Genomic DNA, 103992 nt, shown 5'->3' with positions numbered 1-103992 from the left:
GTTTCTGATACCAGCATTCCGAGGTTCGAATCCTCGTACCCCAGCCATTTTCAAAAAGTCGTTCACTTTTGTGGACGCACCCGTTGGGGTATCGCCAAGCGGTAAGGCTCTGGTTTCTGATACCAGCATTCCGAGGTTCGAATCCTCGTACCCCAGCCATTTTCAAAAGCTCGCTTCGGCGAGCTTTTTTTGTTTTTGTCCCTTTAAATCCCCGGGGTCACTGCGTTCGCCCGGGCTACCACTTCAAGGTCGCCCGAGCCAGCAAACTATAACCCCAGCGCGTACTTCAGCGCCTGACGCTTCAACACGCCCGCGCGCTGCGCCGCCATCAGCCCCACATTACGTAACACACGCAGCGGGCCGAGATCGTTACTAAAACCGGCGTAAAACAGATCCATCCCACTTTGCATCAGCAGGTTATCTACTCGACGGCGCGCCTGGTAGCGCTCAAGCACCGGTAGGCTAGACCAGTTTTCGCCGATGCCGCGCGCGTTAGCCAACACATCCAGCAGCGCATCGACGTCGCGATAGCCAAGGTTTACCCCCTGCCCCGCTAACGGATGAATGGTGTGCGCGGCATCGCCAATCAGCGCCAATCCCGGCTGCACATACTGCTGCGCATGGCGGCGAGTCAGCGGAAATGCCCCGGCAGCAACCGGAGTGATGGTTCCTAAACGCTCCGGAAAATGACGCGTGATTTCCCGCTGAAGCTGCGGCATCGGCAGCGACTGTAGCTGACGGATCCGCGCCGGGGTGTCGTACCACACCAACGATGCCCAGTGATCAAACAGCGGTAAGAAAGCGCGCGGCCCGGTTGGCGTAAACTGTTGCCAGGTGCTGTCACCCGGTTCATTGTCGCACCGTACGGTAATCAGCATGCAGGACTGCGGATACTGCCAGCCGTTGGTGCCAATTCCCGCCTGCTGACGCACCTGCGAAAGCGCACCGTCAGCGCCCACCACCAGGCGAGCCGCAACCTGACGGTCATCATCAAGCTGTAAAACATGGCTATCGCCCTCGGCCCGCATCTCATCAAGCGACGTACCGTGCAGCAGCGCCACCTGCGGATGCGTCTCCAGCGCTTGCCACAACGCCAGTTGCAGCACATTGTTCTCCACCATATAGCCAAGATTGGGCAGCTTCAGCTCGCTGGCATCAAAAACAACGTGCGCGGTTTGCCACTCCCAGGTCTCCAGTCGACGCCAGGGATGCGCACGCATCGCCAGCACGGCGTCCCAGACACCGAGGCTACGTAACAGCTGCACCGAAGAGGCGCTGATGGCCGAAATTCGGACATCAGGCTGCGAGTTCGGGTCAAAGTCTGGCGGCAGACTCTTTTCCAGCACCGCCACGGAAAAACCCTGCTGCGCCAACCCTAACGCCAGCGCGCCACCGACCATCCCGCCGCCAACCACCGCAACGTCTTTATGTAGAATTGTCATTATTTATTATCCTTAAAGCCGAATACCTTCAGTTTACCGGACTTTTGCCCTTTGAGGCCAATAACCGTCAAGCTGGTCACAACCGCACCAAAGCATTACAATACGCGCCCTGCAATGTGGGCTATTCATAATTGAGCAAGAGCAAGTCGATGACAAAAAAACTCCATATTAAAACCTGGGGCTGTCAGATGAACGAATACGATTCATCAAAGATGGCCGATCTGCTGGATGCCACTCATGGGTATCAACTGACTGAAAACGCAGCAGAAGCCGACGTCCTGCTGCTGAATACCTGCTCAATCCGTGAGAAAGCCCAGGAGAAAGTCTTCCACCTTTTAGGCCGCTGGAAATTACTTAAAGCAAAAAATCCTAAGCTGATTATTGGTGTGGGCGGCTGCGTCGCCTCACAGGAAGGCAAACTTATCCGCCAACGTGCACACTACGTGGATATCGTTTTTGGCCCGCAGACCCTTCACCGCCTGCCAGAAATGATCGATGCCGTGCGTAATAACCGCCGCCCGGTGGTGGACGTCAGCTTCCCGGAAATCGAGAAGTTTGACCGCCTGCCAGAGCCGCGCGCCGACGGCCCGACCGCGTTTGTCTCGATCATGGAAGGCTGCAATAAGTACTGCACCTACTGCGTGGTGCCGTACACCCGTGGTGAAGAGGTCAGCCGTCCGTGCGACGATATTCTGTTTGAGATTGCCCAACTGGCCGCTCAGGGCGTGCGCGAAGTCAACCTGCTTGGGCAGAACGTTAACGCCTGGCGCGGTGAAAACTTCGACGGTACCACCGGCAGTTTTGCCGAACTGCTGCGTCTGGTGGCGGCAATTGACGGCATCGACCGTATCCGTTTCACCACCAGCCACCCGATCGAATTTACCGACGATATTATCGAAGTCTACCGCGATACGCCGGAGCTGGTGAGCTTCCTGCATCTGCCGATTCAGAGCGGCGCTGACCGCGTGCTGAACATGATGGGGCGTACCCATACGGCGCTGGAATACAAATCCACCATCCGTAAGCTGCGCGAAGCGCGCCCGGATATTCAGATAAGCTCTGACTTTATCGTCGGCTTCCCGGGCGAAACCGACCAGGACTTCGAGCAGACCATGAAGCTGATTGGCGACGTGAACTTTGACGTCAGCTTTAGCTTTATCTTCTCCGCGCGTCCGGGTACGCCAGCGGCCGATATGGTCGACGACGTGCCGGAAGAGGTGAAAAAACAGCGGCTCTATATTCTGCAGGAACGTATCAACCAGCAGGCGATGGCCTGGAGCCGTCGTATGCTCGGCACCGTGCAGCGCATTCTGGTAGAAGGCACTTCCCGTAAGAGCATTATGGAGCTGACCGGGCGCACCGAGAACAACCGTGTGGTCAACTTTGAAGGTACGCCGGACATGGTCGGTAAATTCGTCGATGTGGAGATCGTTGATGTCTACACCAACTCACTGCGCGGCAAACTGGTGCGCACCGAGGACGAAATGGGCCTGCGTATCGTTGAATCACCGGAGTCGGTGATTGCGCGTACTCGCAAAGAGAGCGAGGCGGGCGTCGGGATTTATCAGCCATAATCTCCCTGGCCCGTCTCCCCTGACGGGCCTTGTATTTCCTGCCGTCACCCCCATATTTATTGCAATGCTTGCGCCTTTTTACTGCGGCGTGAATAATTCCTTTATCAGCCGGTCACGTCTTACTACCGGCAACTCATGCATAAGAGGAACAGTTTGAACATAGACACTCGCGAAATTACCCTGGAGCCAGCCGACAATGCCCGTCTGCTGAGCCTGTGTGGCCCGTTTGATGACAATATCAAACAGCTGGAGCGACGACTGGGCATCGAGATCAACCGCCGCGATAACCATTTCAAACTGACGGGACGCGCTATCTGCGTGACCGCCGCTGCCGACATCCTGCGCAGCCTGTACGTTGATACCGCGCCGATGCGCGGCCAGCTTCAGGATATTGAGCCGGAACAGATTCACCTGGCGATTAAAGAAGCGCGCGTGCTGGAACAGAGCGCGGAGAGCGTGCCGGATTACGGCAAAGCCATCAATATCAAAACCAAACGCGGGGTGATTAAACCGCGTACGCCGAACCAGGCGCAGTATATCGCCCATATTCTCGACCACGACATCACCTTCGGCGTGGGCCCTGCCGGTACGGGTAAAACCTACCTTGCCGTCGCCGCCGCCGTTGATGCGCTGGAGCGTCAGGAGATTCGTCGTATTCTGCTCACCCGTCCTGCGGTGGAAGCAGGCGAGAAACTCGGCTTCCTGCCGGGGGATTTAAGCCAGAAGGTTGACCCGTATCTGCGCCCGCTGTACGACGCACTGTTCGAGATGCTGGGCTTCGAGAAAGTCGAGAAGCTGATGGAGCGTAACGTCATCGAAGTTGCGCCGCTGGCCTACATGCGCGGCCGTACGCTGAACGATGCCTTTATCATCCTTGATGAGAGCCAGAACACCACCATCGAACAGATGAAAATGTTCCTGACCCGTATCGGCTTCAACTCCAAGGCGGTGATTACCGGCGACGTCACCCAGATTGACCTGCCGCGCAGCACCAAATCCGGCCTGCGCCACGCTATTGAAGTGCTGGCTGAAGTCGATGAAATTAGCTTTAACTTCTTCCACAGCGAAGACGTGGTGCGCCACCCGGTGGTTGCCCGCATCGTTAACGCCTATGAGGCGTGGGAAGAAGCCGATCAAAAACGTAAAGCCGAGCAGGCCGCGGAACGTAAACGCGAAGCTCAGGCGCAGGAGCAGAAATGAGTCAGGTGATCCTCGATCTCCAGTTGGCCTGTGAAAATAACACCGGTCTGCCAGAAGAAAGTCAGTTTCAGACATGGCTGGATGCCGTCATCCCGCAGTTTCAGGAAGAATCAGAAGTCACGATTCGCCTGGTGGATGAGGCCGAAAGCCACGAACTGAACCTCACCTACCGCGGCAAGGATAAGCCAACCAACGTGCTGTCATTCCCGTTTGAAGCACCGCCGGGAATGGAAATGCCGCTGCTGGGCGATTTGATCATCTGCCGTCAGGTCGTTGAGCAGGAAGCCGTTGAGCAAGGCAAGCCGCTGGAAGCCCACTGGGCGCATATGGTGGTGCACGGTAGCCTGCATCTGCTGGGCTATGACCATATCGAAGATGAGGAAGCGGAAGAGATGGAAAGCCTTGAGACAGAGATAATGCTTGCTCTGGGCTATGAGGATCCGTACATTTCCGAGAAAGAATAAACGGTAGGGCTTCGGCCCTACCTTTATAGACTTGAAGTACGACGAGTATACATGCCGTCCGGCGCTGACTTTACGCGTGACGAGCGACAGTTAAATCAACATGAGAACCCAAACGACGCCATGAGCGACGACAATTCACACAGTAGTGACACAGTAAACAGCAAAAAGGGATTCTTCTCCCTCTTACTCAGCCAGCTTTTCCACGGTGAACCGAAAAACCGTGACGATCTCCTGGCGCTGATCCGTGATTCCGGGCAGAACGAGCTTATCGATGAAGATACGCGCGATATGCTTGAAGGGGTAATGGATATCGCAGACCAACGTGTCCGCGACATCATGATCCCGCGCTCCCAAATGATTACCCTGAAACGCAACCAGACCCTGGACGAATGTCTTGATGTGATCATCGAGTCCGCCCACTCGCGCTTCCCGGTGATCAGTGAGGATAAAGATCACATCGAAGGGATCCTGATGGCCAAAGATCTGCTGCCGTTTATGCGCAGCGACTCCGAAGCCTTCAGCATGGATAAAGTGTTACGCACCGCGGTTGTCGTGCCGGAAAGCAAACGGGTTGACCGTATGCTGAAGGAGTTCCGCTCCCAGCGCTACCATATGGCCATCGTTATCGATGAGTTTGGCGGCGTGTCGGGTCTGGTGACGATTGAAGACATTCTCGAACTGATTGTCGGCGAAATTGAAGATGAGTATGACGAAGAGGACGATATCGACTTCCGTCAGCTCAGCCGCCACACCTGGACGGTACGCGCGCTGGCCTCTATTGAGGACTTCAACGACGCGTTCAGCACCCACTTTAGCGATGACGAAGTCGACACCATTGGCGGTCTGGTGATGCAGGCCTTTGGCCACCTGCCTGCCCGTGGGGAAACTATCGACATCGATGGTTACCAGTTTAAGGTCGCTATGGCGGACAGCCGTCGTATTATTCAGGTTCACGTTAAAATCCCGGACGATTCCCCACAACCGAAACTGGATGAATAACCTTCATGGCATTTGCCTCACTGCTTGAACGCCAGCGCATTCGTCTGCTGCTGGCGCTACTTTTCGGAGCCAGCGGTACGCTGGCTTTTTCTCCCTATGACTTCTGGCCAGCGGCGATTGTTTCGCTGATTGGGCTGCAGGCGCTGACGCTTAACCGTCGTCCCGTGCAGGCCGCCGCCATTGGTTATTTCTGGGGCTTTGGCCTGTTTGGTACCGGCATTAATTGGGTCTACGTCAGCATCGCGCAGTTTGGCGGTATGCCGGGCCCGGTCAACGTCTTCCTCGTGGTACTGCTGGCCGCCTATCTCTCACTCTATACCGGCCTGTTTGCCGGCATTCTGTCGCGCCTGTGGCCGAAAACCAACTGGGTCCGCGTCGCTGTTGCCGCGCCGGTTGTCTGGCAAATCACCGAGTTCCTGCGCGGCTGGGTGCTGACCGGCTTCCCGTGGCTGCAGTTTGGCTACAGCCAGATTGACGGCCCGCTGAAAGGGCTGGCGCCGCTGATGGGCGTTGAGGCCATCAACTTCCTGCTGATGGCAGTAAGCGGCCTGTTAGTGCTGGCATTGGTGACCCGCAACTGGCGTCCGCTGGTGGTGGGCGTCGTGCTCTTCGCCCTGCCGTTCCCGCTGCGCTATATCCAGTGGTATACCCTGCAAACCGACAAAACCACCCAGGTTTCACTGGTACAAGGTAATATTCCGCAGGCCATGAAGTGGGATGAAGGCCAGCTGATTAATACGCTGAAAATCTACCTTGATGCCACCGAACAGGTCATGGGTAAATCGCAGCTGATTATCTGGCCAGAGTCGGCAATTCCGGATCTGGAAATCAACCAGCAGCGCTTCCTGAGCATGATGGATGATTTACTGCGCGCCAAAGACAGCACGCTTATTACCGGTATTGTCGACCAGCGACTCAACAAGCAGAACCGCTACGACACTTACAACACCATCATCACGCTGGGTAAAGACAGCCCGTACAGCTACGAGTCGACCAACCGTTACAACAAAAATCACCTGGTGCCATTTGGTGAGTTTGTGCCGCTGGAATCGATTCTGCGCCCGCTAGCGCCGTTCTTTGACCTGCCGATGTCGTCATTCAGCCGTGGGCCGTACGTCCAGCCGCAGCTGCAGGCGCATAATCTGAAGCTGACTGCCGCTATCTGCTACGAGATTATTCTCGGCCAGCAGGTGCGCGACAACTTCCGCCCGGACACCAACTTCCTGCTGACTATCTCTAACGACGCGTGGTTTGGTAAGTCTATCGGCCCGTGGCAGCACTTCCAGATGGCACGTATGCGCGCGCTGGAGCTGGCGCGTCCATTGCTGCGTAGCACCAACAACGGCATTACCGCCGTGATTGGCCCGCGTGGTGAAATTCAGGCGATGATCCCGCAGTTCACGCGTCAGGTACTGACCACCAAAGTGACGCCAACCACCGGGTTAACGCCGTATGCACGTACCGGCGACTGGACCGTGTGGCTGATTACCGCGCTGTTTGGTTTTGGTGCGCTGGTGATGAGCCTGCGTCAGCGTCGCAAGTAAAACACCGCACTAGTGAATGTAGGCCGGATAAGGCGGTACGCCGCCATCCGGCAACCGTCCGTATGACGCCTGATGGCGCGGGGCTTATCAGGCCTACACGATTTCCCCACCCACTACCTTCCCTCACCAAGCCATTCTGGCACGCCAATTGCTTAATATAATCAAGAGGCTGCACACCACCGACTGGCGCAACTGAGTTGCACCACAACAACACATCGGTAGCACCAAAATCGTGCAAACTGCGATTTTTGCCTCAAATCGGTGCGGCGCGCTTCGCAAAAATAAACAATAAGACAGCAAAATCTTTACATTAAGCCAAACTAAATGCTAACAAACACACATAACGCTGCACGCTAAAGACGCAGCGAGAACAACACAACAATCACAATGGGTATCAATGCATCTTTGCCGATGCAGAGGATAAAGGAGTTGGATATGCAATTACGTAAACTGGCCGCCGCCATGCTGGTCATGGGTGTGACCGCTGGCCTGGCGCATGCAGAAGACGCACAGCCTGCCGCCGATGCCGCGCAGCAATCGACGCTGGATAAAATTGCTAAAAACGGCGTTATCGTCGTTGGCCACCGCGAATCATCCGTGCCGTTCTCCTACTACGACAACCAGCAGAAAGTGGTCGGTTACTCTCAGGACTACTCCAACGCCATCGTTGACGCTATCAAGAAAAAGCTCAACAACCCGAAACTGGACGTGAAGCTGATTCCAATCACTTCCCAGAACCGTATTCCACTGCTGCAAAACGGCACCTTCGACTTTGAGTGTGGCTCTACCACCAACAACGTCGAACGCCAGAAACAGGCGGCGTTCTCCGACACCATTTTCGTGGTCGGTACGCGTCTGCTGGTGAAAAAAGGCGGCCCGATTAAAGACTTCCCGGATCTGAAAGACAAAGCGGTGGTCGTCACCTCCGGTACCACCTCTGAAATTCTGCTGCACAAGCTGAACGACGAGCAAAAAATGAATATGCGCATCATCAGCGCCAAAGACCACGGTGACTCCTTCCGTACGCTGGAAAGCGGTCGTGCGGTAGCGTTTATGATGGATGATGCCCTGCTGGCAGGTGAACGTGCGAAAGCCAAGAAACCAGATAACTGGGAGATCGTCGGCAAGCCGCAGTCTCAGGAAGCTTACGGCTGTATGCTGCGTAAAAACGACCCGGACTTCAAAAAGCTGATGGATGACACCATTGCTCAGGCGCAGACCTCAGGCGAAGCAGCGAAATGGTTTGATAAGTGGTTCAAAAATCCAATTCCACCGAAAAACCTGAACATGAACTTTGAGCTGTCAGAAGAGATGAAAACGCTGTTCAAAACGCCAAACGACAAAGCACTTAACTAATTAAAAAAATGGGGCGGATAAATCTGCCCTCTCGATTGTAGTTCAGCACGGACAGACTATACGTCAGGTGGTCGTTCCCCACCTGGCCTGAATACCGCAAAACGCTGTTCAACAATCTTCGAGGGTAGCAGGTCGTACTGCTACCCTTTTTTTTCTGGAGTTCATTATGTCAATAGACTGGAACTGGGGTATCTTTTTACAACAGGCCCCCTTCGGCAACACCACCTATCTCGGCTGGCTGTGGAGCGGCTTTCAGGTCACCGTCGCACTCTCGATTACCGCCTGGATTATCGCTTTCCTCGTCGGATCGCTGTTCGGTATCCTGCGTACCGTTCCAAACCGCTTTTTGTCCTCGCTCGGCACCTGCTACGTCGAGCTATTCCGTAACGTCCCGCTGATTGTTCAGTTCTTTACCTGGTATCTCGTGGTGCCGGAATTACTGCCGGAAAACCTCGGCATGTGGTTTAAGTCGGAGCTGGATCCAAACATTCAGTTCTTCCTCTCTTCAATGATCTGTCTGGGTCTGTTTACCGCCGCCCGCGTCTGCGAGCAGGTGCGCGCCGCCATTCAGTCGCTGCCGCGCGGGCAGAAGAACGCCGGTCTGGCGATGGGGCTGACGCTACAGCAAACCTACCGCTACGTGCTGCTGCCGAACGCTTATCGCGTTATCGTGCCGCCGATGACCTCCGAGATGATGAACCTGGTGAAGAACTCGGCCATCGCCTCCACGATTGGTCTGGTCGATATGGCCGCGCAGGCGGGCAAGCTGCTGGATTACTCCGCGCACGCCTGGGAATCCTTTACGGCGATCACCCTCGCCTACGTCTTCATTAACGCCGTGATTATGCTGGTGATGGCGCTGGTGGAACGCAAAATCCGCCTGCCAGGCAATCTGGGAGGTAAATAATGTACGATTTTGACTGGAGTTCGATTGTTCCGTCGATGCCTTACCTGCTGGCAGGTCTGGTTATCACCCTCAAAATTACCGTTACGGCGATTATCATCGGTATCGTCTGGGGTACGCTGCTGGCGGTGATGCGCCTGTCGGCGTTTAAACCCGTCGCCTGGTTTGCTAAAGCCTACGTCAATATCTTCCGCTCCGTGCCGCTGGTGATGGTGCTGCTGTGGTTCTACCTGATTGTGCCTGGCTTCCTGCAAAACGTGCTCGGGCTGTCGCCAAAAAGCGATATCCGCCTGATCTCAGCGATGGTGGCGTTCTCGATGTTTGAAGCCGCCTACTACTCCGAGATTATCCGTGCGGGTATTCAGAGCATCTCGCGCGGGCAGTCCAGCGCCGCACTGGCGCTGGGGATGACCCACTGGCAGTCAATGAAGCTCATCATTTTGCCGCAGGCCTTCCGCGCCATGGTGCCGCTGCTGTTAACCCAGGGGATTGTCCTGTTCCAGGATACCTCACTGGTGTACGTCCTGAGCCTGGCGGATTTCTTCCGCACCGCCTCCACGATTGGTGAGCGTGACGGGACTCAGGTAGAAATGATTCTGTTTGCTGGTTTTGTCTATTTTGTGATTAGCCTTAGCGCCTCGCTGCTGGTCAGCTACTTGAAGAAAAGGACCGTATAATGATTACCCTGAAAAACGTCTCTAAATGGTATGGTCACTTTCAGGTGCTGACCGATTGCTCCACGGAAGTGAAAAAAGGCGAAGTGGTGGTGGTGTGCGGGCCGTCCGGCTCCGGCAAATCCACGCTGATTAAAACCGTTAACGGCCTTGAGCCGGTACAGCAGGGCGAAATCCTGGTCAACGGCACTAAGGTCAACGACAAAAAAACCGATCTCGCGAAGCTGCGTTCTCACGTCGGCATGGTGTTCCAGCACTTCGAGCTGTTCCCGCACCTGTCGATCATCGAGAACCTGACGTTGGCGCAAGTTAAAGTGCTCAAGCGCGATAAAGCCGCGGCCCGCGACAAAGGCTTAAAGCTGCTTGAGCGCGTAGGGCTTTCCGCGCACGCCAACAAGTTCCCGGCGCAGCTCTCCGGCGGCCAGCAACAGCGTGTGGCAATCGCCCGTGCGCTCTGCATGGATCCGGTCGCAATGCTGTTTGATGAACCAACATCAGCGCTCGATCCTGAGATGATCAACGAAGTGCTGGACGTGATGGTCGAGCTGGCCCATGAAGGGATGACCATGATGGTGGTGACTCACGAAATGGGCTTTGCGCGCAAAGTGGCCAACAGAGTTATCTTTATGGATGAGGGCAAGATCGTTGAAGATGCCGACAAAGAGGCCTTCTTCGCGAACCCGAAATCTGACCGCGCAAAAGATTTCCTCGCCAAAATTCTGCACTAACCTCTCCCTCATGTCGCCCGGCCGAGCAAAGCGACGCCGGGTCGGGCACTGAGCTATCCCGGCGTCGCTTTGCTCGGCCGGGCTACCCTTTTGCGCGCTGCGTCACGCTTTGGTGTCTCTATTCTCGTCCCTTCTTCATTCAAGCTTTACTCTTGTCACAAAATAATGCTGACAAGGAACCGCTATGGCACTGCCAATTATTCTTGATTGCGACCCGGGTCATGATGACGCGATCGCTATTGTTCTCGCCCTCGCCTCCCCAGAGTTGGAGGTGAAAGCCATCACCTCTTCCGCCGGCAACCAAACGCCGGACAAAACCCTGCGTAACGTGCTGCGCATGTTGACGCTGCTCCAGCGCCCGGATATTCCGGTCGCCCGCGGCGCGGTGAAGCCGCTGATGCGCGAGCTGATTATTGCCGACAACGTACACGGCGAGAGCGGGCTTGATGGCCCGGCGCTACCGGAGCCGTCCTTTGCGCCGCAGCCGTGCACTGCCGTTGAGCTGATGGCCAAAACCCTGCGTGAAAGTCCGCAGCCGGTCACGGTTGTCTCTACTGGTCCGCAAACCAACGTCGCGCTGCTGCTCAACGGCCACCCGGAACTGCACGAGAAAATCGCTCGTATCGTTATCATGGGTGGCGCGATGACGCTCGGTAACTGGACGCCCGCCGCCGAGTTCAACATCTTCGTTGACCCGGAAGCAGCGGAAATCGTCTTCCAGTCGGGAATTCCGGTCGTCATGGCAGGGCTTGATGTGACGCATAAAGCCCAGATTCACGCCGCCGATACCGAGCGTTTCCGCGCGATTGGCAACCCGATTTCAACCATTGTTGCCGAGCTGCTCGACTTCTTTATGGAGTACCACAAGGACGAAAAATGGGGCTTTGTTGGCGCACCGTTGCATGACCCATGCACCATTGCCTGGTTGTTGAAGCCGGAGATCTTCACTACCGTTGAGCGCTGGGTTGGCGTGGAGACTCAGGGGAAATACACGCAGGGTATGACGGTGGTGGATTACTACTTCCTGACTGGGAATAAACCAAATGCGACGGTCATGGTCGATGTGGACCGTGAGGCATTTGTTGATCTGTTGGCTGAGCGGTTAGCGTTTTACCATTGAGCAGGTCCCGGCGGCGCTTCGCTTGGCCGGGCTACATGTCGCTTGTAGCTCTGCCAAGCGAAGGCCACCGGGAATACCCATTACGGCTCGAACGGCCGACGCTGGAACTGGTCATGCCCGCACTTCGGGCAGCGCGGCAGTACGTCTGGCGTATACACTGCCAGATGATAGTGGCACTTCTCGCAGACCAGGTTTCCTAGCCCCACGACTTCCCCACTGTGATAAACCCCGTGATGGTTCAGATCCTGGAACACCTCGCGCCACTCCAGCTGCGTTTTGTCGGTGATATCCACCAGCTCCTGCCAGATACTCTCCTTAATCACCCGCAGGAACACGCTGTCGGAATCATCTTCCTGACTTTCGCTGTAGCTCATCGCAAACTCTTCGAGGTCACGACGAACGGCGCGCAGCAGTTCATCCATTTCAGTACGCGTTAACTCGCTGGTTTGTGCGACCTTCGCCCGCGCCTGTGCGACCAGGGCGTCGATATCGCGTTCACCATTGCGCAGACGCTCCGTTAGCGAGCCCACCAATTCACGGTAAATTTGAGCAACCTTGTTCATTGTTTCCTCTCCCAGCCAGTTAACCTCTTATAATAATAGCCGTTATTTGATTTCTGCTTTGCCAGCTTCACCACAGAGTTGATAAATGACGCTCGGAGCTTTTCGCCGCCTTAACGTGCGAAAGGCTGTTTTGACGTGAACGTTTGGGCTATGCTATGCGGATCTGAAATACCACATCTATAGGCTACATCTGTAGCTGTATTGAAAACAGGATCACTGGCTGCCATGCAAGAGCAATACCGCCCGGAAGAGATAGAATCGAAAGTCCAGCTTCACTGGGATGAGAAGCGCACATTTGAAGTTACTGAAGACGAGAGCAAAGAGAAGTATTACTGCCTGTCGATGCTTCCCTATCCTTCTGGTCGACTACACATGGGCCACGTCCGTAACTACACCATCGGCGACGTTATTGCTCGCTATCAGCGCATGCTGGGCAAAAACGTTCTGCAGCCTATCGGCTGGGATGCGTTCGGCCTGCCGGCTGAAGGGGCGGCGGTAAAAAATAACACCGCGCCTGCGCCATGGACCTACGACAACATCGCGTACATGAAAAACCAGCTCAAAATGCTGGGCTTTGGCTATGACTGGAGCCGCGAGCTGGCTACCTGCACCCCAGAATACTATCGCTGGGAGCAGAAGTTCTTCACCGAACTGTATAAAAAAGGCCTAGTGTACAAGAAGACCTCTGCGGTGAACTGGTGCCCGAATGACCAGACCGTACTGGCGAACGAACAGGTTATCGACGGCTGCTGCTGGCGCTGCGATACCAAAGTTGAGCGTAAAGAGATCCCACAGTGGTTTATCAAAATCACCGCTTACGCTGACGAACTGCTGCGCGATCTGGACAACCTGGATCACTGGCCTGACACCGTGAAAACGATGCAGCGCAACTGGATCGGCCGTTCCGAAGGGGTTGAAATCTCCTTTGACGTTAACGACTACGCCAACAAGCTGACCGTTTACACCACCCGTCCAGATACCTTTATGGGCTGCACCTACCTGGCCGTTGCTGCGGGTCACCCGCTGGCGCAGCAGGCTGCGGCGAACAACCCAGCCCTGGCAGCTTTCGTCGACGAATGCCGCAACACCAAAGTGGCTGAAGCCGATATGGCGACCATGGAGAAAAAAGGCGTCGACACCGGCTTTAAAGCCATTCACCCACTAACCGGTGAAGCTATCCCGGTATGGGCGGCAAACTTCGTCCTGATGGAGTACGGTACTGGCGCAGTGATGGCCGTTCCGGGCCACGATCAGCGCGACTATGAATTTGCCACTAAATACGGCCTGAACATCAAGCCGGTAATCCTTGCTGCAGATGGCAGTAAACCGGATCTCTCCGAGCAGGCGCTGACCGAAAAAGGCACCCTGTTTAACTCCGGCGAGTTCGACGGCCTGAGCTTTGAAGACGGCTTCAACGCGATTGCTGACAAACTGACGGCGATGGGCGTGGGCGAGCGTAAAGTGAACTACCGTCTGCGTGACTGGGGCGTCTCCCGCCAGCGCTACTGGGGTGCACCAATCCCAATGGTGACGCTGGAAGACGGCACCGTGCTGCCAACCCCAGAAGATCAGCTGCCGGTTATCCTGCCGGAAGATGTGGTCATGGACGGTATTACCAGCCCAATCAAAGCCGATCCAGAGTGGGCAAAAACCACCGTTAACGGTATGCCTGCGCTGCGTGAAACCGACACCTTTGATACCTTCATGGAATCTTCATGGTACTACGCGCGCTATACCTGCCCGCAGTATCAGGAAGGCATGCTGGACGCTAAAGCGGCGAACTACTGGCTGCCGGTTGATATCTACATTGGCGGTATCGAACACGCCATCATGCACCTGCTCTACTTCCGCTTCTTCCACAAATTGATGCGTGATGCGGGCCTGGTCAACTCTGACGAACCGGCTAAACAGCTGCTCTGTCAGGGCATGGTGCTGGCAGATGCCTTCTACTACGTGGGCGTCAACGGCGAGCGTAACTGGGTTTCCCCGGTTGACGCTATCGTTGAGCGCGACGAGAAAGGCCGTATCGTGAAAGCGAAGGACGCGGCAGGCCATGAGCTGGTGTATACCGGCATGAGCAAAATGTCCAAGTCCAAAAACAACGGCATCGACCCGCAGGTGATGGTTGAGCGCTACGGTGCGGATACCGTACGTCTGTTCATGATGTTTGCTTCTCCAGCGGATATGACCCTGGAATGGCAAGAATCCGGCGTTGAAGGGGCGAATCGCTTCCTGAAACGCGTCTGGAAACTGGTCTATGAACACACCGCTCAGGGCCCGGTTGCGGCGCTGAACGTCGATGCGTTAACGGAAGATCAGCAGGCGCTGCGCCGCGACGTTCATAAAACTATTGCTAAAGTTACCGATGATATCGGTCGTCGTCAGACCTTCAACACCGCTATCGCGGCGATTATGGAGCTGATGAACAAGCTGGCGAAAGCCCCGCAGGAAGGCGAGCAGGACAGAGCGCTGATTCAGGAAGCACTGCTGGCCGTCGTACGTATGCTTAACCCGTTCACCCCACACGTTAGCTTCACTCTGTGGCAGGAACTGGGCGGCGAAGGCGATATCGACAACGCACCGTGGCCGGTGGCTGACGAGAAAGCAATGGTGGAAAACACCACGCTGGTCGTCGTTCAGGTCAACGGTAAAGTTCGCGGTAAAATCACCGTTGCGGTTGATGCAACTGAAGAACAAGTGCGTGAACGTGCAGGCCAGGAACACCTGGTTGCGAAATACCTTGAGGGCGTAACCGTGCGTAAAGTGATTTACGTACCGGGCAAGCTGCTTAACCTGGTCGTTGGCTAAGCGCGGGAGGAAGCGTGCGATACCTGACAACATTGTTGTTATCTTTGGCGGTGCTGGTCACCGCCGGATGTGGCTGGCATCTGCGTAGTACCACGCAGGTACCAGACGAAATGAAAACATTGATCTTCCAGTCTAGCGATCCAAACGGCCCTCTGAGCCGCGCGGTCCGTGAACAGCTGAGAACGAATGGCATTACCGTGCTTGATCAAAGCACAATGCGTCAGGACGTGCCGTCACTGCGTCTGGGTTCAACCAGCCTCCAGAAGGATACGGCTTCCGTCTTCCAGAATGGTCAGACGGCTGAGTACCAGATGGTGATGACGGTTCACGCTACGGTGCTGATCCCAGGTCAGGATATTTTCCCTATCTCGACCAAAGTGTATCGTTCATTCTTCGACAACCCGCAAAAAGCGCTGGCGAAAGACAACGAGCAAAGCATCATCGTACAAGAGATGTACCAGAAAGCGGCCGAACAGTTGATTCGTAAGCTGCCAAGCGTACACATTGCCGATGTTAAAGAGAGTGAGGCAAATCAGGCGACTCAGCCTGCAGCAAGCTCTCGTGTTTCAACCACTCTGGGTAACTGATGATTCGGTTGTACCCAGAACAACTCCGCGCGCAGCTCTCTGAAGGGCTGCGCGCGGCGTATCTCCTGCTCGGTAATGACCCCCTCTTCCTCCAGGAAAGTCAGGACGCCATCCGGCATGCTGCCGTCAGCGAAGGCTTTATCGAGCACCATACCTTCACGCTTGACGCCAGCACCGACTGGAACGAGCTTTTTTCCCTCTGCCAGGCGATGAGCCTGTTCGCCAGCCGTCAGACGCTGCTGCTGTTGCTGCCTGAAAATGGCCCTAACGCGGCGATCAACGAACAGCTCGCCACGCTGGTAAACCTGCTGCATGACGATCTCCTGCTGATTATCCGCGGCAACAAGCTGACCAAAGCGCAGGAAAACGCCGCCTGGATGACCGCGCTGGCGACCCGCGCCGTGCAGATTAGCTGCCAGACGCCGGAACCCACGAATTTACCGCGCTGGCTGGCTAACCGCGCAAAACAGAACAACCTGCAGCTTGATGAACCCGCGAGCCAGCTGCTCTGCTACTGCTATGAAGGCAATCTGCTGGCGCTGTCGCAGGCGCTGGAGCGACTGTCGCTGCTGTGGCCGGACGGCAAACTGACGCTGCCTCGCGTAGAGCAGGCCGTCAACGATGCCGCGCACTTTACCCCCTTCCACTGGGTCGATGCCCTGTTAGCCGGTAAGAGCAAACGCGCGCTGCATATCCTGCAACAGCTGCGTCTGGAAGGTAGCGAGCCGGTTATCCTGCTGCGCACCGTACAGCGCGAACTGCTGCTGCTGGTGACCTTAAAACGTCAAAGCGCGCACACGCCGCTGCGTTCGTTGTTTGATAAGCATCGGGTCTGGCAAAACCGTCGTGGTATGGTGGGCGATGCGCTCAACCGCCTTAGCGCGCCACAGCTTCGTCAGGCGGTAACGCTATTAAGCCACGCGGAGCTCACGTTGAAGCAGGATTACGGTCAGTCGGTCTGGGCTGAACTGGAAAGTTTGTCGCTGCTGCTTTGTCATAAAGCACTGGCCGACGTTTTTATCGATGGATGATATGGCAAAACTACAGGCGCTTTTCGGCGGGACCTTTGATCCCATTCACTACGGTCACCTAAAACCGGTAGAGATTCTGGCTAACCAGATAGGCCTGTCTCGGGTCATTATTATGCCCAACAACGTACCGCCGCACCGTCCTCAGCCGGAAGCCACCAGCGAACAGCGCAAGTTTATGGTCGAGCTGGCCATTGCCGATAAGCCACTGTTTGTGCTCGACGAACGCGAGTTGCGCCGTGATACGCCCTCCTGGACGGCAGATACGCTGCAGGAATGGCGACAAGAACAGGGACCAGAGCAACCGCTCGCCTTTATCATCGGCCAGGACTCGCTGCTGACCTTCCCAAGCTGGGAGCGCTACGAGACGATTCTCGACAACGCTCACCTGCTGGTTACCCGCCGGCCAGGCTATCCGCTGACCATGAAGCAGGAAGAGCACCAGCAGTGGCTGGATCGCCATCTCACCAGCAATATCGAAGACCTGCACAATCAGCCAGCGGGGAAAATATACCTCGCGGAAACCCCGTGGTTTGATGTTTCCGCCACGCTGATTCGCCAACGCTTAGAGCGCGGTGAGTCCTGTGAAGAGATGATGCCGGAGGCCGTGCTCTCTTACATCATCAACCAGGGGCTGTATCACCACGGCGCTTAGCGTCATACACAAGGGGAGACGCGATGAAAATCTGGCTGGTACGTCACGGTGAAACCGAAGCCAACGTGGCAGGACTGTACAGCGGCCACGCGCCGACCCCGCTCACCGTTAAAGGTCAGCAGCAGGCCGAACGTCTCGGTGAGATGCTGCATCAGGTTCACTTCGACCGCGTGCTATGCAGCGAACTGGAACGCACCCAGCACACGGCGCGCCTGCTGCTCGACGAGCGAAATATCCCTATCACCCCTCACCCGTTGCTGAACGAGATGTTTTTCGGCGACTGGGAGATGCGCCATCACCGCGATCTTCAGGTTGAAGATAAAGACAACTATGCCGCCTGGTGTGCCGATTGGCAGCACGCCGCCCCCACCAATGGCGAAAGTTTCCCCGATTTCTCCCGCCGCGTTGCAGCGTTTGCCGCCGAGCTTGCCCGCTATGATGACCACAACCTGCTGATCGTCAGCCATCAAGGCGTGCTCAGCCTGCTGACCGCGCTGCTGCTCGGCATGCCGATGGCCGGAATGTGGCATTTCCGCATCGACCACGGCGCGTGGAGCGTCATTGATTATTCAGCGGAATTTGTCACCCTTCGGGTGCTCAATAGTCGCGCAATCTGGCTGCCGGAAGCGGAATAAAACGGATTTCTGCACCAGACCTCCGTCCACCCATTGACACGCGTTGCAAGGCTGTTATCCTCCGCAGCCAGAATCATCCCCCTCCAACACTTGTGGACAGAAATTGTTTTACAAAAATGGCGATGCAATCGGCGCTAAGGGATGGGATGATAGCCCGCCAGAACGCCCGTTCGGTGATTTTTTGTCCCGATAATATTTTCAATTCGGGTATACTGTCTGGCTGTTTAATACCGTTTATCTTCACACCCCAGGGGGAACACTTGCAGGGTAAAGCACTCCAGGATTTTGTTGTCGACAAAATTGATGATTTGAAAGGTCAGGACATCATCGCTATTGATGTTAAAGGTAAATCCAGCATCACTGATTGCATGGTTATCTGTACTGGCACCTCTAGCCGCCACGTAATGTCCATTGCCGACCATGTGGTCCAGGAATCCCGCGCCTCAGGTTTGCTGCCGATGGGCGTTGAAGGCGAAAATGTCGGCGACTGGATTGTTGTTGATTTAGGCGATGTCATTGTCCATGTCATGCAGGAAGACAGCCGTCGCCTGTATGAACTGGAAAAGCTCTGGGGTTAAGTTGTGAAGCTGCAGTTGGTCGCCGTCGGCACCAAAATGCCGGATTGGGTACAAACCGGATTTACCGAATACCTTCGTCGTTTTCCGAAAGATATGCCGTTCGAACTGGTGGAAATTCCTGCCGGCAAGCGCGGTAAAAACGCGGACATCAAACGTATTCTGGAAAAAGAGGGCGAGTTAATGCTCGCCGCCGCAGGAAAAAACCGTATCGTCACGCTGGATATTCCAGGCAAACCCTGGGATACGCCTCAGCTTGCGCGTGAACTGGAACGCTGGAAAGGTGACGGTCGTGACGTTAGCTTGCTTATCGGCGGCCCAGAAGGTCTTTCCCCGGCATGCAAAGCCGCAGCAGAACAAAGTTGGTCGCTCTCCACGCTGACGCTCCCGCACCCGCTCGTGCGCGTGCTGGTAGCCGAAAGCCTTTATCGGGCGTGGAGCATCACCACCAACCACCCTTACCACCGCGAGTAATGAGACCTAGGTAGATTAAGCAGCGAATGAAACTACAGAATTCTTTTCGCGACTATACGGCAGAGTCCGCGCTATTTGTGCGCCGGGCGGTGGTCGCTTTTTTGGGAATTTTGCTGCTTACCGGCGTGCTGATTGCCAACCTCTACAATTTGCAGATCGTTCGTTTTACCGACTACCAGACGCGCTCTAACGAAAACCGTATCAAGCTGGTGCCTATCGCGCCAAGCCGCGGCATTATTTACGATCGTAACGGTACGCCGCTGGCGCTTAACCGCACTATCTACCAGCTGGAAATCATGCCGGAAAAAGTCGACAGCGTGCAGGAGACCATTGATGGCCTGCGCAGCGTGGTCGACCTTTCCGATGACGACATTGCCGCCTTTAAAAAAGAGCGTGCACGTTCGCACCGCTTTACCTCTATCCCACTGAAAACCAACCTCACCGAAGTGCAGGTGGCGCGCTTTGCCGTCAATCAGTACCGTTTTCCGGGCGTTGAGGTTAAGGGCTATAAGCGCCGCTTCTATCCGTATGGTTCTGCCCTGACCCACGTCATCGGCTACGTCTCCAAAATTAACGATAAAGACGTCGACCGCCTCGATAAAGACGGCAAACTCGCCAACTATGCGGCGACCCACGATATCGGCAAACTCGGTATCGAACGTTATTACGAAGATATGCTGCACGGGCAGACCGGCTACGAAGAGGTTGAAGTCAACAACCGCGGCCGCGTTATCCGTCAGTTGAAAGAGGTGCCGCCGCAGGCTGGGCACGATATCTACCTGACGCTCGACCTCAAACTGCAGCAGTACATCGAAACGCTGTTGGCCGGTAGCCGTGCCGCCGTGGTGGTCACCGACCCGCGCAACGGCAGCATTCTGGCGCTGGTCTCGATGCCAAGCTACGACCCTAACCTGTTCGTTGATGGCATCTCCAGTAAAGACTACAGCGGCCTGTTAAACGATCCGAACACGCCGCTGGTTAACCGCGCCACCCAGGGGGTTTACCCTCCTGCCTCTACGGTGAAACCGTATGTGGCGGTCTCCGCCATGAGTGCAGGCGTAATTAACCGTAACACCAGCCTGTTTGACCCAGGGTGGTGGCAGCTTCCAGGCTCAGAAAAACGCTATCGTGACTGGAAAAAATGGGGCCACGGCCACCTGAACGTCACCAAAGCGCTGGAAGAGTCCGCGGATACCTTCTTCTACCAGGTCGCCTATGATATGGGTATTGACCGTCTATCAGAGTGGATGAGCAAGTTCGGCTACGGCGACTATACCGGCATCGACCTTGCGGAAGAGCGCTCCGGCAACATGCCAACCCGCGAATGGAAGCTTAAACGCTTTAAAAAGCCGTGGTATCAGGGTGATACCATTCCGGTGGGGATCGGCCAGGGTTACTGGACGGCGACCCCTATCCAGATGAGCAAAGCGCTGATGATCCTGATTAACGATGGCATTATCAAAACGCCTCACCTGCTGGCTAGCACCGTCGAAGAAGGCAAGAAAGTGCCGTGGATACAGCCGCAGGAACCGCCTATTGGCGACATCCATTCCGGCTACTGGGAAATTGCCAAAGACGGGATGTTCGGCGTTGCCAACCGTGGCAACGGTACCGCGCATAAGTATTTTGCCAGCGCACCGTATAAGATTGCAGCTAAATCAGGTACTGCGCAGGTCTTTGGCCTGAAGGCCAACGAAACGTATAACGCCCACCGTATTGCGGAGCGTCTGCGTGACCACAAATTAATGACCGCGTTTGCGCCGTATAACGACCCTCAGGTTGCGGTCGCGATTATTTTAGAAAACGGTGGTGCAGGCCCGGCGGTCGGTACCATCATGCGTCAAATTCTTGATCACATCATGCTGGGCGATAACAACACCGATTTACCGGCTGAAAACCCAGCGGCCGCCGCGGCGGAGGACCAATAAACATGACGGATAATCCGAACAAAAAGTCGTTCTGGGATAAGATCCACCTGGACCCAACGATGCTGCTCATTCTGCTGGCGCTGCTGACCTACAGTGCGCTGGTTATCTGGAGCGCTAGCGGCCAGGACATGGGCATGATGGAACGTAAAATCGGCCAGATTGCGATGGGCATCGTCATCATGATTGTGATGGCGCAGATCCCACCGCGTGTGTACGAAGGCTGGGCGCCGTGGCTTTATATCTTCTGTATTATACTGCTGGTCGCGGTAGACGCCTTCGGGGCGATATCCAAAGGGGCACAGCGCTGGCTGGATCTCGGTATCGTCCGTTTCCAGCCGTCTGAAATTGCCAAAATCGCGGTACCGCTGATGGTCGCGCGTTTTATCAACCGCGATGTTTGCCCACCGACGCTGAAAAACACCGGCATTGCGCTGGTGCTGATCTTCCTGCCGACCCTGCTGGTTGCCGCGCAGCCTGACCTTGGTACCTCAATCCTGATCGCCCTGTCCGGCCTGTTCGTGCTGTTCCTGGCGGGCTTAAGCTGGCGCCTGATTCTGGTCGCCGTCCTGCTGGTCGCCGCCTTTATCCCGATTCTGTGGTTCTTCCTGATGCACGACTATCAGCGGCAGCGCGTCATGATGTTAATGGATCCGGAATCAGACCCACTCGGCGCGGGCTACCACATTATTCAGTCTAAAATCGCCATTGGTTCCGGCGGCCTGCGCGGCAAAGGCTGGCTGCACGGCACGCAGTCGCAGCTCGAATTCCTGCCAGAGCGCCACACCGACTTTATCTTCGCGGTGCTTTCTGAAGAGCTGGGGCTTATCGGTATCCTTATCCTGCTGGCACTCTACGTCCTGCTGATTATGCGCGGGCTGTGGATTGCCGCCCAGGCGCAAACTTCCTTCGGCCGCGTCATGGCCGGTGGTTTAATGCTGATTTTATTCGTTTATGTCTTCGTAAATATTGGTATGGTAAGTGGCATCTTGCCGGTGGTTGGCGTGCCGCTACCGCTAGTCAGCTACGGGGGCTCCGCCCTGATCGTACTGATGGCCGGGTTCGGTATCGTGATGTCGATACATACACACAGAAAAATGTTGTCAAAAAGCGTCTAAGGGGTGCTCAATGCGTAAGCAATGGCTTGGGATCTGCATAGCGGCAGGGCTGCTGGCGGCTTGTTCGAGCGATGATGGTCAGCAACAAACCGTATCTGCACCACAACCTGCGGTATGTAACGGCCCGTCGGTAGAAATCAGCGGGGCAGATCCGCACTTTGAACCCCTGAATGCGACCGCAAATCAGGACTACGAGCGTGACGGCAAGAAATATAAAGTCGTTCAGGATCCGTCAAACTTTAGCCAGGCGGGTCTCGCTGCCATTTACGACGCCGAGCCGGGCAGCAACCTGACCGCCAGCGGCGAAGCGTTCGACCCGACGCAGCTGACGGCAGCGCACCCAACGTTGCCAATCCCAAGCTACGCTCGCATCACCAACCTGGCTAACGGCAGGATGATCGTCGTGCGCATTAACGATCGCGGCCCTTATGGCAACGATCGTGTCATTTCGCTCTCCCGTGCAGCAGCGGATCGCCTGAACACCTCCAATAACACCAAGGTCCGCATTGACCCGATTATCGTGGCACAGGACGGTTCACTTTCCGGTCCGGGCATGGCCTGTACCACCGTCGCTAAACAGACCTATGCGCTGCCTAGCCGCCCAGACCTGAGCGGCAGTATGGGCAGCGTCTCTTCCGCCCCGCAGGCGGCAGCACCGCAGGGTGATATCCGCGCTATCAGTAACGATACGCTGACCCCAGCCAACAGCGGTGATGGTGCTCCCGTTAAAAGCGGCGGCTTCCTTGGCGCGCCTACGCCCTTGAATAACGGCGTGCTCGAACAACCAGAACCGACGCCAGCCCCAGTGACAACCCCATCGGCAACAGCGCCAGTAACGGCACCCGCAGCGGCAGTAGCAGCACCGGCTGCTGCTGCAACCGCCGCGCCTGCCGCCACCGGCGATTTCGTCGTACAGGTTGGCGCCGTAAGCGATCAGGCGCGCGCTCAGCAGTATCAGCAGCGTTTAAGCCAGCAATTTTCCGTACCGGGTCGCGTTACGCAAAACGGCGCGGTATGGCGTATTCAGCTAGGCCCGTTCAGCAGTAAAAACGAAGCCAGTACCATACAGCAACGTTTGCAGAGCGAAGCTCAGCTGCAATCGTTTATTACTCGCGCCAACTAGAACGCTCAGAGGTATCCGAATCTTCGTATATGTAAAAGTCATTAACAAAGTCATATGCGATGTCGGATGCCTGTCTGTAGGGCATTTGCTATAGTAAGGCACTTTTTTAACTCCATCACGGATGTCGTTGTTTTGACCATGAAGACCTCTTTTTTCGCTCGCTTACTCATTCCGGCGCTCTCCGTCGCAGCACTCTCTTCCGCTGCCCACGCCGATGACCTGAACATCAAAACCATGATTCCAGGCGTTCCGCAGATTGACGCGGAGTCCTACATTCTTATTGATTACAACTCCGGTAAAGTTCTGGCTGAGCAGAATGCTGACAGCCGTCGCGACCCGGCGAGTCTGACCAAAATGATGACCAGCTACGTCATCGGCCAGGCGATGAAAGCAGGTAAATTTAAAGAGTCCGATCTGGTCACCATCGGCAACGATGCCTGGGCCACCGGCAACCCGGTATTCAAAGGCTCTTCCCTGATGTTCCTGAAACCAGGCATGCAGGTTCCGGTATCCCAGCTTATCCGCGGGATTAACCTGCAGTCCGGTAACGATGCCTGTGTCGCAATGGCTGACTACGTCGCCGGTAGCCAGGACGCTTTCGTTGGGCTGATGAACAGCTACGTGACCGCTCTGGGCCTGCAGAACACTCACTTCCAGACCGTTCACGGCCTGGACGCAGAGGGTCAGTACAGCTCCGCACGTGATATGGCGATGATCGGCCAGGCGCTGATCCGCGACGTGCCGAACGAATACACCATCTACAAAGAAAAAGAGTTCACCTTTAACGGTATCCGCCAACTGAACCGTAACGGCCTGCTGTGGGACAACAGCCTGAATGTCGACGGCATCAAAACCGGTCACACCGATAAAGCAGGCTACAACCTGGTCGCTTCCGCAACCGAGGGTCAAATGCGCCTGGTGTCTGCCGTCATGGGCGGTCGTACCTACAAAGGTCGTGAAACCGAAAGTAAAAAACTGCTGACCTGGGGCTTCCGTTTCTTCGAAACCGTGAACCCAATTAAAGCCGGTAAAGAGTTTGCCTCTGAGCCAGCCTGGTTTGGTGACACTGACCGTGCCTCCCTGGGCGTGGATAAAGACGTATACCTGACCATCCCACGCGGCCGTATGAAAGATCTGAAGGCGAGCTACGTGCTGACCACCAGTGAACTGCACGCGCCGCTGCAGAAAAACCAGGTTGTCGGTACCATCAATTTCCAGCTGGATGGCAAAACCATCGATCAGCGTCCTCTGGTGGTGCTGCAGGAAATTCCTGAAGGCAACTTCTTCGGTAAGATCATTGATTACATTAAATTAATGTTCCACCACTGGTTTGGTTAAAAATCACCCACTTGAAAGTGTGATTTCCATCCCCATATACTATGCATAGTAAAAACAACTCCCGCACATTTGCGGGAGTTGTTCTTTTTCAACACTGGAGCTGACATGAAAACCAAACTGAACGAACTGCTTGAATTCCCTACACCATTTACTTACAAAGTAATGGGTCTGGCGAAACCTGAGCTGGTTGACCTGGTGGTTGAAGTGGTACAGCGCCATGCGCCAGGTGACTACTCTCCGCAGATAAAACCGAGCAGCAAAGGCAATTACCACTCGGTGTCCATTACCATCAATGCAACCCACATTGAGCAGGTAGAAACGCTGTACGAAGAGCTGGGCAATATCGAAATCGTCCGTATGGTGCTGTAATCGCATCACCGTTACCCGGCACTGCCGGGTAACGCCTCTCCCCTCCTCCCTGTGATATACTCTGCGTCCATCATTTCCCCTCTCTGCGGAGACGCTGTTTTGGACTTAAATACCCTCCTGATCCGTCAACTTGGCCTGCAACCTTACGAACCGGTTTCCCAGGCAATGCATGATTTCACCGATAGCCGCGATGAGTCCACGCTGGATGAAATCTGGCTGGTAGAGCATCAGCCCGTCTTCACCCAGGGCCAGGCAGGTAAAGCCGAACATGTGCTGGTGCCAGGCGATATTCCGGTCATTCAAAGCGACCGCGGTGGCCAGGTGACCTATCACGGGCCCGGTCAGCAGGTGATGTACGTCCTGTTAAACCTCAAGCGCCGCAAGCTTGGCGTACGCGAGCTGGTCACACTGCTAGAGCAGACGGTGGTCAATACGCTGGCGGAGGTGGGTATTGAAGCGCACCCTCGTGCTGATGCGCCCGGGGTTTACGTGGGGGAGAAAAAAATCTGTTCGCTGGGGCTACGTATCCGTAAAGGCTGTTCGTTCCACGGCCTGGCGCTGAATATCGCGATGGATCTGTCACCTTTCCTGAGAATTAACCCTTGCGGGTATGCGGGAATGGAAATGGCCCAGGTATCGCAATGGGTGAATGACGCAACGCCGGAAAATATCTCGCCTCGATTGGTCTCCCACTTTTTAGCCTTGCTAAATAATCCGCCACATGAATACATTCACGCTTAATATATGATACATCCTGACCCAATAATCTGTTGGGTCATTCACTATCTTTTCATTTCCCCCTTTACAATAACGGCAAGTTTCTCTATTTTTTCTGATTAATTTCGCCTTAAAGTGCATCGCAACACTCACTTTTTCGCAATGACACGCATAAAAACATAGAGACCAACAATGTATTAGCAACGTTAATGCATTGAGTACTAACGTAAAAATCACGTTTTTATCTTGCGATTCTGTGTTTCTCAGAATAATAATAAAATTATTATTATCAACTATCATTCATGGAGTGAATGAATACGGAGTAAGCAGTGTGGATTATAACGATAAGCCTGAAAATAAAATCAACCTCAACGTTGAAAATGAGACACCACAAATCTTCCGCACGCTGCGTAATATTGACCTCAATTTATTGACCATATTTGAAGCGGTTTATGTGCATAAAGGTATCGTCAACGCCGCAAAAATACTGAATCTCACCCCTTCAGCGATAAGCCAATCGATTCAGAAACTTAGACTACTCTTCCCCGACCCTCTCTTTATTCGTAAAGGCCAGGGCGTCACCCCAACGGCATACGCTACCCATCTTCATGAATATATCAGCCAGGGTCTGGAATCGATTCTCGGCGCGCTGGATTTGAACGGTAGTTATGACAAGCAGCGGGTGATCACTATCGGCACCGCCGCCTCGGTGGGCGCTATCGTGATGCCGGTTATCTATCAGATTGTGAAGAAGACCTATCCCCAGGTGCTGCTGAGAAACGTCGCCGTGACCGATGCCAACGCGCAGCTCAGTCAGTTTCAGACCGATTTAATTATTGATAACCACGAGCACAACAACCCGCGCACGCTGGGCCGCCATGCGCTGTTCAGTGACAAGCTGGTATTGGTATGCCGCAACGATCACCCGGCCCTGGAGGAGTCCCCCTCTCTGGACACGCTGATGCAGTACGAACACACGCTGCTGACGATGGACGGCGCGGGACAAAACGACCAGTACCGGCGGATACGCGATATGCTTCCCGATCGTCAGGTCAGCGTGAGCAGTTACAATTTGTTCACCATCGCGTCACTGATCGCCTCAAGCAACCTGATTGGCATTATGCCGCTGCGCTTTTACCATATATTCAAACAGTGCTGGCCGCTGCAAACGCTGGACTTTGCGCCACTCCAGCAGGAACGCGTCGACTTTTCATTGCATTACAATAAGCTCAGCCTGCGTGACCCGGTAATGCAAAACATTATCAACGTCATCCATCAGGCGTTTTAAACCTCGTACTCCCCATCTTTGCTAGCCGGCAAAAAAGCATTATTCAACAACTATTTTACAATTTGCCGGCACAGTAGGCTGCTTTGTACCCCATTTAAATGGTATACTGCCTGCCATAAATTCAAAAATAGTTGATAAATACAACATTCCCTTGAATTGAAACGCTTTCCCTCGATACTCGGAACTGGAACACGTACGCTATGAGTAAACCCATTGTGATGGAACGCGGTGTTAAGTACCGCGATGCCGATAAAATGGCCCTTATCCCGGTTAAAAACGTGGCAACAGAGCGCGAAGCGCTGCTGCGAAAACCGGAATGGATGAAAATTAAACTTCCGGCAGACTCCTCCCGTATCCAGGGTATCAAAGCAGCCATGCGTAAAAATGGCCTGCACTCCGTCTGTGAAGAAGCCTCCTGTCCAAACCTGGCAGAGTGCTTTAACCACGGCACCGCGACCTTTATGATCCTGGGCGCGATTTGTACCCGTCGCTGCCCGTTCTGCGACGTTGCCCACGGTCGCCCGGTAGCCCCAGATGCTAACGAACCGCAAAAGCTGGCCCAGACCATTGCGGACATGGGGCTGCGTTATGTGGTTATTACCTCAGTGGACCGTGATGATCTGCGTGACGGCGGCGCTCAGCACTTTGCTGACTGCATCTCCGCGATTCGCGAAAAGAACCCAACCATTAAGATTGAAACGCTGGTACCAGACTTCCGTGGCCGTATGGATCGCGCGTTAGAGATCCTGACTGCAACCCCACCAGACGTCTTCAACCACAACCTGGAAAACGTACCGCGTATTTACCGTCACGTGCGCCCGGGCGCTGACTATAACTGGTCGCTGAAGTTGCTGGAACGCTTTAAAGAAGCGCACCCGGAAATTCCAACCAAATCTGGTTTGATGGTGGGTCTGGGCGAAACCAACGCCGAGATCGTTGAAGTGATGCGCGACCTGCGTCGCCATGGCGTCACCATGCTGACGCTCGGCCAGTACCTGCAGCCAAGCCGCCACCACTTGCCGGTACAGCGTTACGTCAGCCCGGATGAATTCGAAGAGATGAAAGCCGAAGCGCTGGCGATGGGCTTCACCCACGCAGCATGTGGCCCATTCGTGCGTTCGTCCTATCACGCCGACCTTCAGGCCAAAGGCCTTGAAGTGAAATAAGGTCTCTGATTCCTACGCTAAAAAGCCGCTCTCTATTGATAGCGGCTTTTTTTATGGTGAAATGTGAAATATATTGTTGCAATAAGACAATATTTGAAATGTTATTTTCATGAAAAAGGGCTACAACGTACTTACGCTGTAGCCCCTTCCGCAGGTGGCTAAACCTGCGCATGGCGCGCTACATCAGCACACCATGTGAAACGCTGCCCTGCTTACTCTTTATGAGAGAGTTTTTCGGCCGGGGTTTCATCTGCGCTTTTCTGCGCCGTGGTTTCATCATCATTCATGGCTTTCTTGAAGCCCTTGATGGCTGAACCCAGATCCCCACCCAGAGTCCGTAATTTTTTGGTACCAAACACCAGAACAATCAGTGCTGCCACTACCAGCAGTTTGGTAATACTAATCTCACCCATAGATACCTTCTTCTCAAAAACAGGCTGCAGAATGCGCCACATCACTGTCATTTATTAACGGTCATCCGGCGCGTGCACACAATAGCAATCTGTAACAAGGTGAATCAAGCGTTGTTTAAAAAAACGTCACGTTAATTGCGGTAGCGCAAAGCGTCGATTCGCCAGTACCGGAAGCTGCTGGCGAACGTTCAAAAGATGCTCACGCTGAATCTCAGAAACGATCAGCTGCGGCTCTGTCGTCGCACCTGCCAGCGTTATACCAAGCGGATCGATAATTCGGCTTTGACCAATATTTCGCGTACCGCACTCCCCGCTCGCCACCATGTAGCAGGTGGTATCCAGCGCGCGGGCCGCAAGCAGCGTCGCCCAATGATGCTCTTTCAGCGGCCCACGCACCCAGGCTGCCGGCAGCGCCAGGATCTCAGCCCCCTGGAGCGCCAGCGTCATCGCCAGTTCAGGGAAGCGCAGATCGTAGCAGGTCATCAGGCCAACCCTAAAACCTTCAACCTCAATCAGCGGTGGCAACGCCTCACCGGCATCCACCCGCTTTGACTCCTGAATAGAGAAGGCGTCATAGAGGTGGAGCTTGTGATAGTGAGCAATAACTTCGCCACCACGTAGCACCACCAGCGTGTTTCGCGCACGGCCTTCCCCTGACGGCGTGTGGATAGTCAGCACGGTGGTCAATGCATCACTACGGCTTTGCGCCAGCAGTACCTGCATAAAGCCACCGTCCAGCGTCTGAGCCGATCTGACGGACATATCCGGGTCGCTATCGCTGCGGGCCAGTAGCGCTTCCGGCAGCACCAGCAAAGACGCTCCGGCTTCGGCCGCCGAGCGCATCTGCGCTACGCAACGTTGCGCATTGATCTGCCACTCTGGCGTAACGACAAACTGCCCTGCAGCTACCCTCATCTATACACCCCAGGTTTTACCAATATATCAATATGATGAATACTGATGAGTATATAGCCAGATTCACCCGTTCAGCGCTACACTGGCAGCATTAATTGAAAATGGCAGGAAACTCGCATGATGCAACTGTTGTTGGCCGTTTTTATCGGCGGAGGTACCGGCAGCGTCGCTCGCTGGCTGCTGAGCCTAAGATTTAATCCTATGCACCATGCCATTCCGCTGGGCACGCTGACGGCTAACCTGGTCGGAGCGTTTATTATCGGCGCGGGGTTGGCCTGGTTTAACCGTCTGCCGCAGATTGATCCGGTCTGGAAACTGCTTATCACCACCGGTTTTTGCGGCGGGCTGACAACCTTCTCCACCTTCTCGGCCGAAGTCGTCTTTCTGCTACAGGAAGGGAAATTGAGCTGGGCACTGCTGAACGTTGCGGTGAACCTGCTGGGTTCATTCGCCATGACCGCTGCGGCATTCTGGCTGTTTAGCGCCAGTCGCTAGAAAAAAGGATAAAAAAAACCCGCATTTAAGCGGGTTTTGAATTCTGAACTGCTATTTTTCGCTTAGAGAGCGATGACGTTAGCAGCAGAAGGGCCTTTGGCACCGTTAGTGATTTCGAACTCTACGCGCTGACCTTCAGCCAGAGTTTTAAAACCATTGGTCTGGATTGCAGAGAAGTGTACGAATACGTCTTTGCTGCCATCTTCCGGAGTAATGAAACCGAATCCTTTGGACTCATTAAACCACTTAACGTTACCTTTAATCTTAGACATCAAAATTACCTTTATATGAAAAAACGACACTAATCTGTGTCAGTTAACAGTACAACAATTGTCGTCGGTTTTGTCCAGCCTAACTTCGTTAAAAAGTGATAAATGTCTCTAACTTTTATTTGCGGGTTGACTTTATCGCCCGCTGTGCTGCGGGCCGGTTTCAGAAGTCGAAACGGAGCCAGGCGAAGTAGACGTTACCGTTGTTATAGGTGCCTGGAATGTAGGTCATCTGGAACGTCGCCGGGCCGTAACCGATAGAGGCCATCGGCAGCGCTACCGGCAGCGGGATGTAGTTCCAGTTATCGCGCGCAGTCACCCCAATCGTGTAACCCAACCCAACATGGAATTTATCGTCCGCCAGCGGTCGCCAGGTCGCTTCCCAGCCGTAGCCGCCAATCGGTTCCCACTTGTTAAAGGAGTCTTTAAACGCCATCAAATAGATGCCGTGCCAGTTACCTTTATCATCCCAACGTGAAACGCCAAAACCGGCCCCCCAGGGACGTTCATTGTATTTGTCCGTTTTTTCTTTATCGTAGGCAAAACGCGCGTGCCACGTAATCACCGGCACATACAGATCGTAATTCTGCGGTTCATCCCAGGTTTGTACGATGTTATTGCTCAGCGTGTTATAGCCATCCTTGATCGTCTCGGTAAAAGACGCATGTGCAGGCAGAGCGGTACCAGACAGCCCTACCATCACAACCAGCAGTGCGAAAAATCTATTTAGTTTTAACACGATAGTCTTGCCAAAAAATGATTAATTAAGAATATTCTATCAAGCGTATGCTTAATGATATCGTAACCGCAGCAGCGGCTTTGCCTTTTTCTTCATCTGAATTACAAATTAGAATATTCCTAATCAAACCGTCAAGCTAACCTAACAGCCTAAGCTAAATTATAATGCATGATTACCGCCAACGATACGCATTATCGTCTATGACCAGAAAACCATAAATTAAAAGTGCCTTCTGGTTATATTTAAAAAAATGCTTCCCATATTATTTTCGTAATATGAGAATAAATGCTTAATCATTAAATAAAGATTTATTCTGCACATATTTTATGCGGTTTTATCTTTCCCTATTTTATTTCGTACATCCGCCCGCTAAAAGGTAACATCAACACCGCACCTCCCCACCACGACTAGAGCTGCCAGCCTTTCACCTTCTCGCTCAGCAAAGCAGCATTTCATTTCCTCTGGCTGTATAGTATTCCACCAGCGCGCTATACTCATTGGGGTGACAATGTTCAGCTTTGTGAGTACACCGAGTAAATGACAACTTCGCCATCTTTAATTAATCTTTTTATTGATTTTCATCAGCTAAATTTGTCGTTTTTTTCGGCACATTTCATCCCTTACTTTTGATGCAGCACTGCGTCAATTTTTACAACTGGGCGATAGGTGTTAATAATGTTAACGTTCTTTGAACTCCTGATTGGTGTTGTGGTTATTGTGGGCGTAGCCCGCTACATCATCAAAGGTTATTCCGCGACGGGAGTCCTCTTCGTCGGTGGCTTACTGCTACTGATTGCCAGCGCATTGATGGGCCACCAGATTTTACCTGGCAGCGCAACCAGCACGGGTTACTCTGCCACCGATATTGTTGAATACATCAAGATCTTATTAATGAGCCGCGGCGGCGACCTCGGCATGATGATTATGATGCTCTGTGGTTTTGCCGCTTATATGACGCATATCGGCGCGAATGATATGGTCGTTAAGCTGACCTCTAAACCGCTGAAGTTTATCAACTCACCTTATTTACTGATGATTGCGGCCTATTTCGTGGCCTGTCTGATGTCACTGGCCGTCTCTTCGGCAACCGGCCTTGGCGTACTGCTGATGGGTACCCTGTTCCCGGTGATGGTGAACGTCGGCATCAGCCGCGGCGCGGCGGCGGCTATCTGCGCCTCCCCAGCGGCCATTATTCTCTCCCCAACGTCCGGTGACGTCGTGCTGGCAGCGAAAGCCGCAGAAATGCCGCTGATTGATTTCGCCTTTAAAACCACGCTGCCTATTTCCATCATAGCCATTGTTGCCATGGCGATTGCCCACTTCTTCTGGCAGCGCTACCTGGATAAAAAAGAGCATATCTCTCACGAAATGCTGGATGTGAATGAAATCACCACCAGCGCACCTCGCTTCTACGCCATTCTGCCGTTCACCCCTATTTTCGGCGTACTGATTTTTGACGGCAAATGGGGTCCGGAACTGCATATCATCGCCATTCTGGTTATCTGTATGCTGCTGGCGGCGGTGCTGGAATTCTTCCGCGGCTTCAATACCCAAAACGTCTTTGCTGGCCTGGAAGTGGCCTATCGCGGGATGGCCGATGCCTTTGCCGGCGTAGTGATGCTGCTGGTTGCCGCGGGCGTCTTTGCCCAGGGCCTGAGCACCATCGGCTTTATTAACAGCCTGATTTCCATTGCCACTTCGTTCGGCTCGGCCAGCATTATTCTGATGCTGGTGCTGGTCATCCTGACCATGCTGGCAGCGATGACCACGGGTTCCGGTAACGCACCGTTCTACGCCTTCGTGGAGATGATCCCGAAACTGGCGCACTCCTCCGGCATCAACCCGGCATACCTGTCGATTCCGATGCTGCAGGCGTCCAACCTTGGTCGTACCATCTCCCCGGTTTCCGGCGTAGTGGTGGCGGTTGCCGGTATGGCAAAAATCTCCCCGTTTGAAGTGGTTAAACGCACCTCGGTACCGGTCATTATTGGTCTTATCGTGGTGATTATCGCCACCGAGGTCCTGGTACCCGGCGTCGCCGGATAATCATTTATCGGATAAATAAAATAAGGCGCCTGAAGGCGCCTTATTTTATTATGTAATAACGTCACTAAATGATTAAAAACGTGGAGTCAGGAAAATGTTAAGGAAGAATATTGTGTCAGGATGCGCGTTGCTGCTCTGCGCTGGCAGCCTTCAAGCAGCTCCACTGGCACCCACACAATATGGCGATTTCGACCGTTACGTCCTGGCACTCTCCTGGCAAAACGGGTTTTGCCAGAGCCAGCATGACAGAAACCGCAAAGAGCCGCTGGAATGTCTGCGGACAACTGAGGCCGCCAATAAGGCCGATTATCTGACGGTACACGGCCTATGGCCCGGCCTACCGGGCTCCATTGCCTCACGCGGCGTGGACAACAACCGCTGGATGCGTTTCGGCTGCGCTTCGCGGCCGATCCCTAATATGCCGGAAGCGAAAGCCAGCCGGAAATGCGCCGCCGATGAGACGGGGTTATCGCTGGAGATGGCCAATAAGCTCAACCAGGTGATGCCGGGCAGCGGGGGGAGAACCTGTCTTGAACGCTACGAGTACGCCAAGCACGGCGTCTGCTTTGGTTTCGACCCGGACGCCTATTTCGGTACCATGGTACGTATGAATAGTGAAGTGAAGCAGAGCGCAATAGGTCAGTTCCTTGCCGCTAACTACGGCAAAACCGTTACCCGCGCGAGCTTTGATGATGCGGTTGCCCGCGCCTTTGGCAAAGAGAACGTGAAAGCAGTCAAGCTGACCTGCGACGGTAACCCGGCCTATCTGACCGAAATGCAGATTACCATTAAATCCGCCAGCATCAACAACCCACTCAGCGCAGATTCACTGCTTCCGCAGCCACACCCCGGCAACTGCGGCAAACAGTTCATCCTGGATAAAAACGGCTACTAACGGTTTGATTACGCCCCCGGTTTTCGGGGGCGATTCACACTACTGCTCGATAAACGACAACAGATCGTCGTTGATCTGATGCTTATGCGTGGTACAGATCCCATGCGATCCGCCGCGATACACCTTCAGCTCCGCGTCAGGCAAAATTTCCGCCGCCACTTTCCCGCAGGTCTCAAACGGCACAATCTGATCGTCATCGCCGTGAATGACCAGCGTTGGGATCGTCATTCTGCGCAGGTCCTCGCGCAGGTCTGTCTCTGAAAATGCCTTGATGCAGTCATACAGCGCCTTAATCGAACCCTGTAATCCTTGTTCGACAAAACCTTCACGCACCGCTTTTGATTCCTTCGCCCCTGGACGGTTATAGCCGTAAAACGCCGCCGTCAGCTCATAGAAAAACGCGCCTCGATCGTTAATCACTCCGTCACGAATACCGTCGAAGACCTCCAGCGGCACGCCGTTCGGGTTAAAGTCCGTTTTCACCATTATGGGCGTCACCGCACCAATCAGCACCGCTTTGGCCACTCGCTGCGTGCCGTGACGGCCAATATAGCGTGCCACCTCACCGCCGCCGGTTGAGTGCCCAACGTGCACCGCATCCTTCAGATTCAGATGGGCGGTCAACTCCGCCAGATCATCTGCATATTGGTCCATATTGTGCCCGTCCCAGGGCTGCGCCGAGCGTCCATGGCCTCGTCTATCGTGGGCGATAACCCGATACCCCTTCGACCCCAGATACAGCATCTGATCCTCAAACGCATCAGACGTCAGCGGCCAGCCGTGGCTAAATACAATAGGCTGTCCGCTCCCCCAATCTTTAAACCAGAGATAGCTACCATCTTTCAGGGTCAGTTTATCGAAACCACTCATACGATCTCCTGTACTGGAAGGACGCTGCCAGATGCAGCCTAAAAAGAATAATCCAGATTTATAGGTTGCGATGTATTTCGCACAAAATTCACACAACACCGATCGTTGCCATTCTCGAATGTGCGCTGTATCACTTCAAACCTGACCTCAGGATCAGTATGATGGGATGAGATGAACCCTTGCCGCTGGCGGTGAGGGTTTTCTTTTGGATAATCGATAGACATGGAGTAAATAATGACCAGACCTGCCATCATTATTAATGAGTTCGATGCCGAGCGTATCGACCGCCTGCTTGAGCAACCTGCTTACGCAAATTCCCCGGTGGCGAACGCGCTAAACGACGAACTGGATCGTGCCCAGATGTGTGCCCCAGAGGACATGCCGCACGATGTAGTGAGTATGAATAGCCAGGTCAGATTCCGCGATCTCACCACCGGCGAAGAACGCGTCCGCACGCTGGTCTTCCCGGCCCAGATGACCGACAGCAGCAGCCAGCTTTCCGTGATGGCGCCGGTTGGCGCGGCACTGCTTGGTCTGCGCGCAGGCAGCGCCATTCACTGGGAACTGCCGGGCGGTACTTCTACCCATCTCGAAGTGCTCGAGCTGCTTTACCAGCCGGAAGCGGCAGGCGAATTTCATCGCTAATCTCCCGCGCTAACCTATTAAGAGGATGTTCTGCATCCTCTTTCTGTTTTGTCCCTTCGGCTACTTCCTGCCTCACGAAACTTTACAACTCCCTTCGCCTCGATAAACTATTTTGCGAACTAAATGACATATTTAGAACCTATTATGTGTTCTGATAGTTCCACAAAGACAAGGAGGAGCCATATGTACAAAACAATCATTATGCCAGTTGATGTTTTTGAGATGGAATTGAGTGACAAAGCCGTTCGTCACGCGGAATTTTTAGCCCAGCAGGATGGCATTATCCATCTGCTTCACGTGCTGCCCGCGTCGGCCAGCTACACCATGAGCCGCTTTGCCGCCGACCTGCGCCGCTTTGAAGAGCATCTGCAGCAGGAAGCCGAAAGCCGTCTGACCACCATGGTGAGTCATTTCAGCATCGACCCTTCGCGTATTAAGCTTCACGTTCGCCTCGGCAGCGTCCGCGATGCCGTGAACGAACTGGCGGAAGAGCTGAACGCTGATATGGTGGTGATCGGTTCACGTAACCCGTCTATCAGCACGCACCTGCTTGGCTCCAACGCTTCCAGCGTTATCCGCCACGCGCATATCCCAGTATTAGTCGTCAGATAATGTAGCCCGGCCAGGCGAAGCGCCGCCGGGAAATAGCAGCCACAAAAAAAGGCCACCTTTCGGTGGCCTTTGACATTGCAGGCATTGTCTTCTTTTTATGCAGTTTTGGTACGAATCAGGTAGTCAAATGAACTCAGTGACGCCTTCGCACCTTCGCCAGCGGCGATGATAATCTGTTTGTACGGCACGGTGGTGCAGTCGCCCGCGGCGAATACGCCCTTCACGTTGGTCTCGCATTTCGCATCAATGATGATTTCACCCATGCGGTTACGCTCAATCGCGCCTTCCAGCCAGTTGGTATTTGGCAGCAGGCCAATCTGGACAAAAATCCCCGCCAGTTCCACGTGATGCTCGTCGCCGCTGACGCGGTCACGATACTGCAGGCCGGTGACTTTACTGCCGTCACCTTTCACTTCTGTCGTTTGTGCGTTGAGAATAATGTCGACGTTTTTCAGGCTGCGCACTTTATCCTGCAGCACCTGGTCGGCCTTCATTTCTGGCGCAAACTCAAGCAGGGTCACGTGTTCAACCACGCCAGCCAGATCGATGGCCGCTTCAACGCCGGAGTTACCGCCGCCGATGACCGCCACGCGTTTACCTTTAAACAGCGGGCCGTCGCAGTGTGGGCAGTAGGTAACACCCTTAGTACGATACTGATCTTCACCCGGTACGTTCATGTTACGCCATTTGGCACCGGTCGCGATGATAACGCTGCGCGCTTTCAGCACCGCGCCAGAAGCGGTTTCAATCTGATGCAGGCCGCCTTCAACCGAGGCAGGAATCAGCTTAGACGCGCTCTGGGAGTCAATCACATCTACGTCATAGTCGCTCACGTGCGCCTTCAGCGCGCCTGCCAGTTTCTGGCCTTCGGTTTTTGGCACGGAGATGTAGTTTTCGATATCGACGGTGTCCAGCACCTGGCCGCCAAAACGTTCACCCATCAGGCCGGTACGAATACCTTTGCGCGCAGAGTAAACCGCCGCTGCTGCACCGGACGGGCCGGAACCGACGATCAGCACATCGTAAGCATCACGTTTATTCAGCTCTTCCGCCGCACGTTTTTCCGCGCCGGTATCCACTTTCGCCACGATTTCAGTCAGCGTCATACGACCCTGACCAAACTCCTGACCGTTCATATAGACCGCCGGAACGCCCATCACATTACGATCGGTAATTTCATTCTGGAACGTACCGCCGTCAATGGCCGTATGCTTGATGCGCGGGTTCAGTACCGACATCAGGTTCAGCGCCTGCACCACATCCGGGCAGTTGTGGCAAGAGAGCGAGTAGTAGGTTTCAAATTCAAAGTCGCCGTCGATATCGCGGATCTGCTCCAGCAGAGACTGCGCTTCTTTCGATGGGTGACCACCGGTCCACAGCAGCGCCAGCACCAGCGAGGTAAACTCGTGGCCAAGCGGAGAGCCTGCAAAGCGTGGGCCCTGGTCGGAACCTGGGTTAGTAATCAGGAACGATGGCTTACGTACCGCGAGCGTGTTGTCTTCTTTAAAGGTCACTTTATCTGACAGTTCAGCGATTTCAGCCAACAGTTCCTTGATCTCTGCCGATTTAGCGCTGTCATCCAGCGTGGCAATCAGCTCAACAGGTTTGGTCAGCTTCTCAAGGTAGGCCTTGAGCTGGGTTTTCATGTTGGTGTCGAGCATTTTTATCTCCTGGGCTTAAAACATCATCATGCAAGCAGCCACATACGAGCTGCCTGTAAGCAACTTGCATCATGATGCTGGGATTAAACAGGCGCAGAAGCGCGCCTGTTGGATGCCGGATGGCACTGCGTTTATCCGGCCTACATGCGGTAGGCCAGTGCAGCGCCGCCGGCAGAAGACGACTTAGATTTTGCCGACCAGGTCCAAAGATGGAGCCAGAGTGGCTTCGCCTTCTTTCCATTTAGCCGGGCACACTTCGCCTGGGTGAGAAGCAACATACTGAGCTGCCTTGATTTTACGCAGCAGGTCAGAAGCATCACGGCCGATACCTTCGGCGGTAACTTCGATTGCCTGGATGATACCCTGTGGGTCAACAACGAAGGTTGCACGGTCTGCCAGACCTTCATCTTCACGCATGTTGTCGAAGTTACGGGTCAGGGCGCCAGTCGGGTCGCCGATCATCGCGTATTTGATTTTCGCGATGGTGTCAGAGCTGCTGTGCCATGCTTTGTGGGTGAAGTGGGTGTCGGTAGAAACAGAGTACACGTCCACGCCCAGTTTCTGCAGCTCTTCGTAATGGTCAGCTACGTCGCCCAGTTCGGTCGGGCATACGAAGGTGAAGTCAGCCGGGTAGAAGAAGAAGACGCTCCAGCGACCTTCGGTATCTTTCTCGGTAACTTCTACGAATTCACCGTTTTTGAACGCCTGGTTTTTGAAAGGTTTGATTTTGGTATTAATTAAAGACATCGAGTACTTCCTCCGTGTTTTCGTTGAGGTCTAAGTTAACGACTTTTTCCTGATTCGACCAATGCGTTTACATTATCAAATCAATAAGCGTTATCTAACAACCGGAACAAGACAGCTTTGTGAACCTATGACGAGGACGGGCACAAATCGCTCATCCCCAGACGTAAAAAGGCCGCATCAGCGGCCCCGTTACCTGAATCCCCAGCAGGTGAATTCAGCGCCAGCCAGGCTGGCTTATTGTTGCGCTCTACATCACCTTAACAAAGGTGGTAACAGCACCTGGATTACATCACCCTGCGCCGCGAAGGGCAATCGACCTGGCGTCGGTCTTATCTATGGCTGTGATAGCCTACGCCGTTCGTTGTTCATTACCCACTGATTTTACAGATTTTTTCTATTGCAGAATATTATTTACCCAAACGAACAGTATGTTCATCCTATTCCTATTAGGTCTTTCGAATCTGAATTCAGAATCATCAACAACAAGGAATTGATTGGCATAATTCAAGGTGCGACAGGCGGTCAGATATTTATTCTCTGAAACAAAACAGCAGACATCAGAGAACTGTTCATCCCGATAATAAAAAGATAAAAATGATAATAAGCAGTAAACAATAGTCATCCCAATGAATATTATTCACCAAATGGATGTATATTGTTTTAACGAAAGAGTGGATCGACACCCCCGCCTGTTATATATTCAGAATAGATTAATTTTCAATGTAGTTTTTCGAACACATGGATGGTTTCGAGAAGACATGACAGAGGTTTTGTCATGTATATATTTTGTAAAAATAAAGGACTTCATCATGGCTAACCTTTACAACCTCAAACGATTTGATCTTAACCTACTCATCATTTTTGAGTGCATATATCAGAACCTGAGTATTAGCAAAGCGGCGCAAACCTTATTTATCACCCCGTCCGCGGTCAGTCAGTCGTTGCAGCGCCTACGCGTCCAGTTAGACGACCCCCTATTTGTTCGTTCCGGGAAAGGTATTTCCCCAACCACCGTGGCGGAAAATTTACATCTCCATCTGGAAGAGAACCTGAATAGTATTGAAAAAACAATTAACATTATGGGGAAAACCGATCTCAAAAAGCGTTTTGTCGTTTACGGCCCACAGTTTCATGCCTTGCCAAAGCTGACCAACTTTATGAACATCCTTCTTGATGAACCCAATCTTGAGGTGGTTTATCATGACACGGCAGCTGACACGGATGAAATCGAAGAGATTATGAACTACCGCAAAGCTGACGTGGTGTTCACCATGGAGCAATGCCACAACCGAGCGCTGGTGAGCGTGCCGTTTTGTGAATGCCCAGTCGCACTGGTGTGCCGTAAAGATCATCCCCGTTTAGGCGATACTGCAACGCTAGAAGAGCTTGAGAAGGAAAGGTTTACTCTATTTCAAACCCGCGAGCATCAGGTCAAAGAATTTCAGAAGGCCCCCAATACCGTACGTTTAGCCGAAAGAGATTTTGCATTCACCTCACCCTCGCTAATGACTATTTTCAACGTCATTCATCAGAGTGATTTAGCAGGCTTAGTTCCTAAACTAATTTATGATTTATTAAAAGACACCTTAGGATTAAAGGAAATATCGAGTCCTTTACCACTGCCAACGTTTACGTTGTACATGGTTTACAGTCGTGCATCGATGAGCTCCCCTTTCTTTGCCGATATTATCAGGAAGGTTAAACACAATAATTTCATTCATGAAATGGATGAAATTTAATAATTCATAAACAGATTATATACATTATCTTATTTATTACTTCTCATAATAGCGTACTATAATCAGCACCTTTTTAGACATCATCGCCATAAAGGATTGCTGATTTATGTCAATCGTCAAACTCCCCTTACCTCTCTCCGTACTGGAGGCAAGTCGGGAACGGATAAGCTGGACGCTGAATAATTTACCCCGCGTTTGTATCTCTTTTTCCGGCGGGAAAGATTCAACGGTCATGCTGCATTTAGCCGCGGAACTGGCACGTCAATCAGGGAAAAAATTTAGCGTGCTGTTTATTGATTGGGAAGCGCAGTTCTCCTATACCATCAATCATTGTGAGAAATTGCGCAGACGGTATAGCGACGTCATTGAGACCTTTTATTGGGTTGCTCTACCGCTGACCACCCAAAATTCGCTGACCCAATTTAACCCCGAGTGGCAGTGCTGGGAGCCGGGGGCAAAATGGGTCAGACAACCGCCTGAAGATGCGATTACCGACCCCAATTTTTTCTCATTTTATGAACCGGGTATGACCTTCGAACTGTTTGTGCAGAAATTTGCCGACTGGTTTTCGCAGCAGCGCCCTGCCGCCGTGATGGTTGGTATTCGCGCCGACGAATCTTACAACCGCTTTTTGACCATAGCCTCGCAGCGCAAGCGCCGTTTCGCCGACGATATGCCCTGGACGACCGTCGCGCCGGGAAATCATGCCTGGTATGTCTATCCGATCTATGACTGGAAAACGGCAGATGTCTGGACCTGGTTTGCCAAAAGTAAGCTGCCCTACAATCCACTCTATGACCTGATGTATCAGGCGGGCGTGCCGCTGCGCTACATGCGTATATGTGAACCCTTTGGCCCGGAGCAGCGACAGGGGCTGTGGCTCTATCACGTCCTTGAGCCTGAACGCTGGGCCGCAATGTGCCAGCGGGTGAGCGGCGCGCACAGCGGCGGGATCTATGCTGGGCAGGATAACCAGTTCTACGGTCATCGCAAAATCGAAAAGCCGCAGCATCACAGCTGGCGCAGTTACGCCCATTTCCTGCTGTACAGCATGCCGGAAGCCACCGCCGACCACTATCGCAATAAAATCGCCGTCTATCTGCACTGGTACCAAAAACAGGGATGGGAAGATATCCCTGACAGTCAGGAAAAAGATCTCGGTTCTAAAGACATTCCGTCGTGGCGACGAATCTGCAAAGTCTTATTAAACAATGATTACTGGTGCCGGATGCTCTCTTTCAGCCCAACAAAAGCCAGCCACTACCAACGGTATCGCGCGCGCATGGAACAGAAGCGTCAACAATGGGGATTACTATGCAACAAAAACTGATTGCACAGCTGCAAGGCTATCTAAAAACCTTATCGGATGATGCGAAAATCGACGCGATTAACCAGTTTCGACAGGCCTTACACGAGGAAAGCCCGTTTCGCGACCAGCCGATTGACTGCGTACTGTGGGTAAAAGAAGAGCAGGTTTCACCGAATGACTACAACCCGAACAATATGGCCCCGCCAGAAAAGCGGCTGCTCACCAAATCACTGGAAGCCGACGGTTTTACTCAACCGATTGTGGTGATTGCGAAAAACAGCAACGCCTACGAGATTGTCGATGGTTTCCACCGCCATCTGCTGTCGCAGTCAAAAGCCGCGCTGAAAAAACGCTTCCACGGCTATCTGCCGATTACCCAGCTAGAAAATAGCGACCATTCGCAACCCTCACGGATGGCGGCCACCATTCGCCATAATCGCGCGCGCGGTCGCCACCAGATAGGCGCAATGTCCGATATCGTGCGTGAGCTAAGCCAGCTTGGCTGGGATGACGAGAAAATCGGTCAGGAACTGGGCATGGATGCCGATGAAATTCTGCGTCTTAAGCAGATTAATGGCCTGTGCGAACTATTTGGCAATCGCCAGTACTCACAGGCCTGGACGGTCAAATAGCTACAGACGGCACAGACGCTCGGCGGCGGTCAGCAGCGTCGCTTCCTGCTTGGCAAAGCATAGGCGAATCAGCTTATACGGGAACGGCGCCGCACAGAAGACCGACAGCGGGATCGCCGCCACGCCCACTTCGGTGGTCAGCCACTGGCAAAAGCTCACGTCATCCAGCTCGGAAATGGCGCTGTAGTCCGCTAGCAGGAAGTAGGTGCCTTCGCAGGGCAGCAGCTTCAGTCGGCTTTGGCTTAGCGCATCGATAAACAGGTCACGGCGCGCCCGATAAAAATCAGGCAACTGGCGGTAGTGCTCAGGTTCAGCACGCAGCATATCCGCCAGCGCCAGCTGTGCCGGGGTATTGACGGCAAAGGTCAGATATTGATGCACCTTCCGCAGCTCGGCGCTTATCGGCGCGGGCGCGACGCAGTACCCCACCTTCCAGCCGGTCATATGATAGGTTTTGCCAAACGATGAGACCGCCACCGCCCGCTCACGAAGCTGCGGATGCGCCAGCACGCTGGCGTGCCCGGCTTCGCTAAAGCAGATATGTTCATACACTTCATCGCTGAGCACGTAGATTTCTCGCTCAGCAATGACCTGCCATAGCGCCTCAAAATCGGCCGCCTGCCATACGGTGGCGGAAGGGTTATGCGGGGTGTTGAGAATAACCAGCCGGGTTTTATCACTAAGCATGTCGGCAAATGCCTGCCAGTCGACACGGAAGTGCGGCGGCTGCAACGCGATACGCTTCACGATGCCGCCGGAGAGTTCGACCGCCGGTGCATAGCTGTCATAGCTTGGATCGAAGCAGATAACCTCATCGCCTTTGCGCACCAGGGCAGTAATCGCCGCGTACAGCGCTTCGGTTGCCCCGGCCGTGACCGTAATATCGCTATTCACATCCGGCGAATGGCCGTACAGCGCCTGCGTTTTTTCGGCAATCGCTTCACGCAGCGCCAGCGCGCCGGCCATCGGCGCATATTGGTTTGCGCCCGCGGCGACATGATGCGCCAGCCGCGCCTGAAGATAAGACGGGCCGTCAAAATCAGGGAACCCCTGCGAAAGGTTAATCGCCTGGTGCTGCTGCGCCAGCGCGCTCATCTGAGTGAAAATAGTGGTGCCGAGATGGGGTAACTTGCTCTGTGGGATGAGTTGCTTATTCGTCATTCTGCGTCTGCCGCTCGTGATGCCAAAGTTAACATCAATATAACACGGCGAATGGGTTTGGCAATCGAGACGTTTAGATGTCTAAATAAACATTAACAGCATTTTGCGCCGCCCTTGCCACCGTAGCGCGCGTCCTGACGGTCGCGGAAAAATTCTTCATAGGTCATCGGCGTCTGGTCCGGGTGCGTGATGCGCATGTGTTCAACATAATTGTCGTAGTCCGGCACGCCAATCATCATTTTGGCAGCCTGACCGAGGTATTTTCCGGCTTTCGAAAGCGTATCAAACATCGTTTTATCCTTTGGGTAATCCCGGCGTCGCTACGCTCGGCCGGGCTACAACATCATCAAACTACGCGCAAATGAGATTAATGCGCGCGTTTCGCCTGTGCGACCAGATTCTCCGCATCCGCCGGCATCGGCTCATACGGGGTCTCTTTCGCCGTCGGTTTGTCCTCTTTCAATGCCGCCAGCGCGGTTTTAAGGGAGAACAGCGCCAGCACCACGACCACCACCATAAAGAAGATGGTCAGGCCGGCATCAAGACGGTTGTTAAACACCAGTTGCGCCAGCTGCGATTCAGTGTACTGCGGCGGAATATTGCCGCTGTCGATCATCGCTTGGAACTTGTTGGCAATCGCCAGGAAGCCCACGCGGGTATCTTCGCTGAACGACTTCTGCCAGCCCGCCACCAGCGTACACACCAGCAGCCACGAGGTTGGTACCAGCGCAACCCACGCGTAGCGCTGACGTTTCATCTTAAACAGTACCACCGCGCACAGCATCAGCGCCATACCCGCCAGCATCTGGTTAGCAATACCGAACAGTGGCCACAGGGTGTTAATGCCGCCCAGCGGGTCAACCACCCCTTGGTGCAGGAAGTAGCCCCAGGCCAGCACGCAGAGCGCCGTGGCCAGCAGGTTAGCGGGCAGAGAATCCGTACGTTTAAGCCCTGGATTGATAACACCCAGCAGGTCTTGCAGCATAAAGCGCGCCGCACGGGTACCTGCATCCACCGCCGTCAGAATAAACAGCGCTTCAAACAGAATGGCAAAGTGATACCAGAACGATACATCCATCAGGCCGCCCAGCGCCCCGTGAAGGATATAGGCCATCCCCACCGCCAGCGTCGGCGCACCGCCCGCACGAGAAATAATCGACTGTTCGCCGACTTCGTTGGCAATCTGATGCAGCAGGTCCGGCGTCACCGCAAAGCCCCAACTGCTGACGACCTGTGCCGCAGAAGCCACCACGTCGACGGTACCGGCTGGTGCCAGCATCGCCATTGGGCTGTTCATCGCAAAGTAAACGCCCGGATCGATAATACAGGCAGAAACCAGCGCCATAATGGCGACGAAGGATTCCATCAGCATACCGCCGTAGCCGATAAAACAGGCCTGATTTTCGTTCGCCAGCATCTTCGGCGTAGTGCCGGAGGCAATCAGCGCGTGGAAACCAGAAACCGCGCCGCAGGCGATGGTGATAAACAGGAACGGGAACAGATCGCCGGTCCACACCGGGCCGGTACCATCAATGAATTTGGTCAGCGCTGGCATCGTCAGCGTTGGACGCATAATCAGAATACCAATCGCCAGCCCGACGATGGTGCCAATTTTCAGGAAGGTAGAAAGGTAGTCGCGCGGTGCCAGCAGCAGCCATACCGGCAGCACAGACGCCACAAAGCCGTAGCCCACCAGCATCCAGGTCAGTTGTACGCCGGTATAATCAAACCACGGCGCCCAGGTTTCGCTTGCCGCTACCCAGCCGCCGGAAATAATGGCAAACACCAGCAGCACCAGACCAATAACCGACACCTCGCCAATGCGTCCCGGACGCAGATAGCGAATATAAATGCCCATAAACAGCGCCAGCGGAATGGTAAAGGCAACGGTATAGGTTCCCCACGGGCTGTGGGTCAACGCTTTCACTACGATCATCGCCAGCACCGCCAGAATGATCACCATGATCATAAAGGTCGCCACCAGCGCAATCACGCCAGCAACCGGCCCCATCTCCTCTTTCACCAATTCGCCCAGCGAACGGCCATCGCGACGGGTAGAAACAAACAGCACCATAAAGTCCTGGACCGCGCCGGCCAGCACCACCCCGGCTAACAGCCAGAGCATGCCAGGCAGATAGCCCATTTGCGCCGCCAGCACCGGCCCTACCAGCGGGCCCGCCCCGGCAATCGCCGCAAAGTGGTGACCGAACAGTACTTTTTTGTCCGTTGGTACGTAATCCAGACCGTCGTTATGACGCACGGCAGGCGTCATGCGCGTCGGGTCAACCTGCAGCACCTTTTTCGCAATATAGAGGCCGTAAAAACGGTAGGCGATGAGATAAACGCAGACCGACGCCACGACGATCCACAGCGCGTTTATCTGTTCACCACGGTTAAGGGCGATGTAGCCCAGGGCAAACGCTCCGACAATGGAGAGTAACGCCCATATAAGGTATTTCCCTGAATTGTTCATAGTTATTGTCCGTATCAGTAGCAGAGGATGTTACATTTTGTGTCCATAGCAAGCACACTTGATTTAACAACCTTGAAACGAATATGAACAGGAACAACACCTGACATTTACATCACATTGTTAACGGGATCACTTAAGTCAGAAAAACAGATGAGAGAGGGTGGAAGAAATTGAGAGATTCCCGGCGGCGCTTCGCTTAGCCGGGCGACCACTGAATTGTAGCCCGGCCAAGCGAAGCGCCGCCGGGATCGGGCACAAAACCTAACCGAGCACCGCCGTCCCTAACCGGCAGGTACAGCAGCGTCGCCCCTGCTCGTCAAAAACAACAATCTCCCAGCTCTGGCTTTGACGCCCGAGGTGCAGCGGCTGGCACACCGCGCGCACCTGCCCTTGAGAAACCGGGCGGTGGTGCGACGCATTCAGTTCGGTGCCCACCACGCACTGCCCCTCGCGGGTCATCAGAAAACCAGCCATCGAGCCCAGCGTCTCCGCCAGCGCCGCCGATGCGCCGCCGTGCAGCAGGCCAAACGGTTGATGGGTGCGGCTGTCCACCGGCATCACCGCTTCCAGACTGTCGTCGCCGATATGGGTATACACGATCCCCAGATGCGCCACCATGGTGTTTTCACTGGTGGCGTTCAGCTCATCAAGGGTTAAATGACGTTTCCAGATCATCTTACGCTCCCAGCGTTGAGCCGCCGTCCACCACGATATCCTGCAGCGTGATATGGCTGGCGCTGCTCGATGCAAGGAACAGAATGGTGTTAGCAATCTCCTGCGGACGGGCAATTTTGCCCAATGGAATGCCGAGCTTAAACTGCTCGCCAAAGCCGCGAATGCGCTGCTGTTCAGCATCGTCACTGACCCACAGCACCCGCTGCATATCGGTGTCGGTCGACCCCGGAGAAACGATGTTACAGCGCACGCCCGCGCTGGAAAGCTCCAGCCCGACGGTCAGCGCCAGGCTTTTTAGCGCCGCCTTCGACGCGCCATAGGCGCTCATGCCGATACGCGGCGTATGCGCCGCATCGGACGCGACGGTAACAATCGCCCCGCCCCGCTGACGACGGAACTGCGCCATCGTCTGCTGGAACAGGTTAAAGGCACCGCCAACGTTAACGGCAAAGGTCTGCTGCCAGTCTTCCAGGCTTAATGCATCGGTTGCGCCCATCCGCAAAATCCCGGCCGCGTTGACCAGCACATCCAGCCGTTCGGTGGCGGCGAGCAGACGCTCACACACCTGCGCCACCTGCTGGGCATCCGCCACGTTCAGCACTTCGGTGGTGAACGGATAATGCTCGCCATCAAACGCCAGGTCGAAGCCTGTCACCTTCGCGCCGGCTTCCACAAACGCCAGCGCGGTAGCGTGACCGATACCTTTCCCGGCCCCGGTCACCCACACGGTCTGACCGTTAAAATCGAACCCGGCCATTACTTCACCTCGCGGGAGAGCAGCGCCCACCAGGCATCGATGCTTGGATTTTTTGCCAGCATCACGAAGTCGATATCGCCGTGCGTCTTACGCCAGCGTGCCGCCAGCGCCATCATGCGTACGGAGTCGAGACCGTAATCAATCAGGTTATCATCGTCGAGCGGTTCGTCAGACTCATCCAGCAGCGGCAGCACCAGCGCACGCAACGCCTCTTTACTGGTTGGGATGGACGGCAGCAGTTCATCGGTCATCACCACGCGCCCGCTACGACCGGCAACGTATTTCAGCGACATCAGGTGCTCGTCGCGGCTGAAATCCGCCAGCGCGTCGGCGACAAAGAACGGCTTAATATCGCGCATAAAGGCGTCGGTGGCGGTGGTCATGCAGCCAATGTGCGCATAGACACCGGTGATAATCAGCTGATTACGCCCGGTCTCTTTCAGCATCTGCTCCAGCGGCGAGCGGTGGAATGCGCTGTAGCGCCACTTCACCAGCACGGTATCCTGCGTATCCGGCGCCAGCGCCGCAATCACCCGCTGCTGCTCCGGCGAGCGAGTCAGCCCCGGCCCCCACATATCGTTCAGCAACGCACGATCTTCATCGCTCTGCTCTTTCGGCTGCGCGGTGTAGTAAACCGGAATATCGTTTTTCTTACAGAAGTCACGCAGCGCAGCAATGTTCGCCACCACGGTCTCCATCATTTCGCTGTCCTCGCCCCAGAAGTTGAGGAAATACTCCTGCATATCGTGGATCAGCAGCGCGGCGCGCGACGGCTCAAACGCCCAGTTGACCTTGTTCTCGGGAAGTTCCAGCGCGGTTGGCAGCGCGTAGCCCTGTAATTTTGGAATCGCCATGTTGTTCTCTCCTTCAGCCCTGCGAGCGGCTCGCCAGCCACTGGCGTAATTGTTTTTTATCGACTTTCCCGACATGAGTCAGCGGCAGTTCATCTACACACTCGACGCGGTCAGGCAGTTTAAATTCGGCCACGCCCTGCTCGCGCAGGAAACGGCGGACAGCCACGGCACGCAGCGGTTCTTTCACCACCAGATAGGCGCAACTTTTCTCACCAAGCAGGCTGTCTTCCATGCTGACCAACGCTGCGTAGACCACCGCCTCATGGCGCAGCAGCAGGTTTTCAATCTCTTCAGCGGCAATCTTCTCGCCGCCACGGTTAATCTGATCTTTCTCACGCCCTTCAACGGTGATGTAACCGTCTTCGTCGATGGAAATAAGATCGCCCGAGCAGTAAAAGCCGTCGGCATCAAAGGCGCTGCCGTTATGCTGCGGGCTCTTGTAGTAACCGCGGAAGGTGTATGGGCCACGGGTCATCAGTCGGCCAACTTCGCCTCGCGGCAGTGGGTTACCGTCGGCATCCGCCACCCACACTTCGTCGTCCGGGCACATCGGGTAGCCTTGGGTGTTGAGGATCTTGTCTTCTGAATCGTCCAGACGGGTGTAGTTCACCAGCCCTTCCGCCATGCCGAAGACCTGCTGCAGCTGGCAGCCGATCTCCGCCGGAATACGCGCCGCCAGGGTCGCAGAAAGACGCGCACCGCCCACCTGTAACAGCGTCAGCGAACGTAGCTGGGCGTTGCTGCCCCACTCGGTAATTGCCTGCAACCACAGGCTAACCGCGGGTGGCACCAGCGCCGCGACGTTAACCTGATGCTTTTCAATCAGCGGGAAGCAGAGCGTGGCGCTTGGGTCCGCCGCTAGCACTACCGTCCCTTGCGCCAGGAAGACACCCAGCGCGCCTGGCGAGCTCATGGCATAGTTGTGCGCCGACGGAATCGCACACAGATAGCGCGTCTGCGCATCAAAGCGGCAAATCTCATTACTGCGGCGAATGCTGTAGTAATAGTCGTTGTGGGTGCGGGGGATAAGCTTCGGCGTGCCGGTACTGCCGCCGGAGAGCTGAAAAAAGGCCACTTCGTCAGCAGCGGTTGGCGTTGGGGTAAAGTCGACTGCCGGGCGAGCAATCGCCGCCTCCAGCGCGTGTTCCCCCTCGCCTTTGCGCAGTAGCACCATTCGCAGGGAGCGATGCTGTTCGCAAAACGCGTTGAGGAAACTATCGTCCCCAAACAGCGTATGCGAACGGTCGGCAATCAGTGCCGCCGGGGCAATCTGCTCGGCGTAGGCATTCAGCTCGCTGCGCTGATGGCTGAACAGCGCGTTCACCGGCGCGACGCCAAGTTTCAGCAACGCAAACAGCGTAATGTAAAACTCAGCGATATTGCCCAACTGCACCAGCGCGGTTTCTCCACGCTTCAGCCCTTTACGCTGCAGCGAGGCCGCCAGGTTATCGACGTAGATATTCAGTTGCTGATAGCTAATCTGATGGTCGCCATCAATCACCGCAATTGCGTCGCGGCCTGCGTGGCGGGTCAGCATTTCAGTGAGCGGCAGATCCTGCCAGTAGCCTTTTTCACGGTAGCGCGCCGCCAGCGCGTCCGGCCAGCGGGTAAATTCCACGGTCATTCTGATTCCTTAATGCAGGCCGAAAACGTTCAGCATGGTAGATAGCTTGACGCCGGTTTCGCGCCACTCGGACTCCGGCGATGAAGCAGGCACAATGCCCGCCCCGGCAAACAGGCGCACGCTATTGGCTTTGACGCGCGCGCAGCGGATAGTCACCACCCACTCGCCGTTACCTTCGGCGTCACACCAGCCGACGATGCCACCGAACAGGTCGCGCTCGAACGGCTCCAGCTCGGCAATCAGCTGTTTCGCCGCCTGATGCGGGAAACCGCTCAGCGCGGGCGTTGGGTGCAGCAGGCAGGCAAGCGTCAGCGCGTTTTCTTCCGCTTTGGCCTGGCCTTCAATTGGCGTAGCGAGGTGCCACAGGGTGGGTGTGGTGACCAACTGCGGGGTGCTCGGCAGCGAGAGCTGCAGGCTGCGCGGCGCCAGCGTTTTTTTCATCGACTGGGTCACCAGCTCATGCTCGTGACGGTCTTTTTCCGAAGCCAGCAGGCGGTTGCCCGCTTCGCGATCCAGCATGTCGTCCGGCTGACGACGCGCGGAACCGGCCAGCGGCAGCGAATGGAACAGCGAACCCTCTTTACGCAACAGCAGCTCAGGGCTGGCGCCCAGCAGCACGCCGCCGTCCGGCAGCGGCACGTGGAAGTTAAAGCTCGCCGGGTTTTGCGCCACCAGACGCTCCAGCAGCGCGCCGCTGTCCAGCGTCTGCTCGGCTTCAATATCAATCAGGCGGGAAAGCACCACTTTATTAACCTGCGGGGTCGCGGTCAGCGCCGCCGCGCGGGCCACCATATCGAGGAACACCGGGCTTTCGGGGATTTCGCGGCGCGCCACCACCGCCAGCGGATCGCGCGAGGCGTGATAGCGGGAAGCGTGTTGTTTTGCGGTACGCGAAAACGCGTCACAGCGTTCAGGGATATACAGCGCGGAAGGCTGCGTGGTGTCAAACGGGATGGCACCGACCATCACCGGATTGGCAATCCCGGCGGCTTTGGCCGCGGCAAACGCCGAGGCTAGCCCCTGCTGGAATGCGCTATCTGGCGCATCACCGCCTTCAGCCGGGCAGGTGAAGCGCTGAAAGCAGCCCGAGGTGGTAAAACTACGGAACGGCGACATAAAGAAAAAGCTATCGGCCGAGAGCGTAGCCTGATGGTGTTGTTCTTGTGTATCCGCAGCAAGTGACGTTTCCATATCATCCTCCAAAAACGATAAAGATATTACGAATAATTATCATTTATATTTTGGTTGGGTAACCTAAAAGTAAACGCCCCGTATGTCAACAGCGCTAAGCAGCATCTTGTGCTTAATAAAAAGCGCGTAGCCCTGATATTGCCCTGCCCCGGCGATGGAAGAGGGCTTGCATCCAGCGCGAACAATAGTTGAAAATGAGAAGCATTAACCAATGACAATCAGGACGCATATCCGTGAACTTCTCCGCTTTATGGCGCACCGTGGCGCTCATCGCAGGTTTCAGTGTTTTAGGAATATCCTCAACCCAGGCCGCCGAATGGCCGCGCCAGATTAGCGACAGTCACGGCGTTCACACACTAGAACAAAAGCCGACGCGCATCGTCTCCACCAGCGTCACCCTCACCGGCTCTCTGCTGGCGATTGATGCGCCGGTGATTGCCAGCGGCGCTACCACACCCAATAATCGCGTGGCCGATGCCCAGGGTTTTCTGCGCCAGTGGGGTGACGTGGCGAAAGCGCGGCGGGTTTCCCGCCTTTATATCGGCGAACCGAGCGCCGAGGCCGTCGCCGCGCAGTTGCCAGATCTAATCCTGATTAGCGCCACCGGCGGTGACTCCGCGCTGGCGCTGTACGACCAACTCTCCACCATCGCCCCAACGCTTATCGTTAACTACGACGATAAAAGCTGGCAGGCGCTGTTGACTCAGCTCGGTACTATCACCGGGCACGAGAAGCAGGCTACGGCGCGTATTGCCGAGTTTGATAAGCAACTGGCGACGGTGAAACAGCAGATGAAGCTGCCACCGCAACCGGTGAGCGCACTGGTTTATACCGCCGCCGCACATAGCGCCAACCTGTGGACCAGCGAATCCGCGCAGGGGCAGTTCCTCTCCCAGCTCGGCTTTACCCTCGCCACGCTGCCGGAAGGCCTGCACGCCAGCCAAAGCCAGGGCAAGCGTCACGACATCATCCAGCTTGGCGGCGAAAATCTGGCGACCAGTCTGAACGGCAACAGCCTGTTCCTGTTCGCCGGTGACCAGAAAGACGTGGACGCGATTTACGCCAACCCACTGCTGGCGCACCTGCCGGCGGTGAAAGAGAAACAGGTTTACGCGTTAGGTACCGAGACATTCCGCCTCGACTATTACAGCGCAACGCGCGTGTTAGCGCGGCTGTCGGCGCTGTTTGGTTAATCGCCGAGCCAGTCCCCGCGGCGCTTCGCTTGGCCGGGCTACAGGAAACGTGTAGCCCGGACGAGGCGGTTACGCCGACTCCGGGAGGTCGCGCCGGAACCGCCGCAGTTCGCCCAGCACCAGCAGTAAAATCCCGCCCATGATCGCCAGCCCCCAACCGCTGACGCTTGCCGACGCCACCGGGGTCAACATCGCCCCCAGTCCGCCGAGCAGCGCCGCACCGATGGCATCACCGGTCACGTTCTGCGCCGTCCACAGCCCGTTAATACGCCCGAGCATGGCTTCCGGCGTCTGGGTCTGAATCAACGTATATTGCAGCAGCGAACTGATAGCACTCAGCCAGCCAAACAGCGCCAGACAGACCATCCCTAGCGCCCAATGCGGCATCATGGCAAACAGACCGATTGCCACAAACGCCCCGACCGTCGCCAGCAGCATCACCCAGCCCGGACGCTCGTTCTGCGCCAGCCGTCCGCTAGTTAACGCACCAAAAGCCGCCCCCAGCGGGATTGCCGCATACAGCAGGCCAATCTGTGCTGCTGACATCTGCCAGCCCTGCGCCAGCGCGGGATAGAGCACGCGCACGGCGCTGGCCATCGTCACCAGTCCGCCCAGCAGCGCAATGCCGCCAATCAGCGGGCTACCGAGCAGAAAACGGAACCCGGCCACCAATGAAGTGAACGGATGTTCGCGCTTCTGCGGCGGCGGCGGTAGTTGCGGTAAACGCAGCAGCGTTAATGTGGTAATAAAGGTGCCCAGCGCTGCCAGCAGGTAGTTCCACGATACGCCGCCGGAAGCCAGCAGCAGGCCGCCGACCATCGGCGAAATCACCGACCCCAGGCGCACCGTCAGCATGGTGATCGCCCCGGCCTGCATCAGATTCTCACGCCCAACCAGCGCAGGCGTCGCCGCCAGCAGCGCCGTCACGCCCAGCGAAGCAAAGAAGCCATCCCATAATCCCAGCAGATAAATCGCCACCAGCGACGGCTCCGGCAGCAGCGCGTTTAGCCACAGGCCGATAAACCCAATACCGCAGGTGCCACGCGCCAGCAGAATCAGTTTGCGGCGCTCGTAGCGGTCAGCCAGCACGCCGCCAACCATCAGCCCGACGAACATCGCCCCGCCGGTCAACGTGACCGAAAGTCCCACCTGCCAGGTGGAGTGGGTCATCATCTGGATTTGAACAGGTACCGCTACGCCGAGCAGGCCAAGCGAAAGAATGGAGATAAAGCGAGCAATAAAGACGGCGCGAAAGGCCGGATGCGTTTTTAGCAGGCTCAGATTCAGCAGCCAGGATTGTCGATTCATTACAAAACCTTGAACGTTTTTTCTTACCCTTTCCGAGGGCGCTCATGCTAACATAAGCGAATAAGATAGATAACGATAATTACTATCATTATCAAATCAGGGATGTCGCCATGTCGTTTTCCACCCCGGTGCTGCGCGCCCTTGCGCTGCCTGGATTGTTGATACTGCTGTTTCTCGCCGCCACGCTCAGTTTATTGATTGGTGCCAAACCGCTCCCGGTTCACGTCGTTATCGACGCGCTTAGCGGCACCTGCCAGAGCGCCGACTGCACCATTGTGCTCGATGCCCGACTGCCGCGAACGCTGGCCGGTCTGCTCGCCGGTGGCGCGCTGGGGCTTGCCGGGGCGCTGATGCAAACCCTCACCCGCAACCCGCTCGCCGATCCCGGCATTCTTGGCGTTAACGCCGGAGCCAGCTTTGCCATCGTGTTAGGCGCGGCGCTGCTTGGCATCACCTCGCCGCAGGAACAGCTGGTGATGGCCTTTTGCGGCGCGCTGGTGGCCTCATTAATCGTTGCCTTTACCGGTAGCCAGGGCGGCGGTCAGCTTAGCCCGGTACGCTTAACGTTGGCAGGCGTGGCGCTCGCCGCCGTACTGGAAGGTTTCTCCAGCGGTATCGCCCTGCTCAATCAGGATGTCTACGATCAACTGCGCTTCTGGCAGGCAGGGTCACTGGATATTCGCACCCTGCAAACCCTGAAAACGGTGCTGCTCCCGGTGTTGATTGCCGGAGCCATCGCGCTGATGATGAGCCGTTCGCTTAACAGCCTGAGCCTCGGGGCCGACACCGCCACCGCGCTGGGCAATAAAGTGGCGCGCACGCAAATCATGGGGTTACTGGTGATCACTGTTCTGTGCGCCAGCGCGACCTCGGTGGTAGGCCCTATCGCCTTTATCGGCCTGATGATGCCGCACATTGCGCGCTGGCTGGTCGGTTCAGATCACCGCTGGTCGCTGCCGGTCACCCTGCTCGCCACGCCGTCGTTGCTGCTGTTTGCCGATATTATTGGTCGCCTGCTGGTGCCCGGCGAACTGCGCGTATCGGTGGTCAGCGCCTTTATCGGCGCACCGGTGCTGATTTTCCTCGTCCGCCGTAAATCGAACGGAGGTGGCCGATGAACGCCCCTTCTCGCCGTCTGGTCGCCAGCTGTCTGCTGCTGGTCGCCGCATGCCTGGTGCTCACGCTGCTGAGTCTGCGCAGTGGTGCGGTCACGCTGGAATTTTCACAGATATTCGCCGCCCTGTTCGGTGATGCGCCGCGTGCCATCACCCTGGTGGTTACCGAATGGCGTCTGCCGCGCGTGCTGATGGCGCTGTTGATTGGCGCCGCGCTCGGCGTCAGCGGCGCAATTTTCCAGTCGCTGATGCGCAACCCGCTGGGCAGCCCGGACGTGATGGGCTTTAACACCGGCGCGTGGAGCGGCGTGCTGGTGGCGCTGGTCTTCTTCGGCCAAAACCTTACGACTATCACCCTCGCCGCCATGGCAGGCGGCATCGCCACCTCGCTTATCGTGTGGGCGCTAGCGTGGCGCGACGGTATCGAAACCTTCCGGCTGATTATTATCGGCATCGGCATCCGCGCGATGCTGATGGCCTTCAACACCTGGCTGCTGCTGCGCGCGTCGCTGGAGACCGCCGTCTCCGCCGGGCTATGGTTTGCCGGTTCGCTTAACGGCCTGACGTGGGCCAAAATCTGGCCTGCCGCACCAATGATGGTTGTCGCCCTCGCCTGCTCGGCGCTGCTGGTGCGCCGTCTTCGCCTGTTAGAAATGGGCGACGACAGCGCCTGTGCGCTGGGGGTTCGCGTCGAAGTTTCCCGACTGCTGCTGATGCTGGTCGCCGTGGTGCTGACCGCCGCCGCCACCGCGCTGGCCGGGCCGATTTCCTTTATTGCGCTGGTCGCGCCGCACATCGCCCGCCGCCTCAGCGGCACCGCGCGCTGGGGGCTGACCCAGGCGGCGCTCTGCGGCGCGCTGCTGCTGGCCGCCGCCGACTATTGCGCCCAGCAGCTGTTCTTGCCTTACCAGCTTCAGGTGGGCGTCGTCACCGTTAGCCTTGGCGGTATCTACCTCATCGTGCTGCTTATTCAGGAGTCTCGTAAAAAATGACCGACACCGTCGCTCGCCTGCGCGGCGAGGCGTTAACCCTTGCCTACGGGAAAAAGACCATCGCCGAGTCGCTGAACGTCACCATTCCTGACGGCCATTTCACCGCCATTATTGGCCCTAACGGCTGCGGGAAATCGACCCTGCTGCGCACGCTTAGCCGCCTGATGACGCCGGTTCACGGCCACGTCTATCTCGACGGTGAAGAGATTCAGCGCTACGCCAGTAAAGAGGTGGCGCGTCGCGTCGGCCTGCTGGCGCAGAACGCCACGACGCCGGGTGATATTTCAGTACAGGAGCTGGTTGCGCGCGGGCGTTATCCACATCAGCCGCTGTTTACCCGCTGGCGGCAGGAAGATGAGGACGCGGTGCAGCGTGCAATGAAGGCCACCGGCATTGTTAATCTCGCAGGTCAGAGCGTGGATACCCTCTCCGGCGGCCAACGTCAGCGCGCATGGATTGCGATGGTGCTGGCGCAGGACACGTCGATTATGCTGCTTGACGAGCCAACGACCTGGCTTGATATCAGCCATCAGATTGATCTGCTGGAACTGTTAAGCGAACTGAACCGCGAGCGCGGCTATACGCTCGCCGCCGTGCTGCACGATTTAAATCAGGCGTGCCGCTACGCGACGCACCTGATTGCCTTGCGCGATGGGAAGATTGTGGCAGAAGGCGCGCCGAAAGAGATTGTCACTCCGGCGCTGATTGAAGCGGTGTACGGCCTGCGCTGCATGATTATTGATGACCCGGTGGCGAATACGCCGCTGGTGGTACCGCTCGGGCGAGGCTAAGCGAAGATTTTGCCAGTGGGAGAAGGCTGGCAAAGCGCAACTCAAGGCACGCGGCGAATCTTCTCCAGGTCTTTCAACATCTCTAGCAGTAGCTCGGCCTTTTTCTGCCCATAGCGCGTAAAGATATCTTCATGAATGATCTGTGCTTCCTCAACCGCTTTTTCCGCCACCTCTCGTCCTTTATCCGTTAATAACACGGTATAGGCGCGCAGATCGCTGGCGGATTTGTGTTTTTCTATCCAGCCCATTTCGCTTAAGGCGGAGACAATTCGCGCCATACTGACCTTATGGATACAGCTTAAACGACACAGCTCCACAAACGGAATCTCGGCGTACTCATAGGTAATACGCAGAACGCGCCACTGCTGCTCGGTTATTTTTAGCTTTTGTAACATGGGAGAAAAGTTGGATACCACCGCTTCCCGACCGCGCAAACAGGCTAACGCTAAGGAGTGTTCCGCATATTTAAAATCAAGGTCGTATTTTTTAACGGTCATACTTATTCCGGCACCCAATATACAAGAAAAGAATCATCCTGAATCATAGCATTATGCAATCTCAAAGCAATATGCTTTTCAGCGCCTGAGATCCATCAGCTAACGCCTGTTTATTCATAATAATCTGCCCCACAAATTTCCGCCCCAGCATAAATGCCTTCGCGTCATTAATGGCATCGACGGCAATTAAGACATCGTCATTAAAATACCAAAAACTGGCGTTATTGTCGCTTTTCGATACGCGTGATATAACACAATTATAATCATATGCCAGCCCGGCAATCTGAATTTTCAGGCTTCCTTGATCGGACCAGAACCACGGTTTTGGCTGATATTCCCGCATATTGCCTATAATATCCTGCGCGACAATCTCAGCCTGTTCCAATGCATTTTGCACCGACTCCAGACGAATCATTCGGCCATTAAAGGAAAAACTGCTGCAATCACCGATCGCATAAATATGCTCAGCCGACGTCTGACAGCGGTGATTAACTCTGACTGCTGACAACGCCAGCTCCATACCCGCCTCCTCGGCCAGCACGCTATTAGGTAGCACACCAATTCCCACCACAACGACATCAACATCAACCTGACGGCCGCTCTGCAAATAAAGGCGTTCAACGCACTGCCCTTCAAGCGCATAGTGCGCCACATTTTCATTAGTCAATATCGTGACCTGATTTTCCCGGTGGTAGCGCGTGACATATTCCGCCGTCTCTTCGCAGGCCACGCGCTGTAAGATGCGCGACTCACGCTCCAGCACCACCACGTTCATCCCCTGCCCGCGCGCCACGGCAGCCAGTTCCAGACCGATATAGCCACCGCCGATAATGCACATGGTTTTTTGCGGCTGCATATAGGCCGCCAGCGCCTGGCAGTCATCCAGCCCACGGAAGGTCAGCACATTCTCGCAGTGCATCAGTTCTTCCTGCGGTAAGTGTCGAGGCGTCGCTCCGGTCGCTAGCACCAGCTTATCGTAAGCCACCTGCTGCCCTTGCGCGGTCAGCAGTATTTTATTAGCCGCATCAATGGACTGCACCGATGTATTTAGCTGCACCGCGATTTTCTGCTGTGCGTAATAACCGGTTTCCCTGATCAGTAGATCGTCCATAGAGGCCGACCCCTTGAGGAACTTTTTCGATAATGGTGGACGCTGATACGGATAATAAGCTTCCTCACCAATCAGCGTAATACCGCCGCTAAAGCCCAACTCCCGCAGCTTACAGCCTAACGTTGCCGCCGCCTGCCCGGCGCCAATAATCACCACATTCATACTCTTTTCACTCCTGTCAGCCAGCTATCGTCAAACTCCCCAAACGTCACTTTCACGCGTATCTCATCGATATAGCCCAATTCCAGAAAGCACGACCCCGACAGTAAATCTGCGTCCAACAGTGCCTTCAGCTCATCGGCATACCGCAGCGCCGTTGGTTTATCCATGCGCCAGATAAGCCCAGCCCCGGTTTCGACTGCCCGGACAACCCCAGACCGTTCATGATCGGCGCACCGCGATATCGTGATCGGGCCAGTACTGTGCACTACGCACGATAACTCGCTAAGCGTCACGGGAATTCCATTTTCCGCAAAACGTGAACACACTGCCGCTAGCGCCGGAATATCCGTACGCTCGCCGACAATAAGCAATAGAGGATGAAAGTCGCTGGGTAAATCATGGCAGCGTAACATTTTGACCTCTCTTAATTTTTTAAGACTTCAAGAATATCCTGACTATGAATTAATTCACTGCCATCGGCTCCTGCCACCTCAAGCCACTGGCCATCATTCATATTTTCAATGCATTCCACCTGACGCCCATCTTTAATTAAAAGTTTATCGCCGGGTTTAACTTCATATAAATTAATCATAATGTTAGAAGAACGTCGTAAGGTTTTTAACTAATAAAACATTCTGATCCAGAATGATTTCTCGCTTTAATATCTGATAACCATTATCCGTCACCACCAGCGTGTCATAGCGTTTACCCGCGAGGGTATTGACCTCATATTCCACCCGATTTAAATACATCAGGATATTACAACTGGTGGTAATCAGGCACTGCCCTTGTTCATTGATTGTTTGGTCAAGAACCCGCACATTTGTAATAAAGTGAGTGGTTCGTGACAGCGGTTCTTCCGCGTAGTGTACCCCCGTCAGAATCTGCTCTACTCGCTTAGTCAGCGTCCATTTCCCTTCATCGAACCAGCTAATATCGTCACCCTGAACGGTATTTTCTCTGGCCGCGTGCTGGCCAAACTTCACGTTGCGACGCATTGGCATAAAATAGACGATGTCTTCATGTAATAGGTCGAGCCACTGCTGGAATTGGCGTTCATCAATCAGGCTGGCTTCAGTGTAAAAGAACTCCGCAATTTCAGGCGTAAGCTGTAAACGTTCGTTCATGTTCATACGTTGACTCCTGGAGGGGTTGACGATCCCTGATGGAAGAAACAGCCAATATCAATAATCGTCCCGCTGATAGCGGTAGCGTCATCGGAAATCAGAAAGCGGATAGCTGCCATCATGTCTTCACCATTGACCGGGCGCCCCGCTACACTGCCGATATATTTCTGCGCCACACCTGCGCCATAGTCGTTATTACGTCCCTGCGTAATGCCGCCAGCGATGCCGCCGCCACCGGGAATCACCATGTTCACGCGAATATGGCCGGCAAAGTAATCCAGCGCCATCGACGCATTAAAGGCCGTTAAGCCCCCCTTACTCACGCCGTAGGCCAGCATGTTGGCCTTACCCCAACCAGCCCCCGAACCCACATTAACGATGCTGCCGCCATTCTGTTGACGCAGGTGCGGAATCACTGCCCTGGCCAGCAAATACGGGCCTTTCAGATTCACCGCAATAACGCGATCCCATAATTCCGGGTCGGTATCCATCGCTTTGCCTAGTGGGCCAATCGCCGCGTTATTCACTACCGCGTCAATTTTGCCGAAACGATCAATCGTCGCGCTGACCACCGCCGCAATATCCTGCTCATTGGTGACATCCGCCTCGAGCACCAGCAGCGGCAGCCTTTCCACCTCTGCCAACGTACGCAGAGCCGAAATACTGTTCTTAGCAATGCTGGCAGGCTGTTTTGAATCCAGGCCAAACGCCACAACCTCATACCCCGAGCGGGCCAGTCCTAGCGCAATATCTTTTCCCAGGCCAAAAGTGCCGCCAGAAATTACGACCGTTTTCGCCATTATGTTGTCTCCCGCTGAAACGCCGGATCGTCAAGACCGCTCAGTACATTCCAGTTCGCGCCCTGCATATAATCATTCCAGCGACGATAGAAACCACGCGCCATATGTTCAGTCACCGAGGTGCTGACATCGCCTTTAATCACAATGCCGTTGACGGTAGGATTCAACTGCGTCTTATTCAGCGACTGCTGATAGTTGAACGGATACCGTTTCGAGATGGTGCCGCCGCAGGCTTTCGTGGCGTATAGCCAGTTCTCCATATCATCCTGCTCGGTCATCCCGGCCGGCCCGGAGTAGCGCATATAGTAGTGGCGAAGGAAATCCTTCACTTTTTTCGGCGCGTCGGCATCAACAAGGAAGAAGCGCCAGCCTTCGGTTTCCGTTGAGCTATGTGGATGCCAGACGCACAGACTGCGCGGCTGCGTGCCGTGGAATGAGGTGTTCGGGAAAATAGTGCCGACAAACGGCCGTAAACGATAATCGTCACCTTTCGCCGCCTTACGTTTTTCAAAGCAGGAACGGAAATACTCTTCAATTTCCGGGTCGTTTTTAAACTGCTCAACGTATTCCTGCCCCTCGGGCATGACCGCAGAATGGATGCCGTGGCCGTGCGGGAAGCTAACCCACACATGCTTTGAGAACTCCAGCTCATTATCCCGACGCCCTTTAACGCCTTGCTCTGCCGATGGGCCAATGCCGATCAGGTCAACTGAACGGTGGCTCGGGTTGTGATAGGTATCGCCAAGAAAGTTTTCCGCCGCATATTTCCAATTGGCCGGGAAAATCCATTTATGCACCCCCACTACCTCTGAACCACCTGGACGGCCGTCGCGGCAGTCGAGCGCCAGATCGAGGTGCGTTACCGCATCGCCCAAATAGTCGAGTAACTCTGGTGCCTGCGCGTCCCAGGTTGCCCACACGGTGCCTTTATAAACAGCCAATTTAGCCACTTCAATTAATGACCACTCTTTTTTATCAAAACAGTCGCCATAAATATCTTTCTGCATCGGCACGCCGCGTAATTGACCATCGGTCGAAAATGTCCAGCTATGATACGGGCAGGTAAACAGGGCGGTATTTCCCGACTCATAACGACACACTTTCATCCCACGATGCCGACAGGAGTTCAGAAATACATGAATATCACCGGCCTTATCACGCACCAGAATAACCGGCTCCTCACCCATTCTGGAGGAGAAAAAATCGCCAGGGTTCGGGATTTGACTTTCATGGCCGATAAACAACCAGGCGCGTGAAAATACGTTCTCAAGCTCGCGTTTATATATTTGTTGATCGGAGAATATTTTTCTGTCGACGACGCCTAACTCGTTATCAATGTACTTATCCTGCGTAGTGATAATCGTCATAATTTTACCTGTATGTTCCAAAACCAGAGGTTGCATTCACCTGATGAAGCCATGCCGCGAATAACCACAAAGTTCATATCGATATTCATTGTGTCGATGATGCCTTTCAGCAAATACGGCCCTACAAGACAAATCGAGTCTATGTTTTCTGGCAAAATTTTGTCAACATGTTTACATAAATGCAAAATCAGCAAAAAAACAACCAAAAAGCCATTCAATATGAACAAGTTGCTAAACAATCAACTGAACAACAAGTAATTAATATGTTGCATTTTTGTGATCAACCTCCAGAAAGCGCGGTTACCCTTCTTGTCATGTAGGATTCTCTCACGTTAAATAAATCAACATGTTTACAACACGGAAATTAAAAATGGCAAAGGTAACGTTTATCGAACCCGACGGCACGCAGAAAACCCTTGAGGCCGTCAACGGCCATTCATTGATGGATGCAGCAGTCAGAAATGGAGTAAAAGGTATTCAGGCAGAATGTGGTGGCGCATGTTCCTGTGCAACCTGCCATGGCTATATTGAAAATAACTGGATTGAAAAAGTTGGCTTAGCAGAAGGCGATGAGTTGGATATGTTGGAATTTGCTTCCGACGTACAACAAAATTCGCGTTTATGCTGCCAGGTAAAAATAACGGCAGATTTGGAAGGCATTGTTATTCGCTTACCAGAAACACAAGGCATGTAGTATTCATAAGCCATAATAAAAATAATGTTATTTACAAATACACTTTGTATATCAATATGAAGACGGCACAGTACTGACGGCAATAATTAAATACTTTATCCAGCCAGGAAACGAGCGCTGTTCCCTCTCACCCTACATTATTTTAAGTGCAGACTATGAACAATACTGAGACGCTAGACCAACGTTTATACGCTGAATCTGATTTTGTCTGGAAAAAAGCACTGTACCGCGTCATGCCAATCTTATTTTTGGCCTATTTATTCGCAAATCTGGATCGCGTGAACATCGGTTTTGCGAAAGCCCAGATGAGCGCCGATCTCGGGTTCAGCGAAACCATTTATGGGTTTGGTGCGGGTTTACTGTTTATCTCTTATTCATTGTTTGGCGTACCCAGCAACCTGGCGTTACAGCGCTTTGGCTCACGGCGATGGGTCGCGATTTTGATGCTCGCCTGGGGAAGCTTATCCACCTGCATGTTTATGGTGACAGGCCCCACCGAGTTTTACATTCTGCGCTTTTGCCTGGGGGCAGCAGAGGCGGGCTTCACGCCGGGTATTATGTATTTCATTAGCAAAAACTTCCCCTCCCATTTCCGTGGTCGGGTCACCGCTATCTTCGCCCTTGCAGTCCCGTTCTCCGGTATCGTCGGCGGCCCGCTCTCCGGCTGGATTATCGTTGGACTGCATGACTATTTAAATATGAATGGCTGGCAGTGGATGTTCCTGATTGAAGGTATTCCGGTAATACTACTGGGGTTTGTGGTGCTGGCAGCGCTGCCGGATCATATTTCACAAGCAAAGTGGCTGGATAGCCATGAAAAACGCTATGTCATTGCGTCGCTGGCGGAAAAAGAAGAGACAAAAAAGAGCACATCGAACGTCAATATTCTGTTCAATAAGTACATCTGGATGCTGGTAGCCATCTATTTCTGTGTGCGACTGGCGGTGAATACCGCCTCATTCTGGATGCCAACTTTCATCCACAGCAGCGGTATCAAAAATGATGCCATGGTCGGCGTGCTCACTGCGGTTCCCTATATTTTTGGCGCGATCTTCATGTACTACCTGGCCCGCTCTTCCGATTTCAAAAATGAGCGGCGCTGGCACCTGATTATTCCACTGGTGATGTCGTCCATCGGGATGCTGATCGCTGGGGCTTTTGATACCAATTTGTGGATGGTGATGTTTGCACTCACCCTACTGGGGATGGGAGCAACCACCGCGCTATCCATGTTCTGGCTACTGCCGCCGCAGTTCCTCTCTACGGGGGTGCTAGCAGCAGGTCTCGGGCTTATCAGCTCATTTGGCAGTATCGCCTCGTTCCTCGCGCCGCTGCTGATTGGCTGGATCCGCGACACCACCCACAGCTCGTCGCTGGCGCTGTATATCCTGAGCGCGGCGATATTTATTGGCGCAGTGCTGGTGTTCTATACACCAAAGCCGAAAGAGTGAAAGATTTCCGGGATTGATCATACTTGTCCGGCCTACAAATCAGCACTGATTCGTAGGCCGGACAAGGTGGTGTCAGTCAGACTACCCCAATATCTCCCGCATCACCGGCCCAATCGCCTCAAACGCCGCAGGCGTAATGATGTCGACGTGTGCACAATCCTGATGGTAAATCTCCAGCTCGCCCACCCACGGCCCCCAGGCCGCCTGCGGATCCGCCTGACGGGTTTTCTCGGCAACGAACAGCGTCGCTTTGCCATCAAACCTCGCGCTATGCGCGGTAGTCAGCAGGCGCACGGCGTCGGCGTAGTTGCCTTCAATGGCGCTAAACAATTCGCTGGAGCCTTGCCCCTGCTGGGCGGCAATAAATGCTTCGCGCTCGCGGTCAATCTCCGCTAACACCGCAGGATCGAGACCATTCGCCTCTTTTTCCGCCCAGTTCTGCGTTTCCGGCGGCCAGGTATCCAGCAGGCCGAGGAACGCCACCGTTTCACCGCGCTGACGTAAACGCGCCGCGATACCCTGCGCCAGCGTACCGCCGAGCGAATAGCCGAACAGGTAATACGGCCCGTGCGGTTGCTGGGCGAGCAGCGTCGCCAGATGATGTTCGCACACCTCGTCCAGCGTCGCGGCGCTCTGCATTGGCCCTTCCGGGCGCGGCGACTGAATGCCGGTAATCGACCAGCGCGGCGACAGATAGCGCGAGAGCACGCTGAACTGCCAGGCAAAGCCAGACGCCGGATGGAAGCAGAACAGCGTTGGGCCATCGCCGGTGCGCAGCGGCAGCAGCGGCTCATAGCCCAGACGCTGTGCCTGTTCGTCATCGCTGTTCTCCAGCAGTGCACTGAGCTGGCCGACGGTCGATGACACCATCACCTGGCCCGGCGTCACCTTGCGCCCGGTTTGCTGGCTCAGCATGGCTGCCAGGCGCATGGCGAGAAGCGAATGACCGCCGAGGGCAAAGAAATCAGCGTCCACATCCTGAATATCGCAGCCAAGCAGTTGGCTAAACGCCGCAGCAACCTGCAGTTCAGTTGCCGTTTGCGGTGCGCGGCCGCTCGTTTTCTGCGTCAGCGACGGCAGCGGCAGCGCTTTACGATCCAGCTTGCCGTTGGCGCTCAGCGGCAGTGCGCTCAGCTGTAACAGCACCACTGGCACCATGTGCGGCGGTAGCTGTTGGCGAAGCTGCGCCAGCAGGGCTTCGGTGTCGAGCGGCAGGCCGGAAATCGACACCACATAGCCTACCAATTGGCGCGCATCGCCGCCGGTGGCTGCCGCCTGGTTGATCACGCAGGCGTGCGTCACCGCCTGTTCCACGTCCGGCAGGCTCTGCATCACCCGGTCAATTTCGCCAAGCTCAATGCGCTGACCGCGAATTTTGAGCTGATCGTCGCTGCGACCGAGGTATTCCACCGCACCGTTATCCAGCCAACGCGCGACGTCACCGGTACGGTACATGCGTTCGCCGGGAGCAAACGGGTCGGCAATAAAACGGCTGGCGGTGAGATCCGGTCTGCCCAGATAGCCCTGCGCCAGTTGAATACCGGTGAGGTAGAGATCGCCCGCTACGCCAAACGGCACCGGACGCATCATGGCGTCGAGGATACGCAGGCCGGTATTCCACACCGGGAAGCCAATCGGCACGCTGTTGCCGGACACCGCCGCCAGCGCTTCGCCGTAGGCCGGGTACCAGCTCACGTCTACCGCCGCTTCCGTTGGCCCATAGAGGTTGTGCAGCGGCACGTGGGTGAGCACTTCCCACTCACGGCATAGCGCGGTCGGCAGCGCTTCACCGCTGCAGAACACCCGCTGTAGCGAGCAGCAATTGTCTACCGTTTCCGGCGTCAGCGACGCCACAAACGCCGCCAGCATCGACGGCACGAAATGGGTGGTGGTGATGCCATAATCGGCAAAGAAGCGCTGCATCGCCAACGGGTCGCGGTGCGCTTCCGGCTCGGCCATCACCAGGCTCGCGCCGGTGATAAACGGCCACCAGAACTCCCACACCGAGACGTCAAAACTGCACGGCGTTTTCTGCGCCACCACGTCATCGGCGGTCAGCGGATAGTGGTCTTGCATCCACAGCAGACGGTTAACGATGGCCTCATGGCCGACCATCACCCCTTTCGGGCGGCCGGTCGAGCCTGAGGTGAAGATGATATAGGCCGTCTGTTCCGGCGTTGCCAGCGCGAGCGGTTGGTCGTCCCTCGCCGCCAGCGGTGCGCTCAGACACAGACTGTCGATATTGGGGAAACGGTGCAACTGGTCAGCCGCGGTAATCAACAGCGTCGGTCGCGCGTCTTCCAGCATCATCTGCAAGCGGTCGTCCGGATAGCCGGTATCCAGCGGCAGCCAGGCCGCACCGGCCTCAACGATAGCGTGCAGCACCAGCGTCAGGAACACCGAACGCGGCAGTGCGACGGCGACGCTATCACCGGGCTTCACCCCACGTTCGCGCAGCACGTTTGCCAGCGCGATTACCTGCCGGCGCATCTCGCGGTAGGTGAAGCGATAGTTCGCATCCACCAGCGCTACGGCATCTGGCGTTTTCGCCGCCTGCTCGGCCACCAACGAACTGAGCGTGGCGCGCGGCAGGGATTTTTCAGTCGCGTTGATCTGCGCCAGACGCTGATATTCGTCATCCGACAGCAGTTCCGCATCGGCACACATCAGTGCAGGATTATCGGCGAACTGCTGCAAAAGTGAGGTTAAACGAGCAATATGCTGTTGCAACGTTGCTTCGTCATAGCGCTGCTGGTTAGCCAGAATTTCCAGCGACAGCCCGCCCTCTTCATCGGGGAACAGCGCCAGCTCCAGGTCGTTTACCGGCCCGGTGGCTAGGGTATGCGTTATCGCCTCAACGTCGGCGAAACCGAGGCGATAGTCAAACATCTTGACGTTAAATACCGGGCCAAACAGCGCTTCATCACCCGCCGCCTTTCCGGCATCACGCACAATCTTTTCTGCATCGTAGCGCTGATGGCGGCGCATCTTTTTCAGTTGCCCGGAGAGGCGAGTAGCCAGTTCCGGCAAGGTTTCCTGACCGTTCAGCGTCACGCCCAGCGGCAGCACGTTCAGCACCGGGCCGGTGGCCGTCAGGGCGGCAGAGCCCATACGGCGCATAAAGATAAATCCGGCGGCGTAGTCGCTGCGACCGCACAGACGACCGAGCCAAAGCGCCACCAGCGCCAGCGCTAGATCGGCAGGCTGGCATTGCGGCGCAGAGGCGGTTAGTCGAGAAAACGCCCGGCGGTTGGCGGTGAGTTTCAAACGCCAGATAGCGGTGCTTTGCGCACGACCCGGCAGCGGCGCAGAGGAGAGCGAGGCCGGAGACGGCAAGGCTTTGCGTTGCTCGGCCCAAAAGGCTTTATCTCGCTGAAACGCCTCGCTATCACGGTAGCGTTGATATTCGTCCACCACGTCGGCAAACGGTGTGAATGCCGGTTCCGGTAGCGTCTCGCCGGTAACCAGCGCCTGATAAATCAGGCTTATCTGGCGGGCAATCGCCGGGAAGCTGAAACCGTCCACCAGCAGATGGTGATAGCGCTGATACCAGAACCAGCGGTTGTCGCCCACGCGGAAAAGCTGATGGCAATAGAGTGGGTTGCCGCTATCGACGCGGCTATTTTGCGAGAGATCATGCTGCATCAGAGCTAGCGCCGCCTGCTGCGGGTCAGACTCACCGCGCAGGTCGTGGCATGCCGGTTCGGCAATCGCCATACTTTCATCCAGCCACTGCCAGATTTCGCCGTTCTCTTCACTAAAGCGCATGCGCAGCGTGTCGGCCTGGTTCAGGCCCATCACGATAGCGCGCGCCAGCAGGTCGCCGTTAATGTCCCCGTTTAGCTCAACGTAGTGCGCCACGCTCCAGGCATTCGGCAACATCGACAGGGCTTCCGCCATCCAGATGCCCGGCTGGGCGGCAATCAGCGGTAAACGCGGGCTCATGAGCGGCCTCCGCTGACGGAGAAATGGTCAGGATAAATCGTCGTCCAGTTTTGGGTGAGCCAGGCGTTGCACGCCTCAAGCGGCTGCGGTTCGCAGACCACCGTCCAGCCCGCTGGCAGCGAACACTGCTGGGGCCAGAGGCTAAACTGCTGGTGAGGGTTTTGCAGAAGGTAAAACTGCCCTTGCGCCACGTCGAAGGGGTTACTGACTTGCATACCAAACTCCTGTCGTTAATCGCGCGTTGCCGTCTGGGGGTTCCAGAGCGTTATCAGCCCGGCGGTCAGCCCGCCGCGCCAGCAAAGCGCATCATGTCCGCCATCAACCTGATGCCAGAAAATCGGCTGCTGTGTGCGCTGTAACTGCGCCAAAAGCGCCTGATTGGCGCGAAAAATTATCGGTTCACGGATGCCCGCTTCCAGCACAATCCGCAACCCCAGTGGGTTCAACGCACCGCTTTCAAGCTGCTGTAAGATCACCCCGGTCTGCTGCCCGCCTCGGTGTGGCCACCAGTACGACCCCGACTGGCTCAGCACGCAGCCAAAACGTTCCGGCCAGTGCAGCCCGGCGTACAGCGCGGAGAGGCCGCCGAAGCTCTGCCCGGCCACTATCGTCCGATCGGCGCGGTCGCTGAAAGGCACCATCGCCTGTACCTGCGGCAGCAGTTCCTGCTGCACCGCCAGCCAAAAATCCGCATTGCAGGGCAGCTCGACGCTGCGGTGCGCGTTATCAATCACGTCAATCAGCAGATAGACCGCGGGAGGCAGTTTTTTCGCCGTGGTCAGTGAGGTCAGCGCAGGCCATACCGGCATGCTTTCGGCCCAGAACTGGCCGTCGAGCAGCACCGCCAGCGGCCTGTCGGTTTCGTTGGCGTCGCCGGTGGTAAAAATCCACACCCGGCGCTGGTTGCCCAACCGTTCACTGCGCCAGGTAATGCACTGCGGTTCGGGCCAGGCTGTCGCTCGGTCAGACCAGCCGGGCTGTTCCGGGGCCTGCGGCATTTCCAGTGCGGACACCGCATGGCCGCGCCCGCCCTTCCAGCTTTGCGGGTTCAGCGGGTCGGAGATGGCCTTCGGTAACAGCTTGCGCCAACCTTCGCGCAGCTGCTGGCGGTCCGGCTCGGCGGCGGTGAACAGGTCGGGGGAAAAGTCGTCATCGCGCACGCTCGGCGCAAAGCAGTAACTGCCGCGCCAGGTAGGTGGCAACGTGGTCGTCCAGCGCCAGACGTCGGTATCAGGAATACGTTCGAGGGTCTGCGGGGCAGAGTTGTGGTGGTGATCGGTGACGCCGGTAATGTAAATCCACACCCGGCGAACGGACGATGAACGCTCACTGCCTGCGGGGTCGCGCCACCAGAACGTGACGCGATAATTATCGCCAACTCGTTCATATTGCGGGCCTTTTATCGCATCCCACCACGCGTCACTTCCTGTTGTTAACTTCTCCACCACGTTAACCCCATGTTTATTGTGGAATTTATTGTTACAGCTTAAAATTTATTGATAATATTATTGATAACTATTTGCATTTGCAATAGCGTATTGCCGCGCACTTTCCCATGCTTCTGGCATACAACCTTGCCGCGTCTCCCCTTTTGGGAATGGATCACGACGGGACGTTGGCGACGAAAAGCAGGACACACAATGAATAATAAAATCAAATCCCTGGCCTTCCTGGTCAACCTGGGTATTTATGGCGTTGCTTCTCCGGCTTTTGCCGCCGAGACTACCAGCAATAAGGACGCCGACGGTGAAACCATGGTCGTGACCGCTGCCGAGCAGAACCTGCAGGCACCGGGCGTATCGACCATCACCGCCGACGAAATTCGTAAGCGCCCACCCGCGCGCGACGTCTCCGAAATCATCCGCACCATGCCGGGCGTAAACCTGACCGGTAACTCCACCAGCGGCCAGCGCGGGAACAACCGCCAGATCGATATTCGCGGTATGGGCCCGGAAAACACCCTGATTCTGATCGACGGTAAGCCGGTGACCAGCCGTAACTCGGTACGTCAAGGCTGGCGCGGCGAGCGTGATACCCGCGGTGATACCGGCTGGGTTCCGCCAGAGATGATTGAACGCATTGAAGTCCTGCGTGGCCCCGCGGCAGCCCGTTACGGTAACGGCGCGGCAGGCGGCGTGGTGAATATCATCACCAAGAAAAGCAGCAACGAGTGGCACGGTTCCTGGAACACCTATTTCAACGCCCCAGAGCACAAAGAAGAAGGCTCGACTAAGCGTACCAATTTCAGCCTGACCGGGCCGCTGGGCGACGCGTTCAGCTTCCGTCTCTTCGGTAACCTGGATAAAACCCAGGCCGATGCCTGGGACATCAACGATGGTCACCAGTCAACGCGTACCGGTGCTTACGCGGATACGATGCCTGCCGGTCGTGAAGGCGTTGAGAATAAAGATATTAACGGTCAGGTACGTTGGGACTTCGCGCCAATGCAGTCGCTGGAATTCGAAGCGGGCTACAGCCGTCAGGGTAACCTGTACGCGGGCGATACCCAGAACACCAACAACGATAACGACACCAGCAAGGGCGGCAAAGGTTTGGTGAAAAAATACTACGGGAAAGAAACTAACCGTATGTATCGCCAGAACTATGCACTGACCTGGAACGGTGGCTGGGATAGCGGCATCACCACCAGCAACTGGGCGCAATATGAACATACCCGTAACTCCCGTCTGGGCGAAGGGTTGGCCGGTGGGCTGGAAGGGCTGTTTAACAGCAACCAGTTCAGCGATACGGATCTGGCTGATGTGACACTGCACAGCGAAATCAACATTCCGTTCGATTTTGTTGTTAATCAGAACCTGACGCTGGGTACCGAATGGAACCAGCAGCGTATGAAGGACTCCAGCTCCAATACGCAGACCTTTATGGGCGGCAACATCCCTGGCTACAACAGCACCGACCGCAGCCCGTATTCCCAGGCTGAGATCTTCTCGCTGTTCGCTGAAGACAACATGGAAGTGACTGATAGCACCATGTTGACCCCGGCGCTGCGCTTCGATCACCATAGCGTCGTGGGGGACAACTGGAGCCCGTCACTGAACCTGTCTCAGGGCTTGGGCGATGACTTCACGCTGAAAATGGGCATTGCCCGCGCCTATAAAGCACCGAGCCTGTATCAGCTCAACCCGAACTACATTCTGTACAGCAAAGGCCAGGGTTGCTACGCCACCGGCGCGGCTACCGGCATCGGCTGTTACATGATGGGTAACGATGACCTGAAGGCCGAGACCAGCATCAACAAAGAGATTGGTCTGGAATTCAAACATGAAGGCTGGCTGGCGGGCGTGACCTGGTTCCGTAACGATTACCGCAACAAGATTGAAGCGGGTACCGTGCCGCTAAGCAGAACGTCAATCACCAAAGGTACAACCACCACCTACACCGATATCTACCAGTGGGAAAACATTCCTAAAGCGGTGGTTGAAGGGCTGGAAGGGACGCTGAACGTTCCGGTAAGCGAGACGGTGAGCTGGACTAACAACATCACCTACATGCTGCAGAGTAAAAACAAAGAGACCGGCGAACGTCTGTCAATCATTCCAGAGTACACGCTGAACTCTACCCTGAGCTGGCAGGTTCGTCAGGATGTGTCGCTGCAGTCAACCTTCACCTGGTACGGCAAACAACAGCCTAAGAAGTACGATTACCAGGGCAAACCGGTTACTGGCTCATCAGCGACCGTGGCTAGCCCGTACAGCATTCTCGGCCTGAGTGCGACCTGGGACGTCAACAAAAACCTCAGCCTGACCGGCGGTGTGGACAACGTCTTCGACAAACGCCTGTGGCGTGAAGGCAACGCCCAGACCGTGAGTGACACCAAAACCGGTGACTACATGGCCGGTGCAGGTGCCTACACCTACAACGAGCCAGGCCGTACCTGGTACATGAGCATCAACACGCATTTCTGATAGCTCACTCACTATCCCCCGCCCTCTTTCGAGAGGGCGTCGGGAGGATGAATGCAAACCACTCATTACCCACTCGCCTTCCCTCACCACACCCTGCACGGCGTCGATTTTGATGCGACGACGCTGCGACCGGCCGATCTTCTCTGGCTGCCCTATCCTGCTCTGCTCAACCGCTACGGACACAAGCGTCAGGCCGAACACCTTGCGGGGCGTATCGCCGCCGTCCATGCGCTGCGAGAAGTGGGTGAAAAACACGTACCGCATCCCGGCGACAAAGGCCAACCGCTGTGGCCTGCGCCGTGGTTTGGCAGCATCAGCCACTGTGACAATACCGCGCTGGCGGTCGTCTCCCACGAACCCGTAGGCGTGGATATTGAGCGGCTTTTCGATTGCCGTCTGGCGCAGGAGCTTGAAAACAGCGTGATAACCCCGGCAGAGCGCCTTGTCATTGCTTGTTGTGATTTGGCCTTTGAGCTGGCCCTCACCGTCGTGTTCTCGGCAAAAGAGAGCGTGTTTAAGGCTTTTTCTCACAACGCGTTGGATTTCCCCGGTTTTTTCAGCGCGCAGCTCGTCAATATGAACGCTAGCGCCCTGACGCTGCGCCTGACGGCCAGCTTCGCACCGAAGCTTGAAAATAAACTTATCTTAATCAAATGGTTAAAAATAAACGACCGGATTATCACCTGTACCGCCCCCGCCAACGAAGCGTGATCCTTTTCTCCTTTTAAGAAATTAGCTGTGCAAACAGTAGACAGTTTCATCGCTCAGCCTTATCGTTAACTTGAATAATAAATCATTATTGAATATATATTCAATGTGGAGAAAGAGATGAACACTACCCTTATCAAATCTGTGCTGTTTGCTTCAACGATCGCCGTCTCCGGTTCGCTGTTCGCCGCCGATAACGGCCTGATCGCCATCATCACCCCTTCTCATGACAACCCGTTCTTTAAAGCGGAAGCCGACGGCGCCGCCGCAAAGGCAAAAGCGCTGGGCTACACCACGCTTATCGCTTCGCATGACGACGACGTCAACAAGCAAAACCAACTGATTGAAACCGCCATCGCGCGTAAGGCAAAGGCCATTATCCTCGATAACGCCGGAGCCGATGCCACCGTCGGGCCGCTGGAGAAGGCAAAAGCCGCAGGCGTACCGGCCTTCCTCATCGACCGCGAGATCAATAAAACCGGCGTGGCCGTCGCGCAGATTGTCTCCAATAACTATCAGGGCGCGCAGCTCGGCGCAGAGAAGTTCGCCAAATTACTTAACGGCAAAGGCAAATACGTTGAGCTGTTGGGCCGCCAGTCGGACACCAACGCCAGCGTCCGTTCGCAGGGCTATCACGACGTGCTGGACGATTACCCGGACATGAAAATGGTGGCGCAGCAAACCGCCAACTGGAGCCAGACCGAAGCCTTCACCCGTATGGAGGCCATTTTGCAAACCAACCCGGATATCGTCGGCGTGATCTCCGGTAACGACACCATGGCGCTGGGCGCGGAAGCGGCGCTGAAAGCAGCGGGGAAAAAAGATGTCATCGTCGTCGGCTTTGACGGCAGCGATTACACCCGCGACTCGATCATCAACAAAGGCAATATCAAGGCCACCGTGCTGCAACCTGGCTGGAAACAGGCGCAAATGGCCGTCGAACAGGCCGATTTCTTCCTGAAAAATGGCAAAGCGCAAAAAGATGAGAAACAGCTGATGGACTGCATTCTGATCGATGAGGCTAACGCCAGCAAACTCAACATGTTCAACCTTAGCGAGTAAGGCGGTACGTTATGTCCTTAAAACAATGGAGCGCCGTAGCGATGGGCTGCGCCGCTCTGTTGCTGACGGCCTGCACCGTGGTGGATCTGGATGAAAACGGCAAGCCGATTCTGCCTGCCGACCCCAATGCCAAAGCCAGCTTCGACAACCTGACCCCACAGCAGATCGCGCAACAGACCTGGAAACCCCGCGTTATCGATGCCGCGCATCAGCACGCCCTTGACGCGAATGCGCTGGAGAATTTACGCAAAACCTCCGGCAGCACGCCGCAGAGCGTTTTCGTGCGCCTGACCAGCGAGGTCAGCGCCGTGGATATCAGCAACGAGCGTGAGCAAAAGCTAACGGTAACCCTTAACGGCCAGCCGCTCAGCGTTCAGACCGGCCCGGTAATGCGCGGCAACGCCATCCGCGACGCGACCGGCTTTAAGTTTGACGACTTCACCAACCAGGTGCAGTTCGCGCAGCTTTCCCGCGCCTACAGCCGGGAAGCGGTTAAAACGCTGCCCAAACTCGACAACAGCTGGGTAGGAAAACCGGTCACCCTGCTGTTTGCCGTGACCGTGGTTAACGGCGTGGCGCAGGACGCCGCCGCGTTAGAACTGAAACAGGAGGCCCCGTGATGGCTGAACATTGTGCTGATGACATTATTCTGCGCACCCATGGCATCTCAATGCTGTTCCCCGGCACCATCGCGCTCGACAAGGTGGACTACAACGTCTGGCGCGGCAAGGTTAACGTCATCATTGGCGAGAACGGCGCCGGGAAGTCAACGCTGATGAAGATCCTCGCTGGCGTACAGCAGCCGAGCCTTGGCGAAATGCAGCTCAACGGCAAGCCGGTGAAGTTTGCTAACACGCGCGATGCCGCCTCCCACGGGATCGGCATGGTGCATCAAGAGCTGAACCTGTTTGAAAATCTGAGCGTCGCGGAGAACATTTTCCTCGGCCGCGAACTGCAAAAAGGCGTCACACCGATTAATGAGGCGGAGCAGGAAAAACGCGCCGCCGAACTGCTCAAACGCCTCGATCAGCCGATCTCGCCGCGCGAGCTGGTGGGCAACCTGAAAGTCGGGCAACAGCAGCTTATCGAGATAGCCAAAGCGCTGGCCGAAGATGCCGACATTCTGATCCTCGACGAACCGACCTCCGCGCTCAGCAAAACCGAGGTGGAGATTCTGTTTCGCGTGATCCGTGAGCTAACTCGTCAGGGAGTCTCAATCATCTACATTTCCCACCGGCTGGAAGAGCTAATGGCGATCGGCGACATGATTACTATCCTGCGCGACGGCAGGTTCCAGTCCGAGGCCAGAGTCGCCGATATCGACGTACCGTGGATTGTCCGTGAAATGCTCGGTAGCGACCCGGTCAGCAACTTCCTGGAACCGGGGCGAACCTTTGGCCCACCGCTGCTGGAGGCGGAAAATATCACCTGTATCAACGCTGCGGGCAACGCGGTGGTCAACGACGTCAGCTTTAAGGTCCATGCCGGTGAGATAGTCGGCATCTATGGGCTGATGGGGGCTGGGCGCACCGAATTGTTCGAATGCATGCTGGGCACCGAACGTAACTATCTGGGGAAACTGTGGCTGGACAGTAAGCCGGTGCCGCAGCGCTTAACCCCCGCCGACCGCATCCGCATGGGGATGAGCCTGGTGCCGGAAGACCGCAAGCGCACGGGGATTTTTCCCATCTCGTCGGTAGCGAATAACCTGACCATTGCCAGCCTCTGGCGACGGCTGCGGCGCGGTCTCACCATCGCGAATAATGAAGAAGAGGCGGTAGTGGCCAGCACCATCGGCAATCTGTCGATCAAAGTCTCTTCGCCGGAGGTCGAGATCCAGGCGCTGAGCGGCGGCAACCAGCAAAAGGTGGTGATAGGCCGTTCGCTGCTCACCAATCCAAAGGTACTGTTTCTGGATGAACCCACGCGCGGCATTGATATCGGTGCCAAAGCCGATGTCTTTCGCATGATGGTTCAGCTCTCTTCACAGGGTATCGCCGTGGTGTTTTCCACCTCGGATTTAAAAGAAATTATGGCGGTTTCCGACCGTATTCTGGTGATGTCCGGCGGCAAACTGACCGCCGATATCGTTCGTGAACGGGCGGAAGAGTCCGCGCTGGTTTCAGCAAGTGCTCAGGGGTTCTAGTATGAAAACGACACAATCAGTCGCGTTAACCCAACGCGGCGGGACATCGCTGTCCCGCGAAAATATCCTGCTGCTTCTGCTGAAGCTGCGCACCTTTATCGCCCTGTTCTTGATCGTCGGCTTTTTCACCGTGATGGTGCCCGGATTTTTGTCCGCTGGCAGCATGGTTATTATGATTAAGCATATTGCCATCAACGCGTTTCTGGCGCTGGGGATCACCTTTGTCATTATTACCGCTGGCATTGACCTCTCTATCGGCGCGACGCTTGGGTTATGTGGGATGATAGCCGGGTGGCTTATCACCAAAGGGATTGTCCTGCCGATGTTTGGCATCGCCATTTTCCCCAGCGTCTGGCTTATCGTGCCTATCGTGCTGGTGATTGGCGCGCTTATCGGCGCGGTCAACGGCTGGATTATCACCCGCTATAACGTCGCACCGTTTATCTGCACCCTTGGTACGATGTACGTGCTGCGCGGTGCGGCTATGCTCACCTCGGACGGACAAACCTTCCCGGGGCTGGCGGGTAATCCGCAGTTGGGCAATACCGGTTTTGATGAGATTGGCGCAGGTTCGCTGCTGGGCATTCCCTGGGCCATCTGGCTGATGGTGGTACTGGCACTGGTGATTGCCTATATCGCGCGCCGCCTGCCGTTTGGCCGCCATGTCTACGCCATCGGCGATAACGAACGGGCCGCCGAACTGTCGGGCGTGAAGGTGAAGCAGATTAAAGTGCTGGTCTATACCCTCTCCGGCTTTTGCGCGGCGATTGCGGGCATTGTGGTCTCCGCACAGCTTCTGGCAAGCCACCCGGCGAACGGCACCGCGTTTGAAATGAACGCCATTGCCGCCGTGGTGCTCGGCGGCACGTCGCTGGCCGGTGGGCGTGGCACCATCCTCGGCACGCTGATTGGCGCCTTCGTCATCGGTTTTCTGGCGGACGGCCTGGTGATGATGGGCGTCAGCGAATTCTGGCAAATGGTGATTAAGGGCATCGTGATTATCGTTGCGGTGATTATCGACCAGATGCAAAACCGCATGCAGCAAAAGGCGGCGGTGGTGGCGCAAAAGGCGATGATAGAGAATCAATAATCCTTCGGTAGTTCTCCGTCAGCCCTCAAAAGGTACGGCCAATAGCCGTACCTTTTTACTTTGTTTCCCCGTGAACCTACAACGGCCAACACCTACGGCAGCATGCTGGTGCTCCTCGGAACATCCTCACGGTGTAATAACACCGAACCGTAGGCCGGATAAGGCGTTTACGCCGCCCGCTGAACGACAAAAGCCGGGCATGATTCGCCCGGCATGGTTTGCTATTTTATGCCCTTAGTTCAGCGAAGGCTGCTCAACGGCTCGGGCCTGTTCGCTTGTCAGTTTGAACATCATCAGCAGCACCAGGCTAATGCCGTGGAAGATAACCGGCACCCCGGCAATCAGGAACATGATCGCGCTCATCGACTCCGTTGAGACCGCTTCACCCGCTTTATAGCCGCTGGCCGCCAGCACGAAGCCCACCAGGCCGCCCGCCAACGCCAGGCCAACCTTCATGGAGAACAGCGTTCCCGCCGCGATAGCGCCGGACATTTTGACACCAGAGCGCTCTTCACAGTAGTCCGCGCAGTCGGAAGGCAGCGCCCAGGCGGTAATCGCCCCCAGTTCCGCCAGCAGCACCGACACCACCAGCAACACGCAGGCGAGGGATATCTGCTGCGGGTCAACAAAATAGAGCCCCAGCGCCGCCAGGCCGCCGCCCGCTTGCGCCACTTTCAGCGTGCCCAGTTTTGACAGCACGCCGCGCTTAATCAGTTGGATGGCAATCATCGGCGCGATGATCCCGGCAATCGCCGTCGCTGACAGCAGGCCAGAGACAAAGCTGTCGCCACGGTTCAGGAAGTACTTCACGAAGTAAATGGTCACGCTGCCTTTAATCACGAACGCAATCGAGCTGGTGATTTTGAACAGGTAGAAAATCACCACCGGTTTGGCCTTGAGCATAATGCCAATCTGTTTGGTGAACGGTACGCTGGCGCTGGCCTGCTGCACCTGATAACGCTCTTTGGTGCCCCAGAAGCAGAGCAGCATAAACACCGTTGCCAGCACCGCGATAAAGCTCATGGCGACCATATAGGCCTGCGACTCATTGGTTTTGCCATACCAGGCAACGAACATTGGCACCACGGTAGAGCAAATCAAAAAGGCCATTTTCGCCAGCGGGAAGCGCCAGGAGTTGGCGCTCAGGCGCTCCATTGGGTCGGAGGTTAACGAGGTCAGCAGCGCAACGTACGGCACCACCGTGGAGGCATACATCAGAATCAAGAACAGATAGGTCACCGTGGCATAAATCAGCTTACCGGTCGGCGAGAAGTCTGGCGCCAGAAACACCAGCAGGCAGGAGACGCCGTACGGCAGCGCCAGATAAAGTAAGAAAGGACGATAGGAGCCGTGCTTCGAGCGCGTTCGGTCGGCGACGTTGCCGATAAACGGATCGTAAAAAGCATCCACCAGACGGGCAACCACAAACAGCACCCCCATCGCGGCGGCGGAAATGCCCAGCACATCGGTGTAGAAATAGGGCAAAAACATCATCGTCATACCTAAAAAGATATTCGCGGATGAGTCGCCAAGTCCGTAGCATATCTTCTCTTTAATCGTCAGTTTGTCTTGCTGATTCATAATCCACCCTCGCTCATTGAATATATATTCAGTATCAAATTTATATTCAAAAGCCTAAACCCGAGCAATTCTCACTGGCAAGAAAATAAACACCACATTGTTACCAGTATCACAGAAAGCCCGATTCGGCTTTTTACGCGTTCGAGTAGCAACTGCGATGCAACGGCGCACTCCAGCAGGGTTTTGTGATCCAATACGCAAATCACCGACATCGCCATAGAATGTTAACGGTAACTTCCCTATCGTGATCGTATAAATAATCACATATGAATATATATTCTTACCGATAAGGAAACGAACTATGTCCAGACGTGAAGTGAAGCAATGGCAGCGTTTTGAATATGTGGGACAGGTCAGTGACGACCCGCATCACTTTACCGATTCCTGGCTTACGGCCACGTTCATTCATGATGAACGCGCGCAGACGGTCTACGGCTTCTATAACGATAACGGCGAGTTTATTCTGCGTTTTATGCCGGACAAACCGGGGGAATGGCGCTATACCCTGGCGTCAAATATTCCAACGCTTCACGGCCAGAGCGGCGCGTTTTTCTGTCACGCAGCCCCTGAGGAAAAAGGCCCGGTTCAGCGCGATGGCGAGGGACATTTTTGCCACGCCGACGGTACGCCGTTCTACCCGTTTGGCACGACCGCCTACGTCTGGAACTACCAGAGCGAAGCCGTGCAGGCGCAAACTTACGCCTCGCTTGCCGCCAGCCCGTTCAATAAAATTCGCATGTGCGTCTTCCCGAAGCACTATCGCTACAATCTGGCCGAGCCAGAACATTTCCCCTTCCCCGGCAATATTGAGTCAGGGTTTGATACCCAACGTTTTAATGTCGCCTTCTTCGACCAGCTCGAACAGCAGATAGCCACCCTGGATGAGATGGGCATTGAAGTCGATCTGATTATTTTCCATCCGTACGACCGCTGGGGCTTCTCTGCCCTGCCCGCCGAAGTGGATCGCCGCTATATCCGCTATCTGGTGGCGCGTCTGGCGTCGTTTAAAAATATCTGGTGGTCGCTCGCCAATGAGTTCGATCTGCTGAAAGCAAAAACGATGGCCTTCTGGGATGAAGCGATCGCGCAGATTCAGCGCGAAGACCCGTCCCGCCATTTGATCTCCATTCACAACTGGCATAACCCGCCGATCCACTATCGTTCTAACGCGCATTGGTACGATCACCACAACCCCGCGCTCACCCACGCCAGCATTCAGCATCACGATATGCACTTTGTCCCGGAATGGCGCGAGGCGTTTAAGAAACCCATCGTGATTGACGAGTGCTGCTATGAAGGCAACGTCGACCTCGGCTGGGGCAACATTACGGCGCAGAAAATGGTGGCGCAGTTCTGGCACGGCGTCTGCCTCGGCGGCTACGTGACCCACGGCGAAACCTTCCTCAGCGACGATGAGATTATCTGGTGGTCGCACGGCGGCAAGCTCAAAGGCGAGAGCGTGGCGCGCATTGCGTTCCTGCGCCAACTGCTGGAAGACGGTCAGCCGAAGCGCCTGACCGCGCAGCCGTGGGGCAGCCATTGGGATACGTCGATGGGGCTAAGCGGCAGCGACTACGCGCTGTTCTACTTTGGCGAGTACTGCCCCGGCTTCAAGATGATGACCATGCTCGAAGAGGGCAGCCGCTGGAAAGTGGAGATTATCGATACCTGGGCGATGACCATCACCCCGGTTGAGGGGCTTATCCAGCACGGTGACAAGCTGGAACTGCCGGGCAAACCGTGGATCGCGCTGCGCCTGCAGCGCGCATAACTCATTATACCAGCAGCTCGGTTATCCCATCGGAGCTGAGCTGCACCAGCCCTTTCACCCCATAGTAATAGCCAGTCTTGTAGTGGCGAATGTGGATCTCGCGGATATGCCGGTCCGGGCTGTCGTTGAGCATTCCCTGCGTCAGCGGCAGAATTTCATCGCCATAGTCTTCAAACAGCTCCCCGGTCACAATCACGTTTTTGATGTTGTGGATGGGTGCGGTACAGCAGATAGCGAAATAGAGCGCCTTCGCGGTCGAGAGCAGCGTTTCGGGTTTATTCTCTTCGCTGACGTAAAACGCCTGCTCAATGCCACCTTCATAGGGCAGATGGACTATCTCCGGATAAAAACCGTTCTCGCCGAGGCCGGTTTCACCGTTCATACAATAGCCGTAGCCCAGGCTACCAAAACCCGGCATAAACGCGACCCAGGATGAGCCCGGTGAAAGCTTGGCAAGCATGTGGCTGGTACAGTGCGCAATATTAAAAATCTGCGCCGTAATCCCAATCGCCTCTTCAACGTCACGCTTCAGGTTGACGTTGTTTTCGATAAACAGTGGGCAGTAGCGCACGATGCCGGTGTAGTGTTCAATCCCCCCCTGCAACGCGATGCTAATGATTTTGATACGGGACAGCAGAACGCCTGCGGATTCACAGAGCGATTTAACGCAGTCGACCACAATCTGCACCAGCGATGCTGGCGACATCCCCTCCGCCAGCGCCCCGTCATATTTGGCGAGCGAAGCCTGTTGCGTATTGTAGTCATTGAGCGTCGCCTGCAGATTCCCTCTTCGCAGCATGATATTGACGCTAAACCAGGTTTGCGATTTGACCGCCAGCATCTGCTGCGGGCGACCAAAAGCGATATCTTTGACCTCGCGCTCTTCGATAAGCCGGTCAGCCAACAGCTGAGAGGTCAGCTTGGTGATATACGCTTTGGTCACGCCGAGTCGACGGGTCATTTCCGCCCGCGACTCATTTTCACTGTGCAGAATATTGAGGATCTGCTTTTTATAATCCATGGTGTTAAACCTCGGTGCGCGTGATAACTTCCTGGCGCCGGTATCATAACACCCTGGCGGCGTATTACCTGCTCTTCTCTTTTTGCCGCAAAACGAGTACCCAATCACTTCCCGTTTCCGGCGGATCGATGCTCAGGAAGAAGGTTTCGGAAATATCATCGCTGACCCGGTTCATGATGCCGTATCGCGGGTCAAACCAGGCAATCTCGAACCCCGTCTGGGCGAAATCGCGCACATCGACCACGATATTCTGCTGCTCCGGAACGTAGACCGCTATCCAGCGACGCTTCTCATCACGCATCGCCCGGCAGTGGCGGCTGTCGGTTGGGTTGGCGCTTTGCAGCAGCGTTTGATCCGGCACCCGATGCTGCCAGTCCGGCAGCGATTCCATAAAGCGGCGCAGTTGGCCGATGTTAAACGCTCCCGGATAATCAAGGACGTTAAACCAGTACGGGATAGTGTCGCCCTGATAGGTGCTGGCGGCGCTTTCCGGGATCGCCACGCTGTCGTCCTCCGGGCGACGCATCTGCCAGAGGCTGTAGCAGCCGTAGGTGATCCCTGCCCCGCCGGCAAACACCGACCAGTAGCTGGTACGCCGTATTTCGCGGTCGGTGAAGCGACTGGCATCCTGCGAACGTTTGAACTGATGCTGGCACATGACCGGATGAGCTTCATAGCACGGTTCGCTGTCGAGCACCGGTTTATCCTGGCGTTGGTAGTCCATTTCAATCGGCCGCCATGAGGGATAGGCCTGGCCCATATGGCCGGTTTGCCAGACCACAAAATCGTGCCACGGCCGTTCGCCCAGCATATCCAGGGTGCTGCGTCCTCCCTGGCTGTGCACCGTCAGCAGCGCGTCGCCGCTGGCACCCAGCCGCAGCCCTTTTGCCATCGCCTCCAACAGGTCACGCTGCTCGTCGCTGGCGATGGCGCGATCGCCGCCAATCATCCAGATAAGACCAATATCGCGCATTTTATCGCTAAGATAACGGCAAAATTCTGACACGTTGTGAACATTAAACAGCGGCTTTTTATCGGTTCCCCAGCTGTTATTGACGCTCCAGTGGGAGCCCCACATTGGCACCAGCGCAATAAAGATACCCAGGCGGTTCGCCATTTCGCTCACCTGGCGTACGTGGTCAAAGTAGGCCTCGTTCGGCTCGAGCGTGGTGAGATCATGGAACGGCACATGCCCTCCAGCATAGGTTGGCGTATGCAGCCCATCGAGTTCGCATACCGCCACCGCTTGCACCACGTTAAAGCCCTTCTCCGCCCGGTTACGCAGATAGCGCTCCGCCTCCTCTAGCGTGAGTTTATGAAACAGTTCCCAGGCGGTGCAGGCCGTATAGAAAAATGGCTGATTATCGTCGTCATAAAAGCTTCGGCCATTAATGTGCAGTTTTTTCATAACCTACTCCTGATGATAAAGATGGGCTGTCCTGGAGAAACGCCTGGCAGGCTTTTTCATCCAGTTTGTAGCGAGAGAACAGGAACGCGGCGAGGAACATACAGGCCGCAGGAAGCCAGGCGTACAGCAAGGTGAAAGCGGAAAGCTGGGTCGGTGAGGCGCTGGTCATGGTGTCCGGGTTGTAGCCATACCAGGCGAGAACATAGCCAATAATCGCGCCGCCAATCGCCATACCGGCCTTGGTGGCAAACAGCATCCCGCCGCCGATCATGCCGTTAATACGCACGCCGTAGCGGTGGAAACCATAATCCGCCACGTCGGCCACGGTCGCCCATAAAATAACGGCGATAAGCTCAACGGCCAGCGTCGCCAGAACGAACAGCGCGGCGTGCAGATAGATGGCGTTGGTTGGGGTGAGGCCGATAATCAGGGTGATCACCCCGCCGATAATCTGGCTGGCAACCAGCAGCGGAATGCGCTTCACCCAACCTTTTTTCAGGCAGTAGCCGGTGAGAAGCGGTGCAACAATTCCGGCGATAGAACCGGCGGTCAGCAGCAGGCTGAGGAAAGAAGCCGGCATCTCCAGCACGTATTTCACAAAGTAGGCCGCCGCGCCAAACTTCAGCGTGTTCATGATCATCACCACCAGCTGCGCGGCAAAAACAATCATCGCCTGGTCGTTTTTAAAGACGAACTGCACCTGTTCTTTCAGGCTCAAATGCTGGTCGGTATCCGGCAGCACGCGCTCGGTGGTATTGAAATAGCACAGCAGCACCAGCAGCGTGGATAGCACCCCAATACCGCACATCACCACGCGGTAGCCAAGCACGTCGTTATCAAACAGCGCAATCAGCGTCGGCACCAGCAACGAGCAGATGAGATAGGAGACTTTCGCCAGCGGGAAACGAATGGCGTTTATTTGAATACGCTCTTCGCTGTCGGCGGAAATCGCCCCTAATAGCGAGACGTAAGGCACCACCACCAGGCTAAAGGTCAGCACCAGTATGATGTAGGTGACGTAGGCATACAGCGTGCGCCCGGTTTCTCCGAGGTCTGGCGAAAAGAAGACGGCGGCGCAGCTCAGGCCGTAAGGTACCGCGAACCACAGCAGCCAGGGGCGATAACGCCCGAGGCGCGAACGGGTGCGATCGGAGAGTGAGCCAATCACCGGGTCGCTAATGGCATCAATCAGGCGGGTAATTAAAAACAGGGTGCCCATCGCCGCCGGGTTCAGCTTAAACACGTCGGTGTAGTAAATGGACAAAAACATCATGGTCATGCCCATGAAGATATTGGCGGAGGTATCCCCCAGCCCGTAGCAAAACTTTTCGCGAAAGCGTATTGGGGTTGTGGCGAGTGTTTTCATTGTTGTTCACCATCGAAGTTCGCGCTGTAGGATTCAGCGATCCGCACATTAGTAAACTGCGGAAACAAAGTTAAGCTCATTTAGTTTCTTTTGTGAACTTAGTCAATAAATAAACACCGCCACAAAAAGGGTGATGTTTATAAAATCAATAAATTCAAATAGATGAAGTTACCCTTTGATTAAAGAGCGGGCGGTAGGGTAATCCGTAATCAATACATCGATATATTTTCCCTGCAGCGCACCGCGGATGGCGTTACTTTTTTCCACGCCGCCGGCAAGCGCAACCACGTGCGGGCAGGCGCGGGTTTGCTCAAGCTCCATGCCGATCACCGGGTCTTCTTCACGGCTCAGTACCGGACGACCTTCGGCATCGTAATAGTGCAGACAGATATCGCCCACCGCACCGCGTTCAGCCAGCAGTTCGAGCATGGTTTCGTTGTAGTAGTTACCGGAGTTTTTCAGCAGTTGAGAAGGTTCAAGCTCGCCGATACCGACAATGGCGACGTCCACCTCAGCAAATTTATCCACCACCGCCGCCACGTCCGGGCTGTTGACCAGGCGCTCACGCTCTTCTACCGAGTGTTCAATGCTTTGCGACGGCAGCAGCCAGGCCGGACAGCCGAGGTGCGCCGCCAGCTGCTGCGTCAGAATGGTGGCCTGCACGTTGCCGTTCGGCCCAACGCCGCCCAGCAGTTGAATCACGCCAGCGGCGCGAATATTCTGCGGGTGCATCTCATCCACCATGCAACGGATGGTGCTGCTCCAGGAAGAGATCCCCACAAGGTCTTCCGGACGCAGTCGCGTTTCGACATAGTGCGCCGCCGCGCTGCCAATCGCATGTTTGACCTGCGCATTGCTGGCGTTTTCCCCCACGTCGACGACGATAGCCTGGCGAATGCCGTAACGCTCCTCAATGGCCTTCTCCAGCTCGACAAAAATATTGGTCGGCTGAACGACGGTGATCTTCACCAGCCCCTCTTTCTGACAGCGCGTCAACGCGCGCGAGACAAAAGATTGCGACAGATGCAGCAACGAGGCGATCTCAGACTGTTTTTTATTTTCGCTGTAGTAAAGCGTGGCTATCTTTACCAGCAGCCGTTGTTCATCCTGCTTTGACATGGCATTCCCCTTAATTCCCTGCCCGTTATTTTTATTCATCGCTGAATAGATAACAAGCATGGCCTGTCGGCAGGCCAGAGTGCAAATGTGATCGTTTTCTCTTTTTGTAGAAAATAGTCTGTACAAGTCGTGGACAAACCGGATAGCAGGGCATATCTTACCATTATGAATAATAAATCAGTAGTGAATATATATTCAAGTCGATAGAAAAGAGCGCGTTTACGCAGGATGTAACGGGTTCAGGATAGTCGACGTTTTTTTTCACCCTGATTGAATATTTATTCAAAGTGGAATTAACATTCAAGAGGTATTCTATGAATCCGTTTTCGCTCTCCATCGAGGCGTTAGAGAAGAAAGCACGGGCCATTCGCCGCCGCATCATTGTGCTGAACGCCGAAAGCCCTGCGGGCGGCCATACCGGGGCCGACCTGTCGCAGGTTGAACTGCTCACCGCCCTCTACTTCCGTATTCTCAACTGTTCGCCAGAGCTGAAAAGCAGCGACGAGCGGGACATCTATATTCAGTCCAAAGGTCACGCGGTGGGCGGCTACTACTGCGTGCTGGCGGAAGCCGGATTTATCCCTGAATCCTGGCTTGCCACCTATCAGCACGCCGACTCTCACCTGCCGGGCCACCCCGTTCGTCATAAAACGCCGGGCATTGAATTGAACACTGGTGCATTGGGTCACGGCCTGCCGGTCGCCGTCGGCATTGCGCTGGCCGCCAAACGCGATAACAGCAAACGCCGCGTCTTCGTCGTCACCGGCGACGGCGAACTGGCGGAAGGCAGCAACTGGGAAGCGGCGCTGGTCGCGGCACACTACCAGCTGGATAACCTGTTTATTATCAACGATAAAAACAGCCTTCAGCTCGCAGGCCCAACCAAAGAGATTCTCAATACCGACCCGCTGGATGAAAAATGGCGCGCCTTCGGGATGGAAGTGACTGAATGCAGCGGTAACAACATGGCCGACGTGGTCGCCACTCTCGAAGGGCTTCAGCCGCACGGTAAACCGCACGTCGTCATCGCCCATACCACTAAAGGAGCCGGTGTCTCCTTTATTCAGGGGCGTTCGGAGTGGCACCACCGGGTACCGAAAGGTGAAGAAATTGAACTGGCGCTGGAGGAACTGAAAGATGAGTAATAGCGAACACCTGGCCACCGTCATGGTGAATGCGTTTATCGATGCCGTCGAACGCGGCGTTGACCTGGTTCCGGTGGTGGCAGATTCCACCTCAACCGCCAAAATCTCGCCGTTTATGCAGAAATTCCCCGGCCGCCTGGTCAACGTTGGCATCGCGGAACAGACGCTGGTTGGCGCCGCCGCCGGTCTGGCGCTGGGCGGCAAAGTGGCGGTAACCTGCAACGCCGCACCGTTCTTGATCTCTCGCGCTAACGAGCAGATCAAAGTCGATATCTGTTACAACAACACCAACGTGAAGCTGTTTGGCCTGAACTCCGGTGCCAGCTACGGCCCGCTCGCCAGCACCCACCACAGCATTGACGATATTGCGGTGATGCGCGGCTTCGGCAATATCGAAATCTACGCCCCCTCCTGCCCGCTAGAGTGTCGGCAAATTATCGATTACGCCCTCGAGCACGTCGGCCCGGTCTATATTCGTCTGGACGGTAAAGCGCTGCCCGAACTGCACGATGAACATTACCGCTTTGCGCCGGGGAAAATTGACGTGCTGCGCAAAGGCAAAGATGTGGCGCTGGTGGCGATGGGTTCAACGGTTCACGAAATCGTCAGCGCGGCCGCACAACTGATGGAAAAGGGTATTGATGCTACGGTTCTCAGTGTACCTTCTATTCGCCCTTGTGATACCGCCCAACTGCTGTCGCTGCTCAAGCCGCACCGGGCCGTGGTCAGCGTAGAAGAACATAATATCAACGGCGGCGTTGGCAGCCTGGTGGCCGAAGTGCTGGCCGAAGCAGGCTGCGCCATACCGCTGCGCCGACTCGGCATTAGCGATGGGAAATATGCCCTGGCCGCCGATCGCGCCGCCATGCGGGCCTACCATGGCATTGATGCCGCAGGGATCGTAAAACAAGCCACCGCGCTGTGCCCGGAGCGGGCAATACAATAAAAAAGACGAACATCTTACTGGAGAATATGCAATGTCCCGAATTCCTCACACCTTGACGATGGGCGTCATCATTGGCAACCGTGGATTTTTCCCAAGCTACCTGGTGGCAGAAGCCCGCGAGCAGGCCACCCGACTTTTTGCCCGTCTCGGCATTAACACCATTATGCTGAACGACACGCAGACCGAACTGGGCGGCGTGGAAACGCGTCAGGATGCAAAAATCTGCGCCGACCTGTTCCGCGCTCACCGCGATGAAATTCACGGTGTGGTCGTCCTGTTACCAAACTTTGGTGATGAAAAAGCCGTCGCCGAAACCCTGCGCCTGTCCGGACTCAACGTGCCGGTGCTGGTACAGGCTGAAGAGGATAACCTCGATAAGATGGGGCTGGCGACGCGTCGCGACAGCTTCTGCGGCAAAATCTCGCTGTGCAACAACCTGCGCCAGTACGGCATTCCGTTTACCCTCACCACCCAGCACGTTTGCGCCCTTGAGGGTGACGTGTTCACCCAGGACCTGCAGCGCTTTGCTCAGGTCTGCCGTGTGGTAAGCAGTATGCGCGGCGTGCGCGTTGGCGCTATCGGCGCGCGTCCGGCGGGCTTCAACACCGTCCGCTACAGCGAAAAACTGCTCGAAAGATTAGGGATCGCTGTAGAAACCCTCGATCTATCCGAAGTCTTCACCCGCATTAAACAACTGCGCGACGACGATATTCGTGTCGATGAGAAGCGCCGCCTGCTGCTCGACAACGCCGATGCCAGCCGCATTCCTGCCGATAAGCTGGTCACCATGGCGAAACTGTTTGTGGTTATCAGCGAATGGGTTATCGCCAACGACATCGACACTACGGCTATCCAGTGCTGGACCTCGCTGCAGGAGAACTTAGGCATTAACGTCTGCTCGATCATGAGCGTAATGTCCGGCCAGCTGATGCCGAGCGCCTGCGAAGTGGACGTGATGGGGGCGCTGTCGATGTACGCGCTTGCCAGCAGCAACCTCAGCCCGGCCTCTATCGCCGACTGGAACAATAACTTTGGCGACGATCGCGACAAATGCGTGCTGTTCCACTGCGGCAACTTTGCCTCCGCCAGCCTCGAATCGCCGCACATGGGGACCGCCGATATCATCGGCACCACCGTCGGCAAAGAGAACACCTGCGGCGCGGTGCACGGGCGCATGAAAAGCGGCGAACTCACCTACTTCCGCTTAAGCACTGACGACCTCACCGGCGAAATCAAAGCCTACGTGGGCGAAGGCCGTTCGGTCGACGATCCGCTGGATACCGTCGGCTGCCGCGCGGTGATTCAGGTTCCACACCTGGAAAATCTGCTGTCGTGGATCTGCCGCGAAGGCTTCGAGCACCACGTCGCCATGAACCACTCCGCCTGCGCGGGGGTACTGCATGAAGCCTTTACCCGCTATCTTGGGGTTAACACCTACCTGCACCAGTGAGGCGACCGTGGCCAGTAAAGAGGTAATTATTGCCCTCGACGAGGGCACGACTAACGCCAAAGCCGTCGCGCTGGATGCGCGCGGCCGCGTGCTGGCGTCCTGCTCGCAGCCGCTGACCATCAGCACGCCGCGCGATGGCTGGGTCGAACAGCCCGCGGAGCTGCTGATTGAGGCCTCCATCAGCGTACTCGCGCAAGTCATTGAGACGGTAGGCGCGGAAAACGTTGCCGCGCTGGCCATCAGCAACCAGCGCGAAACCGCCGTTGGCTGGTACCGTCGCAACGGCCGCCCGCTCGGCGCTGCGCTGACCTGGCAGTGCTCGCGCACCGCCGGGTTCTGCCAGTCTCTCCGTCAACAGGGAAAAGAGGCGCGTATCAAAGCAGTAACCGGTCTCCCGATCGCGCCGCTTTTCTCTGCCTCTAAGATGCGCTGGCTGCTGGACTCGGTGCCTAACGGCGCGGAGCTGGCAGCGCGCGGTGAGATCTGTTTGGGCACCGTCGACAGCTGGCTGCTGTGGAACCTGACCGGCGGGGAAACCTTCTGCTGCGACTACTCCAACGCGGCGCGCACGCAGCTATTTAATCTGCACACCGCCGGATGGGATGACGAGATGTTGGATCTCTTCGCCATTCCGCGTGAAGCGCTACCCGAGATTCGTCCTTCCAGCGGGCTTTTCGGCTATACCCGCGGCTGCCACGGGATCCCTGATGGTATCCCAATCATGGCGGCCATCGGCGACTCCCACGCGGCGCTCTTCGCCCACGGCCTCGGCAGCGAGGGCTGCGTCAAAGCCACCTACGGCACGGGTTCTTCGGTGATGGCACCGGTCAATTCGGCGCAGTCCGGGGTAAATTCGCTGGCGACCACCGTGGCGTGGCACGACGGCGAACGCCTGGTGTACGGGCTGGAAGGTAATATCCCGCATACCGGCGATGCGGTCGCCTGGATGGTCGAAAGTACGGGGCTGGATCTGCTATCTCCTGCCGAACTGGCGCAGCAGCTCAGCCAGCTTCCGGCCTCGGTGGACTCCACGCTTGGCGTCTATTTCGTGCCGGCCTTAACCGGACTCGGCGCCCCCTGGTGGGATGAAAATGCGCGCGGAATGATTCGCGGGCTAAGCCGCGGCGTGAAGCGCGCGCACCTGATTCGTGCAGCGCTGGAGTCCATCGCCTACCAGATTGCCGACGTGGTGATGACCATGCGCCAGCATAGTGATTTCCACCTCACGGCGCTGATGGTCGACGGCGGCCCGACGCGTAACGACTGGCTGATGCAGTACCAGGCCGATCTGCTCGGCTGCCCGGTGATGCGCAGCGACGTCACCGAGCTGTCGGCAATGGGCGCAGCACTGCTGGCGCGCAAAGCCCTACTCAACCTGCCAGTGCAGGAGCTGCGGCAGTTTTTGCCCGAGCACGTCAGCTTCCTGCCGGATATGACCCGCCACGGGCGGCTGCAAAAACGCTGGCATGAATGGCAATCCGCCGTTGAACTGACCCGGCTGCAAAAACCCCCCGCCTGATGCCCTTCCTGAGGGGTGAAGCGATGGCTTCCCCCTCCTCAACCTGCCTCTCCACCCCAGACATAAATATGACCAGTTATCGAAAATACCGAATCAACCGCCAGCCACAACCGAATTGATAAAATAAAAAATCAAAAATTGCGGCTTTTGTCAGATTTATCCACCATAAAAATATAGTTCCGCACGGCAATTACCCCTATTATTCTCCTGAAACATTCATACAAACAATGAAACAATTGTCTGAATTAAGGAACCGAATGAATACCCAAACACGGACACGGAATGAAGTGGGTGAAAGCCGCCTGATGACGGGCTTTCTTAACGCGATTGAAAAAGCAGGGAACCGGTTACCCGAACCGGCAATGATCTTTTTCTACTTTTTACTGATTGTGATGGGCCTGTCGGCAGTGCTGTCGATGGTGACCTTTGATGTGATAAACCCGATGACGCAGGAAGCGGTGAAGGTGAACAACCTGCTCTCTCCTGAAGCGTTAACCAATACGCTGGCCAATATGGTCACCACCTTCACCGGCTTTGCGCCGCTGGGGATCGTACTGGTGGCGATGCTGGGCGTGGGCGTGGCGGAAAGCTCCGGCTTTATTAACGTCGCGCTGAAAAAGATGCTGCGCGTGACGCCAAAACGCCTGCTGACGCCAATGCTGATCTTTGTGGCGATGTTCAGCCACGTGGCAGCAGATGCGGGCTACGTGCTGGTGATTCCGCTGGGCGCGATTATCTTTATGTCTGCCGGCCGTCACCCGCTGGTCGGGATTGCCGCTGCGTTCTCCGGCGTATCCGGTGGCTTTGCCGCCAACATGGTACCCACCGGTAACGATGCGCTGCTGCAAGGCTTTACCCAGGCTGCCGCCCAGTTGCTGGACAGCACCTACACCGTAAACACGCTGTGCAACCTGTTCTTCGGCATCGCCTCCTCCATCATCATTACGCTGGTTGGCTGGTGGGTCACCGAGCGCATCGTCGAGCCACGCGTCAGCAAAATGGCCATCGACGGCGACTTCAAACACGATGAAGATATGTCCAGTGTCTCCCCGCAGGAGAGCCGCGCCTTTAGCCGTGCTTCCCTGGTGATGCTGTTGGGTCTGGCGGCGCTGGCCGCGGCGGCCTGGCCAGAAGGGTCGATGCTGCGTGGCACCGACGGTTCACTGACCTCCTACAGCGCGCCGATTATGAAGTCCATCGTACCGCTGATTTTCCTGATCTTCATTCTGCCGGGCATCGTCTACGGCTTTGTCTCCGGCACCTTTAAAACCGGCAAAGACGTGATTGGTGCGATGAACGACTCCATGAGCAAAATGGGTTCGTACATGGTGATGGCCTTCTTCTGCGCCATGTTTATCAAAGCGTTCAGCGACTCCAATATTGGTACGCTGTTCGCGCTGATGGGCGCCGACGGTCTGAAAGCGCTGGAGTTACCGGGGCAGGCAACGATTATCGGTATGATTGTGCTGACGGCGGTGGTGAACCTGCTGATTGGCTCCGCGTCGGCTAAATGGGCGCTGCTGTCGCCGATTATGGTGCCAATGCTGATGGCGGTGGGGATTTCGCCAGAGCTGACTCAGGCGGCGTTCCGTATCGGTGACTCCTGCACCAACATCATTACGCCACTGATGGTCTTCTTCCCGCTGATCGTTATCTACTGCCAGCGCTACGTGAAAGGCGCGGGGGTGGGTACGCTGGTCTCCATGATGATGCCGTACTCCATCGCCTTCTTCGTGGCGTGGAGCATCCTGCTGCTGGTGTGGTGGGGTGTGGGCCTGCCGTTGGGTATCGCGGCGCCGTATACCTGGAGCCCGAGTTAACGGTCTGTTCGGTGCCATTCCCGGCGGCGCTTCGCTTGGCCGGGCTACGATGTTGGTAGCCCGGACGAGGCGCAGCCGATTCCGGGAAACCCCGGCACAAAACTACACGGCTAAATGGGCAAAATTGCCTAATACGTTGTGCAAAATCCCCACCCCTTTCTGCACCTGCTCGGCGCTGATGGTACACGGCGGCACCACGTGAATCCGGTTTTCCACCACGAAACTCAACAGCCCCGCTTCGGTTAACGCGCCTTTAATTTCTGCCATATCCCCTGCCGCCAGCGGCGTTTTCTTCGCTCGGTCGCTCACCAGCTCCAGCGCCTGGAATACACCGCGCCCACGCACGTCGCCTACCAGCGGTGACGATGCGGCCAGCGCCTCCAGCCCCTGACGCAGTACGCCGTTACCGATACGTGCCGCGTTCTCCACGATCCCTTCATCCTTCATCGCATCAAGGGTGGCAATAATCGCCGCCATCGCCAGCGGATGCCCGGAATAGGTCAGCCCACCGGCAAAGAAGTGATCGTCAAAATAGTGGGCGATCTTGTCGCTGATGATCACCCCGCCGGCCGGAACGTACCCGGCGTTCACCCCTTTAGCGAAGGTGACAAGATCCGGCACGATCCCATCCTGCTCGAAGGCAAACCAGCTGCCGGTGCGACCGAATCCGGCCATCACTTCATCGAGAATCAGGATAATCCCGAACTCATCCGCCAGCGCCCGCACACCTTTCATATAGCCTTCCGGCGGCACCAGAATCCCCGCCGTACCGGGAATAGATTCCAGCAAAATAGCAGCAATGGAAGATGGGCCTTCGCACTCGATCATCCGCCGCAGGTGCGCCAGCGCGCGGCTGCACTCTTCTTGTTCAGAGGTGGCATTAAATTCCGTGCGGTAGAGGTACGGGTTAAAGAAGTGGACGTGGCCGCGCGAATATTCGTTCGGCACACGACGCCAGTCGCCGGTGGCAGCAATCGCGCTGCCGGTATTGCCGTGATAGGAGCGATACGCCGATAGCACCTTGTCGCGCCCGGTGTAAAGACGCGCCATGCGGATGGCGTTCTCGTTGGCATCGGCCCCGGCGTTGGTGAAGAACACCTTGCTAAAGCCTTCCGGCGCCAGCCCAATAATGCGTTTTGCTGCTTCGCCGCGTGCCAGGTTGGCGGTGGCCGGGGCAATAGTGACCAGCGTTTCCAGCTGATCTTTCATCGCCGCCAGCACGCGCGGATGCTGGTAGCCCAGATTCACGTTCACCAGTTGGCTGCTGAAATCGAGATAGGTTTTCCCGTCGTAATCCCACAATTCACACCCTTTCGCACCGGCAATCACCAGCGGGCTCAGGTTGCCCTGCATCGACCAGGAATGAAAAACATACTCTCTGTCCAGTTGGCGAACCGCTTTGTTGTTCAACTCTGTCATTCGTCGTTCCTCGCATACCGTTGGCTGTGATTCATCATGTCGTCGGCGGAAAAAAAAGTGATAGAGCCAGTGTAGTCGCGGCGCTGTGACAACGGTGTCACATCGCCATGCGCCGACTGGCTCTCGGCAGGCCGCACGGCGGTTTTTATAGTGGCCGGAACAACCTGCACAGGAGAGCACAATGCAAAAGCGTAAAGTGGTGTTTATTACCGGAGCGACCTCCGGCTTTGGGGAAGCAGCGGCGCACGTATTTGCGCGCGCGGGATGGGCGTTGGTGCTGAGCGGGCGTCGGCTCACAAGGCTACAGGCGCTGCAGGCCGAGCTGGCACCGCAGGTACCGGTGCATGTGATTGAACTGGACGTGCGCGACAGCGTCGCAGTGGACGCCGCCGTCGCCGCGCTGCCGCTGGACTTTGCCGATGTCACCGCCCTTATCAATAACGCCGGGCTGGCGCTAGCGCCGCAGCCGGCGCAAAAGGTGGATCTGTCCGACTGGCATACCATGATTGATACCAACGTCACCGGGCTGGTGAACGTGACGCACGCCCTGCTGCCAACGCTGATTCGCCACGGCGCGGGGGCGAGCATTATTAATATCGGCTCAATTGCCGGGCAGTGGCCCTATCCCGGCAGCCACGTTTACGGCGCCAGCAAGGCGTTTGTGAAGCAGTTCAGCTATAACCTGCGCTGCGATCTGTTAGGCACCGGCGTGCGCGTCACCGACCTCGCGCCGGGGATTGCCGAGACCGAGTTTACGCTGGTGCGCACCAAGGGAGACCAGGCGGCATCGGATGCGCTGTATCGCGGCACCACGCCGCTGTCGGCACTGGATATCGCCGAGCAGATGTTCTATATCGCCACCCTGCCGGACCATATGAATATTAACCGCGTGGAGGTGATGCCGGTGCGTCAGGCGTGGCAGCCGTTTGCGATTGATAGGGATTAGTGGGGTTTTCTTCCGCCCCCAGGTAGCGGTCTTTTATGCACGAATTGCAGGATAAAAACTGATATTTGTCAGTAAGGTGAAGGGTTCCGTTCACTTTACGTCAGGTGGAATATGAAGTTCCATCACCGGTGAACGGGCCAAGGGGTGCGGCCGCGCACCCCTTCGCAATCCCCGCGGCCCCGCAGGGAAATCGGTGCTTCGCACTACGCTCCCCTACGACTCCAGCCTGCGGCACGGCGAAACTCGACGTCCCTGTCTCGGTTCGCCTCAGTCCGCCATCCATGGCGGACTGACCTTGTCTTCCGTGCTACGGCTCGCCGATTTCCAGCGGGGACTCTGCCGTTTCAGAAGCCTTTGTTTTATTTTTCGATAAATTCAAAGACTGCTCGGTTTTGGGTGGCGTCTAAATCGCCGAAGCGTTCCCTGTAGGCCGGGTCAGCCCACATGGATGTGGGCTGAGGGCGTGGTTCACATGGATGTGAACTCGCGCCCGACCCGAAGCCGGAAGGGATAAGCTGAGGGAACCGCGCAGCGGCGATTTTGCCGCCAGAGCCCGGGGGTGCAGGGGGCGGCGGCGATTGGCCGCCCCTTGCGCGCTCCCTGCGCCCGCGCAGTTTATATGGATCGCGCTGGAAGGGAGCGCAACAGAGTGATAAACCTAAATGGATTTCCCTCTTTGCATTACCGGCTACTCTGCAAAAACTGCCTCACCCGCTCCGACTTCGGTGCCGTAAAGAAAATCTCCGGCGGTGCTTTCTCAATCAAAATCCCCTTCTCAAGAAACACCACTTCGTTCGACACCTGGCGGGCAAACTCCATCTCGTGAGTCACCACCACCATGGTATACCCCTCCGCCGCCAGCGATTTCATCACGCTCAGCACCTCGTTCACACGCTCCGGGTCAAGCGCCGAGGTCGGTTCGTCAAACAGCAGCACCTCCGGCGACATCGCCAGCGAACGGGCAATCGCCACCCGCTGCTTTTGCCCACCGGAGAGGGTTATCGGGTAGGCATCCGCTTTATGCTCCATCCCCACCTTCTCCAGTTGCTGATGGGCAATCTGCCGCGCTTCATCGCGCTTCATGCCTTTTACATGCAGCAACGCCTCCATCACGTTTTGCAGCACCGTCAGGTGTGGCCACAGGTTGAAGCTCTGAAACACCATCCCTACCCGCTCGCGAATCTTCGATAACTCGCGGTGCGACATGCTTTTCCCGGAGCGATCGTCAACGCCAATGCGCTGCCCGCCAATGCGAATTTCCCCGCGGTCGGGTTGTTCCAGCCAGTTCATGCAGCGCAGCAGCGTCGATTTCCCTGAGCCGGACGAACCGAGAATGCTGACCACCGTCCCCTTCTCCACCGTCAGGTTGATATCGCGCAGCACCTCAACGTTATCAAACTGCTTGGAGACATTTTTTACGCTTACCGCCGTGGCATCAGACATGGCTCATTCCTCTTTTGGCGCTATAAACACTCAACCGTTTCACCAGCAGTTCCAGCACGATGCTGATAGCCCAATACAGCGCGATGGCAACAATAAAGGCGTTAAACGGAATAAAATAGGTTGCCTGCACGCTGTTCGCGGCGGCGGTAATTTCCTGCACGGTAATAATGCTGAGAAACGCGGTGTCCTTCAGGCAGATAATCAGCTGATTACCCAACAGCGGCAGCGCGGAGGAGAAAATATTCGGCAGGACGATGCGGCGAAAAATGGTGTAACGGGAAAACCCCTGCACCACGGCGGCTTCAATATAGCCGTTGGAAAATACTCGCCGCTGGCTACGGAGAATCTCAAAGAAATAGGCACCGTGATAGATAATTAACGCCACCAGCCCCGCCGTCCACGCATCCAGGCTAATCCCTAGCTCCGGCAGTCCGTAATAGAGTAAATAGGCCAGAATCAAAAATGGAATCGCCCGCATCAGGTTGACAAAACCGACAATAACGTTATTCAGCACACGCTTTTGATACTCGGTGAAATAGCACAACAGCGTGCCAATCAATAAGCCACATACTGCGGCAATAATAAACAATTCAAGCGTCGCCAGCAGCCCGGCAATAAAATTGTCGTGCTCGGCCCAGATAATGGCCCATTGGTTCATGTGTCCTCCCGAGGCTTATCGCGCCAGTCGTTTTGCTTTGCGTTCCGCCATGCTCTGAAGCTTGAGCAGCAGGCCAATAATCACCACGTACAGCAGACCGGCAGCCAGAATGGGCGACAGCGGTTCATAGGTGACGGAGGCTATGCGGTTGGTGACGCGGGTGAGATCCACCACGCCTATCACCGCGATCGCCGGGCTGCCCTTAATCAGGAAGGACATTTCGTTCACCAGCGCGGGCAGGCTCTCCAGCCACATTTGCGGCAGCATGATGTAGCGGAAATAGGGCCAGCGGCGCATCCCCACCGACTCCGCCGCTTCGCGCTGTTCGCGCGGGAAGGTGCGAAAGGCGTTGCGCCAGATTTCAGCGTTAAACGCCGAGGTATTGAGGGTCAGCGCAACAATAGCCGCCACCGTTTTATCAAGATTAATGCCCACCGTCGGCAGCGATAAAAAGAGAAACAGCACCAGCGTCACCAGCGGTGTGGCGCGGGCCAGGCTGATATAGATAACCAGAATCTGGTCGATGACCGGGATTTTCATCATGCGCACAAAGGCGATAATCAGCCCTATCACCACCCCGAAGGCGATGGCGATGGCCGAAATCCAGAGGGTCGTCCATGCGCCTTCAATCAGTAACTGCCATGCTATTGCGTCCATGGTGCCCTCCTGAGGTTAATGGGAGTACTGCTCCCGGCGTCGCGTGGCTCGGCCGGGCTACGCTTTACTGGCCGGCGAGTTTGTGGAACTGCGCGGCGCTGGTGATAGGCTCGGTTGGCAGATCGTCATAGGTTTCGCCAAACCATTTTTTCTGCAGCTCGGCGAGCTTGCCAGTTTCACGCATGTGATTGATAAATTTGGTCATGTACGCCAGCAGCTCCGGCGAATTTTTCGGGATTGGCCAGGCCATATAGCCCGGACCGGAGACCGGCAGCCCTTTGGCGAACACCTTCGGTTTGGCTTTCACCAAATCGTTAACGGAGATAACGACGTTAATCACATAGTCGAGACGTTTATTGGCTAAATCGGCGTAAGCTTCCGGGTAGGACGGGTATTCCACTACCGGACCCAATTTGCCGCCGGTTTTCTCAATCATCGCTTTCAGTTCCGGCAGACGAGCTAATAGCGCGCTGCCCGCCTGAAGGCCGACTTTTTTCCCGCTGAGATCGGCAATGGTATTTAACGAGTTATCGCCCGCACGCTTGACAAAATAGTGCTGCGCCGAGGCCCACGGCGGGGTGAAATTAAACACGTTGAGGCGTTCATCGGTGACGACGGCACCGGTTAATGCCATATCGTACTGCCCAGTGGAGACCGCCGCTAATAACCCGGTCCACGGCAGAATGCTTTGCGTGACGTTAAATTTGGCGTATTCGCGCAGCGCCGCCAGCATATCTTTGTTGAACCCATCGGCATTGCCGTTATTCATAAAGTTAAACGGTGCGTAATCATCCTCGGTGGCCACTTTTAAGGTCCCGGACTTTTCAATTTCTGGCAAATCAGCGGCGGCGACCTGTAATGAAAAGGTCATCGCCATCACGGCGGCCAGATAATACGAACCCATCGTTTTTTTCATCGTTTGACCCCTACGTAAATATGCCGAACACGTTTATTCCAGACGCCCTGAAAGCGTTGCAAGATGTGTGCCGCCTGACGCCATTTTTTACTCTGGCCGACGACGTTTTTACTGTAGGGAGACTTTTTGCATTCTGAATAGAGCCAGTTTTCGCGCGCGCTTGTGTCAGACGATTTCAGGCTGGTACAGAAATTGCTGCACTCAGGGAAAGCGGATATTCGAAGGAGCAGCGTATGATTCGGCACTTATTGCACGTGGATTTTGACCACCAGCGCGGGTTGCAGGAGCAGGTTCGTGAATCGCTGGTCAACGCCATTCTCGGCGGCATTTTCGCCGTCGATACGCCGCTGCCGTCGTGTCGGCAACTGGCGCAGCAGCTTCAGGTTTCACGTAACACCACCGCGCTGGTGTTTGAAAGTCTGGTCAACGAAGGCTATCTGGTGAGCCGCCCGCGCAGCGGTTATTACCTGCATCCGGACTACCACGCGCCGCGCCTTTCTGTCGCCGCCCCTGCACCCGCCAGTGGTGATTCTGCACCATCATGGGGCAAACGGCTCAACATTACCCCTAGCCAGCAGGAGTCGATCCTCAAGCCCGCCGGCTGGATGCACTACCGCTATCCGTTTATCTACGGCCAGCCCGATACCCGCCAGTTTCCGTTGGCCAGCTGGCGATCGGCGGCGAACTGGCTACACGGCGGCATGCGCGACCCGGCGTGGGTCGTCGACCATATCGACCAGGACGTGCCGATGCTGATTGAACAGATCCGCACCCGCGTGCTGCCCAAACGTGGCATCGTCGCCGCACCGGATGAAATTCTGATTACCCTCGGTTCGCAGAATGCGCTCTACCTGCTCACCCGCCTGCTGATGTCGCGCCAGACGCGAGTGGGCGTGGAGAACCCCGGATTTCGCGAGGCGATTAATACCTTTTTGCTCAGCGACTGCGATATCGTACCGCACCCGGTGGATGAAGAAGGGATCGTGCTCAACGACGCGCCGTGCGATTACTACTACGTGACGCCAGGTCATCAGGTGCCGACCGGCATCACCATGAGCAAGGCCAGACGCAGCCAGCTACTGGCGCACGCCGCGCAGCATGATGCGGTGATTATCGAAGATGATTACGATTCGGAGAGTAACTTCCAGGCTAACCCGCTGCCCGCGCTGAAGGCCAGCGACCGCAGCGGACGGGTGATTTACGTTAGCAGTCTGTCGAAGGCGCTGTCGCCCGGATTACGGTTAGGGTTTATGGTCGCCGACCCGGACCTAATTGATGAAGCCCGCGCCCTGCGCCGGCTGGTTTACCGCCATCCACCGACCAACATTCAGTACCAGATGGCGCACTTTCTTGCCCAGGGCCATTATGAAACGCACCTGCGGCGCTACCGTGATGATTCTGCCCAGCGCTGGGACAGGCTGCATACCGCGCTGTCGACGCTGCTGCCGGAGTGCCAACCACTGCCCGGCAGCGAACACGCCAACGCCTTCTGGCTGCGCACCCCCGCCAGCATCAGCACTCAGCAACTGACCTGGCGCGCCGCCCATACCGGCGTATTGATTGAACCCGGCGCCCGGCATTTTCTCGATGCAATGCCGCCGGACAATTTCTTCCGCATGGGCTTTCATGCTATTAACCCCGACGCCATTGCGCCGGGGGTAGACGTTTTGCGCAGCCAGCTGGCACAGATGGGTTAGCCCGTCTTGCGGTGCGCCCACTCGCGCAGACGCTGGAACAGCACGTAGAGCGACGGGATAAACAGAATGCCAATCACCGTCGCCACCAGCATACCGCTGAACACCGTGGTACCGATGATCCGGCGACTCTGCGCCCCGGCCCCGGTGGAGAACATCATCGGCATGATACCGATAATAAACGACACCGCGGTCATCATTACTGCACGGAAGCGGCGGGTTGCCCCCTCACGCGCGGCCTCGACGATAGAGAGCCCGGACTGCCTGCGCTCGCGGGCAAATTCGACGATTAATATCGCGTTTTTCGCCGCCAGCGCGATTAATAGCACCAGACCAATCTGCACGTACACGTCGTTGGCGTAGCCCGCCGTCCACAGCCACAGCAGCGCGCCGCCGATGGCAAACAGCACCGACAGCATCACGCTCGCCGGTAGCGTCCAGCTCTCATACTGCGCCACGAGGAACAGCCACGCCATCGCCACCGCCGCCAGCACAATCCACACCGCCTGATTGCCGGTCTGCTGCTCCTGCCAGGAGAGTCCGCTCCAGGCGTAGTCGTAGCCTTCCGGCAGATTGGCCTTCAGCAGGTTTTCCATTTCGGTCATCGCCGTACGGCTGCTGACCCCTTCCGCCGCCGAACCGCTGACCGATACCGACGGGAACTGGTTGAACTGCTGGATAAACGGCGCGCCGACGGTTGGCGTGACCGTCACCAGGTTGCTCAGGCGCACCCGCTCGCCCTGGTTGCTGCGCACAAACAGCTCGCTGATTTGCTCGGCACGCTCACGCCACTGCATCTCGTTTTGCATCACCACATGATAGACGCGGTTGTTGATGCTGAAATCCCCGGCGCGCGCGCCGCCAAAGGCCGTTTGCAGGCTGTTAAAGATACGCGAAACCGGCACGTCCAGCCTGGCAACCTGGTCGCGGTCGACGGTGAGCGTCAGCTGCGGAACGTTGCTGCTCCAGGTGGTGAACACGCGACTAAGCTGCGGGTGCTGATTGGCCTTCATCAGAATGGTGCGCGTTACCTGCTCCAGTTCGGCAGGCGTTTGCCCGGCCTGCGCCAGAATACGGAGATCGAAACCTGCCGCGCTGCCAAGCCCCGGCAGCGTCGGCGGCGCAAACAGCATAATGTTGGCTTCCGGCATCGCCATCAGCTGGCGCTGCAGCTCGCCCATCACCGTCTCCAGCGGCGCACGCTGCGACCAGTCCTTCAGCATCAGCGAGATAAAGCCGCCGTTTGAGGCGCTGGTGCCGCTCAGGATGCTAAAACCAGACACCTGAATCACATCCTCGACCGCCGGATGGGCGCCCAGAAGTTTACGCGCCTGCGCCATCACCGCCTCGGTACGCTCCAGCGACGCGGACTCCGGCAGCTGAATATTGGCAAACAGATAGCCCTGATCTTCCTGCGGCAGGAAGCCTTTCGGCATGCTGGTGAAGCTGAACGCCACCAGCAGCGCGGCGAGCGTGGTGGCCGCCACGGCCACCAGCGGGCGACGGTTCATCCACGCTACCAGTTTGCCGTAGCCGTCGCGGGTAGCGTTCAGCCCGAGGTTAAACCACTGGAAGAAACGGGCAGGCTGCTTGAGACGAGGACGCAGTAGCAGCGCGCACAGCGCGGGAGTCAGCGTCAGCGCCACAATGCTGGAGAGCGTGACCGCCGTAGAGAGCGTGACCGCAAACTGGCGGTACAGCTCGCCGACAATGCCCGGTAGCATCGCTACCGGCACAAACACCGCCAGCAGCACCAGCGTAGTGGCAATCACTGGCCCGGCAATCTGGCGCAGCGCCAGCCCGGTGGCCTCCAGGCGGTTCATCCCTTCCGCCATATGCCCTTCGACGCTTTCCACCACCACGATGGCGTCATCCACCACCATGGTCAGCGCCAGAATAATCGCGAACAGGCTGAGCGTGTTGGCGCTGTAGCCGAGCAGATAGAGCACGGCAAACGTCCCCACCAGCGACACCGGAATCGCCAGCGCCACAATCAGCGTGGCGCGCAGGCTTTGCAGGAACAGGGAGACAACGGCGACGACCGCCAGCAGCGTCAGCGCCAGCGAGGTGCCAATCTCTTTAATTGTCGCCGCGACGAAACGGGTGGTATCGAACTTCACTTCCCACATCAGATCCGCCGGGAAGCGGCTTTGCAGGCGGGTGAGTTCGGCACGCACCACGTTGGCCACCTGTAAGGCGTTGGCGGTTGGCGTGGGGTAAATCCCCATATACGCCGACTCCACGCCGTTCAACTGGGCGCTGGAGTTGTAGCTGCGCGCGCCAAGCTCAATGGTTGCTACGTCGGACAAACGTACCAGTTGGCCCTGTTCGCCGCTGCGCACCACGATGCGGCGGAATTCGTCGGCGTCGGTCAGCCGGCCCAGGCCGTTAATGGTCAGCGTCTGCTGCTGGCCGTTAAACACCGGCGGCGTACCGATTTGCCCGGAGGCCCCCTGCACGTGCTGTTCGTTGAGCGCCTGGGCGATATCTTCGCTGGTGATATTCATCGCGTTCATGCGGTCCGGTCGCAGCCAGATGCGCATGCTGTAGTCGCGCGCGCCGAACATCTGCACCTGGCCGACGCCCGGCAGACGCGCCAGCGCTTCACGCACCTGGGTGCTGGCGTAGTTGCTTATCTGTAAAGCAGAGAGCGAGCCTTGCGGGGAATAGAGGCTGACCCCCATGAGCAGGTTGCTGGCGCGTTTACGCACCTGCACGCCGTTCTGCTGCGCTTCGGTGGGTAGCTGCGCAACCGCCTGAGAGACGCGGTTTTGCACATCAATCGCCGCCATATCCGGATCAGTTCCGGCGGCGAAGGTCAGGTTCAGGCTGTAGCCGCCGTCGTCCGAGCTGGTCGACTCCATATAGAGCATATGGTCAACGCCGTTCAGCTGCGTTTCCAGCGGCGCGGCGATGGCTTCGGCGACGTCCTGCGCGCTGGCGCCTGGCCAGCTGGCGCTGACGTTAACCACCGGCGGAGTGATTTGCGGATACTGCTCTACCGGAATGAGCTTCAGCGCGACTGCCCCGACAAAGGTCATCAGCAGCGCAATCACCATCGCAAAACGCGGGCGACGAATAAAGAAGGTCAGCATGCTCTCTCCTTAATTCAGCAGCGTCACGGCGGCACCGTCGGTCAGGCGCTGTGCGCCCTCAACGACCACGCGCTCACCCGCGATTAGCCCCTGCGCGACCGCAAAGGCTTGTCCCTGCTGGCCGTCCAGCGACAGACGACGCTGCCCGGCCTTATTCTCTGGTGTCAGTACCCAGCTAAAGTAGCCCTGCGCATCCTGCTGTACCGCCGCCGCCGGGATCATCACTCGCTCGGTCGCCACCTGCGGACGCAGCGTGACCGAAACGTTGCCGCCCGGCAGCAAACGGTGCTGAGGGTTAGCGAACTCCGCGCGCATCGTCACGCTGGCGGTGCGGGCATCGATACGGTTGTCGACCGAGGTCAGCACGCCATCTTCACGCTGGCCGTCGAGGGTGATTTGCGCCCGCCACGCTGCCTTCAGCGCGCGGATATCCGCATGCTGCCCGGCTTTGCTGTAGAACGCCGACTCATCCAGCGCGAAACTCACGCGGATAGGTTCAAGCTGCACCACCTCAGCCAGCACGCCGCTGGCGGGGTTAACCAGCGTCCCGATGTGAAAGGCGCTGTGGCCGACGCGTCCGCTGACCGGTGCGGTAATACGGGTGTAATCAAGGGTAATTTGCTGGGCAGAGATGCGAGCCTTCGCCTGTTCAACGGCCGCCGCCGCCACGTCGCGCTGCATCTGCGCGTTATCGACATCGTTACGGCTGATAGCCTGGCTGGTTTTCAGACTCTGATAGCGCGAAAGCAGCTGCTGCGCCTGACGCAGCGAAGCCTGCGCGCTTTTCAGTTCCGCCTGTGCCAGCGCCAGCGCCGCCCGGGGCTGGGCATCATCAAGGGTAAACAGCAGGTCACCTTTGTTGACCTCCTGCCCGTCCTGGAAATGGCGCTGCACGATGGCCCCTTCAGTACGGGCGCGGATCTCGACCGAATGAATGGCCTCAACGCGGCCCGGTACCTGACGCTCGGCAGCGTGCGGAGCCTGTTCAACGGTGATGATGCGCACCGGCACCGAGGCGGAAGCCTGCACGCAGGCGGCCAGGCCACAGGCCAGCAGGGCGAGGCGGAAAGTGTTTTTCATGGAGAAATCCTTGCAGGGCAAGCGCCCCCCTCCGGCTGGAGAGGGGCGTATGAGTTACGAGGTCGTTTTACGGAAACGGCGGGTCAGACGTTTTTCCACTTCAACCACCAGGAACATCGCGACGCCAATCATCAGGGTAATGCCCCAGTAGCGCAGCGGCAGCGCTTCAGTGCCGAACAACGTCTGCATCAGCGGCAGGTAGATAATCGCCAGCTGGAGCAGAAGCAGTACGCCGGTCACCAGCCAGATGCCTTTGTTCTTCAGCAGGCCGCGGTTCAGAGAGAAGCGGTCGCTGCTGCGGCAGTTGATCATATAGACCCACTGCGCGGTCACCAGCATCTGCAGCAGCACGGTGCG

Annotated in this window: 94 protein-coding genes and 1 tRNA gene (1 of these 95 running past the window's edge); 54 read left to right on the top strand and 41 right to left on the bottom strand. The window is 56.0% G+C overall.

What is annotated here, in order from left to right; translation table 11 throughout:
• Positions 1-84: 84 nt before the first annotated feature.
• Positions 85-159 (top strand) — tRNA-Gln (locus tag V6944_RS13540).
• A gap of 107 nt (positions 160-266) precedes the next feature.
• On the opposite strand, the gene ubiF is transcribed toward V6944_RS13540, so the two are convergent.
• Positions 267-1442, bottom strand: coding sequence for a 3-demethoxyubiquinol 3-hydroxylase (ubiF, locus tag V6944_RS13535; protein ID WP_333499338.1), 1176 nt, complete (start codon positions 1440-1442; stop codon positions 267-269).
• 149 nt (positions 1443-1591) lie between these two features.
• Here ubiF and miaB point away from each other — a divergent pair, with 149 nt between their 5' ends.
• The 10 genes from miaB (at position 1592) to rihA (ending at position 12005) form a co-directional block, all read left to right on the top strand.
• Positions 1592-3016 carry a tRNA (N6-isopentenyl adenosine(37)-C2)-methylthiotransferase MiaB gene (gene miaB / locus V6944_RS13530; RefSeq protein ID WP_333499337.1) on the top strand — a complete coding sequence of 475 codons (1425 nt, stop codon included), beginning with the start codon at positions 1592-1594 and terminating at the stop codon, positions 3014-3016.
• Between the two features lie 153 nt (positions 3017-3169).
• A complete protein-coding gene (locus V6944_RS13525) occupies positions 3170-4216 on the top strand; it encodes a PhoH family protein (protein ID WP_185669817.1) in 1047 nt (348 codons plus the stop codon).
• Positions 4213-4680, top strand: coding sequence for an rRNA maturation RNase YbeY (ybeY, locus tag V6944_RS13520; protein ID WP_035894311.1), 468 nt, complete (start codon positions 4213-4215; stop codon positions 4678-4680). The genes V6944_RS13525 and ybeY overlap by 4 nt, the downstream gene beginning before the upstream one ends.
• Before the next feature lie 120 nt (positions 4681-4800).
• Positions 4801-5679, top strand: a complete 879-nt coding sequence (corC, locus tag V6944_RS13515) for a CNNM family magnesium/cobalt transport protein CorC (RefSeq protein ID WP_035894346.1) — start codon at positions 4801-4803, stop codon at positions 5677-5679.
• Positions 5680-5684: 5 nt separating this feature from the next.
• Entirely contained in the window at positions 5685-7223 is a 1539-nt protein-coding gene (gene lnt / locus V6944_RS13510; RefSeq protein ID WP_333499336.1) for an apolipoprotein N-acyltransferase, read from the top strand.
• A gap of 435 nt (positions 7224-7658) precedes the next feature.
• Positions 7659-8579, top strand: a complete 921-nt coding sequence (locus tag V6944_RS13505; protein ID WP_185669820.1) for an amino acid ABC transporter substrate-binding protein — start codon at positions 7659-7661, stop codon at positions 8577-8579.
• Between the two features lie 166 nt (positions 8580-8745).
• A complete protein-coding gene (locus tag V6944_RS13500; RefSeq protein WP_333499335.1) occupies positions 8746-9486 on the top strand; it encodes an amino acid ABC transporter permease in 741 nt (246 codons plus the stop codon).
• Positions 9486-10160 carry a glutamate/aspartate ABC transporter permease GltK gene (gene gltK, locus V6944_RS13495; protein ID WP_185669821.1) on the top strand — a complete coding sequence of 225 codons (675 nt, stop codon included), beginning with the start codon at positions 9486-9488 and terminating at the stop codon, positions 10158-10160. The genes V6944_RS13500 and gltK overlap by 1 nt, the downstream gene beginning before the upstream one ends.
• The gene (locus tag V6944_RS13490; protein ID WP_333499334.1) at positions 10160-10885 is read left to right on the top strand and encodes an amino acid ABC transporter ATP-binding protein; all 726 of its coding nucleotides are present in this window, start codon (positions 10160-10162) and stop codon (positions 10883-10885) included. Before gltK ends, V6944_RS13490 begins: the two co-directional genes overlap by 1 nt.
• Before the next feature lie 184 nt (positions 10886-11069).
• Positions 11070-12005, top strand: coding sequence for a pyrimidine-specific ribonucleoside hydrolase RihA (gene rihA / locus V6944_RS13485; protein ID WP_333499333.1), 936 nt, complete (start codon positions 11070-11072; stop codon positions 12003-12005).
• 80 nt (positions 12006-12085) lie between these two features.
• Here rihA and V6944_RS13480 read toward each other — a convergent pair whose 3' ends face one another.
• Positions 12086-12568: a zinc ribbon-containing protein gene (locus V6944_RS13480; protein WP_333499332.1), complete on the bottom strand. Its 483-nt coding sequence runs from the start codon at positions 12566-12568 to the stop codon at positions 12086-12088.
• Positions 12569-12793: 225 nt separating this feature from the next.
• Here V6944_RS13480 and leuS point away from each other — a divergent pair, with 225 nt between their 5' ends.
• From leuS to lipA, 15 genes are all read left to right on the top strand, one after another.
• Entirely contained in the window at positions 12794-15376 is a 2583-nt protein-coding gene (gene leuS, locus V6944_RS13475; protein WP_333499331.1) for a leucine--tRNA ligase, read from the top strand.
• A gap of 14 nt (positions 15377-15390) precedes the next feature.
• Positions 15391-15963, top strand: a complete 573-nt coding sequence (gene lptE / locus V6944_RS13470; RefSeq protein WP_333499330.1) for an LPS assembly lipoprotein LptE — start codon at positions 15391-15393, stop codon at positions 15961-15963.
• Positions 15963-16994: a DNA polymerase III subunit delta gene (holA, locus tag V6944_RS13465; protein WP_333499329.1), complete on the top strand. Its 1032-nt coding sequence runs from the start codon at positions 15963-15965 to the stop codon at positions 16992-16994. Before lptE ends, holA begins: the two co-directional genes overlap by 1 nt.
• The gene (gene nadD / locus V6944_RS13460; protein WP_333499328.1) at positions 16987-17646 is read left to right on the top strand and encodes a nicotinate-nucleotide adenylyltransferase; all 660 of its coding nucleotides are present in this window, start codon (positions 16987-16989) and stop codon (positions 17644-17646) included. The genes holA and nadD overlap by 8 nt, the downstream gene beginning before the upstream one ends.
• A 23-nt stretch (positions 17647-17669) precedes the next feature.
• The gene (locus V6944_RS13455) at positions 17670-18281 is read left to right on the top strand and encodes an adenosylcobalamin/alpha-ribazole phosphatase (protein ID WP_333499327.1); all 612 of its coding nucleotides are present in this window, start codon (positions 17670-17672) and stop codon (positions 18279-18281) included.
• Positions 18282-18541: 260 nt separating this feature from the next.
• On the top strand, positions 18542-18859 hold the full coding sequence (gene rsfS, locus V6944_RS13450) for a ribosome silencing factor (protein ID WP_333499326.1): 318 nt from the start codon (positions 18542-18544) through the stop codon (positions 18857-18859).
• Between the two features lie 3 nt (positions 18860-18862).
• On the top strand, positions 18863-19330 hold the full coding sequence (gene rlmH, locus V6944_RS13445) for a 23S rRNA (pseudouridine(1915)-N(3))-methyltransferase RlmH (protein WP_333499325.1): 468 nt from the start codon (positions 18863-18865) through the stop codon (positions 19328-19330).
• A 26-nt stretch (positions 19331-19356) separates the two neighbouring features.
• Positions 19357-21258 carry a peptidoglycan DD-transpeptidase MrdA gene (gene mrdA / locus V6944_RS13440; protein ID WP_185669831.1) on the top strand — a complete coding sequence of 634 codons (1902 nt, stop codon included), beginning with the start codon at positions 19357-19359 and terminating at the stop codon, positions 21256-21258.
• 2 nt (positions 21259-21260) lie between these two features.
• Positions 21261-22373: a peptidoglycan glycosyltransferase MrdB gene (gene mrdB / locus V6944_RS13435; protein WP_333499324.1), complete on the top strand. Its 1113-nt coding sequence runs from the start codon at positions 21261-21263 to the stop codon at positions 22371-22373.
• A 10-nt stretch (positions 22374-22383) separates the two neighbouring features.
• On the top strand, positions 22384-23496 hold the full coding sequence (gene rlpA, locus V6944_RS13430) for an endolytic peptidoglycan transglycosylase RlpA (RefSeq protein ID WP_333499323.1): 1113 nt from the start codon (positions 22384-22386) through the stop codon (positions 23494-23496).
• A 138-nt stretch (positions 23497-23634) separates the two neighbouring features.
• Entirely contained in the window at positions 23635-24834 is a 1200-nt protein-coding gene (gene dacA, locus V6944_RS13425) for a D-alanyl-D-alanine carboxypeptidase DacA (protein ID WP_333499322.1), read from the top strand.
• A gap of 105 nt (positions 24835-24939) precedes the next feature.
• Positions 24940-25203 (top strand): DUF493 family protein YbeD, encoded by a 264-nt coding sequence (gene ybeD / locus V6944_RS13420; RefSeq protein WP_035894333.1) that lies wholly within the window; start codon positions 24940-24942, stop codon positions 25201-25203.
• Positions 25204-25302: 99 nt separating this feature from the next.
• Positions 25303-25944, top strand: coding sequence for a lipoyl(octanoyl) transferase LipB (gene lipB, locus V6944_RS13415; protein ID WP_333499321.1), 642 nt, complete (start codon positions 25303-25305; stop codon positions 25942-25944).
• A 307-nt stretch (positions 25945-26251) separates the two neighbouring features.
• Positions 26252-27208, top strand: a complete 957-nt coding sequence (locus V6944_RS13410; RefSeq protein WP_333499320.1) for a YbeF family transcriptional regulator — start codon at positions 26252-26254, stop codon at positions 27206-27208.
• A 200-nt stretch (positions 27209-27408) separates the two neighbouring features.
• Positions 27409-28374 carry a lipoyl synthase gene (lipA, locus tag V6944_RS13405; protein ID WP_185669836.1) on the top strand — a complete coding sequence of 322 codons (966 nt, stop codon included), beginning with the start codon at positions 27409-27411 and terminating at the stop codon, positions 28372-28374.
• A gap of 212 nt (positions 28375-28586) precedes the next feature.
• On the opposite strand, the gene tatE is transcribed toward lipA, so the two are convergent.
• Entirely contained in the window at positions 28587-28787 is a 201-nt protein-coding gene (gene tatE, locus V6944_RS13400) for a twin-arginine translocase subunit TatE (protein ID WP_035894336.1), read from the bottom strand.
• 126 nt (positions 28788-28913) lie between these two features.
• Positions 28914-29702, bottom strand: a complete 789-nt coding sequence (locus V6944_RS13395) for a deaminated glutathione amidase (protein ID WP_333499319.1) — start codon at positions 29700-29702, stop codon at positions 28914-28916.
• A 117-nt stretch (positions 29703-29819) separates the two neighbouring features.
• Between V6944_RS13395 and crcB the strand changes: the two genes are divergently transcribed.
• Positions 29820-30197, top strand: a complete 378-nt coding sequence (gene crcB, locus V6944_RS13390; protein WP_185669838.1) for a fluoride efflux transporter CrcB — start codon at positions 29820-29822, stop codon at positions 30195-30197.
• Between the two features lie 62 nt (positions 30198-30259).
• On the opposite strand, the gene cspE is transcribed toward crcB, so the two are convergent.
• Complete coding sequence (gene cspE, locus V6944_RS13385) at positions 30260-30469, bottom strand: transcription antiterminator/RNA stability regulator CspE (RefSeq protein WP_000034825.1); 210 nt, start codon at positions 30467-30469, stop codon at positions 30260-30262.
• A 160-nt stretch (positions 30470-30629) separates the two neighbouring features.
• Entirely contained in the window at positions 30630-31205 is a 576-nt protein-coding gene (gene pagP, locus V6944_RS13380; RefSeq protein WP_442910742.1) for a lipid IV(A) palmitoyltransferase PagP, read from the bottom strand.
• A 675-nt stretch (positions 31206-31880) separates the two neighbouring features.
• Between pagP and dcuC the strand changes: the two genes are divergently transcribed.
• Positions 31881-33251 carry an anaerobic C4-dicarboxylate transporter DcuC gene (gene dcuC, locus V6944_RS13375; RefSeq protein WP_333499318.1) on the top strand — a complete coding sequence of 457 codons (1371 nt, stop codon included), beginning with the start codon at positions 31881-31883 and terminating at the stop codon, positions 33249-33251.
• A 94-nt stretch (positions 33252-33345) separates the two neighbouring features.
• Positions 33346-34146: a ribonuclease I gene (rna, locus tag V6944_RS13370; protein ID WP_333499317.1), complete on the top strand. Its 801-nt coding sequence runs from the start codon at positions 33346-33348 to the stop codon at positions 34144-34146.
• 39 nt (positions 34147-34185) lie between these two features.
• On the opposite strand, the gene V6944_RS13365 is transcribed toward rna, so the two are convergent.
• Positions 34186-35016 carry an alpha/beta fold hydrolase gene (locus V6944_RS13365; RefSeq protein WP_333495053.1) on the bottom strand — a complete coding sequence of 277 codons (831 nt, stop codon included), beginning with the start codon at positions 35014-35016 and terminating at the stop codon, positions 34186-34188.
• Between the two features lie 234 nt (positions 35017-35250).
• Here V6944_RS13365 and rnk point away from each other — a divergent pair, with 234 nt between their 5' ends.
• Both rnk and uspG read left to right on the top strand, forming a co-directional pair.
• Complete coding sequence (rnk, locus tag V6944_RS13360; protein WP_185669842.1) at positions 35251-35661, top strand: nucleoside diphosphate kinase regulator; 411 nt, start codon at positions 35251-35253, stop codon at positions 35659-35661.
• Between the two features lie 183 nt (positions 35662-35844).
• Entirely contained in the window at positions 35845-36273 is a 429-nt protein-coding gene (gene uspG, locus V6944_RS13355) for a universal stress protein UspG (protein WP_185669843.1), read from the top strand.
• 95 nt (positions 36274-36368) lie between these two features.
• Here uspG and ahpF read toward each other — a convergent pair whose 3' ends face one another.
• Complete coding sequence (gene ahpF / locus V6944_RS13350) at positions 36369-37934, bottom strand: alkyl hydroperoxide reductase subunit F (RefSeq protein WP_333499316.1); 1566 nt, start codon at positions 37932-37934, stop codon at positions 36369-36371.
• A 183-nt stretch (positions 37935-38117) separates the two neighbouring features.
• Positions 38118-38681: an alkyl hydroperoxide reductase subunit C gene (gene ahpC / locus V6944_RS13345; RefSeq protein ID WP_035895873.1), complete on the bottom strand. Its 564-nt coding sequence runs from the start codon at positions 38679-38681 to the stop codon at positions 38118-38120.
• 809 nt (positions 38682-39490) lie between these two features.
• Here ahpC and citR point away from each other — a divergent pair.
• The 3 genes from citR (at position 39491) to V6944_RS13330 (ending at position 42361) form a co-directional block, all read left to right on the top strand.
• Complete coding sequence (gene citR / locus V6944_RS13340) at positions 39491-40420, top strand: DNA-binding transcriptional repressor CitR (protein WP_333499315.1); 930 nt, start codon at positions 39491-39493, stop codon at positions 40418-40420.
• Between the two features lie 106 nt (positions 40421-40526).
• On the top strand, positions 40527-41750 hold the full coding sequence (locus V6944_RS13335) for a phosphoadenosine phosphosulfate reductase (RefSeq protein ID WP_333499314.1): 1224 nt from the start codon (positions 40527-40529) through the stop codon (positions 41748-41750).
• Positions 41735-42361, top strand: coding sequence for an IbrB-like domain-containing protein (locus tag V6944_RS13330; RefSeq protein ID WP_333499313.1), 627 nt, complete (start codon positions 41735-41737; stop codon positions 42359-42361). The genes V6944_RS13335 and V6944_RS13330 overlap by 16 nt, the downstream gene beginning before the upstream one ends.
• Here V6944_RS13330 and V6944_RS13325 read toward each other — a convergent pair whose 3' ends face one another.
• The 8 genes from V6944_RS13325 to entC form a co-directional block, all read right to left on the bottom strand.
• Positions 42362-43522 (bottom strand): pyridoxal phosphate-dependent aminotransferase, encoded by a 1161-nt coding sequence (locus tag V6944_RS13325; RefSeq protein WP_333499312.1) that lies wholly within the window; start codon positions 43520-43522, stop codon positions 42362-42364.
• A gap of 92 nt (positions 43523-43614) precedes the next feature.
• Positions 43615-43812, bottom strand: a complete 198-nt coding sequence (locus tag V6944_RS13320) for a YbdD/YjiX family protein (RefSeq protein WP_035895883.1) — start codon at positions 43810-43812, stop codon at positions 43615-43617.
• Positions 43813-43889: 77 nt separating this feature from the next.
• Entirely contained in the window at positions 43890-45995 is a 2106-nt protein-coding gene (gene cstA, locus V6944_RS13315) for a pyruvate/proton symporter CstA (protein ID WP_333499311.1), read from the bottom strand.
• Between the two features lie 261 nt (positions 45996-46256).
• Positions 46257-46670: a proofreading thioesterase EntH gene (entH, locus tag V6944_RS13310; protein ID WP_185669593.1), complete on the bottom strand. Its 414-nt coding sequence runs from the start codon at positions 46668-46670 to the stop codon at positions 46257-46259.
• A gap of 1 nt (position 46671) precedes the next feature.
• The gene (gene entA / locus V6944_RS13305; protein WP_333499310.1) at positions 46672-47427 is read right to left on the bottom strand and encodes a 2,3-dihydro-2,3-dihydroxybenzoate dehydrogenase EntA; all 756 of its coding nucleotides are present in this window, start codon (positions 47425-47427) and stop codon (positions 46672-46674) included.
• Positions 47427-48281, bottom strand: coding sequence for an isochorismatase (locus V6944_RS13300; protein ID WP_333499309.1), 855 nt, complete (start codon positions 48279-48281; stop codon positions 47427-47429). The genes entA and V6944_RS13300 overlap by 1 nt, the downstream gene beginning before the upstream one ends.
• Positions 48282-48294: 13 nt before the next feature.
• Positions 48295-49905: a (2,3-dihydroxybenzoyl)adenylate synthase EntE gene (gene entE / locus V6944_RS13295; protein WP_333499308.1), complete on the bottom strand. Its 1611-nt coding sequence runs from the start codon at positions 49903-49905 to the stop codon at positions 48295-48297.
• 9 nt (positions 49906-49914) lie between these two features.
• The gene (gene entC, locus V6944_RS13290; RefSeq protein WP_333499307.1) at positions 49915-51096 is read right to left on the bottom strand and encodes an isochorismate synthase EntC; all 1182 of its coding nucleotides are present in this window, start codon (positions 51094-51096) and stop codon (positions 49915-49917) included.
• Between the two features lie 233 nt (positions 51097-51329).
• On the opposite strand from entC, the gene fepB reads away from it, so the two are divergent.
• Positions 51330-52289, top strand: coding sequence for a Fe2+-enterobactin ABC transporter substrate-binding protein (fepB, locus tag V6944_RS13285; RefSeq protein ID WP_333499306.1), 960 nt, complete (start codon positions 51330-51332; stop codon positions 52287-52289).
• Between the two features lie 69 nt (positions 52290-52358).
• Here fepB and entS read toward each other — a convergent pair whose 3' ends face one another.
• Complete coding sequence (entS, locus tag V6944_RS13280) at positions 52359-53597, bottom strand: enterobactin transporter EntS (protein WP_442910741.1); 1239 nt, start codon at positions 53595-53597, stop codon at positions 52359-52361.
• A 110-nt stretch (positions 53598-53707) separates the two neighbouring features.
• Between entS and fepD the strand changes: the two genes are divergently transcribed.
• The 3 genes from fepD to fepC are packed head-to-tail and all read left to right on the top strand — an operon-like array spanning position 53708 to position 56495.
• A complete protein-coding gene (fepD, locus tag V6944_RS13275) occupies positions 53708-54715 on the top strand; it encodes a Fe(3+)-siderophore ABC transporter permease (RefSeq protein ID WP_333499305.1) in 1008 nt (335 codons plus the stop codon).
• Positions 54712-55704, top strand: a complete 993-nt coding sequence (gene fepG / locus V6944_RS13270) for an iron-enterobactin ABC transporter permease (protein WP_333499304.1) — start codon at positions 54712-54714, stop codon at positions 55702-55704. Before fepD ends, fepG begins: the two co-directional genes overlap by 4 nt.
• Positions 55701-56495, top strand: coding sequence for an iron-enterobactin ABC transporter ATP-binding protein (fepC, locus tag V6944_RS13265; protein ID WP_333499303.1), 795 nt, complete (start codon positions 55701-55703; stop codon positions 56493-56495). Before fepG ends, fepC begins: the two co-directional genes overlap by 4 nt.
• Positions 56496-56536: 41 nt before the next feature.
• Here the strand turns inward: fepC and V6944_RS13260 are convergent, their stop codons facing one another.
• The 7 genes from V6944_RS13260 to V6944_RS13230 form a co-directional block, all read right to left on the bottom strand.
• On the bottom strand, positions 56537-56992 hold the full coding sequence (locus V6944_RS13260; RefSeq protein WP_333499302.1) for a MarR family transcriptional regulator: 456 nt from the start codon (positions 56990-56992) through the stop codon (positions 56537-56539).
• A 61-nt stretch (positions 56993-57053) separates the two neighbouring features.
• Positions 57054-58265, bottom strand: coding sequence for an NAD(P)/FAD-dependent oxidoreductase (locus tag V6944_RS13255; protein ID WP_333499301.1), 1212 nt, complete (start codon positions 58263-58265; stop codon positions 57054-57056).
• Positions 58262-58432 carry a hypothetical protein gene (locus V6944_RS13250; protein ID WP_333499300.1) on the bottom strand — a complete coding sequence of 57 codons (171 nt, stop codon included), beginning with the start codon at positions 58430-58432 and terminating at the stop codon, positions 58262-58264. Before V6944_RS13250 ends, V6944_RS13255 begins: the two co-directional genes overlap by 4 nt.
• A 257-nt stretch (positions 58433-58689) precedes the next feature.
• Positions 58690-58857 carry a hypothetical protein gene (locus V6944_RS13245; protein ID WP_333499299.1) on the bottom strand — a complete coding sequence of 56 codons (168 nt, stop codon included), beginning with the start codon at positions 58855-58857 and terminating at the stop codon, positions 58690-58692.
• Positions 58858-58861: 4 nt separating this feature from the next.
• Positions 58862-59398: a 3-phenylpropionate/cinnamic acid dioxygenase subunit beta gene (locus V6944_RS13240; RefSeq protein WP_333499298.1), complete on the bottom strand. Its 537-nt coding sequence runs from the start codon at positions 59396-59398 to the stop codon at positions 58862-58864.
• Positions 59395-60192 (bottom strand): SDR family NAD(P)-dependent oxidoreductase, encoded by a 798-nt coding sequence (locus tag V6944_RS13235; protein WP_333499297.1) that lies wholly within the window; start codon positions 60190-60192, stop codon positions 59395-59397. Before V6944_RS13235 ends, V6944_RS13240 begins: the two co-directional genes overlap by 4 nt.
• Positions 60192-61559 (bottom strand): aromatic ring-hydroxylating oxygenase subunit alpha, encoded by a 1368-nt coding sequence (locus V6944_RS13230; RefSeq protein ID WP_333499296.1) that lies wholly within the window; start codon positions 61557-61559, stop codon positions 60192-60194. Before V6944_RS13230 ends, V6944_RS13235 begins: the two co-directional genes overlap by 1 nt.
• Before the next feature lie 370 nt (positions 61560-61929).
• Between V6944_RS13230 and V6944_RS13225 the strand changes: the two genes are divergently transcribed.
• Complete coding sequence (locus V6944_RS13225) at positions 61930-62253, top strand: 2Fe-2S iron-sulfur cluster-binding protein (protein WP_333499295.1); 324 nt, start codon at positions 61930-61932, stop codon at positions 62251-62253.
• Between the two features lie 155 nt (positions 62254-62408).
• Positions 62409-63704: an MFS transporter gene (locus V6944_RS13220; protein WP_333499294.1), complete on the top strand. Its 1296-nt coding sequence runs from the start codon at positions 62409-62411 to the stop codon at positions 63702-63704.
• Between the two features lie 81 nt (positions 63705-63785).
• Here the strand turns inward: V6944_RS13220 and entF are convergent, their stop codons facing one another.
• The 3 genes from entF to fes are packed head-to-tail and all read right to left on the bottom strand — an operon-like array spanning position 63786 to position 69094.
• On the bottom strand, positions 63786-67649 hold the full coding sequence (gene entF, locus V6944_RS13215) for an enterobactin non-ribosomal peptide synthetase EntF (protein WP_333499293.1): 3864 nt from the start codon (positions 67647-67649) through the stop codon (positions 63786-63788).
• Positions 67646-67864, bottom strand: a complete 219-nt coding sequence (locus tag V6944_RS13210) for an MbtH family protein (RefSeq protein ID WP_333499292.1) — start codon at positions 67862-67864, stop codon at positions 67646-67648. Before V6944_RS13210 ends, entF begins: the two co-directional genes overlap by 4 nt.
• A gap of 15 nt (positions 67865-67879) precedes the next feature.
• A complete protein-coding gene (gene fes, locus V6944_RS13205; RefSeq protein WP_333499368.1) occupies positions 67880-69094 on the bottom strand; it encodes an enterochelin esterase in 1215 nt (404 codons plus the stop codon).
• A gap of 195 nt (positions 69095-69289) precedes the next feature.
• On the opposite strand from fes, the gene V6944_RS13200 reads away from it, so the two are divergent.
• The 6 genes from V6944_RS13200 to V6944_RS13175 all read left to right on the top strand — a co-directional run bounded on the left by V6944_RS13200 (position 69290) and on the right by V6944_RS13175 (position 76581).
• A complete protein-coding gene (locus V6944_RS13200) occupies positions 69290-71575 on the top strand; it encodes a TonB-dependent siderophore receptor (protein WP_333499291.1) in 2286 nt (761 codons plus the stop codon).
• 51 nt (positions 71576-71626) lie between these two features.
• Complete coding sequence (gene entD, locus V6944_RS13195; protein WP_333499290.1) at positions 71627-72286, top strand: enterobactin synthase subunit EntD; 660 nt, start codon at positions 71627-71629, stop codon at positions 72284-72286.
• Between the two features lie 117 nt (positions 72287-72403).
• Entirely contained in the window at positions 72404-73345 is a 942-nt protein-coding gene (locus tag V6944_RS13190) for a D-ribose ABC transporter substrate-binding protein (protein ID WP_333499289.1), read from the top strand.
• An 11-nt stretch (positions 73346-73356) separates the two neighbouring features.
• Positions 73357-73965 (top strand): DUF2291 family protein, encoded by a 609-nt coding sequence (locus V6944_RS13185; protein ID WP_333499288.1) that lies wholly within the window; start codon positions 73357-73359, stop codon positions 73963-73965.
• A complete protein-coding gene (locus tag V6944_RS13180) occupies positions 73965-75491 on the top strand; it encodes a sugar ABC transporter ATP-binding protein (RefSeq protein ID WP_333499287.1) in 1527 nt (508 codons plus the stop codon). Before V6944_RS13185 ends, V6944_RS13180 begins: the two co-directional genes overlap by 1 nt.
• 1 nt (position 75492) lies before the next feature.
• Positions 75493-76581 carry an ABC transporter permease gene (locus V6944_RS13175; RefSeq protein ID WP_185669577.1) on the top strand — a complete coding sequence of 363 codons (1089 nt, stop codon included), beginning with the start codon at positions 75493-75495 and terminating at the stop codon, positions 76579-76581.
• A gap of 234 nt (positions 76582-76815) precedes the next feature.
• Here V6944_RS13175 and V6944_RS13170 read toward each other — a convergent pair whose 3' ends face one another.
• Positions 76816-78162 (bottom strand): MFS transporter, encoded by a 1347-nt coding sequence (locus V6944_RS13170; RefSeq protein WP_333499286.1) that lies wholly within the window; start codon positions 78160-78162, stop codon positions 76816-76818.
• Positions 78163-78463: 301 nt separating this feature from the next.
• Here V6944_RS13170 and V6944_RS13165 point away from each other — a divergent pair, with 301 nt between their 5' ends.
• Positions 78464-79933, top strand: a complete 1470-nt coding sequence (locus V6944_RS13165; RefSeq protein ID WP_333499285.1) for an apiosidase-like domain-containing protein — start codon at positions 78464-78466, stop codon at positions 79931-79933.
• A 4-nt stretch (positions 79934-79937) separates the two neighbouring features.
• Here the strand turns inward: V6944_RS13165 and V6944_RS13160 are convergent, their stop codons facing one another.
• The 4 genes from V6944_RS13160 to V6944_RS13145 form a co-directional block, all read right to left on the bottom strand.
• The gene (locus V6944_RS13160; RefSeq protein WP_333499284.1) at positions 79938-80954 is read right to left on the bottom strand and encodes an ROK family protein; all 1017 of its coding nucleotides are present in this window, start codon (positions 80952-80954) and stop codon (positions 79938-79940) included.
• Positions 80955-81018: 64 nt separating this feature from the next.
• A complete protein-coding gene (locus V6944_RS13155; RefSeq protein WP_333499283.1) occupies positions 81019-82362 on the bottom strand; it encodes an apiosidase-like domain-containing protein in 1344 nt (447 codons plus the stop codon).
• The gene (locus V6944_RS13150; protein WP_333499282.1) at positions 82343-83728 is read right to left on the bottom strand and encodes an MFS transporter; all 1386 of its coding nucleotides are present in this window, start codon (positions 83726-83728) and stop codon (positions 82343-82345) included. Before V6944_RS13150 ends, V6944_RS13155 begins: the two co-directional genes overlap by 20 nt.
• A gap of 168 nt (positions 83729-83896) precedes the next feature.
• The gene (locus V6944_RS13145) at positions 83897-84847 is read right to left on the bottom strand and encodes a sugar-binding transcriptional regulator (protein WP_333499281.1); all 951 of its coding nucleotides are present in this window, start codon (positions 84845-84847) and stop codon (positions 83897-83899) included.
• A gap of 314 nt (positions 84848-85161) precedes the next feature.
• Here V6944_RS13145 and V6944_RS13140 point away from each other — a divergent pair, with 314 nt between their 5' ends.
• From V6944_RS13140 to V6944_RS13120, 5 genes are all read left to right on the top strand, one after another.
• A complete protein-coding gene (locus tag V6944_RS13140; RefSeq protein ID WP_185669568.1) occupies positions 85162-85992 on the top strand; it encodes a transketolase in 831 nt (276 codons plus the stop codon).
• Complete coding sequence (locus V6944_RS13135; protein WP_185669567.1) at positions 85985-86938, top strand: transketolase family protein; 954 nt, start codon at positions 85985-85987, stop codon at positions 86936-86938. The genes V6944_RS13140 and V6944_RS13135 overlap by 8 nt, the downstream gene beginning before the upstream one ends.
• 31 nt (positions 86939-86969) lie before the next feature.
• Complete coding sequence (locus V6944_RS13130; RefSeq protein WP_333499280.1) at positions 86970-88388, top strand: L-fucose/L-arabinose isomerase family protein; 1419 nt, start codon at positions 86970-86972, stop codon at positions 88386-88388.
• Positions 88339-89907 (top strand): FGGY family carbohydrate kinase, encoded by a 1569-nt coding sequence (locus V6944_RS13125; RefSeq protein WP_333499279.1) that lies wholly within the window; start codon positions 88339-88341, stop codon positions 89905-89907. Before V6944_RS13130 ends, V6944_RS13125 begins: the two co-directional genes overlap by 50 nt.
• Before the next feature lie 257 nt (positions 89908-90164).
• On the top strand, positions 90165-91727 hold the full coding sequence (locus tag V6944_RS13120) for an AbgT family transporter (RefSeq protein ID WP_333499278.1): 1563 nt from the start codon (positions 90165-90167) through the stop codon (positions 91725-91727).
• 102 nt (positions 91728-91829) lie between these two features.
• Here V6944_RS13120 and V6944_RS13115 read toward each other — a convergent pair whose 3' ends face one another.
• Positions 91830-93146 (bottom strand): aspartate aminotransferase family protein, encoded by a 1317-nt coding sequence (locus V6944_RS13115; RefSeq protein ID WP_333499277.1) that lies wholly within the window; start codon positions 93144-93146, stop codon positions 91830-91832.
• Between the two features lie 181 nt (positions 93147-93327).
• Between V6944_RS13115 and V6944_RS13110 the strand changes: the two genes are divergently transcribed.
• On the top strand, positions 93328-94092 hold the full coding sequence (locus V6944_RS13110; protein ID WP_333499276.1) for an SDR family NAD(P)-dependent oxidoreductase: 765 nt from the start codon (positions 93328-93330) through the stop codon (positions 94090-94092).
• Positions 94093-94773: 681 nt separating this feature from the next.
• On the opposite strand, the gene V6944_RS13105 is transcribed toward V6944_RS13110, so the two are convergent.
• The 4 genes from V6944_RS13105 to V6944_RS13090 all read right to left on the bottom strand — a co-directional run bounded on the left by V6944_RS13105 (position 94774) and on the right by V6944_RS13090 (position 97766).
• Complete coding sequence (locus V6944_RS13105; protein WP_333499275.1) at positions 94774-95535, bottom strand: amino acid ABC transporter ATP-binding protein; 762 nt, start codon at positions 95533-95535, stop codon at positions 94774-94776.
• Positions 95528-96193: an amino acid ABC transporter permease gene (locus V6944_RS13100; protein WP_123650079.1), complete on the bottom strand. Its 666-nt coding sequence runs from the start codon at positions 96191-96193 to the stop codon at positions 95528-95530. The genes V6944_RS13105 and V6944_RS13100 overlap by 8 nt, the downstream gene beginning before the upstream one ends.
• A gap of 15 nt (positions 96194-96208) precedes the next feature.
• Positions 96209-96850, bottom strand: coding sequence for an amino acid ABC transporter permease (locus V6944_RS13095; RefSeq protein ID WP_185669560.1), 642 nt, complete (start codon positions 96848-96850; stop codon positions 96209-96211).
• A gap of 64 nt (positions 96851-96914) precedes the next feature.
• Positions 96915-97766 (bottom strand): transporter substrate-binding domain-containing protein, encoded by an 852-nt coding sequence (locus V6944_RS13090; RefSeq protein ID WP_035897617.1) that lies wholly within the window; start codon positions 97764-97766, stop codon positions 96915-96917.
• Positions 97767-97999: 233 nt separating this feature from the next.
• Between V6944_RS13090 and pdxR the strand changes: the two genes are divergently transcribed.
• Positions 98000-99463 carry a MocR-like pyridoxine biosynthesis transcription factor PdxR gene (pdxR, locus tag V6944_RS13085; RefSeq protein WP_333499274.1) on the top strand — a complete coding sequence of 488 codons (1464 nt, stop codon included), beginning with the start codon at positions 98000-98002 and terminating at the stop codon, positions 99461-99463.
• On the opposite strand, the gene V6944_RS13080 is transcribed toward pdxR, so the two are convergent.
• The 3 genes in view from V6944_RS13080 to V6944_RS13070 are tightly spaced (at most 54 nt apart) and all read right to left on the bottom strand, a layout consistent with a single transcriptional unit that may run on beyond the window.
• Positions 99460-102555: an efflux RND transporter permease subunit gene (locus V6944_RS13080; protein ID WP_333499273.1), complete on the bottom strand. Its 3096-nt coding sequence runs from the start codon at positions 102553-102555 to the stop codon at positions 99460-99462. The two genes, pdxR and V6944_RS13080, sit on opposite strands and share 4 nt — an antisense overlap.
• Before the next feature lie 9 nt (positions 102556-102564).
• Positions 102565-103635: an efflux RND transporter periplasmic adaptor subunit gene (locus V6944_RS13075; RefSeq protein WP_333499272.1), complete on the bottom strand. Its 1071-nt coding sequence runs from the start codon at positions 103633-103635 to the stop codon at positions 102565-102567.
• Positions 103636-103689: 54 nt separating this feature from the next.
• Positions 103690-103992: the 3' portion of a cation-transporting P-type ATPase gene (locus V6944_RS13070; RefSeq protein ID WP_333499367.1), read on the bottom strand. It continues 2415 nt past the right edge of the window; 303 of the gene's 2718 nt are visible here — the last part of the coding sequence; its start codon lies beyond the right edge, outside the window — the gene reads right to left on this strand; its stop codon occupies positions 103690-103692.

It is taken from the genome of Kluyvera sp. CHPC 1.2972 (assembly GCF_036759925.1).
GTDB lineage: Bacteria > Pseudomonadota > Gammaproteobacteria > Enterobacterales > Enterobacteriaceae > Kluyvera.
This window is presented reverse-complemented; position numbering and strand designations above follow the sequence as displayed.

What these genes read in the sequence shown, in the direction of transcription:
- ubiF (WP_333499338.1), bottom strand. Translation starts at nt 1,442, where the DNA reads ATGACAATTCTACATAAAGACGTTGCGGTGGTTGGCGGCGGGATGGTC.
- miaB (WP_333499337.1), top strand. Translation starts at nt 1,592, where the DNA reads ATGACAAAAAAACTCCATATTAAAACCTGGGGCTGTCAGATGAACGAA.
- ybeY (WP_035894311.1), top strand. Translation starts at nt 4,213, where the DNA reads ATGAGTCAGGTGATCCTCGATCTCCAGTTGGCCTGTGAAAATAACACC.
- corC (WP_035894346.1), top strand. Translation starts at nt 4,801, where the DNA reads ATGAGCGACGACAATTCACACAGTAGTGACACAGTAAACAGCAAAAAG.
- lnt (WP_333499336.1), top strand. Translation starts at nt 5,685, where the DNA reads ATGGCATTTGCCTCACTGCTTGAACGCCAGCGCATTCGTCTGCTGCTG.
- V6944_RS13505 (WP_185669820.1), top strand. Translation starts at nt 7,659, where the DNA reads ATGCAATTACGTAAACTGGCCGCCGCCATGCTGGTCATGGGTGTGACC.
- V6944_RS13500 (WP_333499335.1), top strand. Translation starts at nt 8,746, where the DNA reads ATGTCAATAGACTGGAACTGGGGTATCTTTTTACAACAGGCCCCCTTC.
- gltK (WP_185669821.1), top strand. Translation starts at nt 9,486, where the DNA reads ATGTACGATTTTGACTGGAGTTCGATTGTTCCGTCGATGCCTTACCTG.
- V6944_RS13490 (WP_333499334.1), top strand. Translation starts at nt 10,160, where the DNA reads ATGATTACCCTGAAAAACGTCTCTAAATGGTATGGTCACTTTCAGGTG.
- rihA (WP_333499333.1), top strand. Translation starts at nt 11,070, where the DNA reads ATGGCACTGCCAATTATTCTTGATTGCGACCCGGGTCATGATGACGCG.
- V6944_RS13480 (WP_333499332.1), bottom strand. Translation starts at nt 12,568, where the DNA reads ATGAACAAGGTTGCTCAAATTTACCGTGAATTGGTGGGCTCGCTAACG.
- leuS (WP_333499331.1), top strand. Translation starts at nt 12,794, where the DNA reads ATGCAAGAGCAATACCGCCCGGAAGAGATAGAATCGAAAGTCCAGCTT.
- holA (WP_333499329.1), top strand. Translation starts at nt 15,963, where the DNA reads ATGATTCGGTTGTACCCAGAACAACTCCGCGCGCAGCTCTCTGAAGGG.
- nadD (WP_333499328.1), top strand. Translation starts at nt 16,987, where the DNA reads ATGGATGATATGGCAAAACTACAGGCGCTTTTCGGCGGGACCTTTGAT.
- V6944_RS13455 (WP_333499327.1), top strand. Translation starts at nt 17,670, where the DNA reads ATGAAAATCTGGCTGGTACGTCACGGTGAAACCGAAGCCAACGTGGCA.
- mrdA (WP_185669831.1), top strand. Translation starts at nt 19,357, where the DNA reads ATGAAACTACAGAATTCTTTTCGCGACTATACGGCAGAGTCCGCGCTA.
- mrdB (WP_333499324.1), top strand. Translation starts at nt 21,261, where the DNA reads ATGACGGATAATCCGAACAAAAAGTCGTTCTGGGATAAGATCCACCTG.
- rlpA (WP_333499323.1), top strand. Translation starts at nt 22,384, where the DNA reads ATGCGTAAGCAATGGCTTGGGATCTGCATAGCGGCAGGGCTGCTGGCG.
- dacA (WP_333499322.1), top strand. Translation starts at nt 23,635, where the DNA reads ATGAAGACCTCTTTTTTCGCTCGCTTACTCATTCCGGCGCTCTCCGTC.
- ybeD (WP_035894333.1), top strand. Translation starts at nt 24,940, where the DNA reads ATGAAAACCAAACTGAACGAACTGCTTGAATTCCCTACACCATTTACT.
- lipA (WP_185669836.1), top strand. Translation starts at nt 27,409, where the DNA reads ATGAGTAAACCCATTGTGATGGAACGCGGTGTTAAGTACCGCGATGCC.
- tatE (WP_035894336.1), bottom strand. Translation starts at nt 28,787, where the DNA reads ATGGGTGAGATTAGTATTACCAAACTGCTGGTAGTGGCAGCACTGATT.
- V6944_RS13395 (WP_333499319.1), bottom strand. Translation starts at nt 29,702, where the DNA reads ATGAGGGTAGCTGCAGGGCAGTTTGTCGTTACGCCAGAGTGGCAGATC.
- crcB (WP_185669838.1), top strand. Translation starts at nt 29,820, where the DNA reads ATGATGCAACTGTTGTTGGCCGTTTTTATCGGCGGAGGTACCGGCAGC.
- cspE (WP_000034825.1), bottom strand. Translation starts at nt 30,469, where the DNA reads ATGTCTAAGATTAAAGGTAACGTTAAGTGGTTTAATGAGTCCAAAGGA.
- dcuC (WP_333499318.1), top strand. Translation starts at nt 31,881, where the DNA reads ATGTTAACGTTCTTTGAACTCCTGATTGGTGTTGTGGTTATTGTGGGC.
- rna (WP_333499317.1), top strand. Translation starts at nt 33,346, where the DNA reads ATGTTAAGGAAGAATATTGTGTCAGGATGCGCGTTGCTGCTCTGCGCT.
- V6944_RS13365 (WP_333495053.1), bottom strand. Translation starts at nt 35,016, where the DNA reads ATGAGTGGTTTCGATAAACTGACCCTGAAAGATGGTAGCTATCTCTGG.
- rnk (WP_185669842.1), top strand. Translation starts at nt 35,251, where the DNA reads ATGACCAGACCTGCCATCATTATTAATGAGTTCGATGCCGAGCGTATC.
- uspG (WP_185669843.1), top strand. Translation starts at nt 35,845, where the DNA reads ATGTACAAAACAATCATTATGCCAGTTGATGTTTTTGAGATGGAATTG.
- ahpF (WP_333499316.1), bottom strand. Translation starts at nt 37,934, where the DNA reads ATGCTCGACACCAACATGAAAACCCAGCTCAAGGCCTACCTTGAGAAG.
- ahpC (WP_035895873.1), bottom strand. Translation starts at nt 38,681, where the DNA reads ATGTCTTTAATTAATACCAAAATCAAACCTTTCAAAAACCAGGCGTTC.
- citR (WP_333499315.1), top strand. Translation starts at nt 39,491, where the DNA reads ATGGCTAACCTTTACAACCTCAAACGATTTGATCTTAACCTACTCATC.
- V6944_RS13335 (WP_333499314.1), top strand. Translation starts at nt 40,527, where the DNA reads ATGTCAATCGTCAAACTCCCCTTACCTCTCTCCGTACTGGAGGCAAGT.
- V6944_RS13330 (WP_333499313.1), top strand. Translation starts at nt 41,735, where the DNA reads ATGCAACAAAAACTGATTGCACAGCTGCAAGGCTATCTAAAAACCTTA.
- V6944_RS13325 (WP_333499312.1), bottom strand. Translation starts at nt 43,522, where the DNA reads ATGACGAATAAGCAACTCATCCCACAGAGCAAGTTACCCCATCTCGGC.
- V6944_RS13320 (WP_035895883.1), bottom strand. Translation starts at nt 43,812, where the DNA reads ATGTTTGATACGCTTTCGAAAGCCGGAAAATACCTCGGTCAGGCTGCC.
- cstA (WP_333499311.1), bottom strand. Translation starts at nt 45,995, where the DNA reads ATGAACAATTCAGGGAAATACCTTATATGGGCGTTACTCTCCATTGTC.
- entH (WP_185669593.1), bottom strand. Translation starts at nt 46,670, where the DNA reads ATGATCTGGAAACGTCATTTAACCCTTGATGAGCTGAACGCCACCAGT.
- entA (WP_333499310.1), bottom strand. Translation starts at nt 47,427, where the DNA reads ATGGCCGGGTTCGATTTTAACGGTCAGACCGTGTGGGTGACCGGGGCC.
- V6944_RS13300 (WP_333499309.1), bottom strand. Translation starts at nt 48,281, where the DNA reads ATGGCGATTCCAAAATTACAGGGCTACGCGCTGCCAACCGCGCTGGAA.
- entE (WP_333499308.1), bottom strand. Translation starts at nt 49,905, where the DNA reads ATGACCGTGGAATTTACCCGCTGGCCGGACGCGCTGGCGGCGCGCTAC.
- entC (WP_333499307.1), bottom strand. Translation starts at nt 51,096, where the DNA reads ATGGAAACGTCACTTGCTGCGGATACACAAGAACAACACCATCAGGCT.
- entS (WP_442910741.1), bottom strand. Translation starts at nt 53,597, where the DNA reads ATGAATCGACAATCCTGGCTGCTGAATCTGAGCCTGCTAAAAACGCAT.
- fepD (WP_333499305.1), top strand. Translation starts at nt 53,708, where the DNA reads ATGTCGTTTTCCACCCCGGTGCTGCGCGCCCTTGCGCTGCCTGGATTG.
- fepG (WP_333499304.1), top strand. Translation starts at nt 54,712, where the DNA reads ATGAACGCCCCTTCTCGCCGTCTGGTCGCCAGCTGTCTGCTGCTGGTC.
- fepC (WP_333499303.1), top strand. Translation starts at nt 55,701, where the DNA reads ATGACCGACACCGTCGCTCGCCTGCGCGGCGAGGCGTTAACCCTTGCC.
- V6944_RS13260 (WP_333499302.1), bottom strand. Translation starts at nt 56,992, where the DNA reads ATGACCGTTAAAAAATACGACCTTGATTTTAAATATGCGGAACACTCC.
- V6944_RS13255 (WP_333499301.1), bottom strand. Translation starts at nt 58,265, where the DNA reads ATGAATGTGGTGATTATTGGCGCCGGGCAGGCGGCGGCAACGTTAGGC.
- V6944_RS13250 (WP_333499300.1), bottom strand. Translation starts at nt 58,432, where the DNA reads ATGGATAAACCAACGGCGCTGCGGTATGCCGATGAGCTGAAGGCACTG.
- V6944_RS13245 (WP_333499299.1), bottom strand. Translation starts at nt 58,857, where the DNA reads ATGATTAATTTATATGAAGTTAAACCCGGCGATAAACTTTTAATTAAA.
- V6944_RS13240 (WP_333499298.1), bottom strand. Translation starts at nt 59,398, where the DNA reads ATGAACATGAACGAACGTTTACAGCTTACGCCTGAAATTGCGGAGTTC.
- V6944_RS13235 (WP_333499297.1), bottom strand. Translation starts at nt 60,192, where the DNA reads ATGGCGAAAACGGTCGTAATTTCTGGCGGCACTTTTGGCCTGGGAAAA.
- V6944_RS13230 (WP_333499296.1), bottom strand. Translation starts at nt 61,559, where the DNA reads ATGACGATTATCACTACGCAGGATAAGTACATTGATAACGAGTTAGGC.
- V6944_RS13225 (WP_333499295.1), top strand. Translation starts at nt 61,930, where the DNA reads ATGGCAAAGGTAACGTTTATCGAACCCGACGGCACGCAGAAAACCCTT.
- V6944_RS13220 (WP_333499294.1), top strand. Translation starts at nt 62,409, where the DNA reads ATGAACAATACTGAGACGCTAGACCAACGTTTATACGCTGAATCTGAT.
- entF (WP_333499293.1), bottom strand. Translation starts at nt 67,649, where the DNA reads ATGAGCCCGCGTTTACCGCTGATTGCCGCCCAGCCGGGCATCTGGATG.
- V6944_RS13210 (WP_333499292.1), bottom strand. Translation starts at nt 67,864, where the DNA reads ATGCAAGTCAGTAACCCCTTCGACGTGGCGCAAGGGCAGTTTTACCTT.
- V6944_RS13200 (WP_333499291.1), top strand. Translation starts at nt 69,290, where the DNA reads ATGAATAATAAAATCAAATCCCTGGCCTTCCTGGTCAACCTGGGTATT.
- entD (WP_333499290.1), top strand. Translation starts at nt 71,627, where the DNA reads ATGCAAACCACTCATTACCCACTCGCCTTCCCTCACCACACCCTGCAC.
- V6944_RS13190 (WP_333499289.1), top strand. Translation starts at nt 72,404, where the DNA reads ATGAACACTACCCTTATCAAATCTGTGCTGTTTGCTTCAACGATCGCC.
- V6944_RS13185 (WP_333499288.1), top strand. Translation starts at nt 73,357, where the DNA reads ATGTCCTTAAAACAATGGAGCGCCGTAGCGATGGGCTGCGCCGCTCTG.
- V6944_RS13180 (WP_333499287.1), top strand. Translation starts at nt 73,965, where the DNA reads ATGGCTGAACATTGTGCTGATGACATTATTCTGCGCACCCATGGCATC.
- V6944_RS13175 (WP_185669577.1), top strand. Translation starts at nt 75,493, where the DNA reads ATGAAAACGACACAATCAGTCGCGTTAACCCAACGCGGCGGGACATCG.
- V6944_RS13170 (WP_333499286.1), bottom strand. Translation starts at nt 78,162, where the DNA reads ATGAATCAGCAAGACAAACTGACGATTAAAGAGAAGATATGCTACGGA.
- V6944_RS13165 (WP_333499285.1), top strand. Translation starts at nt 78,464, where the DNA reads ATGTCCAGACGTGAAGTGAAGCAATGGCAGCGTTTTGAATATGTGGGA.
- V6944_RS13160 (WP_333499284.1), bottom strand. Translation starts at nt 80,954, where the DNA reads ATGGATTATAAAAAGCAGATCCTCAATATTCTGCACAGTGAAAATGAG.
- V6944_RS13155 (WP_333499283.1), bottom strand. Translation starts at nt 82,362, where the DNA reads ATGAAAAAACTGCACATTAATGGCCGAAGCTTTTATGACGACGATAAT.
- V6944_RS13150 (WP_333499282.1), bottom strand. Translation starts at nt 83,728, where the DNA reads ATGAAAACACTCGCCACAACCCCAATACGCTTTCGCGAAAAGTTTTGC.
- V6944_RS13145 (WP_333499281.1), bottom strand. Translation starts at nt 84,847, where the DNA reads ATGTCAAAGCAGGATGAACAACGGCTGCTGGTAAAGATAGCCACGCTT.
- V6944_RS13140 (WP_185669568.1), top strand. Translation starts at nt 85,162, where the DNA reads ATGAATCCGTTTTCGCTCTCCATCGAGGCGTTAGAGAAGAAAGCACGG.
- V6944_RS13135 (WP_185669567.1), top strand. Translation starts at nt 85,985, where the DNA reads ATGAGTAATAGCGAACACCTGGCCACCGTCATGGTGAATGCGTTTATC.
- V6944_RS13130 (WP_333499280.1), top strand. Translation starts at nt 86,970, where the DNA reads ATGTCCCGAATTCCTCACACCTTGACGATGGGCGTCATCATTGGCAAC.
- V6944_RS13125 (WP_333499279.1), top strand. Translation starts at nt 88,339, where the DNA reads ATGAAGCCTTTACCCGCTATCTTGGGGTTAACACCTACCTGCACCAGT.
- V6944_RS13120 (WP_333499278.1), top strand. Translation starts at nt 90,165, where the DNA reads ATGAATACCCAAACACGGACACGGAATGAAGTGGGTGAAAGCCGCCTG.
- V6944_RS13115 (WP_333499277.1), bottom strand. Translation starts at nt 93,146, where the DNA reads ATGACAGAGTTGAACAACAAAGCGGTTCGCCAACTGGACAGAGAGTAT.
- V6944_RS13110 (WP_333499276.1), top strand. Translation starts at nt 93,328, where the DNA reads ATGCAAAAGCGTAAAGTGGTGTTTATTACCGGAGCGACCTCCGGCTTT.
- V6944_RS13105 (WP_333499275.1), bottom strand. Translation starts at nt 95,535, where the DNA reads ATGTCTGATGCCACGGCGGTAAGCGTAAAAAATGTCTCCAAGCAGTTT.
- V6944_RS13100 (WP_123650079.1), bottom strand. Translation starts at nt 96,193, where the DNA reads ATGAACCAATGGGCCATTATCTGGGCCGAGCACGACAATTTTATTGCC.
- V6944_RS13095 (WP_185669560.1), bottom strand. Translation starts at nt 96,850, where the DNA reads ATGGACGCAATAGCATGGCAGTTACTGATTGAAGGCGCATGGACGACC.
- V6944_RS13090 (WP_035897617.1), bottom strand. Translation starts at nt 97,766, where the DNA reads ATGAAAAAAACGATGGGTTCGTATTATCTGGCCGCCGTGATGGCGATG.
- pdxR (WP_333499274.1), top strand. Translation starts at nt 98,000, where the DNA reads ATGATTCGGCACTTATTGCACGTGGATTTTGACCACCAGCGCGGGTTG.
- V6944_RS13080 (WP_333499273.1), bottom strand. Translation starts at nt 102,555, where the DNA reads ATGCTGACCTTCTTTATTCGTCGCCCGCGTTTTGCGATGGTGATTGCG.
- V6944_RS13075 (WP_333499272.1), bottom strand. Translation starts at nt 103,635, where the DNA reads ATGAAAAACACTTTCCGCCTCGCCCTGCTGGCCTGTGGCCTGGCCGCC.